General features: G+C 71.2%; 94 protein-coding genes and 4 pseudogenes (2 of these 98 only partly in view). 56 read left to right on the forward strand and 42 right to left on the reverse strand.

Annotated elements, in window-relative coordinates:
* Nucleotides 1–618 carry the 5' end (the start) of a SpoIIE family protein phosphatase gene (locus tag AMK29_RS15685; RefSeq protein WP_241845388.1) on the reverse strand. It extends 1509 nt beyond the left edge of the window, so 618 of the gene's 2127 nt are visible here — the first part of the coding sequence; it begins with the start codon at nucleotides 616–618; its stop codon lies beyond the left edge, outside the window.
* A gap of 230 nt (nucleotides 619–848) precedes the next feature.
* On the opposite strand from AMK29_RS15685, the gene AMK29_RS15690 reads away from it, so the two are divergent.
* Both AMK29_RS15690 and AMK29_RS15695 read left to right on the forward strand, forming a co-directional pair.
* Nucleotides 849–1175, forward strand: coding sequence for a plasmid stabilization protein (locus AMK29_RS15690; protein WP_073813175.1), 327 nt, complete (start codon nucleotides 849–851; stop codon nucleotides 1173–1175).
* 88 nt (nucleotides 1176–1263) lie between these two features.
* The gene (locus AMK29_RS15695) at nucleotides 1264–3099 is read left to right on the forward strand and encodes a thiamine pyrophosphate-requiring protein (protein ID WP_073813177.1); all 1836 of its coding nucleotides are present in this window, start codon (nucleotides 1264–1266) and stop codon (nucleotides 3097–3099) included.
* A gap of 161 nt (nucleotides 3100–3260) precedes the next feature.
* Here AMK29_RS15695 and AMK29_RS15700 read toward each other — a convergent pair whose 3' ends face one another.
* Nucleotides 3261–4412 carry a diaminopropionate ammonia-lyase gene (locus AMK29_RS15700; RefSeq protein ID WP_073813178.1) on the reverse strand — a complete coding sequence of 384 codons (1152 nt, stop codon included), beginning with the start codon at nucleotides 4410–4412 and terminating at the stop codon, nucleotides 3261–3263.
* Nucleotides 4413–4585: 173 nt separating this feature from the next.
* Here AMK29_RS15700 and AMK29_RS15705 point away from each other — a divergent pair, with 173 nt between their 5' ends.
* The gene (locus AMK29_RS15705; protein WP_073813180.1) at nucleotides 4586–5908 is read left to right on the forward strand and encodes a DUF2254 domain-containing protein; all 1323 of its coding nucleotides are present in this window, start codon (nucleotides 4586–4588) and stop codon (nucleotides 5906–5908) included.
* Nucleotides 5909–6375: 467 nt separating this feature from the next.
* On the opposite strand, the gene AMK29_RS15710 is transcribed toward AMK29_RS15705, so the two are convergent.
* From AMK29_RS15710 to AMK29_RS15720, 3 genes are all read right to left on the reverse strand, one after another.
* A complete protein-coding gene (locus AMK29_RS15710) occupies nucleotides 6376–6873 on the reverse strand; it encodes a hypothetical protein (protein ID WP_073813181.1) in 498 nt (165 codons plus the stop codon).
* Between the two features lie 29 nt (nucleotides 6874–6902).
* Entirely contained in the window at nucleotides 6903–8129 is a 1227-nt protein-coding gene (locus AMK29_RS15715; RefSeq protein ID WP_073813183.1) for a hypothetical protein, read from the reverse strand.
* Between the two features lie 149 nt (nucleotides 8130–8278).
* Complete coding sequence (locus AMK29_RS15720) at nucleotides 8279–8779, reverse strand: hypothetical protein (protein WP_143202895.1); 501 nt, start codon at nucleotides 8777–8779, stop codon at nucleotides 8279–8281.
* A 160-nt stretch (nucleotides 8780–8939) separates the two neighbouring features.
* On the opposite strand from AMK29_RS15720, the gene AMK29_RS15725 reads away from it, so the two are divergent.
* Nucleotides 8940–9929 carry a LysR family transcriptional regulator gene (locus AMK29_RS15725; RefSeq protein WP_079196896.1) on the forward strand — a complete coding sequence of 330 codons (990 nt, stop codon included), beginning with the start codon at nucleotides 8940–8942 and terminating at the stop codon, nucleotides 9927–9929.
* Between the two features lie 435 nt (nucleotides 9930–10364).
* Here the strand turns inward: AMK29_RS15725 and AMK29_RS15730 are convergent, their stop codons facing one another.
* From AMK29_RS15730 to AMK29_RS15745, 4 genes are all read right to left on the reverse strand, one after another.
* Entirely contained in the window at nucleotides 10365–11384 is a 1020-nt protein-coding gene (locus AMK29_RS15730; protein ID WP_073813186.1) for an MASE1 domain-containing protein, read from the reverse strand.
* Between the two features lie 116 nt (nucleotides 11385–11500).
* On the reverse strand, nucleotides 11501–12343 hold the full coding sequence (locus AMK29_RS15735) for a PP2C family protein-serine/threonine phosphatase (RefSeq protein WP_073813187.1): 843 nt from the start codon (nucleotides 12341–12343) through the stop codon (nucleotides 11501–11503).
* 1176 nt (nucleotides 12344–13519) lie between these two features.
* Nucleotides 13520–13675, reverse strand: a complete 156-nt coding sequence (locus tag AMK29_RS36385; RefSeq protein ID WP_158071318.1) for a hypothetical protein — start codon at nucleotides 13673–13675, stop codon at nucleotides 13520–13522.
* A gap of 106 nt (nucleotides 13676–13781) precedes the next feature.
* Nucleotides 13782–14747, reverse strand: coding sequence for a glycoside hydrolase family 6 protein (locus tag AMK29_RS15745; RefSeq protein ID WP_073813191.1), 966 nt, complete (start codon nucleotides 14745–14747; stop codon nucleotides 13782–13784).
* Between the two features lie 403 nt (nucleotides 14748–15150).
* Here AMK29_RS15745 and AMK29_RS15750 point away from each other — a divergent pair.
* Both AMK29_RS15750 and AMK29_RS37090 read left to right on the forward strand, forming a co-directional pair.
* A pseudogene (locus AMK29_RS15750) lies at nucleotides 15151–16121 on the forward strand (LacI family DNA-binding transcriptional regulator).
* Nucleotides 16122–16185: 64 nt separating this feature from the next.
* Nucleotides 16186–16652: pseudogene (locus AMK29_RS37090) on the forward strand (family 1 glycosylhydrolase); the annotation flags it as partial.
* On the opposite strand, the gene AMK29_RS15760 reads toward AMK29_RS37090, so the two are convergent.
* Nucleotides 16594–17004: an alcohol dehydrogenase catalytic domain-containing protein gene (locus AMK29_RS15760; protein WP_073813194.1), complete on the reverse strand. Its 411-nt coding sequence runs from the start codon at nucleotides 17002–17004 to the stop codon at nucleotides 16594–16596. The pseudogene AMK29_RS37090 and the gene AMK29_RS15760 overlap by 59 nt on opposite strands.
* A 400-nt stretch (nucleotides 17005–17404) precedes the next feature.
* On the opposite strand from AMK29_RS15760, the gene AMK29_RS15765 reads away from it, so the two are divergent.
* The 5 genes from AMK29_RS15765 (at nucleotide 17405) to AMK29_RS15785 (ending at nucleotide 23324) form a co-directional block, all read left to right on the forward strand.
* On the forward strand, nucleotides 17405–18406 hold the full coding sequence (locus AMK29_RS15765) for an ABC transporter substrate-binding protein (RefSeq protein ID WP_073813196.1): 1002 nt from the start codon (nucleotides 17405–17407) through the stop codon (nucleotides 18404–18406).
* 68 nt (nucleotides 18407–18474) lie between these two features.
* Nucleotides 18475–20034, forward strand: a complete 1560-nt coding sequence (locus AMK29_RS15770) for a sugar ABC transporter ATP-binding protein (protein ID WP_073813199.1) — start codon at nucleotides 18475–18477, stop codon at nucleotides 20032–20034.
* Nucleotides 20031–21146 carry an ABC transporter permease gene (locus AMK29_RS15775; RefSeq protein WP_073813201.1) on the forward strand — a complete coding sequence of 372 codons (1116 nt, stop codon included), beginning with the start codon at nucleotides 20031–20033 and terminating at the stop codon, nucleotides 21144–21146. Before AMK29_RS15770 ends, AMK29_RS15775 begins: the two co-directional genes overlap by 4 nt.
* Nucleotides 21143–22141 carry a galactofuranose ABC transporter, permease protein YjfF gene (yjfF, locus tag AMK29_RS15780; protein ID WP_073813204.1) on the forward strand — a complete coding sequence of 333 codons (999 nt, stop codon included), beginning with the start codon at nucleotides 21143–21145 and terminating at the stop codon, nucleotides 22139–22141. Before AMK29_RS15775 ends, yjfF begins: the two co-directional genes overlap by 4 nt.
* 115 nt (nucleotides 22142–22256) lie before the next feature.
* Nucleotides 22257–23324 (forward strand): aldose epimerase family protein, encoded by a 1068-nt coding sequence (locus AMK29_RS15785; protein ID WP_073813207.1) that lies wholly within the window; start codon nucleotides 22257–22259, stop codon nucleotides 23322–23324.
* Between the two features lie 65 nt (nucleotides 23325–23389).
* On the opposite strand, the gene mmsB is transcribed toward AMK29_RS15785, so the two are convergent.
* The 3 genes from mmsB to chvE are packed head-to-tail and all read right to left on the reverse strand — an operon-like array spanning nucleotide 23390 to nucleotide 27380.
* The gene (gene mmsB / locus AMK29_RS15790) at nucleotides 23390–24634 is read right to left on the reverse strand and encodes a multiple monosaccharide ABC transporter permease (protein WP_073813210.1); all 1245 of its coding nucleotides are present in this window, start codon (nucleotides 24632–24634) and stop codon (nucleotides 23390–23392) included.
* Complete coding sequence (gene mmsA, locus AMK29_RS15795) at nucleotides 24631–26274, reverse strand: multiple monosaccharide ABC transporter ATP-binding protein (protein WP_073813213.1); 1644 nt, start codon at nucleotides 26272–26274, stop codon at nucleotides 24631–24633. Before mmsA ends, mmsB begins: the two co-directional genes overlap by 4 nt.
* Nucleotides 26271–27380: a multiple monosaccharide ABC transporter substrate-binding protein gene (gene chvE / locus AMK29_RS15800; protein WP_073813215.1), complete on the reverse strand. Its 1110-nt coding sequence runs from the start codon at nucleotides 27378–27380 to the stop codon at nucleotides 26271–26273. The genes mmsA and chvE overlap by 4 nt, the downstream gene beginning before the upstream one ends.
* A 226-nt stretch (nucleotides 27381–27606) precedes the next feature.
* On the opposite strand from chvE, the gene AMK29_RS15805 reads away from it, so the two are divergent.
* From AMK29_RS15805 to araD, 4 genes are all read left to right on the forward strand, one after another.
* A complete protein-coding gene (locus AMK29_RS15805) occupies nucleotides 27607–28653 on the forward strand; it encodes a LacI family DNA-binding transcriptional regulator (protein ID WP_073813218.1) in 1047 nt (348 codons plus the stop codon).
* 377 nt (nucleotides 28654–29030) lie between these two features.
* Nucleotides 29031–30737: a ribulokinase gene (gene araB / locus AMK29_RS15810; RefSeq protein WP_073813221.1), complete on the forward strand. Its 1707-nt coding sequence runs from the start codon at nucleotides 29031–29033 to the stop codon at nucleotides 30735–30737.
* Nucleotides 30738–30811: 74 nt separating this feature from the next.
* Nucleotides 30812–32320 (forward strand): L-arabinose isomerase, encoded by a 1509-nt coding sequence (araA, locus tag AMK29_RS15815; RefSeq protein ID WP_073813224.1) that lies wholly within the window; start codon nucleotides 30812–30814, stop codon nucleotides 32318–32320.
* Between the two features lie 44 nt (nucleotides 32321–32364).
* Nucleotides 32365–33078, forward strand: a complete 714-nt coding sequence (gene araD, locus AMK29_RS15820) for an L-ribulose-5-phosphate 4-epimerase AraD (RefSeq protein WP_073813227.1) — start codon at nucleotides 32365–32367, stop codon at nucleotides 33076–33078.
* 58 nt (nucleotides 33079–33136) lie between these two features.
* Here the strand turns inward: araD and AMK29_RS15825 are convergent, their stop codons facing one another.
* From AMK29_RS15825 to AMK29_RS15840, 4 genes are all read right to left on the reverse strand, one after another.
* Nucleotides 33137–34585 carry an endo-1,4-beta-xylanase gene (locus AMK29_RS15825; RefSeq protein WP_073813230.1) on the reverse strand — a complete coding sequence of 483 codons (1449 nt, stop codon included), beginning with the start codon at nucleotides 34583–34585 and terminating at the stop codon, nucleotides 33137–33139.
* A 339-nt stretch (nucleotides 34586–34924) separates the two neighbouring features.
* Nucleotides 34925–36400, reverse strand: a complete 1476-nt coding sequence (locus tag AMK29_RS15830; RefSeq protein WP_073813233.1) for a glycoside hydrolase family 43 protein — start codon at nucleotides 36398–36400, stop codon at nucleotides 34925–34927.
* The gene (locus AMK29_RS15835) at nucleotides 36397–38616 is read right to left on the reverse strand and encodes a beta-glucosidase (protein WP_073813236.1); all 2220 of its coding nucleotides are present in this window, start codon (nucleotides 38614–38616) and stop codon (nucleotides 36397–36399) included. Before AMK29_RS15835 ends, AMK29_RS15830 begins: the two co-directional genes overlap by 4 nt.
* A gap of 10 nt (nucleotides 38617–38626) precedes the next feature.
* Entirely contained in the window at nucleotides 38627–39640 is a 1014-nt protein-coding gene (locus AMK29_RS15840; RefSeq protein WP_073813238.1) for a LacI family DNA-binding transcriptional regulator, read from the reverse strand.
* A 227-nt stretch (nucleotides 39641–39867) separates the two neighbouring features.
* Between AMK29_RS15840 and AMK29_RS15845 the strand changes: the two genes are divergently transcribed.
* The 8 genes from AMK29_RS15845 to AMK29_RS15880 all read left to right on the forward strand — a co-directional run bounded on the left by AMK29_RS15845 (nucleotide 39868) and on the right by AMK29_RS15880 (nucleotide 52176).
* On the forward strand, nucleotides 39868–41160 hold the full coding sequence (locus AMK29_RS15845) for an extracellular solute-binding protein (RefSeq protein WP_073813240.1): 1293 nt from the start codon (nucleotides 39868–39870) through the stop codon (nucleotides 41158–41160).
* Nucleotides 41153–42154: a carbohydrate ABC transporter permease gene (locus tag AMK29_RS15850; RefSeq protein ID WP_073813243.1), complete on the forward strand. Its 1002-nt coding sequence runs from the start codon at nucleotides 41153–41155 to the stop codon at nucleotides 42152–42154. Before AMK29_RS15845 ends, AMK29_RS15850 begins: the two co-directional genes overlap by 8 nt.
* Complete coding sequence (locus tag AMK29_RS15855; RefSeq protein WP_073813245.1) at nucleotides 42151–42981, forward strand: carbohydrate ABC transporter permease; 831 nt, start codon at nucleotides 42151–42153, stop codon at nucleotides 42979–42981. Before AMK29_RS15850 ends, AMK29_RS15855 begins: the two co-directional genes overlap by 4 nt.
* Nucleotides 42982–43095: 114 nt before the next feature.
* Nucleotides 43096–43638 (forward strand): cupin domain-containing protein, encoded by a 543-nt coding sequence (locus AMK29_RS37910; protein WP_073813249.1) that lies wholly within the window; start codon nucleotides 43096–43098, stop codon nucleotides 43636–43638.
* A 12-nt stretch (nucleotides 43639–43650) separates the two neighbouring features.
* Nucleotides 43651–45126: a non-reducing end alpha-L-arabinofuranosidase family hydrolase gene (locus AMK29_RS15865; RefSeq protein WP_073813252.1), complete on the forward strand. Its 1476-nt coding sequence runs from the start codon at nucleotides 43651–43653 to the stop codon at nucleotides 45124–45126.
* Between the two features lie 193 nt (nucleotides 45127–45319).
* Entirely contained in the window at nucleotides 45320–46870 is a 1551-nt protein-coding gene (locus tag AMK29_RS15870) for a sigma-70 family RNA polymerase sigma factor (RefSeq protein WP_073813255.1), read from the forward strand.
* Nucleotides 46871–47149: 279 nt separating this feature from the next.
* Entirely contained in the window at nucleotides 47150–49513 is a 2364-nt protein-coding gene (locus tag AMK29_RS15875; protein WP_073813258.1) for a non-reducing end alpha-L-arabinofuranosidase family hydrolase, read from the forward strand.
* Nucleotides 49514–49551: 38 nt separating this feature from the next.
* Complete coding sequence (locus tag AMK29_RS15880; RefSeq protein WP_073813260.1) at nucleotides 49552–52176, forward strand: RICIN domain-containing protein; 2625 nt, start codon at nucleotides 49552–49554, stop codon at nucleotides 52174–52176.
* A 116-nt stretch (nucleotides 52177–52292) separates the two neighbouring features.
* On the opposite strand, the pseudogene AMK29_RS15885 reads toward AMK29_RS15880, so the two are convergent.
* Nucleotides 52293–53084 (reverse strand): annotated as a pseudogene (locus tag AMK29_RS15885) (sensor histidine kinase); the annotation flags it as partial.
* Nucleotides 53085–53107: 23 nt separating this feature from the next.
* Here AMK29_RS15885 and AMK29_RS37915 point away from each other — a divergent pair.
* Nucleotides 53108–54022 (forward strand): hypothetical protein, encoded by a 915-nt coding sequence (locus AMK29_RS37915; RefSeq protein WP_443334066.1) that lies wholly within the window; start codon nucleotides 53108–53110, stop codon nucleotides 54020–54022.
* A gap of 101 nt (nucleotides 54023–54123) precedes the next feature.
* Here AMK29_RS37915 and AMK29_RS15895 read toward each other — a convergent pair whose 3' ends face one another.
* Together AMK29_RS15895 and AMK29_RS15900 are read right to left on the reverse strand one after the other, a co-directional pair.
* A complete protein-coding gene (locus AMK29_RS15895; protein WP_073813262.1) occupies nucleotides 54124–54303 on the reverse strand; it encodes a hypothetical protein in 180 nt (59 codons plus the stop codon).
* 525 nt (nucleotides 54304–54828) lie between these two features.
* The gene (locus AMK29_RS15900) at nucleotides 54829–55596 is read right to left on the reverse strand and encodes an IS5/IS1182 family transposase (RefSeq protein WP_073813264.1); all 768 of its coding nucleotides are present in this window, start codon (nucleotides 55594–55596) and stop codon (nucleotides 54829–54831) included.
* 58 nt (nucleotides 55597–55654) lie between these two features.
* On the opposite strand from AMK29_RS15900, the gene AMK29_RS15905 reads away from it, so the two are divergent.
* Nucleotides 55655–55927, forward strand: a complete 273-nt coding sequence (locus tag AMK29_RS15905) for a YrhB domain-containing protein (protein ID WP_073813266.1) — start codon at nucleotides 55655–55657, stop codon at nucleotides 55925–55927.
* 63 nt (nucleotides 55928–55990) lie between these two features.
* Here AMK29_RS15905 and AMK29_RS15910 read toward each other — a convergent pair whose 3' ends face one another.
* Both AMK29_RS15910 and AMK29_RS15915 read right to left on the reverse strand, forming a co-directional pair.
* The gene (locus AMK29_RS15910) at nucleotides 55991–58927 is read right to left on the reverse strand and encodes an ABC transporter permease (RefSeq protein WP_073813269.1); all 2937 of its coding nucleotides are present in this window, start codon (nucleotides 58925–58927) and stop codon (nucleotides 55991–55993) included.
* Nucleotides 58928–58929: 2 nt separating this feature from the next.
* Nucleotides 58930–59667, reverse strand: a complete 738-nt coding sequence (locus tag AMK29_RS15915; RefSeq protein ID WP_073813837.1) for an ABC transporter ATP-binding protein — start codon at nucleotides 59665–59667, stop codon at nucleotides 58930–58932.
* 543 nt (nucleotides 59668–60210) lie between these two features.
* On the opposite strand from AMK29_RS15915, the gene AMK29_RS15925 reads away from it, so the two are divergent.
* From AMK29_RS15925 to fdhF, 3 genes are read left to right on the forward strand one after another with little or no spacing between them, the layout of a single operon-like run.
* On the forward strand, nucleotides 60211–60468 hold the full coding sequence (locus tag AMK29_RS15925; protein ID WP_198942263.1) for an SHOCT domain-containing protein: 258 nt from the start codon (nucleotides 60211–60213) through the stop codon (nucleotides 60466–60468).
* Nucleotides 60469–60521: 53 nt separating this feature from the next.
* Complete coding sequence (locus AMK29_RS15930) at nucleotides 60522–62216, forward strand: NADH-ubiquinone oxidoreductase-F iron-sulfur binding region domain-containing protein (RefSeq protein WP_241845391.1); 1695 nt, start codon at nucleotides 60522–60524, stop codon at nucleotides 62214–62216.
* Nucleotides 62213–64906 carry a formate dehydrogenase subunit alpha gene (fdhF, locus tag AMK29_RS15935; protein WP_073813277.1) on the forward strand — a complete coding sequence of 898 codons (2694 nt, stop codon included), beginning with the start codon at nucleotides 62213–62215 and terminating at the stop codon, nucleotides 64904–64906. Before AMK29_RS15930 ends, fdhF begins: the two co-directional genes overlap by 4 nt.
* A 10-nt stretch (nucleotides 64907–64916) precedes the next feature.
* On the opposite strand, the gene AMK29_RS15940 is transcribed toward fdhF, so the two are convergent.
* Nucleotides 64917–65774, reverse strand: a complete 858-nt coding sequence (locus AMK29_RS15940; protein WP_073813280.1) for a universal stress protein — start codon at nucleotides 65772–65774, stop codon at nucleotides 64917–64919.
* The gene (locus AMK29_RS15945; protein WP_073813283.1) at nucleotides 65771–66451 is read right to left on the reverse strand and encodes a CBS domain-containing protein; all 681 of its coding nucleotides are present in this window, start codon (nucleotides 66449–66451) and stop codon (nucleotides 65771–65773) included. Before AMK29_RS15945 ends, AMK29_RS15940 begins: the two co-directional genes overlap by 4 nt.
* A 399-nt stretch (nucleotides 66452–66850) precedes the next feature.
* Here AMK29_RS15945 and AMK29_RS15950 point away from each other — a divergent pair, with 399 nt between their 5' ends.
* Nucleotides 66851–67750, forward strand: coding sequence for a universal stress protein (locus AMK29_RS15950; protein ID WP_073813841.1), 900 nt, complete (start codon nucleotides 66851–66853; stop codon nucleotides 67748–67750).
* The gene (locus AMK29_RS15955; RefSeq protein ID WP_073813285.1) at nucleotides 67750–68457 is read left to right on the forward strand and encodes a helix-turn-helix domain-containing protein; all 708 of its coding nucleotides are present in this window, start codon (nucleotides 67750–67752) and stop codon (nucleotides 68455–68457) included. Before AMK29_RS15950 ends, AMK29_RS15955 begins: the two co-directional genes overlap by 1 nt.
* Nucleotides 68458–68745: 288 nt before the next feature.
* Here AMK29_RS15955 and AMK29_RS15960 read toward each other — a convergent pair whose 3' ends face one another.
* A complete protein-coding gene (locus AMK29_RS15960; protein WP_079196898.1) occupies nucleotides 68746–69684 on the reverse strand; it encodes a universal stress protein in 939 nt (312 codons plus the stop codon).
* A 224-nt stretch (nucleotides 69685–69908) separates the two neighbouring features.
* On the opposite strand from AMK29_RS15960, the gene AMK29_RS15965 reads away from it, so the two are divergent.
* The 8 genes from AMK29_RS15965 (at nucleotide 69909) to AMK29_RS15995 (ending at nucleotide 77121) form a co-directional block, all read left to right on the forward strand.
* Entirely contained in the window at nucleotides 69909–70814 is a 906-nt protein-coding gene (locus AMK29_RS15965) for a universal stress protein (protein ID WP_073813287.1), read from the forward strand.
* A complete protein-coding gene (locus AMK29_RS15970; RefSeq protein ID WP_073813289.1) occupies nucleotides 70811–71821 on the forward strand; it encodes a universal stress protein in 1011 nt (336 codons plus the stop codon). The genes AMK29_RS15965 and AMK29_RS15970 overlap by 4 nt, the downstream gene beginning before the upstream one ends.
* Before the next feature lie 30 nt (nucleotides 71822–71851).
* A complete protein-coding gene (locus AMK29_RS15975) occupies nucleotides 71852–72160 on the forward strand; it encodes a putative PEP-binding protein (protein ID WP_079196899.1) in 309 nt (102 codons plus the stop codon).
* 255 nt (nucleotides 72161–72415) lie between these two features.
* Nucleotides 72416–72829 (forward strand): CBS domain-containing protein, encoded by a 414-nt coding sequence (locus AMK29_RS15980; RefSeq protein ID WP_073813291.1) that lies wholly within the window; start codon nucleotides 72416–72418, stop codon nucleotides 72827–72829.
* Between the two features lie 216 nt (nucleotides 72830–73045).
* Nucleotides 73046–73507 (forward strand): Hsp20/alpha crystallin family protein, encoded by a 462-nt coding sequence (locus tag AMK29_RS15985; RefSeq protein WP_073813293.1) that lies wholly within the window; start codon nucleotides 73046–73048, stop codon nucleotides 73505–73507.
* Complete coding sequence (locus AMK29_RS37115; protein WP_241845393.1) at nucleotides 73504–73662, forward strand: hypothetical protein; 159 nt, start codon at nucleotides 73504–73506, stop codon at nucleotides 73660–73662. The genes AMK29_RS15985 and AMK29_RS37115 overlap by 4 nt, the downstream gene beginning before the upstream one ends.
* A 212-nt stretch (nucleotides 73663–73874) precedes the next feature.
* On the forward strand, nucleotides 73875–74375 hold the full coding sequence (locus tag AMK29_RS37920) for an Rv1733c family protein (RefSeq protein WP_443334071.1): 501 nt from the start codon (nucleotides 73875–73877) through the stop codon (nucleotides 74373–74375).
* Entirely contained in the window at nucleotides 74368–77121 is a 2754-nt protein-coding gene (locus tag AMK29_RS15995; RefSeq protein ID WP_079196900.1) for a cation-translocating P-type ATPase, read from the forward strand. Before AMK29_RS37920 ends, AMK29_RS15995 begins: the two co-directional genes overlap by 8 nt.
* On the opposite strand, the gene AMK29_RS16000 is transcribed toward AMK29_RS15995, so the two are convergent.
* From AMK29_RS16000 to AMK29_RS16025, 6 genes are all read right to left on the reverse strand, one after another.
* Complete coding sequence (locus AMK29_RS16000) at nucleotides 77049–77720, reverse strand: DUF4389 domain-containing protein (RefSeq protein ID WP_073813298.1); 672 nt, start codon at nucleotides 77718–77720, stop codon at nucleotides 77049–77051. The genes AMK29_RS15995 and AMK29_RS16000 overlap by 73 nt on opposite strands.
* 70 nt (nucleotides 77721–77790) lie before the next feature.
* The gene (locus AMK29_RS16005) at nucleotides 77791–78696 is read right to left on the reverse strand and encodes a potassium channel family protein (protein WP_073813301.1); all 906 of its coding nucleotides are present in this window, start codon (nucleotides 78694–78696) and stop codon (nucleotides 77791–77793) included.
* 96 nt (nucleotides 78697–78792) lie between these two features.
* On the reverse strand, nucleotides 78793–80127 hold the full coding sequence (locus AMK29_RS16010) for a nicotinate phosphoribosyltransferase (RefSeq protein ID WP_073813304.1): 1335 nt from the start codon (nucleotides 80125–80127) through the stop codon (nucleotides 78793–78795).
* 2 nt (nucleotides 80128–80129) lie between these two features.
* Entirely contained in the window at nucleotides 80130–80783 is a 654-nt protein-coding gene (locus AMK29_RS16015) for a CBS domain-containing protein (RefSeq protein ID WP_073813306.1), read from the reverse strand.
* Between the two features lie 10 nt (nucleotides 80784–80793).
* Nucleotides 80794–81198, reverse strand: a complete 405-nt coding sequence (locus AMK29_RS16020; RefSeq protein WP_073813308.1) for a cyclic nucleotide-binding domain-containing protein — start codon at nucleotides 81196–81198, stop codon at nucleotides 80794–80796.
* Between the two features lie 90 nt (nucleotides 81199–81288).
* The gene (locus AMK29_RS16025; protein ID WP_073813311.1) at nucleotides 81289–82716 is read right to left on the reverse strand and encodes an MBL fold metallo-hydrolase RNA specificity domain-containing protein; all 1428 of its coding nucleotides are present in this window, start codon (nucleotides 82714–82716) and stop codon (nucleotides 81289–81291) included.
* Nucleotides 82717–82889: 173 nt separating this feature from the next.
* On the opposite strand from AMK29_RS16025, the gene AMK29_RS16030 reads away from it, so the two are divergent.
* The 3 genes from AMK29_RS16030 to AMK29_RS16040 are packed head-to-tail and all read left to right on the forward strand — an operon-like array spanning nucleotide 82890 to nucleotide 87129.
* Entirely contained in the window at nucleotides 82890–83969 is a 1080-nt protein-coding gene (locus AMK29_RS16030; RefSeq protein ID WP_073813845.1) for an alcohol dehydrogenase catalytic domain-containing protein, read from the forward strand.
* Nucleotides 83969–84742: an HAD family hydrolase gene (locus AMK29_RS16035; protein ID WP_073813313.1), complete on the forward strand. Its 774-nt coding sequence runs from the start codon at nucleotides 83969–83971 to the stop codon at nucleotides 84740–84742. Before AMK29_RS16030 ends, AMK29_RS16035 begins: the two co-directional genes overlap by 1 nt.
* Nucleotides 84739–87129 carry a glycoside hydrolase family 65 protein gene (locus tag AMK29_RS16040; protein ID WP_073813315.1) on the forward strand — a complete coding sequence of 797 codons (2391 nt, stop codon included), beginning with the start codon at nucleotides 84739–84741 and terminating at the stop codon, nucleotides 87127–87129. The genes AMK29_RS16035 and AMK29_RS16040 overlap by 4 nt, the downstream gene beginning before the upstream one ends.
* 27 nt (nucleotides 87130–87156) lie before the next feature.
* Here the strand turns inward: AMK29_RS16040 and AMK29_RS16045 are convergent, their stop codons facing one another.
* Together AMK29_RS16045 and AMK29_RS16050 are read right to left on the reverse strand one after the other, a co-directional pair.
* The gene (locus AMK29_RS16045) at nucleotides 87157–88146 is read right to left on the reverse strand and encodes an Acg family FMN-binding oxidoreductase (protein WP_073813316.1); all 990 of its coding nucleotides are present in this window, start codon (nucleotides 88144–88146) and stop codon (nucleotides 87157–87159) included.
* A gap of 22 nt (nucleotides 88147–88168) precedes the next feature.
* Nucleotides 88169–88792, reverse strand: coding sequence for a CBS domain-containing protein (locus AMK29_RS16050; RefSeq protein WP_073813318.1), 624 nt, complete (start codon nucleotides 88790–88792; stop codon nucleotides 88169–88171).
* Nucleotides 88793–89045: 253 nt separating this feature from the next.
* Here AMK29_RS16050 and AMK29_RS16055 point away from each other — a divergent pair, with 253 nt between their 5' ends.
* The 4 genes from AMK29_RS16055 to AMK29_RS16070 are packed head-to-tail and all read left to right on the forward strand — an operon-like array spanning nucleotide 89046 to nucleotide 95222.
* On the forward strand, nucleotides 89046–89948 hold the full coding sequence (locus AMK29_RS16055) for a universal stress protein (protein WP_073813320.1): 903 nt from the start codon (nucleotides 89046–89048) through the stop codon (nucleotides 89946–89948).
* Entirely contained in the window at nucleotides 89945–90805 is an 861-nt protein-coding gene (locus AMK29_RS16060; protein WP_073813322.1) for a universal stress protein, read from the forward strand. Before AMK29_RS16055 ends, AMK29_RS16060 begins: the two co-directional genes overlap by 4 nt.
* Nucleotides 90806–90812: 7 nt before the next feature.
* Entirely contained in the window at nucleotides 90813–93434 is a 2622-nt protein-coding gene (locus tag AMK29_RS16065) for a cation-translocating P-type ATPase (RefSeq protein WP_073813324.1), read from the forward strand.
* A 51-nt stretch (nucleotides 93435–93485) separates the two neighbouring features.
* Nucleotides 93486–95222 (forward strand): GAF domain-containing sensor histidine kinase, encoded by a 1737-nt coding sequence (locus AMK29_RS16070; protein WP_073813326.1) that lies wholly within the window; start codon nucleotides 93486–93488, stop codon nucleotides 95220–95222.
* Between the two features lie 5 nt (nucleotides 95223–95227).
* On the opposite strand, the gene AMK29_RS16075 is transcribed toward AMK29_RS16070, so the two are convergent.
* The 5 genes and pseudogenes from AMK29_RS16075 to AMK29_RS16095 all read right to left on the reverse strand — a co-directional run bounded on the left by AMK29_RS16075 (nucleotide 95228) and on the right by AMK29_RS16095 (nucleotide 98771).
* Complete coding sequence (locus AMK29_RS16075) at nucleotides 95228–95914, reverse strand: response regulator (RefSeq protein WP_073813328.1); 687 nt, start codon at nucleotides 95912–95914, stop codon at nucleotides 95228–95230.
* A 49-nt stretch (nucleotides 95915–95963) separates the two neighbouring features.
* Nucleotides 95964–96602: a CBS domain-containing protein gene (locus tag AMK29_RS16080; RefSeq protein ID WP_073813330.1), complete on the reverse strand. Its 639-nt coding sequence runs from the start codon at nucleotides 96600–96602 to the stop codon at nucleotides 95964–95966.
* Nucleotides 96603–96627: 25 nt separating this feature from the next.
* Nucleotides 96628–97084: pseudogene (locus AMK29_RS16085) on the reverse strand (Crp/Fnr family transcriptional regulator).
* 491 nt (nucleotides 97085–97575) lie between these two features.
* Entirely contained in the window at nucleotides 97576–98112 is a 537-nt protein-coding gene (locus AMK29_RS16090; RefSeq protein ID WP_198942250.1) for a flavodoxin domain-containing protein, read from the reverse strand.
* Nucleotides 98113–98135: 23 nt separating this feature from the next.
* Entirely contained in the window at nucleotides 98136–98771 is a 636-nt protein-coding gene (locus tag AMK29_RS16095) for a hypothetical protein (protein ID WP_143202896.1), read from the reverse strand.
* Between the two features lie 763 nt (nucleotides 98772–99534).
* On the opposite strand from AMK29_RS16095, the gene panD reads away from it, so the two are divergent.
* The 3 genes from panD to AMK29_RS36160 all read left to right on the forward strand — a co-directional run bounded on the left by panD (nucleotide 99535) and on the right by AMK29_RS36160 (nucleotide 102262).
* A complete protein-coding gene (panD, locus tag AMK29_RS16100; RefSeq protein WP_073813334.1) occupies nucleotides 99535–99972 on the forward strand; it encodes an aspartate 1-decarboxylase in 438 nt (145 codons plus the stop codon).
* A 28-nt stretch (nucleotides 99973–100000) separates the two neighbouring features.
* A complete protein-coding gene (locus AMK29_RS16105) occupies nucleotides 100001–100345 on the forward strand; it encodes a GNAT family N-acetyltransferase (RefSeq protein ID WP_073813336.1) in 345 nt (114 codons plus the stop codon).
* A gap of 420 nt (nucleotides 100346–100765) precedes the next feature.
* Nucleotides 100766–102262 (forward strand): transglycosylase family protein, encoded by a 1497-nt coding sequence (locus AMK29_RS36160; RefSeq protein ID WP_073813340.1) that lies wholly within the window; start codon nucleotides 100766–100768, stop codon nucleotides 102260–102262.
* Here AMK29_RS36160 and AMK29_RS35645 read toward each other — a convergent pair.
* Nucleotides 102143–103108 (reverse strand): DMT family transporter, encoded by a 966-nt coding sequence (locus AMK29_RS35645; RefSeq protein ID WP_073813342.1) that lies wholly within the window; start codon nucleotides 103106–103108, stop codon nucleotides 102143–102145. The genes AMK29_RS36160 and AMK29_RS35645 overlap by 120 nt on opposite strands.
* Nucleotides 103109–103325: 217 nt before the next feature.
* On the opposite strand from AMK29_RS35645, the gene AMK29_RS16125 reads away from it, so the two are divergent.
* The 3 genes from AMK29_RS16125 to AMK29_RS36715 all read left to right on the forward strand — a co-directional run bounded on the left by AMK29_RS16125 (nucleotide 103326) and on the right by AMK29_RS36715 (nucleotide 106053).
* Nucleotides 103326–104039: a (2Fe-2S)-binding protein gene (locus AMK29_RS16125; RefSeq protein ID WP_073813344.1), complete on the forward strand. Its 714-nt coding sequence runs from the start codon at nucleotides 103326–103328 to the stop codon at nucleotides 104037–104039.
* Nucleotides 104040–104117: 78 nt separating this feature from the next.
* Complete coding sequence (locus AMK29_RS16130) at nucleotides 104118–105602, forward strand: SDR family NAD(P)-dependent oxidoreductase (protein WP_073813346.1); 1485 nt, start codon at nucleotides 104118–104120, stop codon at nucleotides 105600–105602.
* 280 nt (nucleotides 105603–105882) lie between these two features.
* A complete protein-coding gene (locus AMK29_RS36715; protein ID WP_198942251.1) occupies nucleotides 105883–106053 on the forward strand; it encodes a hypothetical protein in 171 nt (56 codons plus the stop codon).
* Nucleotides 106054–106111: 58 nt separating this feature from the next.
* On the opposite strand, the gene AMK29_RS16135 is transcribed toward AMK29_RS36715, so the two are convergent.
* The 3 genes from AMK29_RS16135 to AMK29_RS16145 are packed head-to-tail and all read right to left on the reverse strand — an operon-like array spanning nucleotide 106112 to nucleotide 108982.
* Nucleotides 106112–107533 (reverse strand): lipase maturation factor family protein, encoded by a 1422-nt coding sequence (locus AMK29_RS16135; RefSeq protein WP_073813348.1) that lies wholly within the window; start codon nucleotides 107531–107533, stop codon nucleotides 106112–106114.
* Nucleotides 107534–107555: 22 nt separating this feature from the next.
* Nucleotides 107556–108107: a DUF1990 family protein gene (locus AMK29_RS16140; protein WP_073813350.1), complete on the reverse strand. Its 552-nt coding sequence runs from the start codon at nucleotides 108105–108107 to the stop codon at nucleotides 107556–107558.
* Nucleotides 108104–108982, reverse strand: coding sequence for a YndJ family protein (locus tag AMK29_RS16145; protein WP_073813849.1), 879 nt, complete (start codon nucleotides 108980–108982; stop codon nucleotides 108104–108106). Before AMK29_RS16145 ends, AMK29_RS16140 begins: the two co-directional genes overlap by 4 nt.
* A 205-nt stretch (nucleotides 108983–109187) precedes the next feature.
* On the opposite strand from AMK29_RS16145, the gene AMK29_RS16150 reads away from it, so the two are divergent.
* The 5 genes from AMK29_RS16150 to AMK29_RS16170 all read left to right on the forward strand — a co-directional run.
* On the forward strand, nucleotides 109188–110420 hold the full coding sequence (locus tag AMK29_RS16150; protein ID WP_073813352.1) for a DUF6777 domain-containing protein: 1233 nt from the start codon (nucleotides 109188–109190) through the stop codon (nucleotides 110418–110420).
* A 157-nt stretch (nucleotides 110421–110577) separates the two neighbouring features.
* A complete protein-coding gene (locus AMK29_RS16155) occupies nucleotides 110578–112557 on the forward strand; it encodes a SpoIIE family protein phosphatase (RefSeq protein WP_241845452.1) in 1980 nt (659 codons plus the stop codon).
* A gap of 99 nt (nucleotides 112558–112656) precedes the next feature.
* Nucleotides 112657–114042 (forward strand): wax ester/triacylglycerol synthase family O-acyltransferase, encoded by a 1386-nt coding sequence (locus AMK29_RS16160; RefSeq protein ID WP_073813354.1) that lies wholly within the window; start codon nucleotides 112657–112659, stop codon nucleotides 114040–114042.
* Nucleotides 114043–114111: 69 nt separating this feature from the next.
* Nucleotides 114112–114984: an Fpg/Nei family DNA glycosylase gene (locus AMK29_RS16165; protein ID WP_073813355.1), complete on the forward strand. Its 873-nt coding sequence runs from the start codon at nucleotides 114112–114114 to the stop codon at nucleotides 114982–114984.
* 201 nt (nucleotides 114985–115185) lie between these two features.
* Nucleotides 115186–115343, forward strand: partial view of a LytR/AlgR family response regulator transcription factor gene (locus AMK29_RS16170; protein ID WP_073813356.1) — the start only. It continues 595 nt past the right edge of the window; only the first 158 of its 753 coding nucleotides appear in the window; its start codon is at nucleotides 115186–115188; its stop codon lies beyond the right edge, outside the window.

The raw sequence follows: 115343 nt of genomic DNA on the forward strand, positions 1-115343 counted from the left end.
GTCGTTGAGATAGGTGATGCGCCCCTGCAGGTCGAAGCCGAGGGCGCCGACGGGCAGTCGCTGCAAGAGGTCGTCGGCGGCCAGGCCGGTCTGCGTCGGGTCCGGGCCGGACCGCCGCAGCGGTACGGCACGCGGTTCCTCGGGAACGCTCCAGACGGCGGGTGCTCCGTCGAGTACCCGGGTGATCCGGTTGGCGCTGGACAGGACGTGCCCGCGCTCACGACGGGTCAACGAGGGCGGGTGGCTGTCGGACCACACCAGCGCCAGGGCCCCCCACCGGCGGGTTCCGTTCAAGGGCGCGAAGGCCAGCGCGAACTGGTAGGGCAGCCCGGCCGCGGCGTTCGGATACAGACGGGCCATGTCCTCCTGCCGCCCCACCCAGACGAGACGGTCCTCCCGCACCGCCTCGGACAACGGACCGGCAGCCGACACGGCCACCCTCCACCACGGTGCCAGCGTCTTCGCCGGCAGCCCGCACACCGTCGTCAGGGCCAGCACCGGCTCGTCCGGGGACAGCAGGTACACGCCCGCCGCCACCGCTCCCGTGCGCTGCACCGTACCGCTGAGCACCCGCTCCAGGGACACCCAGCCGGCAGACGCGACGCCGTCATCACCCACGTACAGAACACTAAGCCCGCCGGAGGGGAAAATCCGGTCACGCGGCGGCGCGGGCACACCGACCGGACATGCGAGCGGCGTCGCCGGTCTCCCGTTCGGTCACCGCCCGATCGCGCGCTCCGGGAACTTCGCGTGGGATGGGACCGGTGCCGAGTGAGGCACCGGCCACCGGGTAACCGGAAGGCACACGCGGCCGGACGGGCCGCGGCGGTCGGAGAAGAGGAAGTGTCATGCCGGCAGGATCGAACGCGAAGCGCGAGCGGCAGTACGAGCACATCAAGGAGAGCGCCGAGAAGCGCGGCAGCTCCGAGAAGCGGGCGAAGGAGATCGCCGCGCGGACCGTGAACATGGAGCGGGCCCGCTCCGGTGAGTCCGCGACCGCGAGCAAGACCTCCACGGGCGACAGGAAGTCCGCTTCGCAGCGCGGCGGCGAGCGCTCGCACAGCGGTTCTCAGGGGCCGACCAAGGACCAGCTCTACGCGGAGGCGAAGAAGCGGGGGGTCGAGGGCCGTTCGTCCATGAACAAGCAGGAACTCAAGAAGGCCCTGGGCCGCTGAGCCGACCGGCTCAGGAGAGACCACGCGGGCGAGGAGGCGGGCCGTCCGGACGCGCGGGCGTCAGCCGCCCAGAACAGGAACGGAACCCATGACCAGCACCAAGGTGTCCGACCATGTCCTCCACCGGCTGCGGGAGTGGGGGGTGGAGCATGTCTTCGCGTACGCCGGCGACGGCATCAACGGCCTGCTCGCGGCGTGGGGGCGTGCGGACAACAAGCCGAAGTTCGTCCAGGCGCGCCATGAGGAGATGGCCGCTCTCCAGGCGGTCGGATACGCCAAGTTCTCCGGCAGGGTGGGCGTCTGCGCGGCGACCTCCGGCCCGGGAGCCATCCACCTGCTCAACGGCCTGTACGACGCGAAGCTGGACCACGTCCCGGTCGTGGCGCTGGTGGGTCAGACCAATCGCAGCGCGATGGGCGGCTCGTACCAGCAGGAGGTGGACCTGCACAGCCTGTACAAGGACGTCGCCTCCGACTTCTGCGAGACCGCGACGGTCCCCGAGCAACTGCCGAACCTGATCGACCGGGCGATGCGCACGGCGTACGCCAAGCGCACCGTGACGGCGATCATCCTTCCGGCCGACGTCCAGGACCTGGACTACAGCCCGCCGGCGCACGCGTTCAAGATGGTGCCCTCCAGCCTGGGCATGAGCCGCTACGCCCCGGTGCCGGCGGACGAGGACGTCGCGCGGGCGGCGGAGGTCCTGAACGCCGGCGAGAGGGTCGCCGTGCTCATCGGTCAGGGTGCCGCCGGCGCACGCGCCGAGGTCGAGCGGCTGGCGGACGTCCTGGGGGCGGGGGTGGCGAAGGCGCTGCTCGGCAAGGACGCGCTGCCCGACGACCTGCCGTACGTGACCGGCGCCATCGGCCTGCTCGGCACCCGGCCGTCGTACGAGCTGATGCGGGAGTGCGACACCCTGCTCGTGATCGGATCCAGCTTCCCGTACTCGCAGTTCCTGCCCGAACCGGACCAGGCGCGGGCGGTGCAGATCGACATCGATCCGCACATGATCGGGCTGCGCTACCCGTTCGAGGTGAACCTCGTCGGTGACGCGCGCGAGACCCTCCAGCGGCTGCTGCCGCGCCTGCACCGCAAGACCGACCGGGCCTGGCGGGAGAAGGTCGAGGAGAACGTCGCGCGCTGGTGGGAGGTCATGCAGCGCCGGGCCGCCGTGGACGCCGACCCGCTCAATCCCGAGTACGTGGTCCACGCCCTGGACGGCAGGCTGCCCGACAACGCGATCCTGACCGCCGACTCCGGCTCAGCCGCCAACTGGTACGCCCGGCACCTGCGGCTGCGCGGTGCCATGCGCGGTTCGCTGTCCGGGACGCTGGCCACCATGGGGCCCGGCGTGCCGTACGCGATCGGCGCGAAGTTCGCCCACCCCGACCGGCCCGCGATCGCTCTCGTCGGCGACGGCGCGATGCAGATGAACGGCATGATGGAGCTGGTCACGGCCGCGAAGTACCGGCACGAGTGGTCCGACCCGCGCCTGGTCGTGGCCGTCCTCAACAACGGTGACCTGAACCAGGTCACCTGGGAGATGCGCGCCATGTCGGGCGCGCCGCAGTTCGAGGAGTCCCAGCACCTGCCCGACCTGCCCTACGCCGACATCGCCCGGAGCATCGGGCTCGACGGCGTGCGGGTCGAGAAGCCCAAGCACGTCGAGGCCGCCTGGGACCGGGCGCTCGCCGCCGATCGCCCCTTCGTCATCGACTTCCGCACCGATCCCGCCGTGCCGCCGATCCCCCCGCACGCGACCCTCGACCAGATCGAGGCGGCCGCCACCGCGATCCTGCACGGCGACAGCGACACCGGCTCCGTCCTCAAGCAGGGCCTCAGGGCCAAGGTCCAGGAGTTCCTTCCCGGCACCCGTCACCGCCACGACCGTCCCGGCGCCGGACGGGACGACAGCGCCCGGTGAAAGTGAACGACCCGCGTCAGGTGCTCCACGGCCGTCTGTGGAGCACCTGACCGCCACCCCGTCCGGGCCCTCCGATGAGGGTGCTTCCTCCGGCGTGCCCGACGCAGCGGGAGGCCACTCGAGGAGCAGCCGCCCCCACCGCCTGGGAGCCCCCCGGAAGCTCATGGAGCCTTGGTGCGCAGGGCCGGTTCCTGACCCGCAGGGGAGTGCGGGTTGGCGGCTGTTCCCTCCGTGCTGAGCAGCACGACCACCGAGGACGCGTCGAGGCCGAGCGCCGTACGGCGCCCTTCCGCGTCCGCGCCGGTGAACATGACGCGCGCGCCGGCGAGCGCCGCGGCGCCGCACGGGCCCGAGTCGACGCCCAGGCCGGCCAGCCGGGCGGCGGCGCGGGCGCTGTCGGCGTCGCGGACGGCGACAGCGGCGTCCAGACCGTTCTGCAGGAAGGGCCAGGCGATGCTGGACGGCGTGCCGCAGTTCAGGCCGGCCATCGTGCTCTCACCGGTGCGGACGCTGACGGGTTTTCCGACCGTCAGGCTCTCCAGTACGCACGCCGCGGCCTCCGGCTCCACCGTCAGCAGGGCGGGAGCACGTCCGGACGGGCGGCTGCGGTAGTGGGTGATCACGGCCTGGGTCAGCGAACCGACCCCTGCGGGTACGGCGACGAGGCCGGGCCCTCCCGTGACGCCTGCCGTCGCCAGCTGTTCGTCGATCTCGGCGCACAGCGTGGAGTAGCCCTCGACGATCCACCCCGGGATCTCCTCGTACCCCGGCCAGGCGGTGTCCTGGACCAGGACGGCGTTCGGCTCGGCGGCCGCCGCGGCGGCCCGGTCGACGGCCTCGTCGTAGGACCCCGCCACCTCGGTGACCCGCGCCCCTTCGGCGACGATGGCCGCCGCGGCCTCCGGATGGACTCCCCGCGGGACGAAGACGTGGGCGGACCGGCCCAGCAGTCGCGCCATGCGCGCCACCGCCCTGCCGTGATTGCCGTCCGTGGCCGTGACCAAGGTGACCGGCCCGGGCTGCCCGCCGCCCCGGGCCCGCTCGGCGAGGACGCGGTGAATGGCCCACGACGCTCCGAGGGCCTTGAAGGCGGGCAGGCCCAGACGGTCCGACTCGTCCTTGACGAAGACCCGGCCGACCCGCAGCTCGACGGCCAGTTCCGGGAGTTCGGTGAGCGGAGTGGGCGCGTAGCCGGACAGCGCGGCGTGAAAGGCCCGCACGTCGGCGGGCGCGGGCGGACACCGCCAGGTGCGGGTGGCGCCGGTGCCCTGGAGCCAGGCCGGTGTCCGGAGGGAGGGAGCGTCGTCAGTCATGCGCCCAGGGTCCGGCGTGAGCGCGTGATCGGTCCAGGGGCGCCGACCCGCCGTCATCGCGAGACCCGGAGCGCGGTCGGGACGTCGGCGCCCGTCCGACCGGGGCGACACGCCGTCGCGGACGGGATCCACGGTCGGGCCGGTCGGCGTCGTCCGCGGCTTATGTTCCGACCATGAGTGACAGAGACATCTCGCTGGGTTCGTCGCCGCCGCGGGTGCTGGCACCCCTGCGGGAGCACCTGCGCGACACGTTCTGGTTCGCGCCGACCGCCGCCATGGCCGGCGTGTTCGTGGTCTGGCTGGCGGCTGACGCGCTTGACACGGCCATCGTCACCGAGTTGAGGCGGGACGGCGACTTCGAGGCACTCGCCGAACTGCAGCGGTTCTCGGAAGACGCGCGGAGCGTGGTGAACACGGTCAGCTCGGCGATGATGACCTTCATCGGCGTGGTCTTCAGCATCTCCCTGGTCGCGGTCCAGATGGCGAGCGGCCAGTTCACCCCCCGCGTGGTGCGGCTCTTCGTCCGCAGCCGGATCACCAAGGCGACCTTCGCGGTCTTCCTCGCGACGTTCGTCCTGACGCTGCTCGTCATGACCGCCTACGACAGCGCCCCGGATCCGCGTACCGTGATCTCCGTTCCGCTGGTGCAGTCGGCGCTCACGCTGCTCATGGTCGCGCTGAGCCTGCTGCTGTTCGTGTTCTACGTGAACACGACCCTGAGACTCATGCGGATCAGTCATGTGATCGCCCGGATCGCCAAGGAGTCCTTCCGGGTGGCGGCGGCGATGCCCGAGACGCTGAACCACGAGGAGCTGCCCGACCTCGGGCCCGTGACCGGGTGGGTGGCGCACGCGGGCCGGGCCGGTGTGCTGCGGGACGTGGACATCGTCCGCCTGGTACGGACCGCCCGCAGGCACGGGACGGCTCTGCGGCTGGTCCCGCGGATCGGTGACTTCCTCGTACCGGGTACACCCGTCCTGGCGGTCCACGGCGGCCGGCCACCGGCGGACAGGACACTGCGCTACACCGTCTCGGTGGGCGTTGAGCGCACCTACCACCAGGACCTGGCCTTCGGGCTGCGGCAGTTGTCCGACATCGCGCTGCGCGCCCTGTCGCCCGCCGTCAACGACCCGACGACCGCGGTGCAGGCTCTGGACCGCACCGTGCAGTTCCTGGCCCTGCTGAGCCGACGCCCCCTCGGCGCAGCCCTCTACCGCGACCGGGCCGGCGAGGTGCGGCTCGTACAGCCCGTACCGGCGTGGACGGCTCTGGTGGACCTCGGCTTCGCCGAGGTGCGCGGCTGCGCCGTGGGCAATCCGCAGGTCTCGCGACGCATGGTGGCCGGGCTCGACGACCTCCTCGCCATCGCGCCGCCGGAACGCCACCAGCCGCTGCTGCGCCACCGCGAACTGCTCCTCCAGGTCATCGGCGGGGAGGCCCCCGACGCGTCCGATCGCGCCTTCGCTCTGCGACCGGACCGACAGGGAATCGGCTGACCGGTGACCGGCCCGTGCGCTCCGGGGCCCGTCCCACCGTGTCGGGGTGACGACGAGCCCGAGGGCTCAAACCCGAAAGTCTTCGGCGAAAGGTCGTCATTCCGTCTCCCGCCTGCGTGACGAAAGCACTGGCCGTCGCCGACGAGGGCTCGGCGCTGGAGATCGTCATGACGGCCCGACGAGGCCGGCGCAACGTCGGAGACGAGGAGTGCCGCCGCCCCGATCAGGAGCAGCTCTTCGTCGGGGAACGGGTCGGGGCAACGCCGGCACCCACCGGGCTCCGGAACGTCGGCCATCCTTCCACTGTGCGGCACCCGCAGGCCGACGTCAGCCCGCTGCGCAGGAACGCGGAACGCCCCGCACTCTGCCGACAGTCACGCAGGCCGCCCGGTGACCGAGGCCGCCGAAGGCGACCACGACCACCGGGCGGAGCCGCCCGGTTCCCGGACGGTGGCGACGCGCGCCGCTCAGCAGTTCCGGATGGACCACACGGGCGTCCAGTCGTACGTGAAGGGCGTGGGCTCCGGCAGGACGACGTCCAGCACCTGGCCGTTCTGGCCGTAGAAGAACGCGGCGGCGCCGACCTGGTTGTTCACCACCTGGCCCACGCCGTTCCAGTGGGACAGGGAGTACTGGTGGCAGCGGTAGAGGAAGAAGACCTTGTACTTGCCCACCACCGGGTCCCAGACCCCGGTGCAGAGATTCCCCGACGCGCACGTGACGGGGCTGCCCGACGTCGTGTGCACGTAGTCCGCCCAGGGTGAGACCGTCGGTGACACGGCCGCCACGGCACGCGAGGACGGCCCCTCGCCCCGGGGCGCCGGCGGCATGACCATGGTGTGGCCGCCGCCCTCGCGAGGCCCGTCCGAGGCCGCCGCATGGGCCGGGCCCGCCGCGAAGGCGGACACCAGCACCCACAGGAGGGCACCGACCACACCGAGGGTGGAACGCCAGGTACGCGACATCGTCACTCCTTCTCCGGGAATCCCCGGGCTCACTTCTGATTCGTGCACAGCGGTACGTCAGGCAACTGGTTGTCCGGATGGCTGATGTAGATGTTGGTGACGTAGCCCCCGTACTGCGGCAGATACGCCCACCAGTCGTTGGTGTACGGCGGTACGGAGACGAGCTGCCCCTTCTTCTGGCAGCCCACCAGCACCTCCACGCCGGGCGGGAGCCGGGTCAGCAGGTTGTCCCCGACGACCGGTTCCGACCGGACGGCGACGTCCTGACCCCAGGTCCCGTACCACTTCCCCTTCGGCGCCGTGCCGCCGGGAACGTTCAGGGAACGGGTCAGCCGACCGAGGTCGGTGTACGCCTTTCCGTACGACGTGCCGTCCTGGTGCAGGGTGAGGACGGCCACGATCGAACGGTCACCGGCTCCGACGGTGCCGGTCGTGTGCAGCGCCGGTCGGCTCAGGTCGACGCCGGCGTCACCCGCGCCGGCGGACGCGGGGGCCGAGGTGTCGACGCCACCAGCCGCGGTGGCGCTTACGGAGCCGCAGTTCCCCTTCGCGTACTTCCCCGACCAGCCCTGTTTCACGGCCCACGGGCGGTCGAACGCGGCGGCGATGCCGAAATGCTGGTCGAAGGAGTCCGACGCGCACCGGGTCGACTGGCGCAGACGCTCCATGATGAAGTCACGAACCGGCGCGGAGGCGGACTCCAGGATGTGTCGGTAGGTCTTCACGGTGTCGCGGGCCGACATGGCCGTGTAGCCCCAGTACCCCTCGTAGCCTGCGGGCGGGGGAGCGGTGTCGGCGAGCCCGAGCCGCGTGACCATGCGTTCGACGATCGCCGGCCCGCCGTAGGTCGACCAGTAGTGGTTGGCGGCGGCGTCCTGACTGCTGCGGAGCATGACGTCCAGCCGCGTGCGGTCGGCGGCCGGGATGGTGTCGGGGCTGCGGTTCCACAGGAAGTCGAGGGCGAGCAGGAGCTTGACGACCGACGCGGACCGGAACGTGGCGGCCGGGGCGAGCTGTTCGGTGAACGTCCCGGTCTGCCGGTCGAACACGGCCACGCCTGCCGTGACCCCCGCGGGCACCTGGGGGCTCGCGGGCGTGGCCGACACGGTGTCACCCGTCGGTTCCGTCGCGGCCGCGACGGAGTGCGGGAGCGCCGCGCCGGTGAAGGAGAGGGAGAAGAAGGCCGCGGTCGCGGCGAGCAGGCGCCGAGGCGTACGGCGAGCGGTGGCGTGGGAGTGTCTGGTGATGCGGAGCATGGCGTGAGGGGTCCTCGCTTGGTGGGATAGCGGGCTGCCGGGGGTCTCGGAAAGGGCCGGCGCACGAGGCGGCGGGAGCGCGGCACGGAGCCCCTGGCGGGTCGCGAGGGGCTCCACCGGAGCCTGCCGGGCGGACGACTCCCGGCGGCCTACGGGATGTTGCACTCCGTCATGCCGGGCCAGGGATCTATCGACGTCCACACGTCGACGGCGGGGATGAAGCCCCACCCGTGGTTGCCGTCCTGACCGGGAGCGATGCGGTCACCCATGGTGTAGTACCAGATGTTGTTGCCGCCGCTGTGCGGGGGGCCGCTGGCCCAGCACACGAACCAGCTCGTCGAGGTGTCGATCCAGCCGATCACCGGGCACGCGGGGATGAAGCTGCCGCAGCCGCGCAGCGGGGCGCCGGCACGATTGCCGCACACCCAGTCACGCGTCCAGGTGCGCCCCGTGTACGCGTCGTAGTGGCTGACGTTGCGGGCGGTGCACGATGCCTGGGCCGCGAGGGGCGCGGCCTCGGCCGCAGGCGGCGCGCTCCGCACCGCCCGGGTGGTCGTGCCGGCCTGCGGTGACGACGCCTGAACGGCGCCGGCGCTGAAGAGCACGGCCAGGAGGGCGGCGAGCATCGCCACCGCTTTTCTCACAGACATGTTTCGGCCCCCGTTGTCGAGAAAGCAATGGTCGGACGGCCCTGCGGAACCGAGGAGTTGTCACGGGGCGTCGCTTCAGAGCCGAGCCTTCCACTCGCACTCCGTCCATGTCATCGCTTGTGGCCATGCGACATGCAAGACGATCGATAAGGGATTCATCATGGTTACTGGCGGAACGGCCGCTGGGGGCGCCGCGCCGACGGGCCCCGACCCGCGGACGCCGAGCGCCCATCAACTCCGGCTGTTCGTCGCCCTCGCGGAGGAACTTCACTTCTCGCGCGCCGCCGCCCGGCTGTTCATCACGCAGTCGGCGCTGAGCCAGCAGATCAGAGACCTGGAAAAACGCCTCGGGGTGCGGCTGTTCGACCGTTCGAGCCGGGCCGTGACGCTCACCCCGCAGGGCCGGGTGCTGTTGGCGGACGCGCGCGGCGTGGTGGCGGCCATGGACCGGCTGAGCCGCAGCGCTTCGACCCAGGCGCGCAGGCTCTCCGGACGGCTCGTCGTCGGCACCATCGGCGCGGAAGCGGCGATGCCCTATACGCACGCCGTACTGCGTCTCCTCCACGAACGGCACCCGTTGGTCCAGGTCGACGTGCGCAGCCTCCACTTCGCCGACCACTTCGACGCCCTGTTCCGCCATGACATCGATGTTGCCTTCCTCCGTCCACCGGTCCCGCCCGGCATCGAGGTGCAACACCTGGCCACAGAACCGAGGGTGGCCTGTCTCTCCGCGAGCGACCCGCTCGTGGACCGCGACCGGATCACCCTCGCCGAGCTGGCGCGCCACCCGGTGATCGACGTCCCGCCGCAGGTGCCACGGCTCTGGTGGGACTTCTGGGCCGCCGACCCGCGACCCGACGGCACCCCGGTCCGCTACGGACCCGTCGCCTCGGACCTGGAGGGCCTTCTGCACCTCGTGGCCCAGGGCAAGGGCATGTGCTTCCTGCCGGCCGCCGCGCGGGACCTCTTCCCTCGCCCCGGCATCCGCTACGTCGAGGTCACGGACCTCCCCCCGTCAACGGCGGGCCTCGCCTGGCTGAGGGAGAACCGTACGGAACCGCTCATCGAGGCCGTGGTGGCAGCTGCCGGACACGTGGCCTCGGCGCGGGGCCGGGGGGCCGGCCGGGGCAGGAGCCGAGCCGAGGACTGACCCCACGTCACAGGTCGCGGCCACTCCGGGCGCGGGGTCCCGGCCGCTGTCCCCTCAGCGTCCGGGCGGCCCACGGCAGGAGGGCCTGGGCCCGCGCCCGGGGCGGCCGTCGTCGGGAAGGTGCTGTCGCCGCCGCGGTCTCGATCAGGATGCGGGCGACGGCTGTCGTGAAGAGTGAAGACCGACCCGTCGATCAGGCGGACGAGCGCGGGAAGTGAGCGCGCACGCGCGAGAGAGAACTCGCGGACCGAGGAATGGGTTCTGGAGAGCAGTGCGGCGCGAATCCTGGACGGGCCGGCGCGTGGACGCGGCCGCGCGCCCCATGCGGAGAGATGGTCCGACGCGAACACGCACCAGCTTGTCGGCGCCGGACAGTTCCCATGCCCTGCAGGCGCTGTACGTCTCCTGATCCCTGCGTCGGCTCCGGCGCGGGTGTCACGGATTCCGGTGCCCGCCGGGTGGGGCCGCCCGGCTCTCGGCGGTGCCGGGTGGACCCGGTGAGGGCTCGCCCGCCGCGAGGTGCTCCAGGACCTCCGCCAGTTCCTGGCAGGCGCGGCGCACCGACCGGCGGGTCGCGCGCTGCTCGGTGATGACGGAGGCGAGAAGCAGGGCGGTCAGGGCGGCGGAACCGTTGAACGCCTGGAGCTTGGTCATGATCTCGACGTCCGTCAGGTGGAGGAACGCGCCCCGCCCGGAGGTCGCCTCGAAGGTGGTGAGCACGGAGGCGAAGAGCGCGCACAGCATGCTTCCGGCGAGCTGGAAGCGGAGCGCTGCCCAGATCAGCAGGGGGAAGACGAGGAACAGCATGCTCATCGGGCTGAGCACGGCCATGGGCATGAGGACCAGGGTAGTCAGCCCCAGAAAGGTCGCCTCCTTCCAGCGCCGTACCCGGAACCGTCCGGCCGGCCCCGCGAGGACGAGCAGGAGCGGGGCGACGAGCAGCACCCCCATCGTGTCGCCCACCCACCAGGCCAGCCAGACGGGCCAGAACTCGTTCTCGTCCAGGGAGCCCTTCGCCACCTGCAGTCCGACCCCCGCGGTCGCGCTGATCAGCATGGCGCCGAACCCGCCGAGGAAGACCAGGGAGAGTCCGTCCCGCAGCCGCGCCATGTCGCGCCGGAAGCCGGCCCGTCTCAGCAGCAGGAAGGCGCAGAGCGGAGCGGCGGTGTTGCTGACCACGGTGACCACCGTGGTGGGCCCCGGAGTGGTGAGGGAGGCGATGACGAGGAAGGAACCGAGGGCGATCCCAGGCCAGACCCGCGCGCCGAGCAGCAGCAGGGCGGCGACGGCGACGCCGGTGGGAGGCCAGATGGGGGTGACCACCACGCCTTCGACGACGAGGCGGCCCATGAGGCCGAGTCGTCCGGCCGCGTAGTAGCAGACCGCCACGGCCAGCGACATCAGAGCCGCCTTCGTAGAGGACCGGAACTGCCGAATATCCAACACGTCAGCCATCAGACACCGGCCGGACCGCCACGACCGGGCAAGGCCCCTGCGTGTCGGGCGCCACCGTCCGCCCGGGGCCGGGCCGGGTCCGAGGACCGACCCGGCCCGAAACGAGCCTCCTCCCCTTACTCCTTGGCCGCCGGCCGGGCCGGACCGCCGTCATGGCCGACGACCAGGACGGCCGCGTCGTCCTCGTGCCCCACCGTGGCCGCCAGCTTCATGACGGCGGTGGCGAGCGCGTCGACGTCCAGCCCGGCGACGGCGGCGATCCCGGCGAGCCGCGTCACCCGGTCCAGACCCTCGTCGATGTGGAGCGAGGGCCCCTCCACCACACCGTCGGTCAGGAGGACGAAGACACCGTCGGCGGTGAGCCGGTGGCGCGTGGCCGGGTAGTCGACGCCGCGGAGCACACCGAGCGGAGGCCCGCCCTCGCTGTCGTCGATGCCGGAGCGGCCGTCGGTGGTGGCCCAGATGTGGGGGATGTGACCGGCCCGGGCGCACTCCAGGGTGCCGGCAGCGCAGTCGAGCCGCAGGAAGGTGCAGGTGGCGAAGAGGTCGGCGTCCAGAGAGATGAGCAGGTCGTTGGTGCGACCGAGCAGCTCTCCCGGGTCTCCGGTGACGGAGGCCAGCGCGCGCAGTGCCACGCGGACCTGTCCCATGAAGGCGGCGGCCTCGATGTTGTGTCCCTGCACGTCACCGATGGACATGCCGATCTGCCCGCCGGGCAGGGAGAAGGCGTCGTACCAGTCACCGCCGACGTTGAGCCCGTGGTTCGCGGGCTCATAGCGGACGGCCAGCCGGGCGCCCGGAAAACTGGGCAGGTCCGAGGGCAGCATGCCGCGCTGCAGGGCCACGGCCAGCTCGACACGGGAACGCTGTGTCTCGGCCAGCTCCCGCGCCCTGGCGGTCAGCGACCCGAGCCGGATGAGAAGGTCCTCGCTGCTGTCGTCCGGCTGTCTGCGGAACATCGATCACTCCGACGTCACGATAATCCTCGCATCACTTCGTCTCGGTCTCCAGCACGCGGACCCCAGAGGACCACCTCGGTACGAACAGGTCCTTCCCACTCTGCCCGGAGGGGACAGCGTCCGCATCTCATCGGCGGAGAACACGGCGGATCCCAGGGGGGCCACCCCACACCGCCGGAAACCAATTGCGGTTCGGCGAGATCGATGGCATCGCTCCGCCCTTGACCTCCGTCCGGGCCGACCAGGCCGGCGCCGCGCGACTCGCCGGGCGGTCACCCGCCGCACCGGGCGCCCGGTCCCGTGCCTGACTGACCTGGCGGCAAGGCACCGGGCGGCCCCGAGGAAGCCGGGCATGACCACGAACCACACCCTCGTCCCCCGGGCGCGAAGCGTTCTGCGCCGGTCCTCCTCGCCGCCGGCGCGGCCGTCGGCCTGCTCCGCGCGCCCCCGCACCAGCCCTGGAGGAGCACTCCCGTGCACCTGCCCCCCTAGCGCGGCCTGCTCGTCGAGACAGGTCTCGGCGACGGTTCCGATGACGGCCGCGTGGCCGGGGAGGAGGAGGTCGACGAGTTCCAGGAGCGCGCCCTCCTCGCCGGCGGCGGTTCTCGTCCCTGAGGCCTGCCAGAGGACGTGGACGGCCTGGAGTGGCTGCGCAGCAGGGTATGCAGGGGCATCCCCTCGTCGGCGCGCTGGGTGGCCCGTTCCCGGAAAAGGCGGTAGTCCCCGGCGTCGGTCCGCCCGTCGCGTGCGCGGTGCAGGAAGAGGCGCAGCCCGTGGCGGACCGTCGCGGTGACCTCCACGTCCTTCACGGCGGTGGGGAGTCCGCTGTATCCGGGCAGCCGCTCGCACGGGGCCATGCGGCGCGCGAGCCGGTTCACCCGGCCCTCGCACCGGGCGGCGAGGGCCGGGTCGCGGCCGAGAGGGCGGGGTGACCCTCGTGGGGTTCGGACGGCCGAGTCCTCGGCACCGATCTTCCTCCCGGACGATGTGACGGATCACAATGCCAGCGGCTACATGGAGTACGCGGACCGGACGAGGCTTCTCACCTTGGCCCCGGACCTCGTCGGGTGTGCACTCGGTGAACCACTCGGCCTGCGGCCGGCTCGCGAGCCTAGCCATGTTCGCGGCGTTCGCGAAGTCTCCGTTCCCGAGGTCGGTGAGCGCCTGCTCGGCGCCCTAGCTGTCCGGGTCCATGTAGAACCTGGTGGCCGGGGTGAGCGGGTCCGTGGCGGGTGCGGCCTGCGCCTGTCCTTGCGTCGCGATGAGGGCGGCACATGCCGCGTGCGCCGCGAGCGCCGCGCTCGTACGGCGCCGTAGGGGTCGTGGCTCCATGCGGGCTCCTGGTCGGAGGGGCGGAGGGTGCCGGGGGGTGTGGAGTGCCGGGGGCGCCTGTGGCCCGGTCCCGGGGCGGCGGAGTCCGGGCCACAGGAGTCGGACGTTAGTAGCCGTAGATCATCTTGTAGGCGGCCTCCGGGAGGAACTGGCCGGCCGTGGAGCCGGTTCCTACGCCGCAGTTGCCGTCGGACTCGCCCGGGGCCTTGATCCACAGCAGCATCTCGGCGCCCCCGCCCAGTCGGGTGGGCGTGCCGGTGCGGCGGCCCGCCGCGTTGCACCACTCGCCGTTGGAGCCGTTGCCGTTGCGGCTGGTGTCGACGACGAACGGCTTGGTGTAGCCGTAGCGTGCGGCCAGTTCGCTGTTGACGGCGTGGCCGTAGGCGGTGTTCTGGTCGGTGGTGTAGTAGTTCGAGATGTTGAGGGAGAAGCCGTGCGCCTGTCGGACCCCGGCCTCGTGGAGGCGCTGGGCCATCGTTGCCGCGCTCACCCAGCCGGGATTGCCGGCGTCGAGGTAGACCCACGTGTTGGGGGCCTGGCGGTTGAACTCGGCGAGGGCGCCGCTGATCATGCCCTGGCGTTCGCGGATCTGGGTCTGGTTCAGGCAACCGTAGTCCGCGAGGGAGTCGGGTTCGAGGACGACGACGGCCGGGCGGCCCGCGATCCCGCCGGCGAACTGCGCGATCCAGGTCGAGTAGGCGGAGGCCGACGAGGCTCCGCCTCCGGAGTGCCCGCCGCAGGAGTCGCGGAGGTAGATGTTGTACGCGACCAGGAGGGGCAGCTTGTCGTGGTGGTCCGCCGCGCCGACGTACGCGCCCGCCGCGGTGCCGATGGTGCCGCTCCAGGCGCCGAACCAGCGGGCCATGGGGGTGCTGGCGAGGTAGGTGTTGATCGCGGGGGCCCGGCCGTCGCCGGGGTTGGCGGCGACCCACTTCCTCGCGCTGGAGTCCGGGTCCGTGTAGAACCCGTTCGTCATGGTGGTGGGATCCGCCGCGTGGGCGGACGGGGTGACGACGAGCGCCAACGGCAGTGCGGAGAGGGCTGCGACGAGGGCGCGGATTCTGCGGCGCATGGCTGTACCTCGATTTCCTGACGGCGGACGCGTCGACCGCTCTCGTCCCGAGCGGTGCGACGCGGTGAGGAATTGCGGTGGTACGAACTTCCCCGTGCGCCGCCTCACGGAGGCGGCGCCCCGGCGGGGACACCAGCGCACTCCGGGCGCACAAGAGCCCGTGGGAGCGCTCCCACTGGAAGCGTTCCCAGGCCATGTCCTGTGGGGCCGAGGTGTGGCCGTATCGTGTGATGCGCCCGTCGTGACTGTCAAGTGTGCCCAGTTGCAAAGCACTTCCAGGACGAGGGGACGGGTTTACAGTCCTGAAACCGGAAGCGCTTCCAGCCTGCCCGGTGTTCAGGCGGAGGGAGGAGGGCAGCTCACGGCGCACGGTGTGCCGAACCGGCAGTCGACACTTGACGAGGTGGCCGAACTGGCCCTCGTCTCGCGATCGGTGGCCTCGCGTGTGCTCAACAACGCCCCGCACGTCAGCCGCGCGAAACGCGAGGCCGTCGGACGGGCGGTCCGGCAACTCGGATACGTGCCGAATCCGACCGCCCGGGCGCTGGCGACCCGTCAGATCGGTGCGGCCGCCCTGGTCGTCTCGGGAGAGGATCCGTCGATCTTCGCGGACCCGTTCTTCGCTCAGGTGATCGTGGGTGCCTCGGCCGCGCTGGACGAGGCCAATCTGCACCTGATGCTGTGTCTGACGGCCTCCGACCGGGGGCGCCGGCGCGTGGAGCAGCTTCTCCGGTCCAAGGGGGCCGACGGGGTGATGCTGATGGCGCTGCGCGAAGAGGATCCGCTGGCATGCATGGCGGAAGAGGCGGAAATCCCCGTGGTGTTCGGTGGGCGTCCGGTCGGTTTGGTCCCGCGGTGGTATGTGGACGTGGACAACCTCGGAGGAGCGCGCGCGGCGACCGAGTACCTGATCTCGCTCGGCCGGACCAGGGTCGCGACGATCTGTGGGCGGCTGGACACCGAGGTGGGGCGCGCCCGTTACCGCGGCTATCAGGACGCCATGCTGGCGGCCGGCCTCGAACCGTATCCGCCGGAAGCCGGTGACTTCACCGAGTCGAGCGGCGCGGCCGCCATGGCGGCGCTGTCGGCGCGGCACCCGGAGCTGGACGGAGTGTTCGCCGCCAACGACAGCATGGGGGCGGGGGCGTTGCGCACACTGCGTGATGCCGGCCGCCGCGTCCCCGCCGACGTCGCCGTGATCGGCTTCGACGACCTGGCCGTGGCCAGGATCTCCGATCCGCCGCTGACCACGGTGCACCAGCCCATAGAGGGTCTCGGTCGTGAGATGGCGCGCATGCTCGTCGCGCTCATCAACGGGCAGGCCCCACCCCATTGATCCTCCCTGCGCGTCTGGTCACCCGCGCCAGCGCCTGACGAACCGCACCCCGGTCGGCATGGCGTACGGCCCGTGCTCCGGCCCGCTCTGCGTGCGCCCTGCGGGCCCGCCAACACCGCTAGCCGTGACTTCTACAGCCGGCTCGTCGACGAACTCCTCGACGTCGGCGTCCAGCCCGTCGCCACCCTGTACCCCGGGGACCTTCCCCAGGTGCTGGATAACGAAGGGGCCTGGACGGGACGCGAGACCGCTGAGTCTTTAGGCGAGTACGCGGCGCTGGCTGCCGACACGCTGGGCGACCGGGTCTCCATGTGGACCACGCTCAACGAGCCCTGCTGCTCGGCCTTCCTCCGGCGTCCACGCCCCGGGCCGCACCGACCCAGTCCTCGCCCCGCGCGCGGCCCACCACCGCAACCTCGGACACGGCCGAGCCACCGAGGCCCTGCGCGCGTCCCTGCCCGCCCCCGCCCGGACCGCGGTTCTCCCTCAACCTGCACCACGTCCGGCCGCTCACCCAGGAACCGTCCGACGTCGACGCAGCCCGCCGCATCGACGTCTCCGCGGGTCGGTGTCGCCGTCGCGGCAGGGCGCGTAGGTCTCGCGGTTCCGCAGCCCTTCGCCCACGACCTTGCGTCCGAGCAGGGAAGCCGGCGCGCCCCGCCCCACGGCGGTGACGGTGCCTGACCACTCGTAGCCAGGGGTGACCGGACAGCGCACGTACGGAACGGGCCGGCGGCCCAGATAGGTGTCCCGGTCGCTGCGGCTGATCCCGACGGCATGCACGCGCACGTGGGCTTCGCCGGGCCCCGCCTGACGAGGCACGGACTGCACGAGGCGAATCGTCTTGGGAGTGTCGAGGAGGACGACCTTCCCCCGGCGGCTCACGGGAAGCCGCCCTGGCCGGTGGGCGGAGTGGGACACATGAGGCGACTCCTGGCGTTCGATACTGGGGGCATCGTTTGAAATTGTGTCGCGGCGATACGAAGCATGGTGGGGTGTGTCAACGGGCCTCGTTCTGCGGGGCCTTCTGTGCCTCGAGGCGCCTCGATAGCCTGTTAACGCTCACATCTTCGGGTCGCGACCGGCTGCGCAGTGTGGGGTCTCTCCGCATCAAAAACCGGTAACAGCCGTACGAACCCTTGAGTTGCGAGTCTGTTAGCGCTCACAATGTGTCGCGTTCGGCAGCCCGCCGGTCGTCGGGGGCCTAGGCACACTCCGCCTCCGCCCAGCGCAACCACCGCTGCGCAGTCGCACCTTCGCCGGGCCCGGCCCCTTCAGGGCACCGCCCTGTACGACGCACGTCCTCGAAAGGAACCACGACATGGCCCACAGAGCCCTCCGTGTCATCACCGCCGCCGTTCTGGCCGCTGGTGTGCTGACCGCCTGCACCACCGAGCCCGCGCCCACCGGTACCACCGGCGGCACCGGCAAGGGCTCCTCCGACGGCAAGCTGGTGCTCGGGTTCGCCCAGGTGGGAGCCGAGAGCGGCTGGCGCACCGCCAACACCAAGTCCGTACGCGAGGCGGCCGAGAAGGCCGGCATCACGCTGAAGTTCTCCGACGCGCAGCAGAAGCAGGAGAACCAGATCAAGGCGATCCGCACGTTCATCCAGCAGAAGGTGGACGTCATCGCCTTCTCCCCGGTGGTGGAGTCCGGCTGGGACACCGTCCTGAAGGAGGCCAAGAGCGCCGGCATCCCGGTGATCCTCACCGACCGCGCGGTCGACTCGCAGGACACCTCCCTCTACCAGACCTTCCTCGGCTCCGACTTCGTCAAGGAGGGGCAGGAGGCCGGCAAGTGGCTCGTGAAGGAGTACGAGGGGACCTCCGAACCGGTCAACGTCGTCGAGCTCCAGGGCACCACCGGCTCCGCACCCGCCAACGACCGCAAGGCCGGCTTCGCCGAGGTCGTCAAGGGCGACTCCAAGTTCAAGGTCGTCGCGTCCCAGACCGGGGACTTCACCCGCGCCAAGGGCAAGGAGGTCATGCAGGCCTTCCTCAAGTCCCACAAGGACATCGACGTCCTGTACGCCCACAACGACGACATGGCCCTGGGCGCCATCCAGGCCATCGAGGAGGCGGGCAAGAAGCCGGGCACCGACATCAAGGTGATCTCCGTCGACGGCATCAAGGACGCCTTCGTCGCCATGCGGGAGAAGAAGATCAACGTGGTGGTCGAGTGCAACCCGCTCCTCGGCGACCAGCTGATGGAACTCGCCAAGAAGGTCGCGGCGGGGGAGAGCGTCCCGCGGCGGGTCGAGGTCAAGGAGGGCGTCTTCACCCAGGACCAGGCCGCGGCCGCCCTGCCCGGCCGCCAGTACTGAACCCGACGCCCGCACCGGACCGGGGGCGGTCCTCGCGCCGCCCCCGACCCCTCAGGAGAGGAGGGCGGATGGCAGCCCCACCCACCCCCACACCCACCCGCACCGACCGGCCGGTCCTGGAGGCCCAGGGCATTCGCAAGGTGTTCCCCGGAATCCTCGCCCTCGACGGCGTGGACCTGCGTCTCTTCCCCGGCGAGGTCCACGCCCTGATGGGCGAGAACGGCGCCGGCAAGTCCACCCTCATCAAGGTGCTCACCGGCGTCCACCCACCCGACGCGGGAACGGTCTTCGTCGACGGGAGCTTCCAGCGATTCGCCGAACCGCTGGAAGCGCAGCACGCCGGAATCAGCACGGTGTACCAGGAGGTGAACCTGTGCCCCAACCTCTCCGTCGCCGAGAACATCCTCATCGGCCGTGAACCCCGGCGCCTGGGGCTGGTCCACTGGTCGGCCCTCCACGAACGCGCGGCACGGCTCGTCACCGAACTGGAACTCGACCTCGACGTCCGCATGCCGCTGGGCACGTACTCCCTCGCCGTCCAGCAACTGGTCGCGATCGTACGGGCCGTGGACGTCAAGGCGAAGGTCCTCATCCTCGACGAGCCCACGTCCAGTCTCGACCGGGACGAAGTCGCCCAGCTGTTCACCCTGGTGCGCAGACTGCGCGACCGGGGCGTCGCGATCCTCTTCGTCACCCACTTCCTCGACCAGGTCTTCGACCTGTGCGACCGGGTGACCGTCCTGCGCAACGGGCGTCTCGAAGGCGAGTACCGGATCGACGAGCTGACACCCGTCACCCTCGTACACCGCATGGTCGGCAGTGAACTGCGCATCCTCGACGAACTGGCCGCGACGTCCCACACCGGCCCCACGGCCGGCCCCGGTTCCGGGGGCGCGCCCTTCCTCAGCGCCCGCGGCCTTGCCCGGGCCGGGGCCGTCCAGCCCTACGACCTGGACATCCACCGCGGCGAGGTCATCGGCCTGGCCGGGCTCCTCGGCTCCGGACGCACCGAGGCGGCCCGGCTGCTCTTCGGAGCCGACCACGCTGACGGAGGCGAGCTGCGCATCGACGGACGGCGCGCCGTCCTGCGCTCGTCGCGCGCCGCGATCGCCCACAAGATCGCCTTCTGCTCGGAGAATCGCAAAGCGGAGGGCCTCATCGGCGAGCTCACCGTCCGCGAGAACATCGTGCTCGCCCTCCAGGCCGCACGCGGCTGGACCAGGCCCCTCTCCCGCACCCGGCAGGAAGAGATCGCCGCCCGGTGGATCGAGGTCCTCGACATCCGCCCGGCCGCCCCCGAGGCGCAGGTCCGCAACCTCAGCGGGGGCAACCAGCAGAAGGTGCTGCTCGCCCGGTGGCTGCTCACCGACCCCGATCTGCTGATCCTGGACGAACCGACCCGGGGCATCGACATCGGCGCCAAGACGGAGATCCAGAAGCTGGTCACCCGCCTGGCCGCGGAAGGCACCGCGGTCCTCTTCATCTCCGCCGAACTCGAGGAAGTGCTGCGGCTGAGCCACCGGGTCGGCGTCCTGCGCGACCACCGGCTCGTCGCCACCCTCCCCAATGACACGACCCTGACGCCCGACCGGATCCTGGGCGCCATCGCCACCGGAGCCACCTCATGACACCATCTGACGACACCGGCGCCGGGGGGCGTCCGGTCCGGGCGCCCGGCATCCGGCGGCTCATCGAGCACCGCCTGTTCTGGCCCGCCGCAGTGCTGGCCGCCCTGCTGGCGGGGAACGTCGTGTTCACCCATGACTTCCTCGCCGTCCGCGTCCAGAACGGACACCTGTACGGCAGCCTGATCGACATCCTGCAGTTCGGTGCCCCCCTGATCCTGGTCTCTCTCGGCATGACGCTCGTGATCGCCACCCGGGGCATCGATCTCTCGGTCGGCTCGACGGTCGCCATCGCCGGCGCCCTCGCGTGCGAGCACATCGCCACCGCGAAGGACCCGGGGAGCGTGCCCACCGTCCTGTCAGCGATCGCGGTGGCGGTCGGCGTGGCCGCCGGGATCGGACTGCTGAACGGCTTCCTCGTCGCCCGGCTCGGCGTCCAGCCCATCGTCGCCACACTCGTCCTCATGGTCGCCGGGCGCGGCGTGGCCCAGCTGATCACCGACGGCCAGATCATCGGCGTGTCCAGCAGCACCTACAAGATGATCGGCGGCGGCTACTGGCTCACCCTCCCCTTCGCCGTCCTCCTCGCCGCGGCCCTCGTCGCCGTCACCTCCCTCGTCACCCGGCGGACCGCGCTCGGGCTGCTCATCGAATCGGTGGGCGGCAACCCGGTCGCCAGCCGACTCGTCGGCATCCGGGCAACCGGCCTCCTGGTCATGGTCTACGTCGTCAGCGCCGTGTGCGCCGCGGTGGCCGGCCTGATGATCAGCTCCAACGTGTCCAGTGCGGACGGCAACAACGCCGGCCTGTGGATCGAACTGGACGCGATCCTCGCCGTCGTCATCGGCGGCACCGCCCTGACGGGCGGTCGCTTCTCCCTCGGTGGGACGGTCCTGGGTGCGCTGATCATCCAGACCCTCTCGACCACGATCTACACCCTCGGCGTACCGCCCGAGACCACCCTCGTCTTCAAGGCCCTGGTCGTCGTCGTCGTGTGTCTCGTCCAGTCGCCCGCGTTCCGCGCGCGCCTCTCACACCGTCGCCGAACGGCCGCCCCGGACCCGGCGTCCGCAGCCGACGACCTGACGGCCCGCCGGCAGGAGGTCCACCCGTGAGCACCATCCTCACCAAACCGCTCCACCGCTTCTCGGCACGGCACGCCGCCCGCCTGCCGCTCATGGTGACGGCCACGCTGCTGGTCGCGATGTTCTCGATCGGCTCCGTGCGGTACGAAGGCTTCTTCTCCGCGCAGATCCTGCTCAACGTCCTGATCGACAACGGCTTCCTGCTCGTCGTGGCGATCGGCATGACGTTCGTCGTCCTCACCGGCGGGATCGACCTCTCGGTCGGCTCCGTGGTGGCCCTGTCGACCATGCTGACGGCCTGGCTCGTCGAACAGAACGGCCTGCCGCTCGCCTTGGCGGTGCCGGTGGTCCTGCTGGTGGGAGCAGGAGGCGGTGCCCTCATGGGCTGGGTGATCCACGCCTTCGAGATCCAGCCCTTCATCGTCACCCTCGCGGGCATGTTCCTCGCCCGCGGCCTCTGCTACATGATCAGCACCGAGTCCATCTCCGTCACCGACCCGACTACCACCCGGATCGCTCAGACGCGGGTGCTCCTGCCCGGGGGCCTGTTCGTCTCACCCGCCGTGGTCATCACCCTGGTCGTGCTGGTGCTCGCCTTCGTCGTCCTCCACCACACCCGCTTCGGCCGCACCGTCTACGCCTTGGGCGGCAACGAGTCCTCAGCCCGTCTCATGGGCCTGCCCGTAGGGCGCACCAAGGTCGCGGTGTATGCCGTGAGCGGCCTGTGTTCCGCCCTCGGCGGTCTGCTGCTGACCTTCTACATGCTGTCCGGCTACGCCCTGCACGCCGTCGGCATGGAACTCGACGCCATCGCCGCCGCCGTGATCGGCGGGACGCTGCTGACCGGTGGTTCCGGCTTCGTTCTGGGAACCGCCCTGGGCGTGACGGTCCTCGGTCTGATCCAGACCATCATCAGCTTCCAGGGCACGCTCAGTTCGTGGTGGACCCGCATCGTCATCGGCGGTCTGCTGTTCGTCTTCATCCTCCTCCAACGCCTCTTCGGAGGATCGCGCCAGGCGGAATAGACCCCTCGCCGAGTGCGAACCCCGAGCCGTCATTCGCGTACGAACGCGCCCGGGGCGGGGGCAGGTCCATCCCTGCCCCCTTCCGGCTGCGCCCTCTCGCCGACAAGGAACCTCCATGAACCCAGCACCGTCCCCCGTCACCGGGGTCCCTCCGGTCTGCCGTCCCGAACCGTACGCCGGACAGCGATGGACCTTCGGCTTCCCCGGGGGACTCACGGCGGAGGTGCACACTCGTGGTGCCCGTCTCCACGGGCTGTGGGCGCCGGACCGGCACGGCACCCCGGCCGACGTCGTCCTCGCTCCTCACGACCCGGCCCGGACGGCCACCACCGCCCGGTACTTCGGCGCCACCGTCGGCCGCTACGCCAACCGCATCGCACACGGCCGGTTCTCCCTGGACGGGAAGCCGTACCAGCTGACCACGCAGGAGAACGGCCACTGCCTGCACGGCGGCACCGACGGCTTCGACACCCGCCTCTGGGAAGCCGAGAGCGTGCACGCCCCGGAGTGGACCGGTGTGCTCCTGCGCCTCCGGAGCCCGGACGGCGACCAGGGGTTCCCGGGAAACCTGGACGTCACCGTCAGCTGTCTCATCAGCCGCGCCGGCGAACTCGCCTTCACCTACTCGGCGGTCACCGATGCGGCCACCCTCGTCAACCTGACCAACCACGCGTATTTCAACCTCGACGGCGAAGGCGCCGGCGACATCCTCGGACACGAACTCGCCGTGCACGCCTCCCACTACACTCCGGTCGACGACGACCTCCTTCCCCATGGGGACCACCGCCCCGTGTCCGGCACCGCGTTCGACCTCCGCCGGCCGCTGAGGATCGCCGACGCCCTGGCCCGCCCCGGCGCGGACGGCGGGTACGACCACAACTTCGTCTTGAGCCCGCACGGCGGCGAGGCACTGCGCCCTGCCGCCGTCCTGTACGCGCCGGCCACCGGCCGCCGCATGGAGGTGCTGACCACGGAGCCTGGACTCCAGGTCTACACCGCGGGTCAGTTCGACGGCACGGTCCTCGGCAAGAGCGGTACGCCCTACGGGGCGGGCGCCGGCATCGCGCTGGAGACCCAGCACTTCCCCGACTCGCCGAACCGCACCGGTGACCCGTCTCCGGTGCTTCGGCCTGGCGAGGAGTACAGGTCGAGTACGGTCCTGAGGTTCGGCACCTGTGACTGACCGCGGGGACATGGCTGTGCCCGCCGACGGAGGAGCCGGCGGGCACAGCCATGTTCGGAGCGGTGTCAGGCACCCGCCCTGCGCTTGTTCCACACGTCGAAGCCGACCGCCGCGAGGAGCACCAGGCCCTTGATGACCTGCTGCCAGTCGGTGCCCACCCCGACGAGGTTCATGCCGTTGTTGAGCACGCCGAGGACCAGGCCGCCGATGATCGCTCCCAGGACGGTCCCGACTCCACCGCTCATCGACGCCCCGCCGATGAACGCGGCGGCGATGGCCTCCAGTTCGAAGTTCACGCCGGCCTTCGGCGAGGCCGCGTTGAAGCGGGCGGCGAAGACGAGCCCGGCGAGCGCCGCGAGCATTCCCATGTTGAGGAACACGGCGAAGGTCACCTTCTTGTCCTTGACCCCGGACAGCTTGGCGGCCGGCAGGTTCCCCCCGATCGCGTACACGTGGCGGCCGATCACCGCGTTGCGCATCACATAGCCGAAGCCGACCAGCAGCGCGGCCAGGATCAGGAGGACCACGGGGGCGCCCTTGTAGCTCGCGAGCAGCAGGGTGGTGACCAGGACGGCGGCGACCAGTGCCGTCAGCTTCAGCGCGAACAGGCCCGTGGGGAGCGGCTCCAGGGCGAATTCGCGTTGGCGACGGCGGTCCCGCACCTCCTGGAACACCACGTAGGCGACCAGTCCCAGGCCGAGGAGCAGGGTCCCGTTGTGGTAGTTGGTCTGCGGTCCCACCTCCGGCAGGAAGCCGTTGGCGATCTTCTGCAGTCCGTCAGGGAACGGGCCGAGCGTCTGCCCCTTGAGGAAGATCTCCGTGAGTCCGCGGAACAGCAGCATGCCGGCGAGGGTCACGATGAACGACGGTATGCCGACGTACGCGATGAAGAAGCCCTGCAGGGCGCCGGCGACGGCTCCCAGCAGCAGGGTGAGGAGCACCGCGACGGGCCAGGGCACCTGGTGCTCGACCATGAGCACCGCCCCGATGCCACCGACCAGGGCCATCAGGGAGCCCACGGACAGGTCGATGTGCCCGGAGATGATGACGATCATCATGCCGATGGCCAGGATGAGGATGTAGCTGTTCTGCAGCACCAGATTGGAGACGTTCCGCGGAAGCAGGAGGTCGCCGCCCGTCCAGATCTGGAACAGGAGCACGATCAGGCCGAGTGCGAAGAGCATCCCGTACTGGCGCATGTTCCGCCGGACGCCGTCCAGAAGTACCCGGGTCAGCGGTGCCCCGGTGGACGGAGCCCCGCGGCCCGGGGGCGCCGGTGTGGTTGTTTTCGTGCTGACGTCGGTGCTCATGCCTGGTGTCCTTCGCTGGGGGTGGCGCCTGCCGTGACCGCCGGTGGTGCGGGGGTGTCCTGCGTCATGTGCCGCATCAGGACTTCCTGGGTGGCGTCCTCGCGGGCGACTTCGCCGGTCAGCCGGCCCGCGGCCATGGTGTAGACGCGGTCGCACATGCCGAGCAGTTCGGGCAGCTCGGAGGAGATGAGGAGAATCGCCTTGCCCTCGGCGGCGAGCCGGTCGATCACGGTGTAGATCTCGAACTTGGCTCCCACGTCGACTCCGCGGGTGGGCTCGTCGAGGATCAGGACGTCCGGCCCGGCGAGGATCCACTTGCTGAGAACGACCTTCTGCTGGTTGCCGCCGGAAAGGCGGCCGACCGGCTCGAGGACGTTCGGAGCCTTGATGTTCATGGTCCGCCGGTACCGTTCGGCCACCTTGCGCTCCTCATGCCCGTCGACGACGCCGCGGCGGGCGAGGGCGCCGAGGGACGCGAGCGAGATGTTCCGGCTCACGGAGTCCCCGAGGTTGAGCCCGTAGTGCTTGCGGTCCTCCGTGACGTACGCGATGCCGTGGGCGACCGCCTCGGGGACCGTGCGTGTCCGTACCTCGCGGCCGTCCTTGAGTACGGTGCCCTTCTCGTAGTGGCCGTAGGAACGGCCGAAGACGCTCATCGCGAGTTCGGTCCGGCCGGCACCCATGAGTCCCGCGACGCCGACGATCTCCCCGCGGCGGACCTGGAGCGAGACGCCGTCGACGGCCTTGCGGGCGCGGTCGAGGGGGTGACGTACGGTCCAGTCACGGATCTCCAGGACAGGGTCGGCGGCGGACGGGCCCTCGTACGGCGTGCGGTCGGGGAACCGGCTGTCGAGGTCCCGCCCCACCATGCCGCGGATGATGCGTTCCTCGGTGGTGGCGGGGTCCCGGACATCGAGGGTCTCGATGGAGCACCCGTCGCGCAGGATGGTGACGGAGTCGGCGATCTGGGCGATCTCGTTCAGCTTGTGCGAGATGATGATCGACGTGATGCCCTGGCTCTTCAGCTCCCGCATCAGCCGCAGCAGTTTCGCGCTGTCCTCGTCGTTGAGCGCCGCGGTGGGCTCGTCGAGGATCAGCAGGCGGACGTTCTTCGCCAGCGCCTTCGCGATCTCCACGAGCTGCTGCTTGCCGACACCGATGTCGGCGACCCGGGTCTCGGGATGTTCGTCGAGCCCGACCCGCCTGAGCAGTTCGGAAGCACGGCGCAGCGCCTCGTGCCAGTCGATGATCCCGCGCCGGGACGGCTCGTTGCCGAGGAAGACGTTCTCGGCGATCGACAGATAGGGAACGAGTGCGAGCTCCTGGTGGATGATGACGATGCCGCGCCGCTCGCTGGCCCTGATGTCCTTGAACCGGCACGGCTCGCCTTCGAAGAGGATCTCGCCCTCGTAGGTGCCGTGCGGGTGGACGCCGGACAGGACCTTCATGAGCGTCGACTTGCCGGCACCGTTCTCTCCGCACAGGGCGTGCACCTCGCCGCGCTCCACGGACAGGGTCACGTCGGACAGTGCTCTGACCCCGGGGAAGGTCTTCGCGATGGACCGCATCTCGAGGACGGGGCCGGACGGGGACGAGACGGAGACGGGAACCTCGGGGGAGTCGGCCGGGGCGGGCGTCACCGCAGTTCCCCGGCGTCGATGTAGCCCGAGTCGACCAGGACCTTCCGGTAGTTCGTCCTGTCGACGCTGACCGGATCGAGCAGGAAGGCCGGGACCACCTTCTTGCCGTTGTCGTAGGTGGCGTCGTCGTTGATCTCGGGCTTCTTGCCGGCGAGGACGGCGGTCACCATGTCTGCGGCGACCTGCGCGAGTGTGCGTGTGTCCTTGTAGACGGTCTGCGTCTGCTGGCCCGCGATGATCGACTTCACGGAGGCGACCTCCGCGTCCTGACCGGTGACGACCGGCAGCGGCTTGGCGGCGCTCCCGTAGTCGTCGGACTTCAGGGCGGACAGGACGCCGATGGAGATGCCGTCGTAGGGGGAGAGCACGGCGTCGACCCGGGCGGTGGAGTACGAGGAGGTCAGCAGGTCGTCCATGCGCTTCTGGGCCGTACCGCCGTCCCACCTGAGCGTGGTGACCTGGTTCAGCTGGGTCTGCCCGGAGCGAACGACCAGCTGCTTCTTGTCCATGTAGGGCTTCAGCACCTTCATGGCGCCGTTGAAGAAGTACTTGGTGTTGTTGTCGTCGTTGGACCCGGCGAACAACTCGATGTTGAAGGGGCCCTTCTGGGAGCCGGCCTTCAGCCCCAGCTTCTCGACGATGTACGTGGCCTGGAGCTCGCCGACCTTCTCGTTGTCGAAGGAGGCGTAGTAGTCGACGTGCGGGGAGCCCAGGATGAGCCGGTCGTAGGAGATGACCGGGATGTGGGCGTCGGCCGCCTGCTGCAGGACGTTGGACAGTGCCTCGCCGTTGATGGCGGCCACGACCAGGGCGTCGACGCCCTGAGTGATCATGTTCTCTATCTGGGCGACCTGCTGGTCGGGGTCGTCCTCGCCGTACTGCAGGGTCGTGGCGAAGCCGGCCTTCTTCAGGCTTTCGGTCATGTTGCGGCCGTCGGCGATCCACCGCTCGGAGGATTTGGTGGGCATCGCGATGCCGATGGTGAGGTCCTTCGTGTCCTTCGACTCCTGGCTGCCGCCCTCGCTGTTCTGCCCGCAGGCTGTCAGGAGCAGAGCGCAGCCGGTGGTCACGGCCAGGAGGGCGGATGCGGATCGGAACTTCTTCATGGGCTACCTGGCAATCCCGTCGTCGAGGGCGGCTCCGGCCGAGGGACGGGTCCGGCGGCGGCGCGTGAGCTCGCACCACCGGGACGGCGCCGTTCCGGCTGGGTGGCCGGGGCGTCGGCGCCCCGGTCGAGGTTGATTGTTAGCGCTCACAACAGCGTGATACAAGAGGCGCTAAGGTTTTTCTCGCATCGATGTCCAGCCGTGAGCACGGAGAAGGGAGGCGAACGTGGCGCATCCCGCGGAAGACGTCCGCCCGCCGACGATGGCCGACGTCGCACGAGAGGCGGGGGTCTCCCACCAGACCGTCTCCCGGGTGCTGAGCGATCACCCCAACGTGCGCGCGGCCACCCGGGAACAGGTCACCCTGGCCATCGAGCGGCTGGGCTACCGTCGCAACTCCGCCGCACGCGCCCTGGTGACCCGCCGTACGAGGACGCTGGGTGTCATCGCCGTCAACACCGCCCTGTACGGCCCTGCCAGCACCCTGACCGGCCTGGAGGAGGCGGCCCGGGAGCAGGGCTACCTCGTCTCGACCGTCAGTCTGCGCACGGGAGAGGGGCAGGGGCTCAAGGACGCCATCGACCACCTCGCGTCCTGGGGCGTGGAGGGCGTCGTCGCCATCACCCCGCAACGCTCGCACGTGCAGGCGCTCGCCGAGCTGGACGCACCCTTCCCCGTGGTCACCGTGGAGGGTGGACACCAGCTCGACCTGCCCGGCGTCTCCCTCGACCAGGAACTCGGCGCCCGCATGGTCACGGAGCACCTGCTCGCCGCCGGGCACGGCAACGTCTGGCATGTGGCGGGTCCCGACGACTGGCTGGAGAGCGAGGCCCGCACCGCGGGATGGCGCACCGTCCTGGAGGAGGGCGGCATCCGCCCTCCGCGCGTACTGACGGGGGACTGGAGCCCGCTGTCCGGGTACCGGGCGGGACAGGAACTCGCGGGACTCGCCCTGGCCCGTCGCGGGGTGACACCGGTCACGGCCGTCTTCGTCGCCAACGACCAGATGGCGCTCGGCGTCCTGCGGGCGCTGCGCGAGGGCGGGATCCGCACCCCCGGACAGGTCGCCGTCGCCGGCTTCGACGACATCCCGGAGGCCGAGTTCTTCCCTCCGCCGCTGACGACGGTCCGCCAGGACTTCGCCGCCATCGGGCGCCGGAGCATCGGGCTGCTGGTGGACCACATCGAGGGTCGCGCCCGGAAGGCCGAGCACCTCCTGGTGGAACCGCAGCTCATCATGCGCGCGAGCACGCGCCCCTCGAACGAATCCTGACGCGGGGCGGGCTCTCCCACCGCCTCCTGGCGGCCGCCCTGGAGGCCGGTGACAGGTCCTCAGTCTGCTGTGTCTGCTGTCTGGGGCCTGCCGTCTCATTCCGGCGTCCGGCGGCGCACGCGCGTCGGTCCGCCCGTGCGTCGGTCCGCCCGCGCAAGTGCTCCGTCGACCGTTCCGTCCGCTCGGCCCTACCGTCTCCCGGCGGGCCGGTCGCGACGCCGGGGTTGCCCCCGGGACGGTGGGTGAGCGCTCACTCTGAAAACGCTTCTTCTTGCCGAATGTTCGACAGAACTGCACTCAACTCTTGCCCAGCCAATTGTGAGCGTTAACAATCAGGATGCTCCTCTGGCCTTGTTCATGACGAGAGAGACCGCATCGTGACCACACACGCCCTTTCCGGCCCCGCAGCCCCTCACCAGCCCGAGGCATGCACCATCGGAGTCGACTTCGGCACCCTCTCCGGGCGCGCCGTCGTGGTGAGGGTCCGGGACGGTGCAGAACTCGGTTCGGCGGTCCACGAGTACCGCCACGCAGTCATCGAGGACCGCCTCCCCTCCACCGGCGCCCCCCTGCCTCCCGACTGGGCCCTGCAACACCCCGAGGACTGGCGCGACGTCCTGCGTACCGCTGTTCCGGCGGCGCTCGCCGACGCCGGAGTGGACCCGGCCCGCGTCATCGGCATCGCCACCGACTTCACCGCGTGCACGGTCCTGCCGACCGCCCAGGACGGCACTCCGCTCGCACTGACGCCCGAGTGGGCCGACCGCCCGCACGCCTGGCCCAAACTGTGGAAGCACCACGCGGCCCAGGCCCATGCCGACCGCATCAACGCCCTTGCTCACGCACGCGGCGAAAAGTGGATCGCACGGTACGGCGGCAAGATCTCCTCCGAGTGGCAGTACGCCAAGGCCCTGCAGGTCCTGGAAGAGGACCCGGCCGTCTACGCCGCCTGCGCCCGCTGGATCGAGGCGGCCGACTGGATCGTCTGGCAGCTGACCGGAGCCGAGTCCCGCAACACCTGCACCGCCGGCTACAAGGGCATTCACCAGGACGGGACCTACCCCTCGCCCGACTTCCTCGCCGGACTCCACCCGGACTTCGCCGACTTCCCCGCCACCCGCCTGGAGCACCCCCTCTCCCCGTTGGGCTCCCGCGTCGGCACCCTGAGCAGCCGGGCCGCGCACTGGACCGGCCTCCCCGAGGGTGTCGCCGTCGCGGCGGGCAACGTCGACGCCCACGTCGCCGCACCCGCGGCGGGCGCCGTGGAGAACGGCCGGATGCTCGCCATCATGGGCACCTCCACCTGCCACGTACTCAGCGGCGCCACCCTCGCCGAGGTTCCCGGCATCTGCGGGGTCGTCGACGGCGGCATCGTCGAGGGTGCCTACGGTTACGAGGCCGGCCAGAGCGCGGTCGGCGACATCTTCGCCTGGTGGCTCCGCCAGGGCGTCCCGGACCACTACCGCGCCGAGGCCGAGGCAGCGGGCGAGGACCTCCACCGACTCCTGACCCGCAAGGCCGCCGACCAGCCGGTCGGCGCGCACGGCCTGGTGGCCCTTGACTGGATGAACGGCAACCGTTCCACCCTGGTCGACCACCACCTCTCCGGAGTCATCGCCGGCCTCACCCTCGACACCCGGCCCGAGGACGTCTACCGGGCCCTGCTCGAATCCACCGCCTACGGCACCCGGATGATCGTCGAGACCTTCGAGGGCGGCGGGATCCCCGTGGAGGAGTTCATCGTCACCGGAGGGCTGAGGAAGAACGCGCTGCTCATGCAGATCTACGCCGACGTGCTCCGCCGCCCAGTGTCCGTCGGCACCTCCGAGCAGGGGCCGGCGCTCGGCTCGGCCATCCACGCCGCCGTCGCCGCGGGCGCCTACCCCGACGTCCGTTCCGCCGCCTCCGTGATGGGCAGCGTCCAGCGCCACGCGTACGTGCCGGACTCCGCGCGGGCGGACGCCTACGACGCGCTCTTCGACGAGTACCGCGCCCTGCACGACCACTTCGGTATCGGAGCGGACCTCCTCCTGCACCGCCTGCGACGGATCCGCAACACCGCACGCCCCGTCACCACCGGCTGACCGGGGCCCCTCTTCGCCCCGGCCTCCATCGGCCCGACCTCTCCGCCCCAGCACCTCCGAGGAGCACACCCGACATGACGCTCGCCCAGCCCGACCGCGAGATCTGGTTTCTCACCGGAAGCCAGGCCCTCTACGGCGACGACACCCTGGCTCAGGTCGCCGACCAGTCCCGCGCCATCTGCGCCACCCTCGCCGGGCAGCCCCGGATGACCGTCCGCCTGGTGTGGAAGCCGGTCCTCACCGACGCGGCCGCCATCCGCGCGATCTGCCTGGAGGCCAACGCCGACGACCGCTGCATCGGCCTCATCGCCTGGATGCACACCTTCTCCCCGGCCAAGATGTGGATCGCCGGCCTCGACGCCCTGAGCAAGCCCCTGCTCCATCTGCACACCCAGGCCAACCGCCAACTGCCCTGGTCCACCATCGACATGGACTTCATGAACCTGAACCAAGCCGCCCACGGTGACCGCGAGTTCGGCTTCGTCCAGACCCGCCTCGGTGTCCCGCGCAAGACCGTGGCGGGCCACGTCTCCACCTCCGAGGTCGTCGACCGCATCGCCGGTTGGGCCCGCGCCGCCGTCGGCCGCTCCGAACTCACCACCCTCAAGCTCGCCAGATTCGGCGACAACATGCGCGACGTCGCCGTCACCGAGGGCGACAAGGTCGAGGCGCAGCTGCGGTTCGGGGTCTCGGTCAACACGTACGGCGTCAACGACCTCGTCGCCGTGGTCGACGCGACCGACGAGGACACCGTCACCGCCCTCGTCAAGGAGTACCAGGACCTCTACGCCCTCACGCCCGAGCTGCGGCCCGGTGGCGAGCGCCACGAATCCCTGCGCTACGCCGCCCGCGTCGAAGCCGGTCTGCGCACCTTCCTCACGGAAGGCGGGTTCCGAGCCTTCACCACCAACTTCGAGGACCTCGGCGGCCTGCGCCAGCTGCCCGGTCTCGCCGTGCAGCGCCTGATGGCGGACGGCTACGGCTTCGGCGGCGAAGGGGACTGGAAGACCTCCACACTGCTGCGCGCGCTGAAGGCGATGGCCCACGGCCTGCCCGGCGGCACCTCCTTCATGGAGGACTACACCTACGACCTCACACCAGGCCAGGAACTCATCCTCGGCGCCCATATGCTGGAGGTCTGCCCCTCCCTCACGACGGCCACGCCCAGCTGCGAGATCCACGCGCTCGGGATCGGCGGACGCGAGGACCCGGTCCGACTCGTCTTCGACGCGGATCCCGGTCCGGCCGTCGTCGTCGGTCTCGCCGACATGGGCGACCGGTTCCGCCTCGTCGCCAACCACGTCGACGTCGTCGCCCCGCCCGAGCCGCTGCCCAAGCTCCCCGTCGCCCGGGCCGTCTGGCGACCCCGTCCCGACCTGCGCACGTCCACCGAGGCCTGGCTGACGGCCGGAGCACCGCACCACACAGTCCTGACGACCGCTCTCGGCGCCGAGGAGCTCGACGACCTCGCCGAGATGCTGCGGACCGAACTCGCCGTCATCGACGAGAGCACCACGGTCCGGACCTTCACGCGCGAGCTGCGCTGGAACCAGGCGTACCACCGTCTGGCCCAGAGCCTGTGAGGACCCCCGCCACCACGTCCACCCCCACGAGGACGGAGCCCTCCGTGAGCACCGCCGTCTCCAAGGAACTGCGCCGGGAGGTGCTGGAGGCCAACCTCCGCATCCCCCGGGCCGGTCTGGCCACCCTCACCTGGGGCAACGTGAGCGGAGTGGACCGACAAGCCGGCGTCTTCGTCATCAAGCCCTCGGGCGTGGCCTACGACGTGCTGAGCGAGGAGGACCTGGTCGTCGTCTCCCTGTCCGACGGAAGGGTCGTGGAGGGCCACCTGCGACCGTCCACCGACACGGAGACGCACCGGAGCCTCTACCTGGCCTTCCCCTCCATCGGAGGCGTGACCCACACGCACTCCACCCATGCCGTCGCCTTCGCCCAGGCCCGTCGTCCGATACCGGTGCTCGGCACGACCCACGCGGACACCTTCAACGGTCCCGTCCCCGTCACCGCGGCTCTCACCCCCCAGCAGTGCGCCACGGACTACGAGTACAACACCGGCCAGGTCATCGTGGACCTGCTGGGCCGTGACGACTCCCGGGCCCGCGAGGTCCCCGGTGCCCTGGTCGCCCACCACGGCCCCTTCACCTGGGGCGCCGACGCCACCGCGTCCCTGGAGCACGCCATCATCTGCGAGGCGGTGGCCGAGATGGCCCTCCACACCATCGCCCTGGGCACGGTCGAGCCTCCGCAACACCTCCTGGACCGCCACTTCACACGCAAGCACGGCCCGGACGCCTACTACGGCAACCCTTCCTCCGCCTGACCGCGCCCGAGGGGAGCCAGGATCGTCCCGGCTCCCCTCCATGGTGCGCCGCAGCGTGTCAGGTGCGGGCCCAGCGCTGGTTGCCGCCGTTCCAGCAGGAGTAGAGCTGGATCAGCGTGCCGTTGGCGGTGCCGTTGGCGGCGGCGTCGAGGCAGAGGCCGGACTGGACGCCGACGATGGATCCGTCGGAGCCGAGGCGCCACTTCTGGTTGTCGCCGCCCCAGCAGCTGTAGATCTGGACCTTGGCGCCGTTGCCGGTGCCGGCGGCGTCCAGGCACTTGTCGCCGTAGACCCTGAGCTCACCCGCGGCGGTGTGGGTCCACTGCTGGTTGGTGCGGTTGTTGCAGTCCCACAGCTGGACCTGGGTGCCGTCGGTGGTGACGGCACCGGGAACGTCCAGGCAGCGGCCCGAGGCGACTCCCTTGATCGGTCCGGAGCCGGGGGAGGGGGTCGGAGTGGGATCGGGGTTGGGGGAGACGGAGTTGAGCGCGTTGAGGACGGATGAGTAGGCGGGCTTCTTGCTGCCGTCGCCGTTGAACAGCAGCGGCGTGTGCTCGGCTCGCCACGAGTCCGTGTCCCGGACACCCCAGACGGTGATGCCGAGGCAGCGCGGGACGGCCAGGCAGTCGTTGGTCACGTTGGCGTAGGTCGTGCCCGAGGCGCCCTGGATGTCGAGTTCGGTGATGGCCACGTCGACGCCGAGGGCCGCGAAACTCTGCAGGGTGGTGCGGAAGTTGCTGTTGTACGGGCTGTCGTTGTTGAAGTGGGACTGGAAGCCGACGCAGTCGATGGGCACGCCGCGCTGCTTGAAGTCCTTGACCATGGCGTACATGGCCTGGGTCTTGGCCCACGTCCAGTTCTCGACGTTGTAGTCGTTGTAGCAAAGCTTGGCGGCCGGGTCGGCGGCACGTGCGGTGCGGAAGGCGACCTCGATCCAGTCGTTGCCGGTGCGCTGCAGGTTGGAGTCGCGCCGGGCTCCCGAGGTGCCGTCGACGAAGGCCTCGTTCACGACGTCCCACTGGCCGATCCTGCCCTTGTAGTGGGCCATCACGCCGTTGATGTGGTTGTTCATGGCCTGGCGCAGCGCGCTGCCGCTGAGGTTCTGCATCCAGGCGGGCTGCTGGGAGTGCCAGGCCAGGGTGTGGCCCCGTACCTGCTTGCCGTTCTGCACCGCCCAGTTGTAGACGCGGTCGCCGGCGGTGAAGTCGAACCGGCCCTGCTGGGGTTCGGTGGCGTCGATCTTCATCTCGTTCTCGGCGGTCACCGAGTTGAACTCGCGGTTCGCGATCGTCGTGTACGTCGAGTCGCCGAGCCTGCCCGAGGCGATGGCGGTGCCGAAGTACCGGCCGCTCTGCGCCGCCGCGCTGCCGAGCGTGCTCTCGGCGGCGTGTGAGGCCGGCGGGGCCACCAGCACGGTGGCGGAGCCGAGGACGCCGACGATCAGCGCCGAGCCGAGGCCACCTATTTTCCGGCGGACGGCGGACGGGGGAATGGTGTGTGAACGCATGAATGGACCTCCAGGACGGCAATCACGGATGGAAGCGAGCGCGGCGGAAGGATTCCGTGGGGCGATGTCCGCGTCCGTCGAAATAGGGTGCGGATCATCAAGGCGCAGTGATTCGAGGCCGATGCCGCGACGCGCAGGTGAAGGGGCGGCGGCGCCTCGGGTTTCAGTCTGGAAATAGGTCAGGGCCATGTCAAGTGTTTCGAAGGTTTTCGAGTGAAGTGACCTATCCGGTTCTTCCTGGCGATCCGCTGGGAGAAATCTGGAGCGCGACAACGAAGCGGCCCCTGTCGAAATTGTTTCGATAGGGCCGCTTGTCTTAAAAGGAGTTCTCGACGCAGATCACATTTCCGGTTCGCCGATGTCACGTGCCCCCGGGCGGTGCGGATACGTGACGTTGAACCACATGAAATGGGCCTGGTTCGTGGACGGATGGCCGTGGGAGGTGGCGTAGAGGCCGAGCTGGACGCTGGTGAACAGCGGCGTGAGGAAGGTGGCTTCCACGGTGGCCAGGTCCTGCCAGGCACCGTCGGGTGCCGCGTGGGCGAAGGTGTGGCTGAACCCCCGGACGCGGACCCCCATGCGAACGGGCCCCGGGGGTACGGGAACGCCCGCCAGGACCTCGGGCCCGCGGCGGAGGACGAGCCCTTCCTCGGTGCGTAGGAAGAGGAGGTGGGTGTCGTCGTCGACCACCACGGCGAGGCCGGCCTGTTCGCCCGGTGCCGCGGGAGTGAAGTGCAGCTCGGTGGACACGTCACAGCCGGGCTGTTCCTGCGGGCGGACCAGGAGGGACGGGACGGTGCGTTCGCCGAGGCTTTCGGGACGGAGTTGGAGGCGGAGCCCGTCGCCGGTGGTCCAGAACGGCGCACGTGGGGTGCGCAGGGTGCTCCAGTCGGTGGAGACGGCGGCGAAGTCGTCGTGGAGACTGCGGCGGGGGCTGGTGTGCTCGACAGGGGAGAAGACCGGCCGGCCGTCGCTCCAGGTGACCCCGCTGAGGAAGGTCTCGCGTCCGATGGCGGAGCCCGGGCGGACACCCAGGAGGACCGCCCGCCAGTCGCCGCACGGGGTCCGCACGAGGTCGGCGTGCCCGGTGCAGGTGACGGGGCCCTTCCGGGCGGGAGGCAGAACCGGATTGTCGGGGAAGTTCTCGTACGGGCCGGTCACGTGGTCGGCGCGGGCGGCCACCACGCTGTGGTCCACATCGGTGCCGCCCTCCGCGGTGAGCAGGAGATAGGTGCCGTCGATCCGGTAGAGGTGCGGGGCCTCCGACCAGCGTGCGCCCGGCCGGCTTCCCGACCACAGGACGTACTCGGGTCCCGTGAGCCGTCGTTCGTGGGGAAGGTACTCACGCATCCAGATCTCGGTGCGGCCGGCGGCCTCGTCCAGCACACGCGCGGCGGTGAACCAGGCCCGGCCGTCGCCGTCAGGCCCGTCGTCGAAGAACAGCGACGGGTCGAAGCCCTCTCCTGCCAGCCAGTACGGTTCCGACCACGGCCCGGCCGGGTCGGCCGCCGTGACGACGAAATGGCCGGGGCCGTCCATCAGCGTGCAGACGAGATGGAAGAGCCCGTCATGGTGCCGGATCGTCGGCGCGAACAGGCCGCGTGAGGGCTCACACCCGTCGAGGTCGAGCTGGGACGGCCGGTCCAGCGCGGAGCCGATACGTCGCCAGTTCACGAGATCGCGGCTGTGGAACAGGGGAAGCCCCGGGAACCACTCGAAGCTGGACGTCACCAGGTAGTAGTCCGCCCCTACCCGGCAGACGGACGGGTCGGGCCGGAACCCCGGCACTACGGGATCGCCGAACGCCGTGCTCACGACACCGGCACGATCTCGACCGGCACGGACATGACCCGGTCGGCCCCCGGGTGACGTACGGGGCCGTGCAGGGTGAAGGACCCCTGGAGCGGCAGATCGCCGCTGGACCGTCCGACGGCCACGCCGATCTCTCCGGGCTCCACTCTCCTGCGCAGGTCGATTCCGGTGAAAGAGGTCCGGTCGGCATGGACGGAGAAGGTGATCCGGGCGGCCTCGCCCGGCCGCAGCTCGACCCTGCCGAATCCGGCGAGCCAGCGTCTCGGCCGGACGACGGACGCCTCGGGGTCCGACAGGTAGAGCTGGACCACCTCTGTCCCGGTGACCTCGCCGACGTTGCGCACGGTGACCGCGATGGAGACGGCTCCGTCCGTCGCGGCGACGGGTTCCACGGAGAGATCCGAGTAGGCGAAGCTGGTCCAGCTCAGTCCGTGTCCGAAAGGGAACAGCGGCGTAGGGTCCACCGAGCTCCAGTCGGTCAGACCGCCCAACGTCGATTGCAGGTAGGTGCCGGGCTGACCGCCGGCCTGGCGGGGGAGGGAGACGGGGAGCCGCCCGCCCGGTTCCGCGGCCCCGCTGATGATCCGGGCCAGCGCCGTCCCACCCTCCTCGCCGGGGAAGAAGGCCTGGACGACGGCCGCCGCCCGGTCGGCGAGCGAGCCGAGCGCGTAGGGGCGTCCGGAGACGAGGACCAGGACGGTCGGTACCCCGGAGTCGAGGACCTCGGCGGCGAGCGCGGCCTGGTCGCCCGGCAGATCGAGGGTCTCGGCGTCGCAGCCCTCGCCCGAGGTGCCCCGGCCGAACATGCCGGCCCGGTCACCGAGTACCAGGACGTTCACCTCCGGGTCCTCCTCGGTGACCGTGAAACCGGCGGCGGCAAGCGCTTCACCGAGCGTCGGGATCTCCACCCCGGGATCGCCGGGGAGTGCGACGTGGTTCGGGAAGGAGTAGCAGCCGAGGAAGGCGTGCGGATCGTCCGCGTACGGCCCGGTGACCGCGACCCGGCACGGCCGCAGCGGCAGGATGCCGTCGTTGGCGAGCAGCACCGTGGACCGCTCGGCCAGGATCCTGGCCAGCGCCCGGTTCTCCGGCGGGTCGAGGTCGATCGGCTCGGGCTTGACGGGTTCCCAGTCGGGGTCGAGCAGCCCGAGCTCGGCCTTCTGCAGCAGCACCCGCTCCACGGCCCGGTCGACGAGCGCCTCGGACAGATCTCCCGAGCGGACGAGTGCGGTCAGCGGCTCGCCGTAACAGCGGGCCGTGGGCAGTTCGACGTCGATTCCGGCGGTCAGCGCCAGCGCGCCGGCCGCGCCCCGCGATCCGGCGACGCCGTGCCGGGACTCCAGGAAGGAGACCGAGTAGTAGTCGGCGACGACGGTGCCGTCGAAGCCGAGCTCGTCCCTGAGGAGTCCGGTGAGGAGCCGCTCGTCGGCGGCGACGGGGACGCCGTCCACGTCGGTGTAACTGTTCATCACCGACCTGGCACCGCCCTCGCGCAGCGCCCGGACGAAGGGCTCGACCAGCACGTCGGCGAACTCGCGCGGCCCCACGGCGACCGGGGCCATGTTCCGGCCGCCGCGCGAGGACGAGTACCCGGCGAAGTGCTTGAGCGTCGCCACGATGCCCGCGCCCTCCAGACCCTGGACGTACGCGGTGCCGATCGCGCCGACGAGAAACGGGTCCTCGCCCATGCACTCCTCGGTACGGCCCCACCTGTAGTCGCGGACCACGTCGAGCACCGGAGCGAGCCCCTGGTGGACGCCGACCCGCCGCATCCCGTCGCCGATGGCGGCTGCCATCCGCCGCACGAGCGCGGGATCGAAGGACGCGCCCCAGGCGAGCGGCCCGGGGAAGACCGTGGCCCCGAGCGTCATGAACCCGGTCAGACACTCCTCGTGCGCGAGGGCCGGAATGCCGAACCGCCCGGCCTCCGTCACCTGCGTCTGGAACGCGGCGAGCCGCTCCATGCCGGTCTCCGCGACGATCGGCGCCGTCCCGAACACCCGGGTGAGCTGGCCGAGACCCTGCCCGATGATGTCGTCGAGGCGGGGCGCCGGTTCGCCGGAATCGTCCTCCATCGGCGCCACCGGCGCTCCCGGATCGGACGGCAGGGCCCAGAAGCCGGCGAGTTGACCCGCCTTCTCCTCCAGTGACATCCGACTCAGCAGATCGGCGACTCGGACGGCAGCGGGCAGGAGGGGGTCACGCCAAGGCTCGGTCACGGGGGTACTCCTAAGAACGGGGCGGGGCGGTGGAGACGCGGACCTTGAGTTCGGTCGACAGCTCCATCCGGGGGCTGACCAGGGGCTGGTCCTCCAGAAGTTGGAAGAGCGTGCGAGCCGCGAGCCGGCCCATCTCCTCCAGCGGCTGACGCACCGTCGTCAGCGGCGGTGACAGCCAGTCGCACATCGGCAGGTCGTCGAAACCGACCACGCTGAGGTCCCGCGGGATGCTCAGCCCGGCCTGCCGAGTGGCCTCGTAGACGCCCATCGCCTGCTGGTCGCTGCCCGCGAAGACGGCCGTGGGCGGCTCGGGGAGGGCGAGCAGCTCGCGCGCGCACCGGAATCCGCCCTCGTGCTGGAAGTCGCCGAACCGGATGAGGTCGCGGTCGAACTCGATCCCGGCCCGTTCCAGGGCCGCGCGATAGCCGTCGATGCGGGCCTGGCTGCAGAGCATCTCCTTGCGCCCGCCGATCGCGGCGATCCGACGATGCCCCAGCTCAAGCAGGTGTTCGGTGGCGGCGAGTCCGCCGGCCCAGTTGGTCGCGCCGATACTCGGCACACCGTTGTCCGGCAGATCGATCGGGTCGATGACGACCAGTGCCACCCCGCCCCGCTCGACCTGGGCGCGCTGCGCCGCGGTGACGGAGGCGGTGACGAGGATGACGCCGTCGCTGTGGTGCCGGACCGGTACCGCGGACCAGCTCGACGGCGTGGCCTCGCCCGGCGGAACGAGAGACACGACGGTGCCGATGCCTCGGGTGGCGCACTCGGCCTCGACGCCGCGGAGGATCTCCACCGCCCAGGCACTGTCCAGGCCGCCGATGATCAGGTCGACGAGGCCCGATCTGCGCGTCCTGTTCTGCCGGCCGGGCTGGAGGTAGTTGTGGGAACGCAGCAGAGCCTCGATCCGTCGGCGCGTCGAGGGCGCGACGTCGGAGCGGCCGTTGATCACCTTGGAGACGGTGGCCTGTGAGACCCCCGCCTCGGCGGCGATCACCGCCAGAGTCGCCCGCTGCTCGCTCAACTTTCCTCCTCTTCGACGCCGTCGGTCGGTGCGACGACAGGTTTCGCAAACTTTCGAAGAGTTTCTGGGCGGCATGACGGCTTGTCAAGATCCATGTTGCAGGGATTTTTCCGAGATAGATCGGTGAGAAGTCTTGACCGTGGTGTCCGTCGTTTCTAGTTTATGGCACCACGTAATTCGAAGTGTTTCGAAAAGTTCTCGAGCGCGTCCCCTCTCACGGAGGTCCCATGGTCAGCACCACCCCGAGCCGACGCAGCTTCCTGACGTTCGCCGGCATGACCGCACTGTCCGTGTCCATGACGGCGGCCTGTGGGTCCGGCGGATCGGGCGGCGGGGCGGCGGCCGACGGCAAGGTGACGATCGACTGGTGGAACATCGCCACGACGGAGCCGGGCAAGTCTCTCTTTCCGGAGATCTCCACGGCGTTCACGAAAGCCCACCCGAAGATCGCGATCAACACGACCTCGCTGGAGAACGAGGCGTTCAAGTCCAAGCTGACCGCCTCCACCTCCTCGGGCAAGCTCCCCGACGTGTACCAGACCTGGGGCGGCGGGGTGCTTCAGCAGCAGGTCGACGCCGGCCTCGTCGAGGACCTCACCGACCTGGTCGACTGGTCGGACAAGCTCACGCCGGTCTCGCTCCAGGCGTACCAGATCGACGGACGGACCTACGCGATCCCGTACGACGTCGGCATGGTCGGCTTCTGGTACAACAAGAAGCTCTTCGCCAAGGCGGGCGTCACCGCTCCGCCCGCCACCTGGGCCGAGTTCCTCGACGCCGTCGAGAAGCTCAAGGCCGCGGGCGTCACCCCGATCGCGCTCGCGGGCAAGGAGAAGTGGCCGGGCCACTACTACTGGGCCTACCTCGCGATGCGCGTCGCCGGCCTCTCCGCCCTCCAGAAGGCCGCGACCTCCAAGGACTTCACCGACCCCGGCCTCGTCAAGGCGGGCGCCCACCTCAAGGAGCTCGTCGACCTCCAGCCGTTCCAGCCGGGCTTTCTCGGCGCCGGCTACGCCACCCCGGGCGGCCAGGCCGCGTCCATGGGCAACGGCGAGGCCGCCATGGAGCTGATGGGTCAGTGGGGTCCGTCGGTGCAGAAGGACGCGGGCGCCGACCTCGGAGCGGACCTGGGCTTCTTCCCCTTCCCGACCGTCGACGGCGGTGTGGGGCGGGCGGGCGAGGTGTTCGGCGGCGGCAACGGCTTCGCGCTGCGCAAGGGCGCTCCGAAGGAGGCGCTGGACTTCCTGAAGTTCTTCGTCCTCGACAATCAGTCCAAGCTCCTCGCCTCCAACGGTTACCTGCCCGTGGTCAAGGGCGCGGAGAGCCAGCTCACCGACGCCGGCAAGAAGGTGGTGGCCGAGGCCCTCGTCAAGGCGACGGGCTTCCAGCTCTTCCTCGACCAGGCCTACCCGCCGGCGGTCGGCCAGGAGGTCAACGACAGCGTCGCCGACCTCATAGCGGGCAAGAAGACGCCCGAGCAGGTCACGGCCGCGATCACCGAGGCTGCCAAGAGTGCCTAGCTCCGTGACCACCCTGACCGAGGCGTCCGTGGCGGCATCCCCGTCACTCCCGGACCGTTCGCGGCGGGGGAGGGGGCGGGGGCTGGGGCGGGGGCGCCTGGGAGCCTGGGCGTCGGTCGCCTGGTTCCTCGTCCCCGCTCTGGTTCTCTTCCTCGTCTTCGTCCTCGCCCCGATCGTCGTCGCCGTCTGGACCGGCTTCTTCAAATGGGGCGGTATCGGCCCCATGGACGACTTCGTCGGCATCGGGAACTACACCAAGCTCTTCGACGACCAGGTCTTCCTCGGCGACCTGGGGCGCGGGCTGTACCTGATCCTCATGTCGGTCCTGGTGCAGCTGCCGTTCGCCCTGTTCACAGCGGTCCTGCTCAACCAGAGGCTCCGCGGCCGGGCCGTGTACCGGATGCTGTTCTTCGCGCCGTACATCCTCTCCGAGGTCGTCACGGCGGTCCTCTTCACGATGATCTTCCTGCCCGGCGCGGGCATGGCCGACCACCTCGCCGACTTCTTCGGCCTGGAGGGCCTCCAGGGCAAGTGGCTCGCCGATCCCTCGACTGTCATGCCGACCCTGTTCGTCGTCATGATCTGGAAGTACTTCGGCTTCCACATGATGCTGTTCCTGGCCGGACTGCAGGGAATCCCGTCCGAGATCCTCGAAGCCGCCTCCATCGACGGAGCCGGTGCCTGGCAGCGCTTCCGGCACATCACGCTGCCGCTGCTCGGACCGACGATCCGGATCAGCGTGTTCCTGTCGATCATCGGATCCATCCAGCTCTTCGACCTCGTCTGGGTCATGACCGCCGGCGGGCCCAACCACTCCTCCGAGACGATGGCCATCGCGATGTTCCAATTCGGGTTCAAGCGGTACCAGGTCGGCTACGCCAGCGCGATCAGCGTCGTGCTGTTCATGATCAGTCTCGTCTTCTCCCTCTTCTACCAGCGGTACGTGCTCCGCCGTGACCTCAGTGGCGCCGTCACCTCGGGAGGTGGCCGATGAACGGCCGCAGGACAGTACGCGGCCTCTCGCTGCACGCCGTGGTCTGGCTGATCGCCGCGTTCGTCGTCGTACCGCTCATCTACGCGGTCATTTCCGGTTTCAAGAGCACGGCGGAACTGACGAACAACCCGTTCGGGCTTCCGGAGCAATGGAAGATCGGCAATTACACCGGAATTCTTGGCGACGTCATGTTCTGGCGGCAGATCGCCAACAGCGCGGGCATCGCGATCGGCACGACGGTCTGCACCGTGGCGGCCTCCGCGATGGCGGCGTTCGTACTGGCCCGCTATGCCTTCCGGGGCAGGGAGTTGTTCTATACGCTCTTCACGATCGGGCTGATGTTCCCGTTCGCGGTGGCCGTTCTGCCGCTCTTCCTCATGCTGCGGACCTTCGGTCTGCTCGACAATCCGCTCGGAGTGATTCTTCCGCAGGCGGCCTTCGGTCTCCCGATGACGATCGTGATCCTGCGCGGTTTCTTCCGGACCATCCCGGCGGAGATCGAGGAGGCCGCCACCATGGACGGGTGCGGCAAGTTCCGCTTCTTCTGGAAGATCCTTTTGCCGATGGCGCGCCCCGCGCTCGGCACGGTCTCCGTGCTCGCGGTCGTCGCGAGCTGGAACAATTTCTTCCTGCCGCTGCTGGTGTTCAACGACCCGAAGTGGCAGACGATCCCGGTCGGCGTCCAGCAGTTCCAGGGGCAGTACTCGACCGACTACGCGCTGGTCCTCGCGTACATCGTGCTCGCCATGGTCCCCGCCCTCGCCTTCTACGCCGTCGCGGAGCGCCAGCTGATCGGCGGCCTCACCGCCGGCGCGACCAAGGGCTGAGCCGTACCGCGTGACCTCCACCCGAGGAGACTCTGTGAAACGCTTGACCGCCCTGACGGCCACCATTATGTTAGCGATCACATCTCATGCCTCGTCTGTTCCGAGGCGTACGTCGTGATCGGTGGGGCGGGCAGCGTCCAGTCCCTCACCACCTCCGGTTTCACCGACACGCCGCTGCGCCCCGGCGACGTCGTCGGGTTCACGCCGGGAACGATCCATCGTCTTGTCAACGCGGGAGACCTGCGTCTCGCGATCCTCGCGCAGAACAGCGGTCTGCCCGAGGCCGGTGACGCCGTCCTCACCTTCCCCGCCCCCGTGCCGGCCGATCTCGACGTCTACCGGAGGACGGCCGTCCTCACCGGCGACCTCGCGCTCGAAGGCTTCCTTGCCCTGCGCCGCGACGGAGGGCTGCGGAAGTTCCACGCCGCGGCCCACCGGCTGAAAGGCGCACTCCTGGACGCGTGGGACGTCCGCCGGCGCGCCGGCGGACGTCCCACGAAACCGGCCGTCAGCCGGAGCGGCGGAAGGCTGGAGACCTCTTCCACCCCGACCAGGGCGCGGTGTCGCGGCCGGACCGCCCGAAGGTTCCGCTCCTCGGCATGTGCGGCCGTCTCCACTCCTGCACCGTCCCCGCAGATCCCCATCGCCCTCCCCTGAAGGAGCAACCCGATGTCACGTCGTCAACCACCGCTGATCCTGGGCCTCGTCCTAGCGGTCCTGGCGTCCCTGCTGCTCGGTGCCACTCTCGTCACCGCCCCGCCCGCCGCAGCGGCAACCGTCGACACCAATGCCTGGTACGTGCTGGTCAACCGCAACAGCGGCAAGGCCCTGGACGTCTACAACCTGGCGACCGGTGACGGCGCCCGCATCACCCAGTGGACCAGGAACGACCAGAACCAGCAGCAGTGGCAGTTCGTCGCCTCCGGCGACGGCTACTACCGCGTCAAGTCCCGCCACTCCGGCAAGGTTCTGGACGTCCAGAACAGTTCCACGGCCAACGGCGCCGCGATCGTCCAGTGGACCGATGCGAACGGCACCAACCAGCAGTGGCGGCTCGCCGACAGCGCGGACGGCCACATCAGGCTCGTCGCCCGCCACAGCGGCAAGGCCCTCGAAGTCCAGGGCGCCTCCACCGCCGACAACGCGAACGTCGTCCAGTACGACGACTGGGGCGGCGCCAACCAGCAGTGGCAGCTCGTCAAGGTCGCCGGCGGCACCCCCGGCACCTGTGCCCTTCCCTCGACATACCGCTGGTCGTCGACGGGCGCGCTGGCGCAGCCCAAGGCGGGATGGGCCTCGCTCAAGGACTTCACCGTCGCCCCCCACAACGGCAAGCACCTCGTCTACGCGACGACCCACGGCACCACGGGGACGGGAGTGGGCTGGGGCTCGATGAACTTCACCCCGTTCACCGACTGGTCGCAGATGGCCACGACGGGCCAGAACAAGATGTCGAATTCCGTCGTCGCACCCACGCTCTTCTACTTCGCGCCGAAGAACATCTGGGTGCTCGCCTACCAGTGGGGCAGGACCGCCTTCTCCTACCGGACGTCGACCGACCCCACGAACCCGAACGGATGGTCGGCGGAGCAGGAGCTCTTCTCCGGAAGCATCGCCGGGTCGGGAACGGGCCCCATCGACCAGACGCTCATCGGCGACGGGACGAACATGTATCTGTTCTTCGCCGGTGACAACGGCAAGATCTACCGGGCCGGCATGCCGATCGGGAACTTCCCGGGCAGCTTCGGCTCGTCGTACACGACGATCATGAGCGACACGGAGAAGAACCTCTTCGAGGCGCCCCAGGTCTACAAGGTCAAGGACCAGAACCAGTACCTCATGATCGTCGAGGCCCGGGGCGCGAGCGAGCACCGCTACTTCCGCTCGTTCACGGCCACCAGCCTCAACGGCTCGTGGACGCCGCAGGCCGCGACCGAGAGCAACCCCTTCGCCGGCAAGGCCAACAGCGGAGCCACCTGGACCAACGACATCAGCCACGGCGAGCTGGTCCGCGCCGGCGCCGACCAGACCTTCACGATCGACCCCTGCAACCTGCGGTTCCTCTACCAGGGTCGTGATCCCAACTCCGGCGGCGACTACGGCCAGTGGGCCTACCGCCCGGGTCTGCTGACGCTCCAGCGCTGACCACGTGGCGGGCCCGGTCGTCACCCGGGCCCGCCCTGGGGCGCGGGCCAGGGTGACGTCCGGGACCAGCGTCACCTGCCGGGCCGCCCACCGGGCGACGCCGGCGGACCGGCCCCGTCTCACGTCGTATTCTTTGCCGACGCAGAGGCCGGTCGCCGTCCGTCGGTGGCCCGCTTCCCTGGAGAGGGTGGGAATGGGGCTCATCGACGTGGACCACGCGGGGCTGGTCGTCGCGGCACAGGCCGGTGAAGACCGGGCGCGCGAGGAGCTGATCGCCGCGTACCTGCCGCTGGTCTACAACATCGTCGGGCGAGCGCTGAGCGGCCATGCCGACGTCGACGACGTCGTCCAGGAGACCCTGCTGCGTGTGGTGCGAGACCTGCCGGCCGTGCGCGCCCCGCAGAGCTTCCGGTCCTGGCTCGTGTCGATCACGCTCCGCCAGATCAACACCCACCTGCACCGGAAGCACGCCTTCGCCGAAAGGACCGCGGTCATCGACGAGGCGTACCGGATACCGGACGCCGGCGCGGAGCCCGTGGACACGGCGATCCTGCGGCTGCACGTCTCGGACGAGCGCCGTCGCGTCGTCGAAGCCAGCCGGTGGCTCGATCCGGATCATCGGGTGCTGCTGTCGCTCTGGTGGCAGGAATGCGCCGGTTCGCTGAGCCGTGACGACATCGCCGCCGCGACGGGGCTCACGGTCGCCCACGTCGGAGTACGCCTGCAACGCATGCGCGAGCAGCTGGAACTGTGCAGGACGATCGTCGCCGCGCTGGAGGCCGACCCGCGCTGTCCCCAGTTGGACGAGGCCCTCGTCGGCTGGGACGGCTCGCGCGCGTCGGTGTGGCGCAAGCGCATGGCGCGGCACACCCGTGACTGCCCGGTCTGCACGGCGCCGACGGCGGAACGGGTTCCGGCCGAACTGCTCCCCCTCGGCCTCGCGACGCTGGCCGTCCCGGCCGGACTGATCTCCGCGCTCGCCGCCAAGGGCCTGCTGCCGGGTACCTCCGCGATCGCCGCCGGGCCGGCCGCGGCACACCTCGCTGTCGGCACCGCGACGGGGGGAGGCGGCCTGCCCGTCGCGCTGACCGGCAAACTCGCGGCGATCACCGCTCACCCGCTGGTGGGCCTCACCACCGGCGCGGTGCTCATCGCCGGAACCGCCGTATATGCGACCTGGCCCGAACCGGCGCCCCGGGTGCCCGCCGTCATCGCCGCCCCCACGGCGGGCACCGCCTCGCCGGTCCCGCCGCGCGCCACGACGTCGGACGAACCGTCCCCCGTGAGTCCGTCCGCCGCCGCGGCCACTGTTCCGCTCGGCGTGCGGTCGCTGGAGTCCGTGGACGCACCCGGCCTGTTCGTCACCTATGCCGGCGACCACGCCACGCTCGGCCGGATCTCCGCGTCCAGCGGCGCGCAGACCCGCGACCGGGGCACCTTTACGGTCATCGCGGGGCTGGCCGACACACGGTGCGTCACCTTCCGCGCCGCGGACGGCCGGTACCTTCGCCACTACTACCTCCGGCTGCGGCTGAGCGCGGACGACGGCAGCAATCTGTTCCGTGAAGACGCGACCTTCTGTCCGCGCCCTGGATCGGTCGCGGGGTCGGTGACCCTGCACGCGCACAACTATCCCGGCTCCGTCCTCCGCCACCGTGACGGAGGCATCTGGCTCGACGGCTCCGACGGAACACGGACGTTCGCCGGGCAGGCATCCTTCATCGTGCGCCGGACCTGGTCCTGATAGTCATTCCTGCGCCATGCCGTTTCCCAGCGGGCAGTGAGTCGGGTGTTTCGCACCGCCGCCGCGGAGACGACCGAACCGCGGGGCTCGGCATAACGCCTTCTGCCTGCGACATGCGTCACTGAGCGAACTTCCGGACGGCGCGACTTTTCTGTTACGCGACCGCGAGTTCGGCAGCCTCCACTTCAGGGGTGACCTTCCCCCACTGGCGTATCCCCCTGAAGAGAGGCCTCCCATGACGCAACGCACCCACCTGAACCGCGACCCGCGAGGAAAGGCATGAAGGGCCTGCACCGGCTCCGCCGCCGTCGCCGGACCTGGGCGACAGGACTGTCGGCCGCGGCGGTGGTGACCGGTGTCGTGACGTTCCTTCCCAGCTCCGCCGGCGCCGCAGGCCTGGGTACTCACGCGGCCCCCTCGGGCCGGTACTTCGGCACGGCTGTGGCCGCAGGCCGGCTCGGCGACTCGGCGTACACCGCGATCGCCGACCGGGAGTTCAACATGATCACCCCGGAGAACGAGATGAAGTGGGACGCCATCGAGCCGTCCCGCGGCCGTTTCGACTTCGGTCCCGCGGACCGGATCGTCGACCGTGCCCTGGCACGCGGTCAGCGCGTACGCGGACACACCACGGTCTGGCACTCGCAGCTCCCCTCCTGGGTGGGCTCCATCCGCGACGCGCAGACGCTGCGCGGCGTGATGAACCACCACATCACCACCCAGATGAGCCACTACAAGGGCAAGATCTACGCCTGGGACGTGGTCAACGAGGCGTTCGCCGACGGCGGCGGCGGCCGGCTCCGCGACTCGGTCTTCCAGAAGGTGCTGGGCGACGGCTTCATCGAGGAAGCGTTCCGCACCGCCCGCGCGGCCGACCCCTCGGCCAAGCTCTGCTACAACGACTACAACATCGAGAACTGGTCGGACGCCAAGACCCAAGGCGTCTACCGCATGGTCAAGGACTTCAAGTCCCGCGGCGTGCCCATCGACTGCGTCGGGTTCCAGAGCCACTTCGGCGCGGGTGGCCCGCCGACGAGCTTCAGGACCACCCTGGCCGCCTTCGCCTCCCTGGGCGTCGATGTCCAGATCACCGAGCTGGACATCGCCCAGGCGTCACCCACCCACTACGCGAACACGGTCAGCACCTGCCTGTCCGTGGCCCGGTGCACCGGCATCACGGTGTGGGGCGTCCGCGACAATGACTCCTGGCGAAGCGGCGAGAGCCCCCTGCTGTTCGACCGGAACGGCAAGCCCAAACCCGCCTACACCGCCGTCATGAACGCTCTCACGTCCGGCTCCGGCACCACGCCGCCCAAGCCGACCGACCGTACCGGTGAGATCAAGGGCGTAGCCTCCGGCCGCTGTATCGACGTCCCCGGCTCCGCCACGGCCAACGGCACCCGGGCGCACCTGCGGGACTGTGACGGACGGGCCGGCCAGCGCTGGACCCACACCGCCGCCAAGCAACTGAAGGTCCACGGCGCCAAGTGTCTGGACGCCAAGGGCAAGGGCACCGCCAACGGCACCCCGGTGATCATCTGGGACTGCAACGGCGGCGCCAACCAGCAGTGGAGCATCAACACCGACGGCACGATCACCGGCGTCCAGTCCGGGCTGTGCCTCGACGCCGTCGGCGCGGCCACCGCGAACGGCACCACGATCCAGCTGCACACCTGCGCGTCGGTCGGCAACCAGAAGTGGACCGCCCCCTCCGCGACGGGCAGCGGCGCGTGTGCTCTTCCCTCGACGTACAGGTGGAGCTCGACGGGCGCCCTCGCCCAGCCGGCGAACGGGTGGGCCGCGGTGAAGGACTTCACCCACGTCATGCTCGGCGGCAAGCACCTGGTCCACGCGTCGAGCGCGTCGGGAACCTCGTACGGCTCGATGGCGTTCAGCCCCTTCACGAACTGGTCGGACATGGCTTCGGCCGGCCAGAGGAAGATGAGCCAGAACGCGGTGGCACCCACGCTCTTCTACTTCGCGCCCAAGAAGACCTGGGTGCTCGCGTACCAGTGGGGTGCGTCGCCCTTCAGCTACCGCACGTCCAGCGACCCCACCGACCCCGACGGCTGGTCCGCGCCGAAGCCACTGTTCACCGGCAGCATTCCCCGCACCGAGTCCGGCACCGGCCCGATCGACCAGACGCTCATCGCCGACGACCGGAACATGTATCTGTTCTTCGCCGGTGACAACGGCAAGGTGTACCGGGCGAGCATGCCGATCGGGAACTTCCCGGGCAGCTTCGGCTCGTCGTACACGACGGTCATGAGCGACACGGCGAAGAACCTGTTCGAGGCCCCCCAGGTCTACAAGGTGAAGGGCCAGAACCAGTACCTCATGATCGTCGAGGCCCGGGGCGTGAACGAACAGCGCTACTTCCGCTCGTTCACGACCTCCAGCCTGAGCGGTGTGTGGACCCCGCAGGCCGCGACCGAGAGCAACCCCTTCGCGGGCAGGGCCAACAGCGGCGCCACCTGGACCGACGACATCAGCCACGGTGACCTGGTCCGCAGCAACCCCGATCAGACCATGACCGTCGACCCCTGCAACCTGCAGTTCCTCTACCAGGGCAAGTCCCGCACCGCGGGTGGCCCCTACGACCGACTGCCGTACCGGCCGGGCCTCCTCACCCTGCAGCGCTGACCCGCCCGATCCACGGTTACACAAGGAGAACACCCCCCATGAACAACCCCACGAACGGCGCGCGCCGCGGGCGTCACCGTCGTCGCTGGAGCGCCACCGCCCTGCTGCTCGGTGTGCCCGCCGCCGTCGTCCCGTACCTCCTGTTCACCCAGGAGGACTCGCAGGCCGCGACGGTCGACGCCAACGCCTACTACCGGCTGCTCTCCGTGCGCAGCGGCAAGGTCCTGGACGTCAACGCCCTCTCCACCGTTGACGGCACCCGCATCCAGCAGTGGACCGACCAGAACACCGCCAACCAGCAGTGGCGGCTGCGGCCCACCGGAGACGGCTACTACGAGCTGGTGAACCGCAACAGCGGCAAGGTGCTCGGCATAGTCGGCGATGCGACCGCACAGGCGGCCGCCGCCGAGCAGCAGACCGACAGCCCCTCCGCCTCCCAGGAGTGGCGGATCGACGAGGTGAGCGGTTCCGGCGCCGTCACCTTCACCTCCCGCAGGAGCGGCCAGGTCCTGGACGTCTCCGGAGGCTCCACGGCTCAGGGCGCGGCGATCATCCAGTATCCCGGCAGGGGCAGCGCCAACCAGCAGTGGAGGCTGCTGAAGGTCGCCGACGCGCAGGCGGCCGCGGCCGGACCGTACACGTGGAGGAACGCCCAGGTGGTCGGCGGCGGTTACGTCACCGGGCTGGTGTTCAACCCGCGGGAGAAGGGGCTGCTGTACGCGCGTACCGACATGGGCGGCGCCTATCGCTGGGACAGCGCGGCCGAGCAGTGGATCCCGCTGACCGACTGGCTCGGTGAGAAGGACTGGAACCTGCTGGGCATCGACGCGCTGGCCACGGACCCCGTCGACCCCGACCGGCTCTACCTCGCGGCCGGCACTTACACCAACGAGTGGGCCGGCAACGGCGCGCTTCTGCGTTCCACCGACCGGGGCCGCACCTTCCGGCGCACCGACCTGCCGTTCAAGCTGGGCGGCAACGAGGACGGGCGCGGGGCGGGCGAACGGCTCGTGATCGACCCCTCGGACAACCGCACCCTGCTGCTCGGCACCCGTAAGAACGGCTTGTGGCGCAGCACCGACCACGGCGCGACATGGCGGCAGGTCTCCTCGTTCCCCGTCAAGGACGGGGCGGGCAGCGGCGCGGGGATCTCCTTCGTGACGTACGGCCCGGCCGGCAGCAGGACGATCTACGTCGGAGTCGCCGACAGGTCCACCTCCCTGTACCGGTCCACCGACGGCGGCAGCACCTGGCAGGCCGTCTCCGGGCAGCCCACCGGACAGCTGCCGCAGCACGGCGTGTTCTCCGGTGACGGCTCGCTCTACCTGACGTACACCAACGCACTCGGACCCAACGGCGTGACGGCGGGCTCGGTGTGGAAGCACACGCCGGCCGGCGGGACGTGGAAGAACATCTCCCCGTCCCAGGGCGACTACGGGTTCTCCGGCCTGTCCATCGACCCGCGGAAGCCGTCCACGGTGATGGTCACCACCCTCGGCCGCTGGTGGCCCGAGGACGAGATCTACCGGACCACCGACGGCGGCACGACCTGGAAGGCATTGGCCGGGAGATCGGTACGGGACGCCTCCGCCGCACCTTACGTCGGTACCCACACCGGGCACTGGATGACCGCCCTGGCCATCGACCCCTTCAACTCGGGGCACGTGCTGTACGGCACCGGCAACGGCATCCTGCGCAGCAAGGACGCCGACGCCTCCGACAGCGGAGGCACCAGCCACTGGAGCATGGGCGCCCGAGGGCTGGAGGAGACCGCGCTGATGGACGCGATCGCCCCGCCCGCCGGCGCCACCGTGATCACCGCCATGGGCGACCAAGGGGGCTTCCGCCATGACGACCTCACCAAGGTGCCCGCCGGGCGGCTGAGCAACCCGATGATGACCAACAGCACCGACATCGACTTCGCCCAGGCCAACCCCTCGGTAATGGTCCGTGTCGGCCGTGGCGGCGCGCAGGACGGCGCCTACTCCACCGATGGCGGCACAAACTGGACCGGTTTCAAGGCGGAGCCGGTGCCTGGCGCCCAGGACGGTCATGCCGCGCTCGCGGCGGACGGTTCAACCATCGTCTGGACCCAGGCCGGCCAGGCCCCGTACCGCTCGACCGACAAGGGAGCGAGCTGGTCCAAGGTCCACGGCCTCGGCACCGACGCCGTCGTCGTCGCCGACCGCTCCTCGGCCAGGACCTTCTACTCACTGTCCGGCGGCACGCTCCACGCCAGCACCGACGGCGGCGCGACCTTCACCGCCCGCTCCACCAACCTGCCCGCCGGACGGCTCACGGCCGTCCCCGGCGTCGCCGGAGACCTGTGGATCGCCGGCAGCGCCAAGGGGCTGCTGCATTCCGCCGACGGCGGCCGCACCTTCACCACGCTCGACTCGGTGAAGTCCGCCTCCGCCCTCGGCTTCGGCAAGGCGGCGCCGGGCGCCTCCTACCAGGCTCTGTACCTGATCGGTACCGTCAAGGACGTCACCGGCGTCTTCCGCTCCACCGACAAGGGCGCCACCTGGCTCCGCGTCAACGACGACGCCCACCAGTGGGGCGCCATCGGAGGCGTCGGCGTCGTCACCGGCGACCCCGACACCTACGGCCGCGTCTACGTCGGCACCAACGGACGCGGCCTCCAGTACGGCGACCCGTCCTGACCCTCCCCCGAGCGGGGCCGCAGGCACGATGCCTGCGGCCCCGGCAGGCACCACGGCCTCCCCCCGGAGGGGCGACCCGTCGCCGACACGCCTCGCGGGCTGCTTGCGCGGCCGGCTCAGTCGGACCGGGCGGGTGCTCGTAGTTCGATCGTGTACCCGCCCTGTGGGGTGGATCCGGCGGTGAGGACGCCGTCGAGGAGTTCGGCGCGTTCTTTCAGGCCGATGAGGCCGTGGCGTGCGCTGGGCAGGGCGACGGTCGAGCGGGTGGGGGCGGTGTTGGAGACGGTGACGCCGAACTGGTGCGCGTCGTGCCACAGGCGCACCTCGGCACGGGCTCCGGGAGCGTGCTTGCGCACGTTGGTGAGGGCTTCCTGGACCGTGCGGTAGACGGTGCGCTGGGCGGTGGTGCTGATGCCAGGGGGAAGCTCTCCGGTCAGGGTGGTCTCGATGCCGCTGTTGGCGATGAGCTGCCGGAGGCCGGCGAGGGTGGGCTGGGGGTTGAGGTCGGTTGCCTTGCCGCCAGAGGAACGGAGCAGCGTGACCATGTGGCGGAGTTCGTCGAGGGTGTTCGCGCTGAGGGTGCGGATGGTGCGGGCGGCCTCGCGGGCGTCCGGGTCCTTGGCTGCGACCTGCAGGGCTCCGGCCTGGACGGCGATGAGGCTGACCTGGTGGGAGACGACGTCGTGCATCTCCCGCGCGAGTTGGGCGCGCTCGCTGGCGAGGACGGTCTGGGCGTGCAGGGCACGTTCGTGTTCCCGGGCCTCCTCGACCTCGACGAGCTGGCGCGCCACGTCGTGCCTAGCCTGCACCAGCTGGCCGAACAGCACGGGGGCGACGGCCGTGGCCAGCGTGTAGACGAACTGGACGAGGGTCCAGGTCCGGTCGCCGTCGAACGCGTCGGACAACGGGGCTGGATCGGATGCTTCGCGACATGGCCCGACAGCTCGCCCGCGGCATGGGTTCCTTTTTCAAGGACTGCGGCTGCGCCAAGCCCACCCGCTGCCCCCACCCCTACTCGATCCGTTTCCGCGACGCGCTCGGCAAACAGCGCGAGGAGTCCGGATACGCCACGCAGGACGACGCGATAGAACGCCTCACCCAGCTCTGCGCGGAGAAGAAGACCACGGCACCCTCCGTTGCGGCGGCCCGCCGCGAGCTGGGTCAGCTGACGGTCGAGGAGTACGCGAAGCAGTGGCGGCCCCGGCAGCGAAAGATGACGGACTACTCCACGGGGGAACACGTCGACAGCTCGATCACCGTGCACATCGTCCCGCGTCTGGGAGCGCGGAAGCTGAACTCGGTCACACCGATCGTGGTCGAACGCTTCCTGGACGAGATGGAGAATGACGGCGTCGGCCGGGGAAACCAGGTGAACATCTTCCGCGTCCTGAAGACCATCCTTCGGGACGCCTATGCCAAGGGGGCGATGGCGGACGACCCGGTGAGGGGAGTCCAGGAACCCGAATACGTTCGGGGAACGGTCGTCATTCCGTCCCTTGCCTACGTGACGAAGGCTCTGACGGTTGCCGACGACGATCTGGCGTTGGAGATCGTCATGATGGCGGGATGCGGGGTTATACGGCTTCCGGCACTACTTCGCCTCGAACGCCCTCGGCAACGGAATCCCCATCACCGACGTGGCGGAGTGGAGGGGCCACAAGTCCATCGAGGAGACGTACCGGACCTACCGGCACCTGATGCCGGGCAGCGTCACCAAGGCCGCTCGGATCCTGGACGCCGGCCTCTGGGAAGCAGCCTGACCCCGCCCTGGAGAGGGCAGCAGGTCCTTCGTCTGGCGGCGGTACAGGAGTTGCAAGACGTCGGTCTGCGGAGAGAGTGGCGCTGACGCTCCCGATGAGCGAGGTGGTCCGAGAATGGTCCGGATCTTGGTGCGTGCTCGGGTTTCCTGTGATCTAGGGGAGCGTCAATCGGAGGCGGTCGTGAGGCTCAGCGCGGCTCGGGGTAGCCGTCGAGGTCGAAAGGAGTCGGTGTCAGCGGCAGACCATCGTCCGGAGTGTCCGTCAGGAGCATGCGGAAACGTTCGTCGTCTGCCGGTCTCAGGATGATCTCCTTCTCGACGGCACCGGAATCCAGAGCCGCGAGTGCGGAAGGCCCGTCCTGCGCCACGACCCGTGTGCCGATACCGATACCGGGAGAACACAAACTGACAGACAGTCATTCCCTGTAGCTCATTGCGTTAGGAGTCCTAAGCGAATGCGCGCGCCGTTGCCGGGCTCCAGCAAATTCCGGCCTACGGTGTTGCGCCTCGCCCTCGAGAGCACTTGTCCAGAGCTGTGGATTGAGCTGTTTCCATCCTGGAATTGCAGGTCACGGGTCTGGTGTCGGGCGGGATCGGGCTCTCGGGCTGATCGGGTGCGTGATCGTTAATCAGAGATCGTCCGTCCTGTGGCCAGTTCGTCCGAACTCGGGCAATGGGCCTCTCCCTGCCCTCCGCAGGAGGGGCGGAGGAGGACATGCTGGTGGCGGAACGTGTTGACGTGGGTGATGCAGCGGCGACGATCTACCGAATCAGGCTTCGGAGCGAGGGCGAATTCAAAGATTGCTCACTACTCGATACGCCGCCTAAGGGTTGTCCCGTAAATGATCTCCGAGTCGCCTCGGGTGCGGCTGGCCGCTGTGCGGCCCGCCGACCTATCCGGCGAGGGCGAGGTTGTGTATCCGGGCGATGCCGAGCATGGCGTGGTGGACGCCGTCGCCTTTGAGACGGCAGTCGCGGAGGATCTTCCAGGTCTTCATGCGGGCGAAGACATGCTCGACCCGGGCGCGGACCTGCTTGTGGGACTTGTTGTGTTCCTGTTTCCAGTCCGAAAGCTCTTCGCCCCTGCGTCGGCGGTGGGGCATGAGGAGCCTGGTGCCGGGATAGCCGCCGTCGGCGATCGTCAGCGTGTTGCCGACGGCGGCCTTGGCGCCGGATTCCTCCCACGCCTTGCAGTCGTTGCGGTTTCCGGCGAGCGGCCGACCCACTACGACAACCAGGCGGGTGGCGGCGTCGATGACGACCTGGTGGGTGGTGGAGTACCGGTAGTTCTTCGACTGCTCGGCCACGGTGTGGTCGCGAGTGGGGACCAGGGCGCCGTCCACGATATGCACGGTGTCCTTGGCGAACCGCCTGCGGGGCTGGAAGGCGAGCATCGGCCCGAGGTGGTCGATGATCCGGTCCGCCGCCGACTTCGACACACCGAACAGCGGGGCGAGCTGCCGCATGGTCAGGTTTGTGCGCCAGTACGCCGCGACCAGCAGTGCTCGGTCCTCTAGCGGAAGACTCCACGGCCGGCCCTTGCGGACCGCGTCCGCACCCTGGCGCCGCAGAACGGTCACCAGCTTCCCGAACTGCCTCGGGCTCAGCCCGGTGAACGGGACTATCCAGGACGGTTCCGACGCCATGATCACACCAGCCACGCGGAGATCATCCCAGGCCGGTTAGGGTGCCTTCGTCGAGCCGACGGTCTGGAGACGGATGATGGAGCAGGACGAAGCCCTGCAGCTCGCGGTGGCGTTTCTCGCGCACAGCCAGCGCGATGACGAGCCGCCTCTCGCCATCGACACTGAGCGAGTCCGCGAGAGCAACGGGCTCCTGATCGTGCCCTATAACTCCGTGCAGTACCTCGCCTCGCGTGATGCGCGAGAGCAGCTATTGGACTGCTGGCCCATCCTCGTCGACCTCGAACGGGGAGACGCCCGTTTCGGGACCCTGGACGAGCGGCATCTGTGGAGAAGCCCGAGCACCTGACGAGGCTGCGGCTGCCCCGCAACCACAGTTACGGGACAACCCTTAGTCGGCGAGGGGTGCCCTTCATTCGGTGACGCGGACCGCGAGCGCGGGGCGGATGACGGCGGCGCGCCGCGCCGGCCCGATCGTGGCCAGGAGCGATGCGGCGAAGGTGGCTGCGGCCAGGCCGCAGATGCCGGCCCATTCGACCGGGAAACCTCCTTCGAGGCCCTCGAAGGCGGCGCTGTTGCTGTACATCAGCCAGGTGGTGAGGACGCCCAGCAGCGTTCCGAGGACGATTCCCTCCACGGCGATGAAGGAGCTCTCCCACAGGAAGGAGCGCTGGACGGTCCGTGCCCGGAAGCCGAGGGCCCGCAGGATCCCGATGGTGCGGCGGCGTTCGCGTACGGCTCGGACCATGACGACGCCGAGGCCGATGATGCCCACGCCGAGGCCCAGGGCGAGGAAGCCCTGCATGAGTTGGAAGAAGGCGGTGCTGGAGTCGAACTGTTGGCGGATGTCCGACTCTATGGGTGTGGCGACCAGGCTGGACGAGAGCTGCTCGCCCTGCAGCTGGGTCGCCAGGGCGTCGGGGGAAGTTCCGGGGCTGGTGCGCACCAGTGCGGAGGCATTCTGTGCCTGGGTGCCGAAGAGCTCGCGCGTCGCCTGCTCGCCCAGCACGACGGGGTACGTGGTCGAACTGGCGCCGGTGCCCGGGTAGAAGACCAACCCGTTGCTCAGCACGCCGGCGATGACCTTCTGCTCGCTGCGGCCGGTCCGCGTATCCGTCAGGGTGAGGGTGTCCCCGGGGTCGTAGTAGTCGCCGGCCGGGCCGCCCGTGCTGCCGAAGAAGCCGTCGAGCACGACGTAGCGGGGGTCGGAGGCGAGGGCCTGCCATACGGCGGCGTCGTTGTTCAGGCCGGGCAGCCGCTCCCGGAACGTGATGCCGGTGATCGCTCCGTCGGGTACGCCGACGACGGCGGTGTCCAGCGGTTGAGGGCTTCGGTGTCCCGGATCGGTGGCCCGCCCTGTGGCATTGAGCAGTGGTGTGACGGCGGCGATCCCGGGGGCGGACGGGCCGCCGCGGAGATCGGAGAGGAGTCGGTCGCCGGCGACCTGGGGGTTGTAGTCCAGACGCAGAGAGTATCCGGCGGTGGCATCGGTGACGACCCCGTCGACTCCGGCGCGGATGATGCCCGAGATCTCCGTCAGGAGGACGAGGACGAACACGATCAAGGTGTACATCACCAGCGTCGCCCCGGTCCTGAATCGCTTGGCCAGCGGGTACGCGACGGCGAGTCGCGCCGCCAGGCCGCCCTGCGTCGGGCGCTGGAGGAGTCGCCTTACGGGGCGTAGCAAGGTCTTCTGGTTGTCGCTGACGAGCACCACGGCGGAGAACGCGGCCAGGGCACCCTGGATGACGTACACGGACATCGAAGGCGTGTCGAAGATCCGGGGGCGTATGACGGGTGCGAGGAGTGTCCAGGCGAGCACGGCTCCGGCAACCAGGGTGGTGACCGTGTGACGGGGGAGGACTCGCAGTAGTGCCGGAGTGGCGAAGGCGAGGGCGAGCGCCGGCATGAGGTACGTCGCGTCGGGCTGGCTGCGTGCCACGGCCGGGATGGCCACGAGTGCGCACAGGACCGCCAGTGTGGTGGAGACCGCGAGCAGTCGGCGGCGTGGTCGCTGTCCGGGTGTGGCGGGGAGGTCGCGGATGGCGGCGATGATGTTGAACCTGCTGATGCGCACGCTGGTCGCGAGGATGGCAGCGAAGGCGATGAGCAGGCCCATGGCCAGCCCGTTGAGGACGCTGGTGGGGGTGATGGCGAAAGCGATGCGGATGCTGCTTCCGCCCACCGACCAGCCCTGGAAGATCTGTGCCGCCACCACGGCGACGCCCCAGCCGACGGCGACGCCAAGGGCCACGCCTGGCAGGGCGGACAGCAACGCGTAGGTGGCGCCTTCGAGGGTGAAGGACCCGACAAGACGCGAGCGCTTCATCCCCACCGCCCGCACCATGCCCATCTGGGACTTCCGCTCCTCGCCGAGCATCACGAAGATGTTCACCAGAAGCAGCGCGCCCGCGATGATGCTGAAACTGCCGATCATCAGGAAGAGGGCTCCGAGGGAGTCCCCGGCCTGTTTGGCGTCCCGCAGGACCGTGTGCTTCGGGGTGTCGATCGCTGTCTGCCCGGCGAGCGGGCCCAGTGCCTGCCGGATGTCGGTGGTCACGCGGTCGGTCAGGGCTTCGCCGCTTTCGACGCCGCCGCGGTTGGACACGAAGGTGACCGAGCGCGGCTCCGCGCCGGCGGTCCGGGCGGCGGAGTCCAGGGCATCCGGTGGCAGGAACACATCACGGTTCAGCCTGCCGCCCAGCCCCACACCGGCAAGGCCCTGCTCCGGGACCACGCGCTCGACCCGGTATGTCTGCGGTGTCCCGAACAGGTACACCGTGATCGGATCCCCGGCTCCCACGCTGAGGGACTGGGCCAGCGGCTCGTTGACCACGACCTGGCCGGGTTTCGGGTTCGGTCCGCCGAGACCGGAGTCTCCTCCCGGTGCGCCGAAGCGTGCGGCCTTGTCGAAGTCCATCTGCCAGGCCAGGACGCGCGGCTCGGCGGCTGTGCGGTCGTCGGCGGTGCTGACGGCCGATGCCTGGGTGGCCTGGGCGTTCAGGACGCCGTCGACGTCGGGGCTGCCCGCCAGGGCGGCCAGCCGCTCGTTGACGGCCTGCCCGGTCGGTCCGGGGGGTGCGACGACGCGCTCGTCCACCGGTCCCAGGGTGCGGTACGCCTCCTGCCGTACGGAGAAGTTCAAGGTGTCGCCGACGACCAGGGCCCCGATGACGATGGCCGTGCCGAGCATCGATCCGCCGATCACCAGCGCCGCCTCGGTGCGCCGGCGGGCGACCTGCCGGAAGGCCAGCCGCCGTGACACCGGCTGCCGGACGGCGACCACCACCAGGGCCGCGAGGGCGAGCGCGAGGGCCGCGAGCAGCGGGACGAGGAGGTTCGGGTACATGATCAGCCCATGGGGATGTCGCGGATCGTGGCCGGGGCGGTGACGGCCTGGCGGACGTCGTCGACCAACTGCCCGTCGCGCATCCGGATCAGCCGGGGCACGCGGGCGCCGATGGCGCTGTCGTGGGTGACCAGGACGATCGTCTGGCCCTCGTCCCGGTTGAGCTCGCACAGCAGGTCCATGACCTGGTCGGCCATCGCGCTGTCGAGGTTGCCGGTGGGTTCGTCCGCCCACACGACGGCGGGCCGCCCGGCCAGGGCGCGGGCGATGGTCACCCGCTGCTGTTCACCGCCGGACAGCTCGCTCGGCCGGTGCTCGACCCGGTGGCCGAGGCGCACCCGGTCGAGCATGTCCAGTGCCCTGCGACGCGCTTCGCGCGGCCGGGTGCCCACGAGCAGGAGGGGCAGTTCGACGTTCTCCACCGCGGAGAAGACGGGGATGAGGTTGAACGCCTGGAAGACGAAGCCCATGGTGTGGGCCCGGTGCTCCGTGCGTGCCGCGTCCGACATGGCGAACAGATCGTGGCCGTCGACCTCCACCCGGCCGCCGTCGATGTCGTCGAGCCCCGACAGACAATTCAGCAGGGTGGTCTTTCCGGAACCGGACGGTCCCATGACTCCCACCATCTCTCCGTGGTGCACGAGGAGATCCAGGTCGAGCAGGGCGGTGACCTCGACGGAGCCCGTCCGGTAGATCTTGCTTACCTCGGTGGCGACGAGGAGTGCGCGGTCGGCGTTCATGTCTCCCATACCATCCTCCGGAGGGAACAGGAAGCTACGGCCACCCAGGCCCTGGGGAGGGGCCGAAGGGCCCAATCGTCGGGTCCGCGATCCCCCGCTCGAGTGCGAAGACCGCCCCGGACCCGGCGCCCAGGCCGGCGGCCATGCCGCAGAAGGCCGCCGTTCCCACGGAGACCAGGTCCGCCTCGAACGCCGCGACCAGTGCGCCCAGAAGCAGAGGGTGAACCCGGTGGTGGCGAGGAGCAGCATCTGCCACGGTTGCGGCGTATCCGCGACCGGCCGGCTCCCCGTGTTCCGGACCATGGTGGCCTCCCGGCAGTGATCCGCATGGGCGTCGTGAGCACTGCCGTTCCCCACCCTCCGGCCGCCGGGGCCCCGCCTCCAGGGGCCACTCGTTCCCTTCCGTGACCGTCCGGCCCCCTGCCAGGGCCGGTCGGCCCCTGTGTGAAGCGTCGTGGAGCTGCGCACGGTGGTAGCGGCGGACAGGCCGGTGGTGGGAGCGTCCGGCTCCTGCCGGTCAGGCCGTCGGGAGTGTGAGTGGCGATGATGTTCTGGTACGGCGACGGCATGAACGGATGGGGTTGGTTCGCCATGTCAGCCGGGATGGTGCTGTTCTGGGGCCTTCTCATCACCGTTGCGGTGATGCTCTTCCGCACACTGGACCGTGCCGGCGAACGGCCGACGGGGTCTCGGCCCTCCACGTCGGCGGAGCAGATCCTGGGCGAGCGACTGGCGCGCGGTGAGATCGACGAGGAGGAGTACCGTCGGCGCCTGACCGCCCTGCGCAGCTCGGAACCGTGAACCCCGTGACCGACCGGGATGCGAGCGGCAGCGCCGCCGGTCACCCTGGGAGCATGACCGGTCGGATGCCCGGGGACCCGGGCGGACGCCCAGACACGCTCCGTGAGCTGACCGCACGGCACGGAGGGCGCGGGGGACTGCTGCCGGGCGCACTGGAGCGCGCCGGGTCGGGCACCGCCGAAAGGCCCGAGGCGTGGGCGCCCCAGGTCGCGGCGGCAGCCGGACTGCCGGCCGCCGCGGGGCTCGGCCCCGCCACCTTCTTCGCCGATCTCGCCGCCCCGCGCGGCGAGCGGCACGTGCGCGTGTGCACCGCGACGGCGTGCTTCGCCGCACGGGGCGGGGAGCATCTGGCTGAAGTCGAACAGGCTCTCGGAGTGGTGGCGGGCACGGTCGACGAGACGGGCTCGACCTCGCTGCAGGCGGTGCACTGCCTCGGCTACTGCTACGCGGGCCCCGCCGCCCTCGACGGCACCCTGCCTCGCGCGGGCCCGGACCTGGCCCACCAACTCGTCGGGCGGACGGAGCCGCGCGCGCCGGGCATCCCCGCAGCCGACACCACCGGTTCGCCGGTTCTACTTGCCGGCATCGTAGGAGGGCAGCACGCCTGGGACGTCTGGCGCGGGGCGGTGGCCGGGCTGCGGCCCGAGGACGTACGGGAGGAGACCGCCGTCTCGGGACTGCGCGGGCGAGGCGGCGCTGGATTTCCGGTGGCCGACAAGTGGGCGGCAGCGGCGGGAAAGCCGGACACGGTCGTCGTCGCCAACGGGGACGAGGGCGACCCGGGCTCGTACGCCGACCGGCTGCTCATGGAGGAGGACCCCGAGCGCGTCCTCGCGGGACTCGCCCTGGCCTGCTTCGCGTGCGGCGCCCGGCGAGGGACCGTTCTGGTGCGCTCCGAGTATCCGAAGGCCATGGCCCGGCTCCGGCGGGCGGTCAAACGCGCGACGGAGGCGGGGGACCTGGCTGCCTCGGTCGAGACAGCCGGTCCCTCGCCGTTCGTGGAGATCGTCGAAGGAGCCGGTTCCTATGTCGCCGGCGAGGAGACCGCCCTCATCGCCCGCCTCGAAGGCGCTCGCGGCTGCGCGCGCCCGCGGCCCCCCTACCCCACGGACCATGGCTTGTGGGACGCGCCGACGGTGGTCAACAACGTGGAGACCCTGGCGGCCGTGCCCTGGATCGTCGCCCACGGCGGAGCGTCCTATGCTCGACGCGGTGTACCGGACGAGACCGGCACCAAACTGGTGTGCCTGTCCGAACGGTTCGCCCGACCCGGGGCCTACGAGGTCGAACTCGGCACACCCGTGGACGAGATCGTCACCGGGTTGGGCGGTGGCCTCAAGGACGGCCGCGAGCTCGTCGCCCTTCAGATCGGCGGCCCCCTCGGCGGCTTCCTCGCCGGACGTGCGCCGGACGTCCCGCTCACCACGGCAGCGCTCGCCGAGCACGGCGCCGCCCTCGGGCACGCCGGGATGGTCGCCTTCGATGCCTTCGTCGACCCGTACGAACTCCTCCGACACATATGGGAGTTCGCCGCAGACGAGAGCTGCGGGGCCTGCTCGCCCTGCCGGATCGGCACCCGGCGAGGGCTTGAACTCGCGCAGGGCCAGGCCGGGCCGGGGGAGTCCTACGAACGACTGGCACGGCTGATGGGCGAGGCGAGTCTCTGCGCGTTCGGCCGGCGTGTTCCCGCCGCCGTCCGCAGCCTGGCGCGCGCCTACGGGCCGGCCCTGGAAGGATGGGACCGATGACACGGCTCCAGGTCGACGGCGTTCCTGTCGAACTGCCCGCCGGGGCGTCACTGCTCGACGCGGTACGTGCCATCGGAGCCGAACTGCCCACCCTCTGCCACGACGACCGTCTCCGGTCGGCCGGCTCCTGCCGGACCTGCCTGGTCCGAGCCGACGGCCGGACCGTCGCCGCCTGCGTCACGCCCGCGACGTCGGGCCTCACCGTCGACACCGCCGACGAGGGCGTGCGGAACCTGCGCCGGGACGCGGTCGCCCTGATCGCCTCGGCGCTCCCGCCGCACGCGCTCGCCGACAGCGCGCACAGTGAACTGGCCGAGGCGTGCCGGGCCTTGGGGATCCCCGTGGACTCGGCTGCCGGAGAGCCCACGCGCGGGCGGGACGAGAGCCACCCGTACGTCCATCTCGACCGCGACCTGTGCATCGCGTGCGGGCGCTGCGTACGGATGTGTTCCGACGTCCAGGGCACGTTCGCGCTCACCCTCATCGGACGCGGTGCCGACACGGTCGTCTCCCCGGGCACCGGCGGGCCCTGGGCCGACTCCGACTGTGTGTCCTGCGGCGGCTGCGTCGACACCTGTCCCACGGGGGCGATCACCGGGCCCGGCCCCGGCCAGGGCCTCACCTCGCGGCGGGTCCCCGCTGACCGCACACGCACCACCTGCGGCTACTGCGGGGTCGGCTGCACCCTCGACGTCGTCGTCCGCGAGGACCGCGTCGCTGCCGTGCTCCCTGCTCGGGACGGGCCGGTCAACCGGGGCCACGCCTGCGTCAAGGGCCGCTTCGCGTACGGATACCTCGGCTCCGCCGAACGTCTCACGGAGCCCCTGATCCGGGAGAACGGCGAACTACGACCGGCGACCTGGGACGAGGCGGTGACCCGGATCGCCGACGGCCTGCGCGCGGCCGTCCTCGACGGCGGACCCGACGCGGTCGCCGCGATCTCCTCCGCCCGTGCCGCCAACGAGGAGAACTACCTCGTCCAGAAGCTCCTGCGGGCCGTCATCGGCACCAACAACGTCGACAACTGCTCCCGACTGTGCCATGCCCCTTCCGCCGCCGGCCTCACCGCCTCCTTCGGACGCGCCGGCGGCACCGACCCCTTCGACGACGTCGAGACCGCCGACTGCCTCATGGTCGTCGGCGCCAACCCCGTCGAAGCCCACCCCGTCGTCGGTGCCCGCCTCCTCCAGCGGGCACTCGCGGGCGCCTCCCTGATCGTGGCCGACCCCCGTGCCGTGGGCCTTGCCCGCCATGCCGACGTACACCTGCGTCCGCGCCCCGGTACGAACGTCGCACTCTTCCACGGCCTCGCCCACGTCCTCGTCGACGAAGGCATGACCGACCCGGGCTTCCTCCACGACCGGGCCATCGGACTGGACGAACTCGCCGACCTGCTGGCCGACTACCCGCCCGCGCGGGTCGCCAGGATCACCGGAGTCCCCGCCGCCGACATCAGGACGGCCGCCCGGCTCTACGGCCTCGCCGAGCGTCCGGCTGTTCTGTACGGGCTCGGTGTCACCGAGCACCTGCACGGCACCGACGGCGTCCGCACCCTGGCGAACCTCCCCATCCTCCGCGGTGCTGTCGGCGGCACCGGCCGCGGGTTCGGCATCAGCCCCCTGCGCGGCCAGAACAACGTGCAAGGCGCCTCCGACATGGGTGCCCTGCCCGACCTGCTCCCGGGCTACGGCCGGGTCACCGACCCGGAGGCCCGCGCCCGCGCCGAGGCGGTGTGGGGCCGGCCGGTCTCACCGACGCCGGGGCTGCGCATACCCGAGATGTTCGCAGCAGCCCGGGAAGGCCGCCTGCGGGCGCTGTGGATCATCGGTGAGGACGTGTGCGCCACCGATCCGGACAGCCGGCGCGTGGCCGAGGCCCTCGACGCCTGCCCCCTGGTCGTGGTCAACGAGCTTTTCCTCGGTGAGACCGCCCGGCATGCCGATGTCGTCCTGCCCGTGGCCTCCTGGCTGGAGAAGGACGGGACCTTCGTCAACTTCGACCGCCGCTTCCAACGTGTACGGCAGGCCGTGAAACCGCCGGGCACCGCACGCTCCGACTTCGGGGTCGTGCACGCCGTCGCCGATGCCCTCGGTGCCGACCTGGGCTGCCCCACCCCAGCGGCAGCCCTCGCCGAGTGCGGACGTGTGACACCTCTCTTCGCGGGTCTCTCGCACGAGCGGCTCGACCGGGAGGGGGCGGTGCCCTGGCCCTGCCCCGCACCGGACCGGCCGGGCGAAGCCACCCTGTACGTGGAGGGGTTCGCCACCCCCGACGGACGCGCCCATCTGTCGGCGGCCCCCTATCTACCGCCGGGCGAAGAACCGGATCACGACTATCCTCTGGTGCTCGTCACCGGGCGCCGATGGGCCCACTACAACTCCGGGAGCATGACCCGGCGAGGCGGCAACCTTCTTCTCGACGCGTCCGACCCTCTGGACCTGCACCCGGAGGACGCCGCCCGGTTCGGTATCCGGGACGGCAGCCCGGTCACCGTCGAGAGCCGTCACGGACTGGCGCGACTGGTCGCCCGCGTGGGGATGGAACTCGCTCCTGGGCAGGTCTTCTGCGCGTTCCACTTCCCGGCCAGCGCCGTCAACTCCCTCACCTCGGAGCACGCCGACACCGTGACCTCGTGTCCGGAGTACAAGGTCACGGCGGTACGGCTGCGTCCGACGGTGTCCGACGACTGAACGGTACCGATCAGTCGTGGGGAACGAGGGCCACGGGCACCGGACTGTGGTGCAGGACGGCGTGGGCCACGCTGCCGATGTGTGCGCCGACCGTCGAACGGCGGGTACGCCGGCCCACCACCACAAGGGACGCCTCCCGGGTGACCGCCGCCAGTTCGAGTCCGGCCGATCCGACCGCCACGCGGGCGACCGCCTCGACGTCGGGATACTTCGCCCGCCAGGGTTCCAGCATGACCTCCACCGAACGCTTGATCTCCGGCACCATGGAGAGCCTGAAGTCCGGGACCATCGCGGGCCCCAGACCCGCGTGCAGCGGGAGCTGCTGTACGTACACGACGAGGACCTGGGTGTGCCGTCGCGCGGCTGCCTCGAAGGCGAAGCCCAGCACGGAGTCCACGGGCTGTCGCACGTCGGCCCCGACCACGACGGGGCCCCGTGGAGCGCTCGCCGCGCTGACGGCCCGTACCAGCACGACAGGACGCTCGACGACGCCGGCGACCGTCAGGCCGACCGAGCCGAGCAGGTAGCCGGCCACGCTGCCGAGTGCCCGCGAGCCGAGAACGAGCAGATCGCTCTCCTCAGCCGCGGCGACCAGACCCGGAACGGGCCCCGAGGGCAGCACGCGGGAGGTCACCGACAGGCCGGGATGGCGCTCACGCAGCTCACCGGCGGTGCGTGCCATCATCTCCTTGGCCCACCGTTCCTCGGACTCCCTCTCCACGAGCGACAGAGCGGCCTCCGGTACCGGCTCCACCGCATGCACCAGATGCACGTCCGTACCGCGCAGCAGCGCCTCCTCGGCCGCCCACTCCGCAGCGGCGTAGGCCTGCTCCGTACCGTCCAGGCCGACCACGATGCTCCGCGTCATGATCGTCCACCTCCTCGTTCGGTGTCGTCGACGTCGTACGTGAGACGGGTGGAGGACACCGAGACCACGCCGTCGACGGTCGCGCACATGCGCTCGATCGCCGGGACCATGCCCCGGAAGGGCAGCCCGCCGCTGAGCTCCACCCGGCCGTCACGCACCTCGACGGCGAGGGCGGTCGGTTCGAGACGCAGCGTTCCACCGAGGACGTCCTCGACGATCTCCCTGCGGATGTCGTCGTCCTCACGGAGGAAGACGCCCAGCAGGTCGCGGCGGCTCACGATGCCCAGCAGGTGGTCGTCGGCGTCGACGACGACGAGCCGCTTCACTCTCTGGACCTCCATGAGCCGGGCCGCCTCGGCCACGGTCCATTCCGGGCGGGCGCACACCGCGGGGGCGGACATCAGCTCTTCGGCCCGCGTGCCCTCGGCCTTCGCCCGCTCCCACGCCTCCAGGTCCGGAACGGCCGGCAGGCCACTCGGTGCGGCGGCCTGGTCGGCGGTCTTTCGCAGCAGATCGCCCTCCGACACCACCCCCAGGACCCGGCCGTCGCCGTCCACCACGGGTACAGCGGTCACCTGGTGCTGCGAGAGCGTGCGGGCGATCTCCTTGAACGGGGTTTCGCCGCGGACGCTCACCACCTCACGGGTCATCAGCTGGTCGATCCTGCGGTGGCGCATCATCCGCTCCTTCCCTGTGTGGACGTACTGGCCTCGGCCGCCAGGCGAGGCGCCCAAAGTCCTGTTGCTGCGAGGGTGTCGCCTTCGGGCGGCTGACGACAAGGGCCGAAAGGGGCACGTCGGGACCCGGGCAGCACTGGCACGGACCGTCTGCCGATGCTTTCCTGAAAGTGAGGAGTGGGCCCGTCAGAGGGACGCGGGGAACGGCCTCGAGCCGCGCACCGCGCGATCAGGATCCGCGAGAAGCGGATGGGCCCCTCCTCCCGTCGTGTCTCCGCGGCGCCACCACACCTGGTCCGGGCGGGCCGCGCCCGGGACCGACCGGCCCTATTCGGTCACTTCCACCCGGTGCGAGCGTGGCAGCAGGCCACCTCACGACCCGGAAAGGCGGTGGGCACGATGGAATCGCCCCTGGTGATAGGAGTCGACGGGTCCGACGCCAGTCTCACGGCCTTGGACTGGGCTGTCGACGAAGCGGTACGGCGCGGGCTTCCCCTGCGCATCGTCCATGCCTCCCTGTGGGAACGGTACGAGGGAGTCGTGCCGGCCTGGACCACGGACCGGCCCTCGGGCCAGGTCCTGGCCGAGAACATCGTCGGCACCGCGGCCGAACGCGTCCGGCGCCGGGCACCCGACCTCCCCCTCACTACGGCCGTCCTCGCCGAGGACGCGTCCAGTGCGCTGCTCAGTGAGGGGCGGGAGGGCACGATCCTCGTCGTCGGGGCACGCGGGCGCGGCGAGTTCGCCGACCTTCTGCTCGGTTCCGTGAGCCTCATCGTGGCCGCCCGAGCCCACTGTCCGGTCGTCGTCGTCCGGGGGGACCGGCAGGCCCTGGAAGCACGCCATGGGCGCGTCCTGCTCGGCGTCGGTGAACACGACCTGGACTCGCCGGCCGTGCGGTTCGCCTTCCGCGAGGCGGCCGTCCGGGACGCGGAACTCGACGTCGTCCGCACCTGGCGACGGCAGGCCCATGAACCGGCCGGCCACCTGCTGATGAGGCGCGCAGGGGCGGCCTACTTCACGGAAGGGGCTTCCGAACTGCTCGACAAGGCCCTTGAGGCCGCGGCGTCCGAACATCCCCAGGTGCGCCTGCGCAGGAGCACGGTCGAGGGCTCCGCCCACAAGGTACTGACCGAGCGCTCCGCCGCCGCCGACCTGCTGGTTGTCGGCGCCAGGCGCCGGGAAGGGCTCGTCGGCCTGGAGCTCGGCAGAGTCGCCCACCGCGCCCTGCACCACGCCTCGTGTCCGGTCGGCGTCGTACCCCAGCGGCGTCCGGAGACCGCGGAAGGAGACCGGTGATGAACACGGACGGTGACCCGCGTGCCTCGCACGCCACGAGCGACCTCGGCCGCCGTGTCGCGTCCAGGCGCACCCGGCTCGGCCTGTCCTGGGAGGACGTGGCCGAACGGGCCGGCTCGACACCCGGCTTCATCGCCTATGTGGAGGAGCAGGTGGCCACCCCGGGGATCGAGTTCCTGGTCCGGCTTGCGAACGCCCTGGAGACCACTGTCCAGGAGCTCACCGGGTACACGGCGGACCTCGCGCCGGGAGCAGCCCGCGCCGGGTACCGGGCACGGATGGAGGAGATCGGCGAGGCCGAGTGCTGGGAGCTGCTCGACGGCCACGGCGTCGGCCGGGTCGCCGTCGAAGGACGGGACGGGCTGATGGTGTTCCCCGTGAACTACCAGGTCGTCGACGGGGACGTGGTCTTCATGACTGCTGCGGACTCGACCCTCGCGCGCGCCTCGACGTCCGGTGTGGAGATCGCCTTCGAGGAGGACCACCTCGACGAAGCCTTCAGCCGGGGCTGGAGCGTGCTCCTTGTCGGTCCGGCACGCACGGTGTCGGAGGAGACGGAAGTGCGGAGGATCAAGGACGCTGTCCACTCGGCGCCGTGGGCGGGGGACGGCCGGGACACCGTGGTGGTCCTCTCACCGCGCCGGGTGACCGGACGGCGCATCCAGGTGCCGGGCGCGCCCGGCACGCCGTCCGGGCCCACTGACTAGACGGGTACCGGACCGGCTCGCCGCCAGTGGACCGCCGACGAACGCGTCGTCCGACCGATGCCCCAGACCGCGACAGGGTCACCGACGAAGTCGAGACCGCCACCGACACCACGCCGCGAAAGGACGGCCCGTACAGAAGCGCGACGGCCGTCGACCCCGTGTGCGGCATGGAAGTCGGCCCCACGACCGCACCCGAACACCGAGACAGCCCCGCAGGCCCACTGCACTTCCGCTCCACCCACTGCGCCACTGCCCACGATGCCGCTCCCGACCGCTACACGCCGTCCATCAGCCGCCGACATCCGTAGAACACGCGGCAGAGATGGCGTCCGTCTGTGCGCCGGCGAAGACGGAGTCGCCACCGTCCCCTGACATCAAGGGGACGACGGCGACCGGCGCTGGGCTGTGGTGGATGACCGCGTGGGCGACATGGCCGAGACGCGCGCCGAGGGGGACCTTCCGGCTCCGGCGTCCCACGACAACCAGTTGCGCGGTCTGTGACGCCTCGACCAGCTGGTACGCGGGCGGGCCCACCACCGCCTCGGCCGCGACGTCCACGCCCGCGTACCGCTTCCGCCAGAGTTCCAGCAGGTCGTCCAGCCCCCCGAGGAGGCGGTCGCCCAGCTCCTCGCCGATCCCCGGGTCCATGACGGCCGCGTAGCCGTACGAGGCGGGCAGCGTCCAGCTGTGCAGGAACCGCAGGGGCGTGCCCCTGCGGGCCGCCTCCGCGAACGAGAACGCGAGCAGGGCTTCGCACGGGCGGTAGATGTCGACACCCACCACGATCCCGCCTTCGGGAGCCACGTGGTCGTCCTCCGCGCGCACGAGGACGACCGGCTGCCGCGCCGCGCCGACGACGGCGAGGGAGACCGAGCCGACGACGAAGCCGCGCACCCCACCGAGCCCACGCGAGCCCAGGACCGTCAGATCCGCCTCGTTCGCGGCGGCCGTCAGTTCCTCGGCCGCCCGGCCACGCGCACGCTCCGTGAGCACCTCGAGGCCGGGATGGTCCTTCCGCACGCGGTCCGCCTCGTCCCGCAAGAGACTCTCGGCCTGCTCGGCCGAGGGGCGGGCGTACGACAGGGGCACCTCAGGGGCGTCCGGCCAGTCCTCGATGTGCACCAGCCGGAGGGGGACTTCGCGCAACACCGCTGCCGTCGCCGCCCACCCTACGGCCGCGAGGCTTTGCTTCGAGCCGTCCAGACCGACGGTGACCTGGGCCGTCATGACGTGCCTCCTCAGTCGTGTCCTCTCCGTTCCGTCCTGGTCCGGATCGGAGAGGACGTCCCGAACTTCAGGCTGGTGGTCCCGTGCCACCGACAGCAGGGCCGGGCGGGTCTCGATGGGGGCCGAACGGCCCATCCCGAGAAGGCTCGCCACGGTGTCAGCGTGGGAGGTGTCGCCGCTCGGGACGTGCTCCCGAGCCCCGGGCGTACGCCGGAGGAGGAACCATGACCAGCGAGATCCCCGCTCGACCGGAGCTCGGCAACGTCGTCGCGGGAGTCGACGGGTCCCCTTCCGGGCGCACCGCCGTCCTCTGGGCCGCCGCCGAAGCGGACCGACGGGGCCGGCCCCTGCAGCTCGTCCACGCCGCCGACACCGACCGCCGAGCGCTCTTCGCCAATGCCGAGACGATCCAGGCGGTACGCGAAGCGGGCCGCGACCTGCTGATCGAGACAGCGAGCACTGTCCAAGAGCGCTTTCCGGACCTTGCCGTCACGAAGGAACTGAGCCGCCAGGAGCCGGTCGCCGGTCTCCGGGCCGCCGCCGGCCACCACGGCACGATCGTGGTGGGCAACCGGGGGCTCGGCGGCTTCTCGGCCCTCATGCTCGGCTCCGTCGGTCTGGGGGTGGCAGCCCGCGCCGAGGCCCCCGTGATCGTCGTCCGTGGTGACAGCGACCGCCCCGAGTCGGGCTCGGTGACGGCTGCCGTTCACGGCGCCTCTGATGTCGGCTGGCTGCTCGTCGCGGCGGCCGAGGCGGACGCCCGCAAGGCGGTGTTGCGACTGGTGAGTGTCTGGAACGTGCTCACCCACGTCGGCAGCGTCGCGACCATGCTGGACGACCTCGGCGAGATCGCGCAGCAGCGCGTGCACGAGATCAAGGCGCTCGCCGACCGTGTGCGTGACTTCTATCCCCGGCTCATCGTCAGCCATCACGTCGAGACGGGCACGAGCGCGCCCGGGCTCCTGGTGGAGGCGAGTGCCCACACAGATCTGCTCGTGATGGGCAGAGAACACCGCGCTCTGGGCGCAGGCCCGTCCCTGGGGCGCGTCACCCACGTCCTGCTCCACCACGCCCACTGCCCGGTGGAGATCGTCCCACCCGCCTTCGCCACCCGAGTCGAGGAGACGTGAACGACATCCTGCTCGGAGTTGACCCCCGGGAGCAGTCCGTCCCCGCTCTCGTCTGGGCAGCCGACGAGGCCGTACGAAGAGGACTGGCGCTCCGCCTGGTCGTCGCCGTACCGCCCTCCCACGAGGGGTTCCGGTACGACGCGCTGGCCCACCAGAGCGCCCTGCGGATTCGCGCGGAGTCGGCGATCGCCAGCGCGGAGGACCTGGTACGGGAGCTCCACGGTGGTCTGCGGATCGCGACGGAACGTGTGAACGGTGTGCCGGCGGCCGTCCTCCGCGACATGGCGCCGCACGCCGCAGTCGTCGTCGTCGGCTCGCGCCGTCTCGGCAGGGCGGCCGAGGTGTTCAGCGAGAGCTCCGTGGTCGTCCCGCTCACCGCGCGTGCCGCCTGCCCCGTCGTCGTGGTCCGCGTACCCGAGCAGAATGCCGTGCACCCACCGACCCTCGTCGTCGGCGTGGACGGAAGCGAGTCCTCACAGGCCGCGATCGCCTTCGCCGTCGAGGAGGCGAGCCTGCGCGAAGCACGACTGCGCGCCGTCTGGGTCTGGCCCCATCCCGTCCTCGCCCACGACGGTCGGGACGAGGGTCTGGCCGAGCGCCGTCGGCTGCTGGCCGAGTCGGTTGCGGGGTGGGCGGAGAGGTATCCGGACGTCGCCATCTCCCAAGAGGTCCTTCGGGGACACCCGGTCGAGCAACTCGCCCTGGCGTCGCAGGAGTCCCTCGCCCTGATCGTCGGCCGGAGAGGCCGTGGCGGCTACTCCGGCATGCGGCTGGGGTCGACGGTCCACGGCCTGCTGCACCGTGCCATGTGTCCGGTCATCACCGTTCCCCTCCCACGCCGCGGAGGGCGGTCCGGCGACCCTGCATGGGCCGACCGGTCCCTTTCCCGCACGACTGACCGGCCCCGGCCCGGTGACCCGCTCGCCACTGGGGCGCGACGACCTCCACGCGGGACGGTGGGTCGAGAGGACGACCCCGGTCCGTCCGTCGGTTCCCCGGAGAGGTGAGCACCATGCAGCACGGGTCCTCGCCCGTCCCTGGCGAATCCCTCCTGCAACGACCTCACGCGTCTCACCCTCGGCGTCGACCGCGACTCCGAGGCCCTGGCCCACGTCTTCGACGAGCGCGACCCCGCAGTCGTCCGCAGTATCCAGACCCTCGCAGCCCCCGCCCACGCGGCCGGCCGCCCTGCCGGAGTGTGCGGGCAGCGGCCAAGCGACGATCCGGCGTTCACCGCGATCCTGGTCGCCGCGGGCCTCGACTCCATCTCCGTGGCGCCGGACAGTTTCGCAGCCGGCGCGAGTCACGTCGCCCGAGCGGAGGCGACGCTCGAGACCGATGCTTGACGAAGGGAGGAGTGACGATGCCCAGGAAAACACGGAACCGAGTCGCCCGGGACGCCGGGCCGTCGGCCCGGCCCGGTCGACAGACCGCCACGGACACGCGGCGTGGACGCCCCATGAACCACCAGCCGCCCGCCGAGGGGGCGAACGGGCGTCCCATGCGTCCGGTACACACCACCAGGGTGTCGACGCTCTTCCTCTGACCAACGGCGGATCGGCCGGATCGCGAGCAGGGGGGCCTGAAAGGAGGACGCGGCCATGACGACCGCAAGGGAGATCATGCACACCGGTGCGAGCTGCGTGCAGGAGAACGAGAGCCTGATGGACGCCGCACGCCGCATGAGCGAACTGGATGTCGGCGCACTGCCCATCTGCGGACCGGACGACCGGTTGCACGGCATCATCACCGACCGGGACATCGTGGTGAAGTGCCTCGCCAAGGGCAAGGACCCCCAACGGATGACGGCCGGGCACCTCGCCCAGGGCAAGCCGGTCACCGTGGATGCGGGCGCCGACAGCGAAGAGGTGCTCCGCACGATGCAGGACCACCACATTCGCCGCGTGCCCGTGATCGACGACCATCGCCTGGTCGGCATGATCAGTGAGGCGGACCTGGCGCGGCACCTGCCGGAGGAACGGGTCGGCCACTTCGTCGAGGAGATCTGCCGCTGACAGCACCGGAGCCGTGGCCCATGGGCCGTTCGGTCCTTCCTGGCAAGGCCCGTTCGGCCTCTTCGGAAAACCCCCTTGGACGCTGCGCCACGCGACCTTGCGGGCGGACGATTGGGTTACGGAGTCGGACCGGGCCCCGTAACCCGATCCGCCGACCGTCCGTACCGACTCGGGTCCACGGCGACCGTCCTGGGCCCCGTACACGAGGAGCAGACAATGGCCAGAGGCAAGGTGGAACGCAGGCACAACCTCTTCCCCGACTTCAACGACTGGTTCAACCGGGAGTTCCCCGGGCTGCCCGGGTGGCGACCCGCGACGGCTGCCCATTCCATCCCGGTCGAGACCACCAGCGGTGACGGCGTGTACGTGCTGCGAGCCGAGCTGCCGGGCATGGACCCGGACAACGACATCTCCATCACCGTCGACGACAACCTCATCACGGTGAGCGCCGAGCTCAGCGAGAGCAAGGAGGACAAGGGGCACTCGGAGTTCCGCTACGGATCGTTCCGCAGGACCGTGCGCCTCCCAGCCACGATTCCCGCCGAAGACGTCGAGGCGTCGTACGCGGACGGCATCCTCACCATCCGCATCCCGATGCCCGACGAGGAGGAGACCACGTCCGTTCGGACCGTTCCGGTGAAGAGGACCGCCAAGCCGGCCGAGGGCACGGAACCATGAACGCCAAACGTGTCCTGGTCGCCTACGGCAGCAAGGCCGGCGCGACCGCCGGAATCGCCGAGGGGATCGGCCAGACGCTACGGGACGACGGCTTCGACGCCGTCGTCCTGCCGGCCGACACCGTCACCGACGTGAGCGGGCCCGGCACATGGTGAGCCGAGGCAAGGGCGGCGACTTCCGCAATCCGGAACGAATCCGGGCATGGGCCCACCACATCGGGACGGGACTCGGCGCCACCCAGTGAACCGGGCAGCTGACGGGTCGGCGAGGCCGCCCCAACGGGAGGTGCGGCATGCTCCACCACGAGCCGTCGGGGAGCACCCCGTCCAAGGGACCCGCAAGGCGCACTGCCCTGGTCTTCGTGCTCATGATCGCTCTGATCTGCGGCGCAGTGGCCGCCGGGATCCTCTGGACGGCTGGAGCCAAGGCCGATCGTGAGATCGCCGCCCACCGTCATCAGGTGACGGCGACCACCGCTGGGCCGTCCAAGGACCCTCCCGGCGCCGCCCGATACGGCACGAAGCCGCAGGCCGTCGCGCCGGCGGTGTGGGAGCAGCCCGACCACGTCCCCCGGTCCGGGAACATCCACGTCCCGCCCGCGACGCCCCAGGGGCGAACCGTGACGGTCTGGGTGAACGACGCTGGGGTCCCTGTCCGGCCCCCGGGCAGCGCTGCGGACAGGGCCCTTACCTCCCTCTCGGGCGGTACGGCGGCGGCAGGTGCCGTCGGGGTCACGGGCGCCGCCGTGGTCTTCCTCGTACGGCGGGGCACCGATGGGCACCGGCTCGCGGCCTGGGAACGCGAATGGGAGCAGGTGGAACCCGTATGGTCCGGCCGGGGCAGCGGTGCAGGAGACGACGATGACTGACCGTGCCGACAGCCGTACCACCGCGGAGCGGACCGCTTCCTCCACCGAGGCGCTGCCCTTCGACCCCAGCGAGCCCCTGCCCAGGCTGCGTCGGGAACTCGCCACCGGACCGGATGGGCTGTCCGCTCGCGAGGCCGCCCGCAGGCTCGCCGTCCATGGTCCGAACGAGGTGCGGCGCAAGACCCGCTCCTCCTTCGTGCGGGAGCTGGTCGGGCAGTTGGTCCACCCGCTCGCCCTGTTGCTCTGGGCCGCCGCGGCGCTGGCCTTCGTCGCGGATCTCGGGGTGCTCGGCTGGGCGATCCTGGCGGTCGTCGCCGTCAACGCGGGCTTCGCGCTGCTGCAGGAACGCCAGGCCGAGCGCGCGGTGGAGACCCTCGCGCGCTACCTGCCCGAGCACGCCCTCGCCGTACGCGACGGCCGACCACTCACCGTGGAGGCCTGCGACCTGGTGCCGGGCGACGTGATCGTCTTGGAAGAGGGCGACAAGGTCCCTGCCGACGCGCGCGTCACCGAAGGCGGAGTGGAAGTCGATCTGTCGATGCTCACGGGGGAGTCCGTCCCCGCCGAACGTATGGCCGCGGCCGGGCTCCTCGGGGCCCCGTTGCTGGAGGAGCCGAACCTCGTCTTCAGCGGGACGACCTGTGTCGAGGGACAGGCCCGGGCCGTCGTGTTCGCCACCGGCAACCACACCGAGCTCGGCCGGATCGCCGCCCTCAGCCAGCGGACCCGGCGCGAGGCGAGCCCGTTGGAACGACAGGTCAAGAAGGTCGCCTGGCTCATCGCCGGCGTCGCCACCGGCATGGGGGCCGTGTTCCTGGTCCTAGGCGTGGCTGTCGGACTGCCGGTGACCGACTCCCTCACGTTCGCCATCGGGCTCCTCGTCGCCAACGTCCCCGAGGGACTGCTCCCGACCATCACGCTGGCCCTCGCCGTCGGCGTCCGCGCGCTGGCCCGCGAAGGCGCCCTGGTGAAGCGTCTCAGCGCCGTGGAGACGCTTGGCTCCACGAACGTCATCTGCACGGACAAGACCGGCACGCTGACCCGCAACCGCATGCGCCTGAGAGCTCTCTGGACCGCGGGGCATGGAGCGGAACCCGGACCCTGGGCGCAGGAGCTGGTGCGGGCGAGCGCCCTGTGTACCACCGTCACCCGCGATGAGGACGATGAGCTGCACGGCGATCCGACCGAGGCTGCCCTCGTCGCCGGGGCCGCCGACCACGAGGCGCCGGTGGACCTCGCCCGACGCGACGCGGGACGGCGCAGACTGTTCCGCTTCGATCCGCGGCTGCGGCTTATGTCGGTCGTGCAGGACGACGAGGCGACGGGTCGCCTGCGGATCGTCGCCAAGGGGGCGCCTGAAGCGGTCCTGGCCCGGGTCCTTCCCGGCTCCGCCACGGACGCCGCCCGCTCGGCGGCGGAGGAACTGGCCCAGGGCGGCATGCGGGTCCTCGCCGTCGCCGCGCGCGACCTGCCGCCGGGCGCGGAGCCGCCGTCGCGCCGTCAGGACGCCGAATCCGGACTGACGCTGCTCGGTCTGGTCGGGCTGTACGACCCGCCGCGCCCCGAGGTGGCGGATGCCGTACGCCGCTGTCACGAGGCCGGGGTGCGCGTGCACATCGTGACGGGGGACAGCGGGGCCACTGCCGCGGCGGTGGCCCGGGAGGTGGGCATCGGAGTGCCCCGCCTGCACGTGGTCGCGGCTTCCGAGTCGCTGGGCGACGACGAGCTCGACCGGCTTCTCGTGGAGGGCGACGACGAGATCGTCTTCGCCCGCTCCTCGCCCGAGACGAAACTCAAGGTGGCCGACACTCTGCGGGCCCACGGCCGGATCGTCGCCATGACGGGTGACGGCGTCAACGACGCCCCCGCGCTGCACCGCGCGCACATCGGGGTGGCCATGGGACGCTCCGGCACCGATGTGGCCCGCGAGGCCGCCACCATGGTGCTCACCGACGACGACTTCGCCACCATCGTGACCGCTGTCGAATCCGGGCGCCGCGTCTACGACAACGTACGCAAGTTCATCGTCTACATCTTCGCCCACGCGACCCCGGAGATCGTGCCCTTCCTCGTCTTCGCGCTCTCCGCCGGCGCGGTACCGCTGCCGCTCACCGTCCTGCAGATCCTCGCCATCGACCTCGGCACCGAGACGCTGCCCGCCCTCGCCCTCGGTCGGGAGCGCTCCGAGCCCGGCATCATGCAGCGGCCGCCCCGGCCACGGCACCAGGGCGTGATCTCCCGCGACATGCTCATACGGAGCTGGGGATACCTTGGCCTGGTGTCGGCGGTCCTCGTCATGGCGGGCTACTTCTACGTGCTGTGGCGCGCGGGCTGGCAGCCGGGTGCTCCCACGGGCACGGGCAGCCCCTTGCACCACGCCTACGTGACGGCCACCACGGCCACCTTCGCCGGCATCGTCACCTGCCAGGTCGGCACGGCCTTCGCGGCCCGCACCGACCACGCGGCACTCCGCGACATCGGGGTGTTCTCGAATCCGCTGCTGCTCGCCGGCATCGCCTTCGAGCTCGCGTTCACCGCCGCCCTCGTCTACGCGCCCCCGCTCCAGCACCTCTTCGGCACAGCCGCCCTCCCTCTGGACGTCGTCCTGCTCGTCGCGACCTTCCCGGTCCTGGTGTGGGGCACGGACGAGCTGCGGCGCGCCAGGCGACGCCGTCAGCTGCCGGCCGCACCACGCTCGGTCCCCGCCGTCTCCTCGCCGCCCTGGTCGAGTCGGAAGGGCGGGTAGGCGTCCGTCATGAGGCTCGCGTAGGCGGCGACGCGCAGGACCCAGCGGTTCAGGCCGACGATCAGGGCGAACAGGTCGCGCGGATACCGGTCGGTGAAGGACACGGCGAAGCCCGCGATGAGTGTCAGCAGGGTGATCAGACCGCCGCTCCACCAGTGCACCTGCATCCCACCGGTGAAGAAGGCGATCACCAGGTACTGGGGGATGGCGAGCAGCCACCACTTGACCAGGACCAGCGAGCGCGAGAGGCGCTCCGGGTAGGCGATGTCGAGCCGGGCCGGGTAGTCGGGCTCCGGACCCAGGCTGAAGGGCGGGTAGCGGTCGGTGCCGAGGGCTCCGTACGAGTAGTACGACACGCGCCAGGACCAGCGGAGCACGCCGAGATTGAAGTCGAACAGGCCCCGTGGGAAGCGCTCGGTGAACAGGATGGCGAAGAACGCGATCACCGTCACGACGAGGAAGGCGATCCAGAGGAAGAACAGCACGATCCAGTGGGGGATCACCAGGATCCATTTGACCAGCCACAGCCAGCGGGACAGTGGGGTGTCAAGCTCGGCGGTCACGGCCACCGGAGGCCGAGGGGCGAGCTGTATGTCCATGGTCGTCACTTCCTCGCCAGGTCTTCCCGCGCGTACGCCGACCGTCGACGTCCCCCCCCACCTCTCAGGATCACCCGCTTCCGCCGCCCGGCGCAGGTCGGGCCGGCTCCGGGGGGCGTCCGTGGTCGTCGGCGTAGGCCCTGAAGACGTGCTCAGGGTTCTCTCCTGTGCGCAGGAAGCGCTCGTCGAGCACGGCGGCCAGGTCCTCCAGTGCCGTGCGCAGCACCGAGGCGGAGAGCCGGACGTCCGGATGACGGGCCTCCGCCGCCTGGTCCACCAGGCCGACGGCGTGGCCGAGCTGCCCGGCCAGGGACGTGTTCTCGTCCCCGTCGTAGAAGTAGTACGACTCGGCGTACTGCAGGAAGTCGACGGTGATGGTGGAGAGGGCCGAGGCGAGACCGTCCAGGAGCGCGGCGCCCCCGTCGGAGTCGAGAGCCTCGGCGGCGACCAGGCTGCGGCGCACGTGGGACAGCCGTAGGGCGAGCGCCCTACGGCGGGCCAGCGCTGGATAGATACCGAGGATCCAGGCGACGGTCGCCGACAGCAGGACGAAGCCCACCAGGGCCTCCATGGGGGCGAGCACACGGAGCCACCCCGAGGCCGGCGCAATGTCTCCCAGACCGAGCGTGGCCAGGGTGACCAGGGAGACGTAGAGGGCGTCGAGCGGGCCCGCGTGCTCGGCGGGGGCGAGCCCCGTGGCGTAGGAGAAGTCCTCGGGCATGTGGGGCCAGTAGATGAGCCCCCATCCCACGGCCACGGTGAGGGCCCAGACCGCGAGAACCGTCACCATGCCCATCGGGCCGGCGAGACCGGCCGACCGCCACCGCGCGCCGGGATGGGCCGACAGCCACCACGTGGCCCTCATCACCAGCCTGCTCAGACCGCCGTGGCGCGTCGGGTGCCAGAGGGTGTGGAAGAGGTCTCGGAGGATGAACAGCACCAGTAGGGCGCCCGCGAGCATCGGAAGCCACGTCATTCCGGCACTCTTCCCCCGGCGCCGACGCGCTCCCTCCAGCAGCCACTGATGTCAGCCCGGTGGCGGACTGCGGCAGCGGCCGGTCGGGGTTCACGTCTACTGCCCGGTGCCCGTCCGCGCCTCGATCCTGTGTCGCACGGCCGTCGTCAGGACCGTCAGCCGCGTCGACACCATGGGCGTGGGTGCCGTCGGGCGATCGATACGCCGTGCCTCGTCCGGCATCGCGGCGAGATCCGCTTCGAAGCGGGTCCGGGCGGCGGCCAGGGTGTCGGACGGCTCTGTACGAAGCCCGCCGCGCATCACGGTCCCCAGCAGAGGCACCGTGCCCTCAGGAGGCTCCTCGTTCGCCAGGCCGATGACGTCCCGCAGGCCGGGGCCGCGGAAGACCTGCTTCGGGCCGGGAGCCGTCACCTTCGCGGACGAGAGCTTCATGACGGGCCGCCCGTCGTACTCGACCAGCTTGTACGCCGCGTCCAGGTACGGGGCGTCGGCGGCCGTGCCGACCTTGGTCCCCACGGCGAACACGTCGATCGGTGCCCTCTTCCGCACGAGCCGGTCGATGCCGTACTCGTCCAGACCGCCGCTTGCGATGATCTGCACGTCCCTCAGCCCCGCCTCGTCGAGTGCGGTACGGGCCCGGCGAGCCAGCGCGCCCAGGTCTCCGCTGTCGAGGCGGATCCCGCACCCCGGACCCAGCCCGAGGTCCTTGAGCACGCGCGCCGCCGTCGCGACACCACGGTCGGTGTCGAAGGTGTCGACCAGGAAGGTCACCGGGCCGGGATGGGTGCGGGCGAAGGCCCGGAACGCCTGCTCCTCGGAGGCGAAGGTCTCGATGTACGCGTGGGCCATCGTGCCGGCGGCAGGGATGCCGTACCGGGTCGCGGCGGCGACGTTGCTGGTCCCGGCGAAGCCGACCAGGGAGGAGAGGCGCGCCGCCTGCATGCCGGCCTCGGGTCCGTGGGTCCGGCGCAGCGAGAAGTCCACCAGGGGCCGCCCGGCGGCGGCGAGCACACACCGGGCCGCCTTGGACGCGACGGCCGTCTGATGGCAGAGGAGGGACAGCAGGTGCGTCTCCACGAGCTGGGCCTGTGGCAGCGGCGCGGTGACCTCCAGGAGCGGCTCACCGGCGAGGACGAGCCGTCCTTCGGGCACGGCGCGTACCTGCCCGTCGAACGACAACCCGTCCAGCGGTTCGAGGTCCTCGACCGGCCGCCGCAGCGCCTCGGCGAACTCCTCGACGTCGGTGCCGCCCACCCGGAAGCGGGAGAGGTAGTCGAGGGCCGGTGCCAGCCCTGCGGCGACGAGGAACCCGCGGCCCGGCGGAAGGTCACGGACGAATAGGCTGAACGTGGCTGGTGCCTGCATGCCCTCCCGCAGGTACGAGAGCGCCATCGTGACCTCGTACAGGTCGGTGGCAGTCACCTCGGACACGGCTACGTCCCGGCCTGGGCGGTGAGCTCGCACCGTACGTCCACCACGCCTTCGACAGCCCGCGCCAGGCGTGCCGCGAGTGGGATGAGCGCGCTGTCGCGGACCTCGCCGGACAGGGTGACGACACCCGCGTCGACACGGACGTCGACCTGGTGGTGCGAGAGCGGGAACAGGTGCTCGATGGCGTCTCGGCGCACCTCGGCGGCGAGCTCGTCGTCGGAGCGGAGGAAGACCTTGAGCAGGTCGGACCGGCTCACGATCCCCTGGACCGTCCCGCTCGCGTCGACGACCGGCAGCCGCTTGACGCGATGGGCGGCCATGAGGCGCGCGGCCTGCGGCAGAGATGCCTCTGGGGTGACGGTGACGGCGGGCGAGGTCATCAGGTCCTCGGCCCGCCGGGACCCGGCCTTGGCAGTGGCGTCGAGCCGCCGCATCTGTTCGACGAGGCCGAGGCGGTGGTCGTGGAACTCCTCCTTGCGGAGGAGGTCCGCTTCGGAGACCACTCCGACGACGTGGCCCTCGCCCTCCACCACGGGTACGGCGGTCACCTTCCACCGCTCCATGGCGGTGACGATCTCCTTGAACTCCGCGCCGGGCAAGACGGCGACGACCTTCTTGGTCATCACGTCGGCCACGGTAAACGGTTGCGATGTCATCGCCTGTTCCTTACGTGAGGAGCCGTCGCGCCATTGTGGCGGCCACTGCGGCGGACACGGCCACACCGACGGCGGTGTCCTGTGCACACAGCTCCCGAACGGCCTGCCCGTCGAATTCGAGGGCGTGGACCTCGGTGGTCGCCGTGGCACCACAGTGCCAGTGGTACGGAGGGAGCATTCCGGAGCAGCCGAAGAGGTCGCCGGGCACGAGGGTGCCGACGAGCGTGGCGCCGTGACCAGGGCGGTGCTCGTCCAGGTCGACGCGCCCCGCCTCGATGATCCAGAAGCGGTCGGCGGGCTGCCGTTCGCGGAAGATGCGCGTACCCGCGGGGATGCGGACCGGCCGGGACTGCCGCAGCAGCCGGTCACGTGCCTCCGGAGTGAGTTCGCTCAGCAGCATGGTCATGGTGCTCATACCGTGCCTCCAGCCCTCACATACACACTCTCGCGCGGTGGCCGGTCCGGCGAGGGCCGACCAGGCCCGACGTGGGACCGACAGGCCCTGTCAGCGGACCAGGACGGCCTCCCCGGAGCGGGGCACGACGGCCGTCCAGCCGAGTTCGCGGTCGATGCGGTCGCGCAGCGCCTCGGAAGCGGCCGGTTCGCCGTGGACGAGGTAGGTGGTGCGCGGGGGAGGTGCGCCGCGCAGCCAGTCGATGATCTGTCCGGCGTCGGCGTGTGCCGAGAAGTGGGGAACGTCGGCGACCTCGGCCCGTACGGGCACGTACTCGCCGAACATCTTGAGTGCCCGCGCTCCGTCCACGAGGTCCCGCGCCCGAGTGCCCGCAGCGGCGAAGCCGACCACGACGACCGCGTTGCGCGGGTCCGGGAGCAGCCGGTGCAGGTGGTGCAGGACGCGGCCGCCGGTGGCCATGCCGGCCGAGGAGACGATGACGGCGGGTCCCCTGACCTCGTTGATCCCGATGGACTCCTGGACCGTGCGCGCGGCGAGGAACGGCGCGGGGCTCAGCGCGGCTGCTCCCTCGGCGAGGATTTCCGGCCGCAGCTCGGGGGAGCGCTCTCGTACCGCGTCCTGGTAGACGTCGAGGGCGGCCAGGGCCATCGGGCTGTCCACGTACACGGGGACCGATCGAGGTAGGGTGCCCGTCTCGCGCAGCAGCGTTAGTTCGTGCAGGACGACCTCGGTGCGGTCGATCGCGAAGGCGGGGATGACGACGGTGCCGCTCCGGGCGGCGGTCCGCGCGATCACGGCGGCGAACTCCGACCGGGCGGACTCCTGGTCGTGGCGGCGGTCGCCGTACGTGGACTCCATCAGCAGCACGTCGGCGCCGGAGAACGGTTCGGGCGGCAGCAGCAGTGGGTGTCCGGGCCGCCCCAGGTCCCCGGACACGGCCAGGGTGTGGCCGTCCTCCAGGGTCAGGCGGGCCCACGCGGATCCCAGGATGTGTCCGCCGTGGTGGAGCGTCAGCCGGGTACCGGACATGATCTCCACGTCCTCCCCGACCGGGACCGGGTCGAAGAACGCCAGCGACTTCTCCACATCGGAGTCGTCGTACAGCGGCTTGGCCGGGCGGTGCTTGGACCAGCCGTGCTCATCGGCGTGCCGGGCGGCCTCCATCTGGAGCCGGGCGCTGTCTCGCAGCACGATTCCGGCGAGCCGGGCCGTGTTGGCGCTGGTGAGGATCGGTCCGCGGAAGCCCTGCCGGACCAGGCGGGGCAGATAGCCGCAGTGGTCCAGATGGGCATGTGTGACGACCACGGCGTCGACGTCCGCGGCGTCGCGGGCGAACCGTTCCCAGTTGCGGCGCCGCAAGGTCGCGAAACCCTGGAAGAGACCGCAGTCGAGGAGGATCCGCGCATGGTCGCTCTCGACCAGGAACTTGCTTCCGGTGACCGTTCCCACGCCGCCCAGGAAACTGAGCAGTGCGGGTCGCGGAGCGGTGGGAGCGGTGTTCGGGGCTGCCTCGGACACGGTCAGCCCTCCTTCGGAGTGGACCGGTCTCCACCTTCGCATCCGACCGGCCGGGACCGGAGGGTCCGAGCGGCCCCTGTCGGGGGCCGACCGGCTCATGTGCCGCCCGAGGGCTCGGTGGAGCCTGGTGGACGAGGACCGCAGCGACGCGCGACAGGAAGCAGGTGGGCGCCATGAAGGCACTCGTATTCCAGGGACCGGGTCGGATCGCCTGGCAGGACGTACCCGACCCGGGCATCGAGGACCCCGCCGATGCGATCGTCAGGGTCGACGTCGTCACCATCTGCGGCACGGACCTGCACATCCTGAAGGGTGACGTGCCGGAGGTGACGCCCGGCCGGGTCCTCGGACACGAGGCGGTGGGCACCGTGGTCGAGACCGGGGGCGACGTCCGCACGGTGCGGCCGGGCGACCGCGTCCTGGTCTCCTGCATCTCCGCATGCGGCAGGTGCCGCTTCTGCCGCGAGAACCGTTATGGGCAGTGCCGTGGCGGAGGTGGCTGGATCCTCGGTCACACCGTCGACGGCACGCAGGCCGAGTACGTCCGTGTGCCCTTCGCCGACCTGTCCGTCCACGCGCTGCCGGACATCATCGACGGCTCCGACGCGGTCCTGCTCGCCGACATCTTCCCCACGTCCTACGAGGTCGGGGTCCTGAACGGTGCCGTGCGCCCCGCCGACACGGTGGTCGTCGTCGGCGCGGGCCCCATCGGTCTCGCCGCCATCGCCACTGCCGGCTTCTACAGTCCGGGCCGCATCGTCGCCGTCGACCTGGCCGAGTCGCGGCTTGCCGCCGCCCGTGCCCTCGGCGCGGACGCCACCGTGAATGCCGAGGAAGGCCCCGAGCAGCTCGTCGCGGATCTGACCGACGGCCTCGGCGCCGACGTCGTCATGGAGGCCGTCGGTGTCCCGGAGGCGTTCGAGATGTGCACCCGGATGGTCCGACCCGGCGGCCGGGTCGCCAACATCGGAGTGCACGGAAAGCCCGCGGTCCTCCACCTGGAAGACCTGTGGATCAAGGACGTCACGATCACCACCGGCCTGGTGGACACCTCGTCCACACCCATGCTGCTGCGCATGATGGCCGCCGGGCGGCTGCCGTCGGCGGAACTGGTCACCCACCGGTTCGAGCTGGGGGAGATGGAGGAGGCGTACGAGATCTTCGGCCGGGCGGCCGAGACCGGCGCCTTGAAGGTCGCGCTGGGGGGCCCGCGGCACACGGTCGTCAGACTCCCCGACGCGCCGGTAGCTTGATGAAAGGCCGAGGCTCGCTCTCTCGGCCGCCGGATGGTGTCGTCCTCGACACCGACGGCGTTCTGCTCGACTCCGCCGTCGTGCACGCGGCGGCGTGGAAGATCGCGTTCGACGCCTGCCTCGACCAACTGGCGCCCGACAGCGGGACACAGCCGCCCTTCGACGCGGACGCCGAGTACCGCCGGTTCGTCGACGGCAGGTCCCGGTACGACGGAGCGGCCGCCTTCCTCACCGCCCGCAGCATTCACCTCCCACCGGGAGACCCGCACGACGCGCCCGGCTGCGGCACGGTCTGGGGTGTCGCGGCACACAAGGAACAGGCGTTCGTCGATCTGCTTCGTACAAAAGGCGTCACGGCCTTCGCCGACGCCAGGCCGGCTCTCGCGGCCCTGCGCACGGCGGGCGTGCCGTGCGCCGCGGTTTCCGCTTCCCGGCACGCCCGGGCACTGATCCGTGCCGCGGGGCTCGCCGGTCTCCTCGCGGTGATCGTGGACGGTGAGGACGCCGCCCGGCTCGGCCTCGCCGGCAAGCCGGATCCCGCGCTCTTCCTGCGGGCGGCGGCCCTCCTCGGCGGCTGCCCGCAGGAGACGGCGGTCGTCGAGGACGCACTCGCCGGAGTCGAGGCGGCGCGTCGCGGCGGTTTCGGTCTCGTCGCCGGAGTCGACCGCACACCGCTGCGACGCACCGCCGCCCTCCTGCGAGAGCAGGGTGCCGACCTGGTGGTTCCCGATCTCACGACGCTGGTCCGCAGCGTGTGGGGTGAGCGCCCATGACCACCGGCTGGACGTGGGGGTACGACCATTACGACTCGGGGCGCGAGCCGCTGGTCGAAGCGCTCTGCACGCTCGGCAACGGCCGGTTCGCCACCCGGGGCTCCGCTCCCGAGTGCCCCGCCGGAGGCGCGCACTATCCGGGGACCTATCTGGCCGGCTGCTACGACCGGCTCCCCTCGGTCGTCGCCGGCGAACGGGTCGACAACGAGGACCTCGTCAACCTTCCGAACTGGACGCTACTGCGCTATCGCTGTCTGCCGGACGACGGGCCGGCCGGCGACTGGCTGACGCCGGACTCCGGGGAGCTGCGCCACTACGACGTCCGTCTCGACCTGCGCGCGGGTGTGCTCACCCGCCGCCTGTTCTTCGAGGCTGCCCGTGGGCGGGGCCTGCGCGTCAGCCACATCCGCGTCGTTCACATGGGAGACTCCGGGCTTGCGGCCCAGTGCACCCTGTTCCGCGCCTACGGTTGGAGCGGTTCCGTCGAGGTGCAGTCCGTCCTCGACGGCTCCGTCACCAACGCCGGAGTGGAGCGCTATCGGCACCTCGACGGGCGTCATCTCACGGACCACCGGACCGGGTTCGAGCCTGGCGGCGTCGGCTGGATCTCCTGCCGTACCGTCGATCCGGGCGCCAGGATCGCCATGGCGGTGCGCACGGCCACCCGCCCCGCGCGGCCCGCGAGGGAGGAGGCAACCAGTGCCGGCACTGTGCAGACCTACCGCCTGCCCGTCGCTCCGCACCGCTCGGCGATGGTCGTGAAGACTCTGGCACTGCACACCTCGATGGACCGGCCGGCCGCCGACCCGCTCCCGGCAGCCACCGACGCGATCGCGAGCGCCCCTTCCTTCCCGCAGCTGCTCTCCGCCCACAAGACGGCCTGGCGGCGTGTCTGGGAGCAGGGTGAGTTGCACGTGCCCGGCGAGGCGGGCGGCATCCTGCGGCTGCACGTGTTCCACCTGCTGCAGACGCTCTCCCCACACACGGCGGACCTCGACGTGGGCGTTCCCGCCCGCGGACTGCACGGTGAGGCGTACCGGGGGCACGTCTTCTGGGACGAGCTCTTCGTCCTGCCCTACCTCGACCTCCACTTCCCTGAGGTGGCGCGCGCGCTGCTCATGTACCGGCACCGTCGACTGCCGGCCGCCCGCGAGGCCGCCCGCCTCGCCGGTCAGCAAGGGGCCATGTACCCATGGCAGAGCGCGAGTTCGGGCCGGGAGGAGACGCAGGTCCTGCACCTCAACCCGCGTTCAGGGCGCTGGTTGGCCGACCATTCCCACCTCCAGCGCCATGTGGGCTCGGCCGTCGCGTACAACGTCTGGCGGTACGCGCAGGCCACCGGCGACCGCGGATTCCTCCACGCGGCCGGGGCGGAGATCCTCCTTGAGGTCGCCCGCTACTGGGCCGGGGCTGCCGCGTTCGACCCGGTGCTCGGCCGCTACCGCATCCGTGGGGTCGTGGGACCCGACGAGTACCACGACGCCTATCCCGATGCCACGACCCCGGGGATCGACGACAACGCCTACACCAACGTGACCGCCGCCTGGGTGCTTGCCCGCGGCCTCGACCTGCTCGGCGAACTGCCCGCGGCCCGCCGCTCGGAACTGGCGGAACGACTCGCGCTGGACGCCGACGAGACCGCTCGCTGGGAGGCCGTCTCCCGCCGTCTGTACGTGCCGTTCCACCAGGGCGTGGTGAGCCAGTTCGAGGGTTACGGCGAGCTGGCGGAGCTCGACTGGGAGGCGTACCGGGCCCGGTACGACGACATCCGCAGACTCGACCGGATCCTGGAGGCCGAGGGCGACACGGTCAACCGCTACCAGGCGTCCAAGCAGGCCGACACCCTCATGCTGGGCTACCTCTTCCGGCCCGAGGAGCTGTACAGCCTGTTCGGTCGGCTGGGCTACGGGCTGGACGACGAGATGTGGCGTGCGACCGTCTCGTACTACCTGCGACGCACCAGCCACGGCTCGACGCTCAGCAGTCTCGTCCACGGCTGGGTGCTGGCCCGGCAGAAAGGCGCTGAAGCCTGGCGCTACTGCGAGGAGGCGCTGCTCGCCGACGTGGCCGATGTCCAGGGCGGCACGACCGGCGAGGGCATCCATCTCGGCGCGATGGCCGGCACGATCGACCTCGTCGAACGCGGGATCACCGGCCTGGCAACGGGACCGGAGGGGCTTCGGGTGGCTCCGGTGCCACTGGCGGAGATCCCACGGTTCACCTTCACCCTGTGCGTCGGCCGTCATCGAGGGGTGCGCCTGCGGATGCTTCCCGGTCGGCTGGCCATCCGGGTCCCCGCTTCGCCCGCGGGCCCGCTCGCCGTCGTCCTCCCCGGCGACCGGAGGGTCACTGTCGCACCCGGACAGGAGCGTTGGTTCCGTCTGTGAGAAGTGGCTCCGTCGGTGAGAATCCGGTCAGTAGAAGGCGAGCACCTCGGAGACGGGACGGCGCGGTGTGGCCCGACCCTGGGGGCCGTAGCCCAGGCGGAACACCATGTGAACGAAGCTGACCATCGAGCCGGGATCGCGTGCTTCGGAACGGAGTTCGGGCCATTCCAGCGGTTGGGACATCAGGGAGGTGGCAAGGCCGTCGAGGGTGGCCTGCAGGAGGACCCGGTGCATGGCCTGGCCGGCCCTCAACCATTCCTCCCGGGTGTCCTCGACTGTGCCGAGCAGTGCGATCTGAGGACTCTTCTCGAAGCGCGCCGAGGTGCGGGCCGGCACCTGTCGGGGGGCGCCGAAGTCCCTGACGGGGGAGGTCACGTCGTACTGCCGCGGGCCGAAGGCGTACGAGGGGATGCCCTCGGTGCCGGGGCCTTCCCCACCCGCACCGGTGCGTGTCCAGGCGGCGATCTCCGCCCGTACGGCCTCGTCCGCCGCCTCGAACAGCTCAGAGGCGTGGACGAGACCCATGACGGTGTCGGTGTGCCACGCTCCCGGTACGACGAGTCGGCAGCCCTCCAGGAGGGCCGCCGCACGGAGTCCGTCGATCACCTCGGAGGGGATCTCCTCTTCGGTGAAGGGGAAGCGGCTGGTGTGCCGACGCGACAGGGCGGCATGGAGTATGCCCAGTTCGGTGTCGGCGTCGTCGGGGCCGTCGAACCGTACGTCGGCGAGGTGCCAGGGATCGTTCGGGGAGGGCAGCAGCCGGACCACGGGATGCAGGGCCCGGTGCGCGGCGGCGACCCGCAGACCGAACAGGGCGGCGCCGCAGCCGAGGTGGAGGGACCGGTGGTCGGGGTCCCCGCGCGGCATGCCGCGCAGCGGGTCGCCGTGCAGTTCGACGACCCCGGTGCCCGTCGTGCAGACGAACTTCCAGGGCTGTGCGTTGTGCATCGAGGGAGCCGTGACGGCGTCTTCGATCAGCGACGTCACGAGTGGTCGGGTCAGCGTGGTGGGAGACACGGTTCGTCCTGTCTGAGGTGAGTCACCAAGAGATGTCGTGCGGAGTCCGGGTGGCGGATATCAGATGTGTGTCGTCTTCGTGGAAGGACAGCCTGTCCACGACGGCGACGACGCCGTCCACGCGCTCGGCGAGTCCGACGAGCATCAGGGCCTGAGTCCGCCACCGGACGCTTCCCCCCAGCGTCACCACGCCGTCGAGGACGTGCACGTCCACCGCATCCCCGGGCAGGCCCATGGCATCCGTGAGGACGTCCTCACGGATGCGGCGCCGTATCTCCGAGTCCGGGCGAAGGTAGACACAGAGCAGATCGCGGCGGGTCACGATGCCTACCAGTCGTTCCTCCTCGTCGACCACGGGAAGCCTCTCGACTCCGCGGCGCACCATCAGCCGTGCCGCGTCGACCACCGTCTCGTCGGCGTGCACTGTGACGGCCGGCGTGGTCATCAGGCCCCGCGCAGTCAGCTCGTCGCTGGCCAGGAGGTCGCTCTCGGAGACGACACCGACAACACGGTCGTCCTCGTCCACGACGGGAACCCCGCTGATGTCGTGCTCGGCGAGCAGCTTCGCCACATCCCTGAACGACGCCGCAGGGACGGCGGAGACCACGTCGTCGGTCATCAGACCGCCGACCTTCATGTGCTTCATCACCGCGTCTCCTGTTCGAGTGTTCGGCCGGTGTGCTGTCCCCTGTCACCACCCTCCAACGCACGCTCGGGGGCGACGAGGGCCGAATGGTCCACCCTCAGGCCCGAACGGGCTCGTCGTTGCCGCGTCCGCGCTCCGTCCGACCGGGGGGGGCGGGACCTATGGTCCCGTTCGTTGCCCCCAGCGGCCCTGCGGTCATCGTGACCAGCTGCCAGGGTGGAAGGAGGTCCCTCGGCCTCTGCGAGGAGGAGCCATGAACGCAGCCACAACCGGTCCCGGTCTGGGCAGGGTCGTCGTCGGCGTCGACGGATCACCGTCCGCACACACGGCGGTGATGTGGGCGGCAGCGGAGGCGGCCCTGCGGGGTAGTGCTCTCTGCCTCGTTCACGCGGCGGACACGGACGCACCGGTCCCGCTTCTGTCCGAGGCGGAGATCGTCGGGAGCCGGCAAGCGGGGTGGGAGCTGCTCGACCGGACCGCCGAGGCGATCACGGAGCGCCATCCCGAGTTGACGGTCGTCAAGGAACTCACCGATGGACCAGCTCCAGGCAGCCTGCGACGAGCCGCCGCCCTGACCGGCACGATCGTCGTCGGACACCGGGGCCTCGGGGGGTTCTCCTCGCTGTTGCTCGGATCGGTCGGTCTTGAGGTCGCGGCCGGCGCCACCACGCCCGTGGTCGTGGTGCGCGGGGCCGCGGAGCCCGTCGAGGACGGTGTGGTGCTCGCGGCGGTTCGGAACGAGGCCGACGTGGGCTGCGCCCGTGCGGCGGCCCGCGAAGCCCTGCTCCGAAAGGTGCCTCTGCGGCTCCTGCACATTTGGAGTGTGAAGCAGTCCGCCGGCTCACGGGCGGCGTTGCGCAACGGTGGCGACGAGATCGCCCGCGATCACGCACGCGTACTGTCCTCGGTCTCGAACCGGCTCCGGGAGGAATTCCCGAATCCGACGGTGCACGCCGACACCCAGAAGAGCCACAGCGTGCCCGGAGCTCTCGTCGACGCGTCCCGCCACGCCGCCCTCCTGGTCGTCGGCGGCCGGCGATCGCCCGGCTACCTCGGACCGACGCTCGGCCGGATCACGCTGACCCTGCTGCAGCACGCCCACTGCCCCGTGGAGCTCATCCCTCGGCAAGGGCCTGGACATGGGAGCACGTCATGACCAGCACAACAGGTCGCAGTGACATCGTCGTCGGTATCGACCCGGTCAAGAACTGGCACCTGGCCCTGGCCTGGGCTGCGGACGAGGCTCACCTGCGAGGAGCGGGACTGCGCCTGGTGGTCGCGGTACCACCGCGGCACGACACCCAACACGTCGACGACACTCCTCGTCACCTGGCGCAGCAGCAGGCCGGAACGGAAGCTCTGCGTGCCGCGCTCGCCTGGGCGCACGCCCGGCACCCGGGCCTCGAGTCCACTTCCGCCCTTCTCGACGGGCTGCCGGCAGGAGTCCTGGCCGGCCTGTCACACGAGGCCGACATGATGGTGCTGGGCTCCCGGCATCTCAGTCGTACCGAGGAGTTCCTGAGCGCCGGTTCCCTCGTCGTTCCGGTCACCGCGAAGGCGCGCTGCCCGGTGGCCGTCGTGGGCGACGCGGAACACGTCACGCAGGAGACGCCCTACCTCGTCGTCGGTGTCGACGGCAGCGAGTCCTCACGAGCAGCCCTGGCCTGGGCTATCGAGGAAGCGGACCTCCGGCGCTGCGCACTCCGTGCCATCGCCGTCTGGCAGCCACCCGTCTTCTCCCCGCACAGCGCCGACACGCTGTTCCACGCCGAGCGTCGCCTGCTCTCGGAAACCACCGCGGGCTGGACGGAGAAGTACCCGGACGTCCGGCTCACCCACGAGGTGTCGGTCGGTTCCCCCGTAGAGATCCTCGCGGACGCAGCCGAGCACGCCCTTGCCGTCGTCGTCGGCCGTCGAGGCCGGGGCGGATACACCGGGATGCGCGTCGGATCCGTCGTCCATGGCCTGCTGCACCGGGCCCACTGCCCGGTGATCACCGTCCCTGCCAGGTGAGCGAGCCATGACGGCGTCGGCAGCGGACCGGGCACCTGCACCGGTGCGGGAGACGGCGGGACTCACCCAGGAGGAGGCCGCCCGGCGGCTCGCTGACACAGGCCCCAACGAGGTGACCGCGAGAAAGCCCGTACGGCTCCACAAGCGTGTCCTGGCCCAGCTGACCGACCCGCTGATCATGGTGCTCCTGGGGGCTGTCGTACTGACCCTCGCGATCGGCGACCATCCCGACGCGATCGTCATCGGACTGGTCGTCCTCGTGAACACGACCGTCGGCGTGGCGCAGGAGATCCGGGCAGACAACGCCGTTGCCGCCCTCTCGGCCCTCACCGCCCCGCACGCGCGCGTGCGGCGCGCCGGCGCTGTCTGCGACCTCCCGGCGGCGTCGATCGTCCCGGGTGACGTCCTCGTGGTCGGTGAGGGCGACATCGTCGCCGCCGACGCCGAGCTCGCCGAGGCGTCCGCCGTACTGGTGGACGAGTCCATGCTCACGGGGGAGTCCGTGCCCGTCGACAAGGAATCCGGTGCGACGCTGAGCGCCGGCACGGTCGTCGTCCGTGGCCGGGGCGTGGCCATCGTCACGGCGACCGGGGCATCCAGCGCCCTCGGCCGCATCGCGGCTCTTCTCGACCAACGTCGCGAGCCGACCCCGCTGCAGCGCCGCCTCGCCGCTCTCGGCCGCATCCTCGCAGCTGTGACGCTCGCGCTCTGCGTCCTGGTCTTCGCCCTCGGCCTGGTGCGGGGGCTCCCGCTCGGGACGATGGCGGTCACGGCCATCAGCCTGGCCGTGGCGGCGGTCCCCGAATCCCTTCCCGCCGTCGTCACCCTCGCCCTGGCTCTCGGAGCCCGGCGCATGGCCGCCCGGCATGCGCTGGTGCGTCGGCTGCCCGCAGTGGAGACGCTCGGCTCGGTGTCCGTCCTCGCCACCGACAAGACCGGCACGCTCACCGAGGGACGGATGGTCGTCCAGCACATCTGGACACCGCGAGTGAGCGCCGAGCTCTCGGGTGTGGGGTACGAGCCCGAGGGCGACGCCCTTGTCGCCGGGAGGCTGGCGGAGGCGCACGAGCTCGAGCCGCTGCGCGAGCTGCTGACGGTGACCGCCCTCTGCAACGACGCCACGCTGCGCCCGGTGGACGCCGAGGCGTCCGACGGTCGCTGGGCGGCACTGGGCGACCCCATGGAAGCGGCTCTGCTCACGGCCGCGGCCAAGACGGGCTGCCCGGAGCCGGCGGAGCTGTCGGTGACCCGCCCCCGGGTCGGCGAAGCGCCCTTCGACAGCCTCCGCAGACGCATGAGCACACTCCACAAGACTGACGGAGACGGATTGCTCGTCTGCCTGAAGGGCGCTCCCGAAGCCGTACTCGACCGGGCCGTCCTGCACGCTTCTCCGGACGCGCTCGCGCAGGCCCGCGAGGAGGCAGCGCACCTGGCCGCGCGGGGATACCGCGTGCTCGCCGTGGCATCGGGCGTACGGGACGACCTGCCGAGTCCGGTCACCGCGGCGGAGTCGGGCCTCGCGCTCCTTGGCCTCGTTGCGCTGAGCGACCCACCGAAGCCGCATGCCGCCGCGACCCTCGCCTCCTGCCGGGCGGCCGGCATCACCCCGATCCTGATCACCGGTGACCACCCTGCGACGGCGAGGGCGGTGGCGTCCCACGTCGATCTCGTGGGCCAGGGGGATGAGTCGGACGGCGATGTCGTCACGGGAGCGGACGTGGCCGCCGGACGGGTCCCTGACCTCACCGCGGTCCGGGTCTTCGCCCGTACCGATCCCCAGCAGAAGCTGGACATCGTCGAGGCGTGGCGTGCCCGTGGAGCGGTCACCGCCATGACCGGCGACGGCGTCAACGACGGCCCCGCCCTGCACCGGGCCGACATCGGCGTCGCCATGGGAGCGCGCGGAACGGAGGTGGCGAGGCAGGCGGCGGACCTCGTCCTCACCGACGACGAGCTGTCGACGGTAGTGGCGGCCGTCGACGAGGGCCGGCGCGTCTACGACAACATCCGCCGCTTCCTCGTCTACGGGATGTCCGGTGGCGCGGCCGAGATCCTCATCATGCTCATCGGTCCCGTCCTCGGACTGCCCCTGCCCCTGCGAGCGGGGCAGATCCTGTGGATCAACCTCCTCACACACGGCCTCACCGGCGTCGCCATGGGAGCGGAACCGGCCTCCCCGGGAGCGATGCGGCGTCCGCCGCGCCCGCCCGGCCAGCACATCCTCGGTGGCGGTGCCTGGCAGCGCCTGCTCGTCCTCGCCGCCGTCGTCACGACGGCCTCTCTCGGCGCGGGACTCGCCGCCCAGGCGCTGGACCTGGCTTGGCAGAGCGTTCTCTTCCTCGCCCTCCTCGCCGCCCAGCTCGGCGTCGTCCTGGGGCTGCGTGCCCGGCTGCTGACCCGGAAGAACCCGTTCCTTCCCCTGTCCGTCCTCGCCTCCACCCTGCTGGCCGCGGCAGCGCTGTACGTGCCCTTCCTGAGCTCGGTCCTGGAGACGGAGCCTCTCGACTGGGCAGGTGCCGGTATCGCTCTCGCCTGTGCACCCGCCGGCTTCGTGGCGGCCCGCGTCGTACGGAACGCATTCCACCCCGGCCAGCCGACAGGAGCGGGTGGCACATCCGGACTACGGTGAAAGTGCGTGCGTCGAGCCCTGTCCATGCGCTCGACGCTTCCGGAGGTTTCGATGGGTGGTGAAGGCTCCGAGTCGGCAGGCAGCAGGATTCCGCGGCTGAGGCTGGATGAACTACTCGAAGAGCTCCAGGTACGCATCGACGAGGTGCGGGGCACCAGGGACCGGCTCAATGGGCTCCTTGAAGCCGTCATGTCCGTCGGCCGGGAACTGGACCTGCCACAGGTCCTGCGCGGGATCGTGGAGGCGGCGGTGACCCTCGTGGACGCCGAGTACGGAGCCCTCGGAGTCATCGGTGACGACAAGAAGCTCTCCGAATTTCTCCCCATCGGCATCGGCGACGACCTGCGGGAGCAGATCGGAGATCTGCCCTCCGGGCACGGAATTCTCGGCGAACTGATCCGGAACCCCCAGCTGCTGCGCCTGTCCGAGCTGTCCGAGCATCCCGCCTCGTACGGATTCCCGCCCCACCATCCGCCGATGCACTCGTTCCTCGGCGTCCCCATCCGGGTCCGCGATGCGGTCTTCGGGAATCTCTACCTCACCGAGAAGCGTGGTGGGGTCGACTTCGACGCCGAGGACGAGGCCGTCGTGACGACCCTGGCAGTCGCGGCCGGTATCGCGATCGAGAACGCCCGCCTCTATGAGGAGGGCCGCCTCCGGCAGCGGTGGCTGGCGGCGAGCTCGGACTTCACCAGCGCTCTTCTGTCCGGGGCGGAAGAGTCCCAGGTGCTGGAGGGGATGCTGGAGCAGGCGGTGGACATCGCGGGCGCCGACATGGGGGTCTTCTACCTGATGGGCACGGGTGGCGAACTGCGGGGTTCGCTGGCGCGTGGTGAGGGCGCCGAAGCGCATCGAAGCGTGGTCCTGCCGAGCAGCGAAGGAACCCTGGCCGCCGCGGCCCTCATGGACGAAGACGGACTGGTCACGGCGGCGGACGTCGCGAGCGACGAGCGCGTGACGGTGCAGCCGGAGCGCTGGAATGGCTTCGGACCGGCGGTGGCCGTCACGGTCGGCACGAAGGAGCGGCTGAGCGGCGTACTGATCCTCGCCCGGCGTAGGGGTCGGCCCCCTTTCGTGGGCGTCGAGATCGCCGCTCTCCCCGGATTCGCGGGACAGGCGGCCCTGGCACTCGAACTGGCCGACCGGCGTCGTGATGCCGAGCAGGTGGTTCTTCTGGAGGACCGCGACCGGATCGCCCGCGACCTGCACGATCTGGCGATTCAGCGCCTGTTCGCCACCGGGATGACGCTGCAGAGCGCCCGGCGCTTCGTCGAGCACCCGGAAGCGGCAGACCGGCTGGCCCGGGCCATCGGCGACCTGGACGCCACCATCAAGATCATCCGTTCGACCATTTTCAGCCTCCGGGACCACGACACCTTCGGAACGGCACCGAAGCTCAGGAGCCGCATCGTCAAAGCAGTCGAATCAGCCGCGCCGACGCTGGGGTTCACCCCCGCCCTTCGTATGGAGGGCTTGCTCGACACGGATGTGCCTCACGAGGTGGCCGATGAGGTGATCGCGGTGATCGGGGAAGCGCTCACCAACGTGGCCCGGCACGCTCGGGCCCGCGGGGCGGAGGTGGCGGTTGTCGCGGATGACGGCGTACTGACCGTGACAGTGAGTGACAACGGTGTAGGCATCCCAGAAGGCCGGCCCCACGGCGGCCTGCGGAACCTCTCTGAACGGGCGGAGCGCCTGGGCGGTTCTCTCTCCGTCGTCGCACGGGCGGAACCCCGCAACGGCACCGTGCTCGAGTGGCGCGTCCCCCTGGCCGCTGTCCGGAAGTGAGAGCGCTACCCCTGCTCGGTGTCGTGTTCGTGGACCTGTGCGGCGATCACGGCCGCCTGCACACGCCGTTCCACGCCCAGCTTGCCCAGCAGCCTTGAGATGTGGTTCTTGACCGTCTTCTCGGACAGGTAGAGCCGCTTGGCGATCTGCCGGTTGGTGAGCCCCTCGCCAATCAGGTCGAGCACGGAGCGCTCCCGCTCGGACAGCACTGCGAGCCGCTCGTCCTCCGGTGGCTTCGCCGCCTCGGGGTCCCGCAGCGAGTGCATCAGCCGGGCGGTGGTGGCCGGATCCAGCATCGACTGCCCGGTGGCCACGGTCCTTACTGCCGATACGAGATCGGAACCCTTGATCTGCTTGAGGACGTACCCTGCCGCTCCCGCCATGATGGCGTCGAGAAGAGCGTCCTCGTCGTCGAACGAGGTGAGCATCAGGCAGGCCAGGTCCGGCATCCGCGAGCGCAGCTCCCGACACACGGAAATCCCGTCGCCGTCGGGCAGCCGCACGTCGAGGACGGCCACGTCAGGCCGCAGGGCGGGCCCTCTGGCCAGGGCCTGGGTCGCCGTCGCCGCCTCGCCGACCACTTCCATGTCGGGTTCGTCGTGGATCAGGTCGCGAAGGCCCCGGCGGACCACCTCGTGGTCGTCCACGAGGAAGACCCGGGTGGGTGTGTCGGCTGCCGGCAGCTCGGACATGGCGACCCCTGTGATCGTTGGGTACCTACCCCCCCATAAGGATTGTCCGTCACGGGGCGTCTTCATGGGCACCGAGATCCATCCGGACGTCCACGACCCCCTCCACGGCCCGTACGGCGCGTGCGAGCAGCGGCACCAGCGATCGGTCGGAGAGTGTGCCGCGGATCGTGGCCACACCCTCCGCCACGGCGACGTCCAGCTCTGGAGGGACGGCCGGTTCGCCGAGGACCGAGTGGCGGATGTCTGCTTCGATCTCGTCGTCTTCACGGAGGAAGACCTTGAGCAGGTCGCTGCGGCTGACGACACCCTCCAGCATGCCGATGTCGTTCACCACGGGAAGGCGCTTCACCTGTCGCGTGGCCATGATCCGCGCCGCCTCGGCGAGGGTGGCGTCCGGGTGGACGGTCACGGCCGGGCTGGACATGAGCTCGCCGGCCCGCACGGCTCCGGCCTTGGACGCCGCGGCGAATTCGTCCGGGCGGGGCTCATCGAGCCGGAACTCCTCCTTCGGCAGAAGATCTGCCTCCGACACGACTCCGACGACACGCCCCTCTCCCTCGAGGACGGGGACGGCGCTCACCTTCCACTGGTCCATCAGCGCGACGATCTCCTTGTACGGTGCGTCACGGCCGATCGCGACGGCGGTGTGGGTCATGACATCACTGACGGTGTAGCGCGAGGCTGGCATCACGTTCTCCCAGAGGGGTGGTGATCTACAGGCCGTTCCCGTGCGGGGCGTACGGATCCAGCAGCCGCACACGGGTGGAGAAGAGACGGTGGGCGAGCATCTGTCCGACGAGGTGGTCCGAGGCGAGGCCGAAGACCGGATCGGCGTCCATCAGCATGCGCGCGGTCGCCGCGTCGATCTTCCGCTCGTACCCGTGAAATGGCCTCGGCTCCGAAATGCCAGCGGTACGGCTCGAACAGCCACGACCAACCGAGCAGTTCGCCTGAGCTGACGCTGTCGGCCACAGCCGGCGGCCTGCTGGGAACGCGGACGTCCAGAGTGACGGTTCCGGTACGGATGATCCAGAACCGATCGGCGTATCCGTCTTCCTCGAACAGCCGGGTGCCTTCGGGGAAGTCCACCGGGCCGGCGCACTGCAACAGCCGGTCACGCTGGTCGGCGGAGAGAGCTGCGGTGAGCCGTGGGCTTGGGGGAGTGCTCATCCGGGGCCTCCTGATCCGTGTCCACCCCCAGTCTGGCCTCGTCCCGTGATGGGACAGGAGGGCCGGATGGCCCCCTAGGGCCCTCTTCGGCCCGCGCGAGGGGTGTCAGACCCGCCCCTGGCGTCCCACCGTGTGCGGCACGCACCGGATTGTTGATCACAAGCTCGACGCCGCCTGAGCGACCTTCCTGCACGTGTCTGAGGAAGGCCGCCCAGGCCGGGTGACGCGGAGAGGCGCGTCGCGCCCTGGCTGACGGAGCACGGCTTCGCGGACCGCACCCGGTCCCGGGGCCGGCGAGTGCGTCGGCCAGGATGTGCGCGGACCTGATCGTCGCCTCACCGGCCGACGCAGCCCGTGGGTCTTGGCACTCACGTCCAGCCGAGCCTGTGACACTCCACGGGATGAAGGCCCTCGCACGGCGGCCTCCGCTACGGGAGAGGGGCCTGTTTGACGTGCCCTCACGCTGGCCCGTGGCGTCCTGTGTGGGTGAGTCAAGCGACCTGGAGGGCCGCGCCCCATGCCCTCGCGCGATCCCTTTCGCCCTCGCGTAGCGGTCCTTCGGTGTCCTCGATGATGAATCCCTCCGGTTCCGCGACGAGTTCATAGCCATGGCCGCGCAGCCGACGTGCGATGCCGCCGGCGGCGGCGCCGGCCAGGCGCATGTCCGCCCGGGTGTCGAAGGCTGCGGCGGCATGGGTGCCGGTGTGGACCTTCGGGAGCGTGCCGTGGAACCAGTCGCGGACGCCAGGACCCTCGGCGCCCTCCTCGGGGGTGAAGGGACGCTCCTCCTTCTCGGCCCCTTGCTCCTCGGCCTTCAGCCCCATCTTCCGGCTCATCCCTGTGGTCATGCCCCTGATATGGGTCGGCCCGCCGACGACCAGCAGGTCGGTGGGGCCGATGCGTTCCGGCAGTGCGTCGACGACTGCCACGCACTCGACCTCGGCGTCCGGATGCGCCTCCTTCACGCCCTCTCCGATCGCGTCAGCGATCTCGCGCGTGTTGCCGAACAGGCTCTCGTAGACGATCACAGCACGCATCACGACTCATCTCCTCAGGTGCTTCGTTCTCCGGCCTCCGCGGCCGCTTCGATCGCCCGGAGCGCCCCGCGCAGCACGATGCCGACGCCCGGGGAAACCAGCGTCCAATAGCGGCCGAACCGTGCGATGGAAGCCGGGTCGGTGCAGGCTGTGCGCGCCTCGTAGGTCAGCAGGGACCCTTGCTCCCCGTAGGGGTGGACGACGAAGGCGGCGGCCATCTTCGCCCAGCCGGGCTCGTCGAACCCAGCGAAGTCCCCGGGCTCGACACGGCGCCACTCGATGGCGGGCTTCCACACCTTGCCGACCGCGCCGAAGACGATCTCGCGGCCGGCGCGCTCACCCAGGGGGATCCAGGGCTGGGCCTCGGCGTCCTCCTGATCACCACCCGCGGCGGTGTCGAACAGATCGGACACCCGCATCGAAGGCGGTGTGACCACGGGCCGACGGCGCATTCGGTCCGGCACTCCACGCGCCCACATGACCGCGTCGAACAGCGGCGAGTGGATGGCCAGCATGTCAAGATCACGGGCTGCGCCGTACACGACGTCCGGCACGGCGGCGATCACCGTGCACTCCAGGCGGGAAAACCGGAAATCGGGCAGGACCGCGTCGAGCAAGAGGGGCTCGGCGACGCTCAGGTCGGCATTCATGAGTACCTCCCGGCATCCGTCACCACCAGTCTGATCCACAGGCCAACCATCTGGCTGGGGCCGAACGGTCCCCCCTCGCATCGCGATCGTGGCCGCCTCCTCCATGGCGGCGTGACACCGTAGTGGCCCGAGCCAGCCGATCGCGACGGGTTCGGGGCGGGTGAAGTCGGTGCCGTCGAGCGACACCATCACCGGTACGAACCGGGCCACGGTCGGCACGAGGAGCGCGTAGACGAGGACCTGGAGCGCGACGCCGTCGGCGAACGCCTCGGCGGCCAGTGCGCCGAAGGCGTACCAAGCGCCAGGGCCGGTGGGTGACTGAAGTCCTGCACGAGGTCGAGGGAGTCACCGCCGATGACGGAGACGGTGTTCGCGTACCAGAGGTCCGCCGCGAAGGCCGCGACGAAGCCGTCGCCTCGACGAGGACGGAGGCCGCGTACGTCAGGAACGGCAGCGCGGGCCCCGCCATGCGCAGGCTCCCCCGCATACAGTGCAGCGGCACAGCCATGGCGTCCGGCTGTTGCCGTACGGCTCCAGACCGACCGACCGCATGTCCGCTTCGGCCCGCTAGGCCCCGCAGCGCGCTCCCCCCGGAGGATTGCCCGACAGGCGTCGGTGACGGCGCGAAAGCCCAGGTAGGAAGCCGTCTCGCCCTACCCGGAGCGATGTTCCTCACACACATCGGACGGGGGTGTCGGTGTAAAGTCGAGACCGCCCTTGACCTGCACAAAGCAGGCAGGGAGCCGTCTTCGAGGAGTCCACAGTGCTGCGCACTCTGTTCAAGTCCAAGATCCACCGGGCGACCGTGACCCAGGCTGACCTGCACTACGTCGGTTCGGTCACCGTCGACGCCGACCTGATGGAGGCGGCCGACCTCCTTCCCGGCGAGCTGGTGCACATCGTCGACATCGACAACGGGGCCCGGCTCGAGACCTACGTCATCGAGGGCGAGCGCGGTTCCGGTGTCATCGGGATCAACGGCGCCGCCGCGCACCTGGTGCACCCCGGCGACCTCGTGATCCTCATCAGTTACGCGCAGGTCGAGGACGCGGAGGCCCGGACGTTCGTCCCGCGTGTCGTGCACGTCGACGGCGACAACCGCGTCGTCGAGCTCGGGGCCGACGCCTCCGCCCCCGTCCCCGGCAGCGACACGGTGCGCCCCCCGCACGCGGTGGCGGCGCCCGTAGCCGTACAGCACTGACCCGATCCGAGCCAGGGAGAGCCGCCGCATGGCCGAGCTGAAGATCCACGACGACCGGTCGAACGGGCGCCTGGAGGCGTTCGAGGACGACACCTTCGTCGGCGTCGTCGTCTACTTCGTCCTGGACGCCGAACCCCACGCGCTCGTCGCCGTGCACACCGTCGTCGAGGAAGGCCACGAGGGCAAGGGGATCGCGGGGGCGCTCGTGCGCGAGTTCTACGCGATCGCCGCCGGCGAGGGCGTGCCCGTCGTGCCGCTCTGCCCGTACGCCGCGAAGTGGGCCGAGCGCCATCCGGACGAGGCCCCGGTCCCGGCCTCCGATGTGGTCCGCGCGGCGAAGCTCCAGCTGAAGGCCACCCCGGACCTGTGGTGATCACGGCCGGGAGCTGACCCGAAGGGGCGGGATCGGACGGGCCCGCTGACCCGAAGGGCGGGTCCGGCGGGCGCGGCGGGTCCCGCCGGGCCACTCTGGAGACGGACGAATCCGTCGACAGAGAGGCCCGCCATGACCCAGCCCCCCGTTCCCGGCCCGCCCCCCTCTCCCGTCCCGCCGCCCGTACCGCCGCCGGTCCCGCCGCCCGTGCCCCCGCCCAACCCGGTCCCCACGCCACCGAGCCCCCAGCCCGGCGGACCCGTACCGGAACCGGAGCCTCAGCCCCAGCCCGGCCCCGCCGGCCGGCGCCCGGCGTCAACATGAAGGTGACGTACGGCGCCTGAGCTTTCGCGAATCCCTTGTCACGGAGCGTGCGCCACCCCTAACTTGGACGGCTGTCGCTGTGTTCAAGGGGGGCCCATGGCCGTACGCGGACGTCACCGCCGCCACCAGCCGAGCCGGATCAACCGCGCTTCGCTCACCGTCACCGCGGGAGGCGCCGGAATGGCGCTGCCGCTCATCGGCGCGGGCGCCGTGCAGGCCGCCTCGCTCGATGTCTGGGAGAAGGTCGCGGCCTGCGAGTCCAGCTCCAACTGGCGCATCAACACGGGGAACGGCTACTTCGGCGGCCTCCAGTTCAGCCAGTCCACCTGGGAGCGGTACGGCGGCACGCACTACGCGCCGCGCGCCGACCTGGCCTCCAAGGACCAGCAGATCGCCATCGCCGAGCGCGTCCTGAAGGGCCAGGGGCCCGACGCCTGGCCGTCCTGCGCACCCCGCGCGGGTCTCGCCCGCGGCGGGGACGCGCCGGACCTCACCCCCGGCGGTACGGCGACCCAGGCGTCGCGCGGCGGGAACGCGCCGAGCACCGCCTCCCTGCCGGGCGCGCGCGCCTTACCCGAGCAGCCGACGAGGAACGTCGGCCCCACCGCCGTGCCGACCGTCCGCGAGATGTACACGGTCACGCCCGGCGACTCCCTGTCACAGATCGCCCGCGAGGAGCGCGTCCAGGGCGGATGGCAGCGTCTGTACGCCGCGAACCGGCCGGTGGTCGGCGACGACCCCGACCTCATCCACCCCGGCCAGCGCCTGACCCTGCGCATCGCCGCGCCGAGGAAGGCGGAGGGGGCGGCCGCGGCGAAGACCGCCGCACCGGCGCGGACGGCACCGCCGACCACGATGCCCCCGCGGAAGTCCGCCGCCCCGAAGCCCCCTTCGGCCGCGACGCCCTCGGCGAAGCCCGCCGCACAGGCCCAGGTGCCCCGGACCCGGCCCGCCGCGCACCCCGCGACGAAGCCCACCGCCAGGCCCGGCACGAAGCCCGCGTCGGGACCGGCCACGAAGCCCACCGCCCGCCCCGAGGCGAAGCCCACCTCCAGGCCCCAGGCCAAACCCACCGCCCGCCCCGAGGCGAAGCCCACCACCAGGCCCCAGGCCAAGCCCACCGCCCGTCCGAGCACCAAGCCCGCGGCCCGGCCGTCCTCCAAGCCGCGCCCGCCCGCGGTGGAACAGGACCGGTACTCCGCCCCGATCTCCGCCGGCATCGGCACCCGCTACGGCACCCGCGGCTCGTCCTGGTCCAGCGGTTACCACACCGGCGTCGACTTCCCCGTGCCCACCGGGACCTCCGTCAAGGCCGTGGCGGCCGGACGGATCGTCTCCGCCGGGTGGGGCGGCGCGTACGGCTACCAGATCGTGCTCCGCCACGACGACGGCCGCTACAGCCAGTACGCCCACCTCTCCTCGCTCACCGTCCGCGAGGGCCAGCGGGTCCAGCCGGGGCAGCGCATCGGGCGCTCAGGATCGACCGGCAACAGCTCGGGACCGCACCTCCACTTCGAGGTCAGGACGGGACCCGGGTACGGATCCGACATCGACCCCCTGGCCTACCTCAGGGCCCGGGGCGTCACCCTCTGACCCCGTCGACGACCCGGCCGGCACCGTCATCCGGTCCCGCGTGAGCTGGACCAGACCGCCCGCGGCGACCGCGCCGCAGATCAGGGCGGCGACGGTGCCGGCCGTGCCGTAGCGGAAGCTCTCGCCGAACAGGGTCAGGCCCACGGCGGCGGCGACCACCGGGTTGACCACCGTCACGGTGGCCAGCGGAGCGGCGAGCCCCGCACCCCGGTACGAGGCCTGGGACAGCAGCAGGCCGGTCACCGCGAGGGCGGAGAGCACCAGCAGACCGGTCCACTCGGCGAGCGGCGCGCCGGGCGTCCACACCTCCGCCACCGCCTTCGTGAAGACCGAGGCGATCCCGAAGGAGACCCCCGCCGCCGCGGCGAGGACGACACTGCGCAGCACGGACCGGCCCACCAGGTGGGCGGCCGTGAACAGGACGCCCACCCCGGCGAAGGTGCAGACCGCGAGCAGCCAGCGGTCCCCGTCGCCCAGGGGCCGCGCCTCGGCGCCGCTGGTGAGGCTCAGCAGCCCGGCCAGGCCCACCGTCGCCATCAGGGCGCCGCGCCAGGCCCGCCGACCGGCCCTGCGGCCGACGAAGAGGGCCGCCATGGGCAGCGCGAAGACGATCGTGAGGGCCCCCAGCGGCTGCACGAGGCTGAGCGGGCCGTACGCGAGGGCCGCGACGTGCAGAGCCGCGCCGACGCCGTTGAGCAGGACGGACCCCCACCAGGCCGGGGTGCGCAGCGGCGCGTACCGCGGCCCGGCGGCGGAGGCCGCGACCCGCTCCTGCACGATCGCGGCGGCCGCGTAGGCGACCGCCGAGACCAGGGCCAGGAGGACGGACAGCAGAAGGGGACTCATACCTTCCACGATCCTCCTTCCCGGCCGATCGCGTCGTCGTACCAGGGGACGTCTTCGCGGGTACCGCCGACGCAGTACGAGGCCGCCCCGTACGCCTGGAGACGTACGACACCGCAGGTCGGAACAGGTGTAAAGAGTCTTTTTCGGGCCTGGCGTGGGGAAGCGTGCGGGGCGCTACGGTGAGCGGACCGCAGGAGCAGAAGCAGGGGGGCCACGGATGGATCTCGTCGAGAGCGGATCGGTGGGCGGCTTCTTCGCCCTGCGGACCTCCGCACCCGGGAGCGGCGGCGCGCACCGCCCGCTCGCCCGGCTGTACGCGGGGGAGGACGGCCCCCTCCGCGCGCGCGTGGACCGCGTCGCCGCCCGGCTCGGCGCCCCCGAGCGGCGCGTCGGCGCGTCCGTCGCCCACCTCGGGCTCGCGGCCAGGCTCTGGTCGACCGCCCTCGGCCCGGCCGCGCTGCACGGCCGCTTCCCCGACCTCGCCCCCGCCGAGCTGTACTGGGACGGGGCACTGACCTCACCCGACGACCTGTGGTGGGCGGGTTCCGCGACCCGCCCCGGCACCGTGGACGAACTCCGGGCGGCCGTCATCGAGGCCCACCTGGTGCCGCTGCACGCGGCGCTGCGCCGCGACGGCCGTGTCTCCCCGCGCCTGCTCTGGGGCAACGCGGGCTCCGCCCTCGCCGGGGCCCTGCGCGAACTGACCCGCTGGGCGCACGCCCACGGCCGCCCGGAGGTGGCCGAACGGGCCGCGGCACTGGTCTCCGGGCTCCTCGGCCACCCCGACCTCGCCGGTACGGTCCGGGGCCCCCGGCTGCGCCGTGCCAGCTGCTGCCTCTACTACCGCTGCCCCGGCGGCGGGCTCTGCGGCGACTGTGTCTTCGACCACGCCCCCCGAACGGGTTTGGATGCGCGGCCATCCGCTCCGTAAAGTTGCCCTTTCGAAAGCCCACGAACGGCGACCCGCCCACGAACGGCGACGTACGAGCGAACGAGGAACCCGAAGGCCATGACGGTGACCGAAGAAACCCAGGACTACGGGCCGGGTGTCGACCCCGAGCGCCTGGCCGTCTGCCTCAGCGTCCTCGACGAGCTCGACAAGCTGGACGTCGACCACCCGGACGCGATCCGCGTGCGGCGCGCCACCGCCGGCATCTACCGGACCGTGAAGCAGCGCCGCCGCCAGGAGCGCCGGGCCGCCAAGACCGCCAACGACCGGGCGGTCACCGAGGCGACCGCCACGGGCTCGGCGCAGCGCATCGACGACGAGACCGAGGGCATCCTGCCCTCCTCCGTCACCGAGGAGGGCCGGATCGCCGGGATACTCCAGCGTCCCCGCTCCTGCTACGTGTGCAAGACGCGGTTCGTCGAGGTCGACTACTTCTACCACCAGCTCTGCCAGAAGTGCGCCGCCGAGAACCGGGCCAAGCGCGACGCCCGCGCCGACCTCTCCGGCAAGCGCGCGCTGCTCACCGGCGGCCGGGCCAAGATCGGCATGTACATCGCGCTGCGGCTGCTGCGCGACGGCGCCCACACCACCATCACCACCCGCTTCCCCAAGGACGCCATCCGCCGGTTCAAGGCGATGGACGACTCCGCGGACTGGATGCACCGCCTGGAGGTCGTCGGCATCGACCTGCGCGACCCCGCCCAGGCGGTGGCCCTCGCCGACCAGATGACCGAGGCCGGGCCGCTGGACATCCTCATCAACAACGCGACGCAGACCGTGCGCCGGCTGCCGTCCGCGTACGCCGCCCTCGTCGACGGCGAGAGCGCCCCGCTGCCGGCCGGTGAGCTCCCCGCCCACCACGTCATCGGCGCGTTCAACTCCGGCGCGGTCGCCGAGCTCGGCACCGCGTCCGCGCTGCCCGTCGGCGTGAGCGGTCTCGAGGCGCAGCAGGTCGCGGACCTCGCCCTGGTCGCGGGCAACGCCAGCATCGCCCGGCACCTCGACGGCACCGCGATCGACGCCGGCGGCCTGGTGCCGGACGTCGTCGACACCAACACCTGGGTGCAGAGCATCGAGCAGATCTCCCCGGTGGAGCTGCTGGAGACGCAGCTGTGCAACTACACGGCGCCGTTCATCCTGATCAGCAAGTTGCGTCCGGTGATGGCCGAGGCCGCGAAGAAGGCGGCCAGCGGCCGTTCCTACGTCGTGAACGTCTCCGCGATGGAGGGTGTCTTCAGCCGCGGCTACAAGGGCGCGGGGCACCCGAACACCAACGCGGCGAAGGCCGCGATGAACATGGTGACGCGGACCAGCGGCCAGGAGATGTTCGAGACCGACGGCATCCTCATGACCTCCGTCGACACCGGCTGGATCACCGACGAGCGCCCGCACTTCGACAAGCTGCGCCTCGCCGAGGCGGGCTTCCACGCCCCGCTGGACCTGGTCGACGGCGCGGCCCGGGTGTACGACCCGATCGTGCGCGGCGAGCAGGGCGAGGACCTCTACGGCTGCTTCCTCAAGGACTACGCCCCCGGAAACTGGTAGAAAGCGGTTCCCGCCGCTGCTGACAAGAGCGCCTCACCGGCCGGTGGGGCGCTCTTTCCGTCTCTCTTCACCCGATCGCGTCACACTTCGGAGCCCGGTAGAGCGCGGACGCGCTCATTTGGTTACTCTGATGTTCACGGTCGGCCACCGGGGAGACACACCGTCCTCACGGTCGACCAGGGACAGGTCTGTCACCAAGGCCGCGGTCCCGCCCGACGAACGGCGCCACCGCGACCGACCGGCACATGTCCCACAGGTACGCGACACAGAGGAGTGCGCGGTGACACCCGAACTGACGAAGCAGGAACCGCGACCGGCCGAACGTAACGACCGGCCGCGCAAGAACGGCGAGCTGGGCAGCCTCGAAGTGTGGGCCCACGCGGCCCCGATCCGGCTCGCGGGCTACGAGGACGACCTCGCGGAGCCCCACATCCTGCCCGGCATCGACTGAGTTCCTTGCTTCACCCCCCGGTGCCCCCGGCCTTCCCAGGCCGGGGGCACCGGCGCGTTCAGGGCCGCGTCCGCTCCCGGAGCCGGCTCGGCGGCAGGTACTCCCGCAGAAGCGTCCGGTGCCACCAGGCCCCCGTCTCGCGCAGCTCCCGCCAGGTCGTGTACCGGTAGCGGTACAGCCGGGCGCGGACGTACGTCGGCGGCGCCCCGGGGAAGGGGTTGTGGGCGAGCAGGCGCAGGGTGTCCCGGTCGCCGTCGAGCAGCCGCTCCACGAACGGCCCGAACCACGCGCGCGCGTACCCCGGGCTGAGCGCCGCGAACCACATCAGCCAGTCGAGCCGCAGGTGGTACGGGGCGAACTGCCGGGGCATCCGGCGCGGGTCACCGGGCTTGCCCTTGAAGCCGTACTCCCGCCACACGGTGCCGGCGTGCGGCACCGGTTCGTCGGTGCCCTCGACGACGATCTCGTCCCGGACCCGGCCGACCGTGCCGAAGGCCCCGTAGGTGTTGACCAGGTGGTACGGGTCGTACGAGCGGTTCATCGCCTGGTGCCGGGAGAGCAGGTTGCGCACCGGGCGGTAGCTCCGTACCAGGACGAACACGGTCAGCGCGACCACCAGGGCCACGTACCAGAGCGGGGGATCCGGCCGCGGGTGGGCGCCGGTGAGCGGGGAGGCGTCGACGGCGGAGAGGGCGATCACGATGGTGATCCAGTTCAGCCAGGCGAAGTTGCCGGAGAGCACCAGCCAGAGCTGGGTCGCGATCATCAGACCGGCCGCGATCGTGGCGACCGGCTGGGGCGTGAACAGCAGGAACGGCACGAGCAGCTGGACGGCGTGGTTGGCAGCCGCCTCGACCCGGTGCAGGGGTCGCGGGAGGTGGTGGAAGAACCAGCTCAGCGGGCCGGGCATGGGCTGGGTCTCGTGGTGGTGGTAGAGGCAGGTGAGGTCGCGCCAGCAGCGGTCGCCGCGGATCTTGATGAGCCCGGCGCCGAACTCGACCCGGAAGAGCAGCCAGCGCAGCAGGAACAGGACGAGGACGGGTGGCCCGGTGTCGTCGTTGCCGAGGAAGACCGCCAGGAACCCGGTCTCCAGGAGGAGGGACTCCCAGCCGAACGAGTACCAGGTCTGGCCCACGTTCACGATCGACAGGTACAGCCCCCAGAGCAGCAGCCACAGCAGCATCGACACCGGCAGCGGCACCGCGTCCCCGACGCCCGCCACGAGCGCGAGGGCGAGCGCGGCGCCGGTCCACGCGACGGTCGCGAACAGGCGGTCGGAGTAACGCCAGTGGAAGAGGGAGGGGGTGTGCCGTGGCCGGGTCCCGCGGACGTACTCCGGTACGGGGAGCATGCCGCGCTCCCCGATCAGCGCCCGGAACTGCAGGGCTGCCGAGAGGAACGCGACGCAGTACAGCCCGGCCAGGCCCCGCTGGAAGAGGATCCTGCTCAGCCAGTGGTCGGGTGCGGTGAACCACTCCATCGCTTCCAGTATCGGCCCGGGATCACGTCCTGACGAGGTACCGGAGGGTCCGGCCGAGGCGTTGGGCGTACGCGCGCTGGAGGAGCGGGACCAGGGGGCCGGCGAGCCGGGTGTACCAGACGCCGGGGCGGCTGAACGCGGTGACGGTGAACCGGACCGTGCCGTCGGGGTCGAGGTCGACCACGAAGGACTCCTCGCCGCACTCCGGGTGCCCGGTGACGGTTCCGTAGGCGAAGCCGGTGCGGTCCTTGTCGTACGCCGTCCAGATCACCGAGCAGGGGACGCCGATCCGCAGCGGCCCGATGCCCGCCGACACCTCGACGGCGGTGCCGGGCTCGGCCCGGTCGGTGTCGGCGAGGACGCGCGCCCCGGAGGCGCGGTGCATCCGCCAGGTGGTCACGGCGGCGCCCGCGGCCTCGAAGGCGGCGCGGCCGTGGCCGACGACCGCGGTGTGCCGGAGGTGGTGGTAGCCCTCGGGGAGCGCCGCCGGGGACCGGGTGGCGCCGACCTCGGGGTAGGTGAGGGCGGGGCGGGGGCGCTCGCGCCGGGACAGGCTGCTCAGGAGGCGGGTCATGCCGGAAGCTCCGTTCGCGGGTGGGCGGTGGGGGAGGGTGCGGGGGTGGCGCGGCGGTCCGACGTGAGGCGGCGGCGGGCGAGCAGCGCGCAGACGGTGAAGCCGAGCGCGTTGCCCAGGCCGTGGGTCGCGGCCGTCCAGGTGAGGTCGAGGTGGGGCAGTCCGGTGGCCTCGCCCAGCGCCCAGCTCAGGGCGAGCAGCATGGTGACGAAGAGGACCAGGGCCGACACGGTGAGCAGGGCGCGGGTGAGGCGGTCGGCCGCGGTCGCGCGGCGCTCGCGCAGGGTCAGGACGGCGACGGTCGTCATGCCCGCGGTCAGGACGACGGCCCCGGCGAGCTCGGCCCAGTCGTCGACGAAGTAGCCGAGCAGGACGAGCAGGGTGCCCGCGGGGACGCTGAGCGCGGCGAACCGGGCGGCGGGGCCTTCGGAGACGCGGCAGAGGAGCCCGGCGACCAGGGCCGCGGCGAAGCCCGCGAAGTGGAAGTGCGGGACGGTGAGGGCGAGGAGTTCCAGGTCGAAGCCGAACAGCGGGTACGAGGCCCGCTCGGCGACCAGCGCGAGACCGGCGACGGACGGGGCGACCAGGGCGGTGAGCACCGCCACCCCGCCCGGCCGCAGGGAGCGGGTCAGGAACAGCCGGGCCGGGGCCTGGAGCGCCAGCGCCAGGGTGGCGAGGGCGTAGACGGCGGCGAGCGCGGTGGACAGGCCGGAGCGCGGCAGCCAGAGCGAGAGCACCCCGGGGACCGCGAACAGCGGCCACGCGCGACGGAGCGGGTCCCACCCCGGTGGCCGGGGGCCGTCGAGGAGGGCAAGCCCCGTCGGGACCACCCAGAGCATGCCGATCGTCACGACCGCACCCACGAGGACCGACAGCGCGGTCATGGACACCACCCGACTTGAACGTGTTCAACTGACACGTCCGAGCGTAGGCCCTTTCTTGAACGTGTTCAAGTACTTCGGTCGTGAGCGGAACCCGGTCGGCCGCCCTCCGCTTGCGGCGGTCCGCCCCCTGCGACAGACATGAAGGACGTGCCGGAACCGGGCGCCGTGGCCCGGGGGAGAGAAAGCGGGAGAACCAGTGCGCTCAGCCCCCTGCCGAACCCGGCGGACCCCCACAGCCCCCCGCGCGACCCCCGCCCTCGCCGCGGTCGTCGCCTCCCTGCTGCTCGGCGGCTGCTCCTCCGCCTGGGAAGGGGCGCGCGGCGGCGCGGCGCCGGCCGCCGTCGACACCCAGGAGATCTTCCTCCAGCCGATCGCCGCGCAGGGCCCCGACCCCTTCACCGCCTCCACCGCCCGGACCACCGCGCGGTCGTCCTCGGGGGAGCGGCAGCCCGGCCCCGAGGCCGAGCGGGTCCGCGAGGTCACCGGTTCCACCCCCGGGCTGTACGGCGGCACGCGCGCGGAGGGCAGCTGCGACGTCGAGCGGCAGGTCTCCTACCTCGCCGCCGACCAGGACAGGACCCGCGTCTTCGCCGAGGCCGCCGGCATCCCCGAGACCAACGTCGGCGCCTGGCTGCGCGGACTCACCCCGGTCGTCCTCCGCGCGGACACCCGGGTCACCAACCACGGCTACCGCCAGGGCCGGGCCCACGCCTACCAGGCCGTCCTGCAGACCGGCACCGCGGTCCTCGTCGACCAGTACGGCGCACCGCGCGTCCGCTGCGCCTGCGGCAACCCGCTCCGCACCCCGGCCGCGACCCCGGAGGGCATCCACCGGGGCGACCCCTGGGACGGCTTCGACCCCGACCATGTGATCGTCGTGCGGCCGACGACCACCGTCGTCACCAGCCTCGTCATCGTCAACGCCGTCGACCGCAGCTGGATCGAACGGCGCACCGGAAGCGACGGGGCCGAGGACCGCAAGCCCGCCGTGGAACCGGACTGCGACCCGGACGCGTGCCGCCTGACCGGCTCCGGTACGCCCGACCCCAGCGCCCCCGACGGCAGCACCTCCCCGGACACGCCCCCCGGGACCCCCTCCCGGCCCGCCGAGCCCCCGGCCGTCCCGCCGGCCCCGGAGAGTCCCGCCAGCCCCGACGCCTCGGGAAGCGGCGACACGGACACCGGGCCGAGCCCCGCCGACCCCGACCCGTACCCGGTCCCCGAGACGGAGCCGTACCCCGACGCCGACACCCCGCCCTACCCCGACCCGGACACCCAGCCCTACCCCGACCCCGACACGGAACCGTTCCCCGATCCGGACGCCGAGCCGACGGACGAGCCGCCCGCCGTGCCGGACGGCGAACTGCCGCCCGAGGAGCTCTTCCCGGCCGGGCCGCTCCCCGAGCAGCCGGAGACCTACGAGGGGTGAAGCGGATCTTCATGGTGCGCCCGGGCGGGGCTGCGCCTAGCGTGGCCCCATGAACGCGGTCAGCGGGGGCGGGGAGGCGGTCGAGCGGAACCGCCCGGCGGAGGAGGGGCGGATCGACCGGGCCCGGCTCCTCGGCCGCCACGGCTCCGTCTTCCGGATGGGCGGATTCGACTGGGACCTCCTCGACGGCACGATGATCATGGACGAGGCCGCCCTCGACGTCTTCGACATGGACCGCGCCGACTACGACGACCGGCCCGAGACGCTCGGCACGCGGGTCCTGCCGGACGAGGGCCGCCGGCTCGACACCCTGGTCGCCCAGGCGCTCAAGGACGGCAGCGAGCACTACGGCGCGTACTTCCGCATCCGCCGCCGCGACGGCGTCCACCAGTGGACCCACACCCAGGGATTCGTCCACCGCGACGACACCGGCCGCCCGGTGCGCATCGTCGGCGTCGTCCGCGACGCCACCCACGAACTCAGCGAGTCCGCCGCCCGGCTCGGCCTCGACGAGGGACGGCGCCGGCGCGCCGGAGTCGTCGAGGGCACCACCGCGGCGCTCGCCTACGCGCGGACCGTGCAGGACGTCATCGACCTGCTCAACGACTCGCACGCGCTCGAACACTTCGGCGCCGCGAGCCTCGTCGTGGGCCTCCTCGACGCCGGCCGCATCCGTCTGGTCGCCGAGGGTCCCGAAGGCGCGTTCGTGCCGGGCACCCGCTTCACCCGGGTGGACGAGCCCTATCCGATGAGCGAGGTGATCCGCACCCTGCGCCCCCGGTTCATCGAATCCGCCCGGGACTTCGCCCGCTCCTTCCCGGTGCTCTGGCCCCACATCAGCGGGCTCGGGATCACCGCGGCCGCGTATCTGCCGCTCATCGCCCAGGCCCGGCCCATCGGCGCGCTCGGACTGCTCTACAGCGACAAGACCGGCTTCAGCGAGGACGAGCGGACCCTGCTCGTCGCCCTCGGCAGCAGCATCGCCCAGAGCCTCCAGCGGGCCATGCTCTACGAGCAGGAGCACGACCTCGCCGAGGGCCTCCAGCAGGCGATGCTGCCGCGGCGGATCCCCGAGGTGCCCGGCGCCCAGACCGCCGTCCGCTACCGCTCGGCCCGCCTCGGCCGTGACATCGGCGGCGACTGGTACGACCTCATCGCGCTGCCCGGCGGGCGGGTCGGCGCCGTCATCGGAGACGTGCAGGGGCACGACACCCACGCGGCGGCCGTCATGGGGCAGCTGCGGATCGTGCTCCGCGCGTACGCCGCCGAGGGGCACCCCCCGGCCACGGTGATGGCCCGCGCCTCCGTCTTCCTGCACGAACTCGACACCGAGCGCTTCGCGACCTGCACCTACGCGGAGGTCGACCTCGGCACCGGAGTCGTCCAGGTGGTCCGCGCGGGCCATGTCGACCCACTGCTCAGGGAGGTCGACGGCAGCAGCCGCAGGCTCCCGGTGGAGGGCGGGCTGCCGCTGGGGCTCTCCGCGGAGTTCGGCCGCCTCGACTACCCGGTGACCACGGTGGAACTGGACCCCGGACAGACCCTGATGCTCTACACCGACGGCCTGGTCGAGAAGCCCGGCTCCGACCTCGACGAGGGCCTCCAGTGGCTCTCCTCCCTCGTCCGGCGCGGCCCCGCCGACCTCCAGGAGCTCGCCGACCACCTGTGCGACGTGGTCGCCGACCGGGGCGGCGAGGACGACGTCGCGATCCTGCTGCTCCGCCGCCACGGCGCGGCCGCCTCGCGCGGGGCCGGCCGGTTCCGGCAGCACGTGGCCCAGAGCGACCCGGAGGCGCTGAGCTCGGCCCGGCACATGATCAGGGCCGCCGTACGGGCCTGGGGGGCGGGGGAGCGGGCGGACGAGATCGAGCTGGTCGCCGACGAGCTGATGACCAACGCGCTCATGCACACCGACGGCGGGGCGATCGTGACCCTGCGGGTCCTCGGCGGACCAGGGCGACGGCTCCGGGTGGAGGTGGAGGACCGTTCGAGCGCACTGCCCCGGCGCCGTGAGGCCGGCGAGGCGGGCGTGTCCGGGCGCGGACTGTTCCTGGTCGACCAGCTCTCCGACGTCTGGGGCGTCGAATCGCGCGGCGGCGGCAAGTGCGTGTGGTGCGAGTTCGGTCTGGAAGACTGACCCAGTTAACCGAGCGTGAACTGATCGTACTTGACCGTAACTGTCGGTGCGCGATTGACTTCCCTCTCCCGCCTCTCCGCGCAGGACATGAGGACACCCGTGAGCAGCGAGCTACTGGCACCGCTTGACCTGGCCTTCTGGCACCTGGAATCCACCGCCCACCCCCTGCACCTCGGGGCCCTCGCCCACTTCGGCCCCAGGCCGCCGGAGTCCGGCCGACCCGCGCCCCCGGACGGCGGGCCGCACACCCCGGAGATCCTCGACCTCCTCGCCCGCCGCGCCGCCGCCGTCCCCCGGCTCCGCATGCGCGTCCGCGACGTCCTGCTCCCCGTCGGCGGCGCCGCCTGGAGCGCCGACCCCGACTTCGATGTCCGCCACCACGTCCACGAGGTCGCCCTCCCCGGCGCCGACTTCCCCGCCGAGACCGCCCGGCTCGCCGCCGAACTCATGGAACGCCCCGTCGCCCGCGGCCTGCCGCCCTGGGAGATGTACCTGTTCAGCGGCGCCCCCGACGGCTCCTTCGCCGTCCTCGTCAAGCTCCACCACGCCCTCGCCGACGGGATGCGGGCCGTCGCCATCGGTGCCGGGATCTTCGACGAGATCGCCGCCGGCCACCGCCCCGCGCGCCGCCCCCGCCCCGTACCGCCGCGCTCCTGGCTCCCCGGCCCCGGGCGTCTGCTCGGCATGGCCAGGGACCGGCTCGGTGACCTCGGCCGGGCCGTCGAGGTCGGTGCCTCCGTCGTCGGCTCCTCCGTCGTCCGCGCCGGCCGCCTCGACGGGCGGCCCACGACCGCGTTCGCCGCCGAGTCCAGCGGGACCCGCCGCGTCGCCACCGCGTCCCTGTCCCTCGACCGCGTCCACCGGGTCCGCCGCGGCACCGGCGGCACCGCCAACGACGTCCTCCTCGCCCTCGTCGCGGGCGCCCTCCGCCGCTGGTTCGACGGGCGCGGCCTGCCGCTCCCCGAGACCGACCCCCGTGCCCTCGTCCCCGTCTCCCGCCGGCGCCCCGGCGCCCCGCCCGGACCCGGCAACAGCCTCTCCGGCTACCTCCTCGACCTGCCCGTCACGGAGGCCGACCCCGCCGCCCGGCTGGCCGCCGTCCGCCACGCCATGGACCGCAACAAGGCCGCCGGACCCTTCAGGGGCGCCGGCGCCGTCGCCCTCCTCGCCGACCAGCTGCACCCGCTCGCCCACCGCTTCGGCGCCCCGCTCGCCGCCGGCGCCGCCCGGCTCCTCTTCGACCTCCTCGTCACCCAGGTGCCGCTGCCCCGCTCGGCGCTCTCGCTCGGCGGCGCCCCGCTGCGCGCCCTCTTCCCCATGGCCCCGCTCGCCCGCGGCCAGTCCCTCGCCGTCGCCATGTCCCCGTACGGCGGACAGGTCCACATCGGCCTCGTCGCCGACGGCGCGGCCGTCCCCGACCTGGACGCGCTCGCCGCCGCGCTCACCGCCGAACTCGACCTCCTGGACCCGCCCGGGACCCCCTGAGGACGGGCTCCGCGCGGCGCGCCGGGGCGCCGCCGCGCGACCCCGGCGGCGGTGCGGCAGGGTGGAACCATGCCCGAACTCCCCGAGGTGGAAGCGCTGCGCGCGTTCCTCGACACGCACCTGGTGGGCAAGGAGATCGCCCGCGTGCTGCCCGTCGCGATCAGCGTCCTCAAGACGTACGACCCGCCCCTCGGCGCCGTCGAGGGCGCCGAGGTCACCGCGGTCGGACGGCACGGGAAGTTCCTCGACCTCACCACCACCGGCCCCGCCGGCGAACTCCACCTCCTGTTCCACCTGGCCCGCGCGGGCTGGCTCCGCTGGCAGGACCCGCTGCCCACGGGGCCGCCCAAGCCCGGCAAGGGCCCGCTGGCCCTGCGTACCGCGCTCACCGGCGGCGACGGCTTCGACCTCACCGAGGCCGGCACGACCAAACGCCTCGCCGTCCACCTGGTCCGCGACCCCCAGGAGGTGCCGGGGGTCGCACGGCTCGGCCCCGACCCGCTCGCCGACGACTTCGGCCCGGAGGAGTTCGCCGCGCTGCTCGCCGGCGAACGGCGCCAGATCAAGGGCGCCCTGCGCGACCAGAGCCTCATCGCGGGCATCGGCAACGCGTACAGCGACGAGATCCTCCACGCCGCGAAGATGTCCCCCTTCAAACCCGTCCAGAACCTCGGCCCGGAGGAGACGGCCGCCCTGTACACGGCGATGCGGACCACGCTCCACGAGGCCGTGCAGCGCTCCCACGGGCTCGCCGCGGGCAAGCTCAAGGCCGAGAAGAAGAGCGGGCTGCGCGTCCACGGGCGGACCGGCGAGCCCTGCCCGGTGTGCGGGGACACCATCCGCGAGGTCTCCTTCAGCGACTCCTCCCTCCAGTACTGCCCCACCTGCCAGACCGGCGGCAAGCCGCTCGCCGACCGGCGCCTGTCGAAGCTCCTCAAGTAGGCGAGCCCGGCGAGACGGACGAGGCACCGCGACCCGGGCGAGGCCCCGCGACCCAGGCGAGCCCCGCGACCCAGGCGAGCCCCGCGACCCAGGCGAGCCCCGCGACCCAGGCGAGGCCCCGCGACCCAGGCGAAGCCCCGCACACCGCGGGAACCGGTGCTCGCCGGGGAGGCCCGCGGGCCTGCCGTTACACTCCGCCGCATGCTGCGCGTACTGGCCGTCGACGACGAGGAACCCGCCCTCGGGGAGCTGCTCTACCTGCTGCGCGCCGACCCCCGTGTCCGGAGCGCCGAAGGAGCGGGCGACGCCACCGCGGCCCTCCGCAGGATCGGCCGCGCCCTGGAGACCGGGCCCGACGG

Origin of the sequence: Streptomyces sp. CB02261 (genome assembly GCF_001905665.1) — a bacterium.
In the GTDB taxonomy this organism is placed as follows: Bacteria; Actinomycetota; Actinomycetes; order Streptomycetales; family Streptomycetaceae; genus Streptomyces.

Coding starts and splice junctions, on each gene's coding strand:
- AMK29_RS15725 (WP_079196896.1), top strand. CDS start 8,940: ATGGTTACTGGCGGAACGGCCGCTGGGGGCGCCGCGCCGACGGGCCCC.
- AMK29_RS16035 (WP_073813313.1), top strand. CDS start 83,969: ATGAAAGGCCGAGGCTCGCTCTCTCGGCCGCCGGATGGTGTCGTCCTC.
- AMK29_RS15845 (WP_073813240.1), top strand. CDS start 39,868: ATGGTCAGCACCACCCCGAGCCGACGCAGCTTCCTGACGTTCGCCGGC.
- AMK29_RS15705 (WP_073813180.1), top strand. CDS start 4,586: ATGAGTGACAGAGACATCTCGCTGGGTTCGTCGCCGCCGCGGGTGCTG.
- AMK29_RS15945 (WP_073813283.1), bottom strand. CDS start 66,451: ATGCGCCACCGCAGGATCGACCAGCTGATGACCCGTGAGGTGGTGAGC.
- AMK29_RS15690 (WP_073813175.1), top strand. CDS start 849: ATGCCGGCAGGATCGAACGCGAAGCGCGAGCGGCAGTACGAGCACATC.
- araA (WP_073813224.1), top strand. CDS start 30,812: ATGACGCTCGCCCAGCCCGACCGCGAGATCTGGTTTCTCACCGGAAGC.
- AMK29_RS15825 (WP_073813230.1), bottom strand. CDS start 34,585: ATGCGTTCACACACCATTCCCCCGTCCGCCGTCCGCCGGAAAATAGGT.
- AMK29_RS37915 (WP_443334066.1), top strand. CDS start 53,108: ATGGCCCGACAGCTCGCCCGCGGCATGGGTTCCTTTTTCAAGGACTGC.
- AMK29_RS16040 (WP_073813315.1), top strand. CDS start 84,739: ATGACCACCGGCTGGACGTGGGGGTACGACCATTACGACTCGGGGCGC.
- AMK29_RS15775 (WP_073813201.1), top strand. CDS start 20,031: ATGACACCATCTGACGACACCGGCGCCGGGGGGCGTCCGGTCCGGGCG.
- AMK29_RS15770 (WP_073813199.1), top strand. CDS start 18,475: ATGGCAGCCCCACCCACCCCCACACCCACCCGCACCGACCGGCCGGTC.
- AMK29_RS16060 (WP_073813322.1), top strand. CDS start 89,945: ATGACCAGCACAACAGGTCGCAGTGACATCGTCGTCGGTATCGACCCG.
- AMK29_RS36160 (WP_073813340.1), top strand. CDS start 100,766: ATGGCCGTACGCGGACGTCACCGCCGCCACCAGCCGAGCCGGATCAAC.
- AMK29_RS16155 (WP_241845452.1), top strand. CDS start 110,578: ATGGGCGGATTCGACTGGGACCTCCTCGACGGCACGATGATCATGGAC.
- AMK29_RS15950 (WP_073813841.1), top strand. CDS start 66,851: ATGGAATCGCCCCTGGTGATAGGAGTCGACGGGTCCGACGCCAGTCTC.
- AMK29_RS16055 (WP_073813320.1), top strand. CDS start 89,046: ATGAACGCAGCCACAACCGGTCCCGGTCTGGGCAGGGTCGTCGTCGGC.
- AMK29_RS37920 (WP_443334071.1), top strand. CDS start 73,875: ATGATCGCTCTGATCTGCGGCGCAGTGGCCGCCGGGATCCTCTGGACG.
- AMK29_RS15720 (WP_143202895.1), bottom strand. CDS start 8,779: ATGTCTGTGAGAAAAGCGGTGGCGATGCTCGCCGCCCTCCTGGCCGTG.
- AMK29_RS15955 (WP_073813285.1), top strand. CDS start 67,750: ATGAACACGGACGGTGACCCGCGTGCCTCGCACGCCACGAGCGACCTC.
- mmsB (WP_073813210.1), bottom strand. CDS start 24,634: ATGAGCACCGACGTCAGCACGAAAACAACCACACCGGCGCCCCCGGGC.
- AMK29_RS15735 (WP_073813187.1), bottom strand. CDS start 12,343: ATGTTCCGCAGACAGCCGGACGACAGCAGCGAGGACCTTCTCATCCGG.
- AMK29_RS16015 (WP_073813306.1), bottom strand. CDS start 80,783: ATGACATCGCAACCGTTTACCGTGGCCGACGTGATGACCAAGAAGGTC.
- AMK29_RS15940 (WP_073813280.1), bottom strand. CDS start 65,774: ATGACGCGGAGCATCGTGGTCGGCCTGGACGGTACGGAGCAGGCCTAC.
- AMK29_RS37115 (WP_241845393.1), top strand. CDS start 73,504: ATGAACGCCAAACGTGTCCTGGTCGCCTACGGCAGCAAGGCCGGCGCG.
- AMK29_RS15965 (WP_073813287.1), top strand. CDS start 69,909: ATGACCAGCGAGATCCCCGCTCGACCGGAGCTCGGCAACGTCGTCGCG.
- AMK29_RS15915 (WP_073813837.1), bottom strand. CDS start 59,667: ATGAACGCCGACCGCGCACTCCTCGTCGCCACCGAGGTAAGCAAGATC.
- AMK29_RS16030 (WP_073813845.1), top strand. CDS start 82,890: ATGAAGGCACTCGTATTCCAGGGACCGGGTCGGATCGCCTGGCAGGAC.
- AMK29_RS15980 (WP_073813291.1), top strand. CDS start 72,416: ATGACGACCGCAAGGGAGATCATGCACACCGGTGCGAGCTGCGTGCAG.
- AMK29_RS16080 (WP_073813330.1), bottom strand. CDS start 96,602: ATGCCAGCCTCGCGCTACACCGTCAGTGATGTCATGACCCACACCGCC.
- AMK29_RS35645 (WP_073813342.1), bottom strand. CDS start 103,108: ATGAGTCCCCTTCTGCTGTCCGTCCTCCTGGCCCTGGTCTCGGCGGTC.
- AMK29_RS15870 (WP_073813255.1), top strand. CDS start 45,320: ATGGGGCTCATCGACGTGGACCACGCGGGGCTGGTCGTCGCGGCACAG.
- AMK29_RS15960 (WP_079196898.1), bottom strand. CDS start 69,684: ATGACGGCCCAGGTCACCGTCGGTCTGGACGGCTCGAAGCAAAGCCTC.
- AMK29_RS15910 (WP_073813269.1), bottom strand. CDS start 58,927: ATGTACCCGAACCTCCTCGTCCCGCTGCTCGCGGCCCTCGCGCTCGCC.
- AMK29_RS16050 (WP_073813318.1), bottom strand. CDS start 88,792: ATGAAGCACATGAAGGTCGGCGGTCTGATGACCGACGACGTGGTCTCC.
- AMK29_RS16020 (WP_073813308.1), bottom strand. CDS start 81,198: ATGAGCACCATGACCATGCTGCTGAGCGAACTCACTCCGGAGGCACGT.
- AMK29_RS15865 (WP_073813252.1), top strand. CDS start 43,651: ATGTCACGTCGTCAACCACCGCTGATCCTGGGCCTCGTCCTAGCGGTC.
- AMK29_RS15925 (WP_198942263.1), top strand. CDS start 60,211: ATGATGTTCTGGTACGGCGACGGCATGAACGGATGGGGTTGGTTCGCC.
- fdhF (WP_073813277.1), top strand. CDS start 62,213: ATGACACGGCTCCAGGTCGACGGCGTTCCTGTCGAACTGCCCGCCGGG.
- AMK29_RS16065 (WP_073813324.1), top strand. CDS start 90,813: ATGACGGCGTCGGCAGCGGACCGGGCACCTGCACCGGTGCGGGAGACG.
- AMK29_RS16095 (WP_143202896.1), bottom strand. CDS start 98,771: ATGAATGCCGACCTGAGCGTCGCCGAGCCCCTCTTGCTCGACGCGGTC.
- AMK29_RS15855 (WP_073813245.1), top strand. CDS start 42,151: ATGAACGGCCGCAGGACAGTACGCGGCCTCTCGCTGCACGCCGTGGTC.
- AMK29_RS15985 (WP_073813293.1), top strand. CDS start 73,046: ATGGCCAGAGGCAAGGTGGAACGCAGGCACAACCTCTTCCCCGACTTC.
- AMK29_RS15765 (WP_073813196.1), top strand. CDS start 17,405: ATGGCCCACAGAGCCCTCCGTGTCATCACCGCCGCCGTTCTGGCCGCT.
- AMK29_RS16135 (WP_073813348.1), bottom strand. CDS start 107,533: ATGGAGTGGTTCACCGCACCCGACCACTGGCTGAGCAGGATCCTCTTC.
- chvE (WP_073813215.1), bottom strand. CDS start 27,380: ATGAAGAAGTTCCGATCCGCATCCGCCCTCCTGGCCGTGACCACCGGC.
- AMK29_RS16140 (WP_073813350.1), bottom strand. CDS start 108,107: ATGACCCGCCTCCTGAGCAGCCTGTCCCGGCGCGAGCGCCCCCGCCCC.
- AMK29_RS15710 (WP_073813181.1), bottom strand. CDS start 6,873: ATGTCGCGTACCTGGCGTTCCACCCTCGGTGTGGTCGGTGCCCTCCTG.
- AMK29_RS16000 (WP_073813298.1), bottom strand. CDS start 77,720: ATGGACATACAGCTCGCCCCTCGGCCTCCGGTGGCCGTGACCGCCGAG.
- AMK29_RS15905 (WP_073813266.1), top strand. CDS start 55,655: ATGATGGAGCAGGACGAAGCCCTGCAGCTCGCGGTGGCGTTTCTCGCG.
- AMK29_RS15695 (WP_073813177.1), top strand. CDS start 1,264: ATGACCAGCACCAAGGTGTCCGACCATGTCCTCCACCGGCTGCGGGAG.
- AMK29_RS15745 (WP_073813191.1), bottom strand. CDS start 14,747: ATGCGCCGCAGAATCCGCGCCCTCGTCGCAGCCCTCTCCGCACTGCCG.
- AMK29_RS16165 (WP_073813355.1), top strand. CDS start 114,112: ATGCCCGAACTCCCCGAGGTGGAAGCGCTGCGCGCGTTCCTCGACACG.
- AMK29_RS15880 (WP_073813260.1), top strand. CDS start 49,552: ATGAACAACCCCACGAACGGCGCGCGCCGCGGGCGTCACCGTCGTCGC.
- AMK29_RS16105 (WP_073813336.1), top strand. CDS start 100,001: ATGGCCGAGCTGAAGATCCACGACGACCGGTCGAACGGGCGCCTGGAG.
- AMK29_RS15730 (WP_073813186.1), bottom strand. CDS start 11,384: ATGGCTGACGTGTTGGATATTCGGCAGTTCCGGTCCTCTACGAAGGCG.
- AMK29_RS36385 (WP_158071318.1), bottom strand. CDS start 13,675: ATGGAGCCACGACCCCTACGGCGCCGTACGAGCGCGGCGCTCGCGGCG.
- AMK29_RS15930 (WP_241845391.1), top strand. CDS start 60,522: ATGACCGGTCGGATGCCCGGGGACCCGGGCGGACGCCCAGACACGCTC.
- AMK29_RS16005 (WP_073813301.1), bottom strand. CDS start 78,696: ATGACGTGGCTTCCGATGCTCGCGGGCGCCCTACTGGTGCTGTTCATC.
- AMK29_RS15995 (WP_079196900.1), top strand. CDS start 74,368: ATGACTGACCGTGCCGACAGCCGTACCACCGCGGAGCGGACCGCTTCC.
- AMK29_RS16130 (WP_073813346.1), top strand. CDS start 104,118: ATGACGGTGACCGAAGAAACCCAGGACTACGGGCCGGGTGTCGACCCC.
- AMK29_RS15700 (WP_073813178.1), bottom strand. CDS start 4,412: ATGACTGACGACGCTCCCTCCCTCCGGACACCGGCCTGGCTCCAGGGC.
- AMK29_RS16125 (WP_073813344.1), top strand. CDS start 103,326: ATGGATCTCGTCGAGAGCGGATCGGTGGGCGGCTTCTTCGCCCTGCGG.
- AMK29_RS16075 (WP_073813328.1), bottom strand. CDS start 95,914: ATGTCCGAGCTGCCGGCAGCCGACACACCCACCCGGGTCTTCCTCGTG.
- AMK29_RS15715 (WP_073813183.1), bottom strand. CDS start 8,129: ATGCTCCGCATCACCAGACACTCCCACGCCACCGCTCGCCGTACGCCT.
- AMK29_RS15785 (WP_073813207.1), top strand. CDS start 22,257: ATGAACCCAGCACCGTCCCCCGTCACCGGGGTCCCTCCGGTCTGCCGT.
- AMK29_RS15875 (WP_073813258.1), top strand. CDS start 47,150: ATGAAGGGCCTGCACCGGCTCCGCCGCCGTCGCCGGACCTGGGCGACA.
- AMK29_RS16070 (WP_073813326.1), top strand. CDS start 93,486: ATGGGTGGTGAAGGCTCCGAGTCGGCAGGCAGCAGGATTCCGCGGCTG.